The following is a 115,343-nucleotide window of genomic DNA, read 5'->3' as shown; positions in this document are numbered from 1 at the left end:
ACGTTGCTGCAGTACCATCATGACGCTCGAAGTACAGTTTCATACCTTTTTGGAAACCTTCTTCGCCAAGTAGCGTATGATACATGCGGATCACTTCGCTGCCCTTTTCGTACACGGTTAGCGTGTAGAAGTTATTCATTTCAATAACTTTATCCGGACGAATTGGGTGTGACATTGGGCTTGAATCTTCCGCGAATTGAGGACCGCGGATAATGCGAACGTTGTCGATCCGGTTTACTGCACGTGAACCAAGATCAGATGAGAACTCTTGATCGCGGAATACCGTTAGGCCTTCTTTCAAACTCAGTTGGAACCAGTCACGGCAAGTCACGCGGTTACCCGTCCAGTTGTGGAAGTATTCGTGACCGATTACCGCCTCAATACCAAGGTATTCACGGTCAGTCGCGGTTTTTTCATTCGCAAGGACAAACTTCGAGTTGAAGATGTTTAGACCTTTGTTCTCCATCGCGCCCATGTTGAAGAAATCAACGGCCACGATCATGTAAATATCTAGGTCATACTCAAGACCAAAGCGGTCTTCATCCCACTTCATTGAGTTGATAAGTGAAGTCATCGCATGACCAGCACGATCTAGGTTGCCTTTGTCGACAAAGATTTCTAGGTCTACTTCACGACCTGATGTGGTTGTGTATTTATCACGTAGTACATCGAAATCACCGGCTACTAGTGCGAACAAGTAAGCTGGTTTTGGATGTGGGTCTTGCCATTGAACCCAATGACGACCATTTTCTGCCTCACCTTCAGCGACGCGGTTACCATTGCTCAATAGGTATGGATACACAGCTTTGTCTGCGATCACTTTTGTTGTGTATTTCGCAAGAACGTCTGGACGGTCTAGATAGTAAGTAATGCGACGGAAGCCTTCTGCTTCACACTGCGTACAAAACGCACCACCTGATTTGTAAAGACCTTCAAGTGCCGTGTTTGCTTCTGGATCGATCTTGGTAATGATTTCTAAATCAAATTCCGCAGGCAAATCGGTAAGCACTAAAGAGGCTTCTTTTACTTCATGGTGAGCCCAATCTTCGCCATTCACTTTTACGGAGCGCAGCTCTAACCCTTCACCATCAAGTTCTAATGTGGTGGATTCACCCTTTTGAACTACTTTTGATACTGCTGTAACGATCGTGTCGTTGTCATAAAGATCAAACGTCAACTCAATGTCCGTGATGGCATGAGATGGCGATTTGTAATCTTTGCGATATTTCGCTTGGGGAGCTTGAGACATGTCCATAAATCCTTGTATATAGAACCACAAAAATACCAGGACTAGAGGCTCAAACACCTCTTACTGGTATCACGATATAAGCTATTTTTAGGGGTTGTGGTATCAGAATACAAGTCTTTCTATAAAAAAACGGAGCTTTTAGTGGCTTAGCTCCGCTTTCTGTTTAACATTTAATCAACATCAGAACATTTCACTATTAATAACCTAGCGTGAAATAATGATGATGAATCATTTAGGGTGTCACTCGGTTGAGAACCGCGTACATATCCCCGTTGGAATCCTTAATCGTAAGCTCATTTTGATTGAGTACATAGCGAGTACCATGTTCACCGTTTTCATACAAAAGAACCAGATGTTCCCCTTCGGTGTAGAATACGCCCTGCTTAACTGATTCCTCACCTTCATCGTTCGCGACACGGAACATAAACACAAAGTCAGGTTGTAGAATCAAATCCATCTGATTGATGTTATTGGCGAGCATACCATCGCCACCGACTTGTGAACTGGACCAAATGCCAGCAAGCGCATTTGATAGTCCTTTTGTGAAGGTCACACCGTTCAAATCTAGTGTGTTGTGATTGTTCCGATATGCATAAATTTGCGGTTCATCTGTATTCAAACCAAGAACAATGGTGTCTTCATTGGCGTTATACATCCCTTCCCAATGGTCTATTGAATAGTCTTTTTTCTGTATATCGATCGAGAAAGTGTAATCAGAACCCAAAGTCAGTTTGATAGCACGGAAGTTCTCTGATGATTCTTCCGGGTTGGGATTCATCAGGTACCAGTCGCCGATCAAAAACGGGGTGTCGAAGTGACTGAGTTCGTCTTCCTTGTTGGTTTCCGCACTAGAAACACTAAAGCAGCAAAAGCTAAGTAAAATAATGAACCATTTCATAACGGTATCCTTATCGTTTTCTTTTAGCTTAGGTGCTAGATCTCGTTTTCGCGAAATATTTGATCTGCATCACGTAATTTGTTGGAGAAAATTAAGCGTAGGATTCACCGAATTCAGTTTGAACATAGTGGTAAATACACATAAAAAAAAGAGCGAGTCGCTATGACTCGCTCTTAATACACAGAATTGTTAGTCATTATGACTGAATTATTAGCTTTTCAGCATATCGACCATAACAGCAACGGATTCATCTAGATAAACGTCTGGTGCTTCGTAATCTTTTGGCACATCATCAAGCGTTTTGAATGGTTCTTTACCCATTGCAGCTTGACGTTCATTGATGCGCTCTAGACGTAGAGCCTCGGCTTTATCCGATTCATCTTCACGAACTTTCTCGTTAAGAGACAATAAGTTATCGTCTTTCTCTTTACGGTACTTCTCGATATCTTCTTTGATGAAACGGAATTCCATTTCGTCTGCGATACGTTTGTTGTGAAGTTCAGTCAGTTGAGTCACAAGAGCGTCATTGCTTGGGAACGTCTGATATTTTGCTTTATCAATGCTATCCCAAGGCAGCGCGTTATCTTCAACACTTTCACCTGTTTCGCTTGGCTCAACTGGCGTTGGATAAGCGATGTCTGGTGCAACACCACGGTTCTGAGTACTGCCACCATCAATGCGGTAGAACTTCTGAATCGTGTATTGAACATAACCAAGCTCTTTATCGAAAAGATCGTAGATATGGTTCAGTGAACGATGTTGCTGAACGGTACCCTTGCCGAAAGAGTTTTCGCCAAGAATAATCGCACGGTTATAATCCTGCATTGCTGCCGCAAAGATCTCAGACGCTGAAGCACTGTAACGGTTGATCAATACAGTTAGCGGGCCGTCGTAACTTATTTGGCCATCGGTATCTGCATTTACCTTGATACGTCCGTAGCTATCACGAACTTGAACAACCGGGCCCTCTTTAATAAAGAGACCTGTTAAAGCGGTTGCTTCTGTCAGTGCACCACCACCGTTGTTTCGTAAATCAACGATCACGCCATCGACGTTCTTGGCTTTCAGTTCAGCAAGCAGTTTGTCTGTATCTTTCGAGAGACCAACGTAGAAGCTTGGAACTTCAAGAACACCAATCTTTTTACCGTCTTTCTCGATGATTTCAGATTTAACCGCACGGTCTTCTAAGCGAACTTTGTCACGAACAATAGTGACAACGTAACTCTTTGCATCTTTGCCTTCTGGCAAGACTTGTAGGTTAACTTTGGTTCCCTTAGGGCCTTTGATTAACTGAACGACGTCATCAAGACGCCAACCAATGACATCGACAACTTCTTCGCCATCTTGACCAACACCGATGATGCGGTCACCCTCGCCCAACTGTTTGCTCTTAGAAGCAGGACCGCCGGCAACCAAAGATCGAATCACTGTGTAGTCATCGGTCATTTGAAGTACGGCACCAATACCTTCAAGAGATAAATTCATCTCTGATTGGAATTGTTCTGCATTTCGAGGAGATAAGTAGCTAGTGTGCGGATCAACTTCACGAGCGAAAGCATTCATGTAAAGTTGGAAAGCGTCTTCGTTGCGAGTTTGCGTAATGCGTTTCATCGCGTTGTTGTAACGCTTCTCTAAAACCTCTTTGATTTCTGGCCATTCTTTACCAGTCATTTTAAGGTTTAGAGCATCGTACTTAACGCGTTTGCGCCATAACTCATTTAACTCGGCTTCGTTTTTAGGCCATGCGGCTTCAGAGCGATCCAGTTCGATAGATTCGTCAGTATCAAACTTGATTTCTTTATCGAGTAGAGTCAGTGCGTAGGCAAAACGGTCAAAACGCTTCTGCATCGAAAGGTTATAAACATCAAATGCAATCTTGTTGTTGCCAGCTTTAAGCTGATCATCAAGGCTAATTGACCAATCTTTGAAAGAATCGATATCGGCTTGAGTAAAAATATTTCTATTGTAATCAAGCATTTCTACATAGCGTTCAAAGATCGCTTTGGAGAAATCATCATTCAGATTGAAGTGCTTATAATGAGAGCGGGTAAATCGAGAAGTCACTCGTTTGCTGGCTGTTTCATGCTGAACTTCAGGAGCAAGAACCGGCAAATCATCTTTGTTTAGTTTGGCTTCTAGAGCCTGAGCTGATGCTGCTAGCCAGAAGCTAGCAGCAATCAGTGTCACTTTTGAACGGCAATTCATGCGTAGGAGTATCTCCCTTATGCGCGCAAGTGCTCCGCTTTCACAACCATTTGTAGGCCGTTAGCAAGTTGAACACGTACATCTTCCTTATTGACTTCAACAATGGTCGCAGCCATGTTTCCTTTGCCCATGTTCACGTTTACTGCGTTGCCGATTGTGATCTCGTCAGCGTTTAGCGCGCGTGTTTCTACAGGCTTACTTTCTTTTTGTACTTTTGGTTTGTTAGCACGACGAGGCTGTTGAGGCTTTTTAGCCGCAGGTTTCGCTTTCGCCTTACCCTCTTCACGAGCTTTCTGAGCTTGTTCTTTACGACGAGCTTGAACTTTCGCTTTGCTTTCAGCAAGTGTCGCTTTAGCGTGTTCTACGTGTTCTTCTTCTAGCTCGCCACATGGGTTGCCATCTAGATCAACACGTACTGCACCTGGTTTTACACCGTGTAGGTAACGCCATGATGAAGTGTACTGTCTTAACGCTGCACGAAGCTGAGTTTTGCTTACTTTTTCGTCTTCATTTAGACGTTCCGCAAGATCTTGAAAAATACCAATTTTCAGAGGCTTTGCTTCACCTTCTAAAGTAAAGCACTTAGGGAAACATTCAGCAATGTATGCGATAACTTCTTTGCTGTTTTTTAACTTTTCAGTCATGAGGGTTCCTGGTTTGAGCGGATTTCCGCGAAGCATTAAGAAAAAATATTCTCGTATTATAGTGACATGCCAAGGAAAAACCACACTCGAGGGCGAATTTATGCGTCGTTAGCGTGCGAATTAAGCAGCTTTTCTACTTCAACCATAAAATGAGTGAGACCTTCTTCGTCAATTTCATTGAATCGGCCGATATTTGGACTATCAATATCCAACACGCCAGCCACTTCCCCATTGATAGTAAAAGGAATCACAATTTCTGAATTGCTCGCTGCATCACAAGCAATGTGACCTTCAAACTCATGTACATCGTATACTCTTTGTACGCTGTTAGTTTGTGCAGCCGTACCACAGACACCACGCCCCATTGGAATGCGAACACATGCTGGCTTGCCTTGGAAAGGACCAAGAACCAGTTCGTCTCCCTTCTTAAGGTAGAAGCCAGCCCAGTTTAGGTCGTCCAGCTCCATAAATAGTAGAGAACTAATGTTCGCTAGGTTTGCAATGTAGTCTTTTTCTGATTCGATCAGCGCAACAGCTTGCTTGGTAAGTCTTTGGTATTGTTCTATGTTCATATTAACTTCCTACTTTTTATTTAGGCTTCCATTCTTATCGTATGGCGTTACAATGCAGCCCTACTTTTTAATAGGACTTATTCTCAATTACAATGAATCCGAAAAACGACACTATTAGCCGTTCTTGGTTGATAACACAAGTGAAAAAGCACAAGTCCAAGCTGATTCTAGCGAACTTGATAGCCGTACTTGCGACCTTGATTAGTGTTCCAATCCCTCTTCTTATGCCTCTGATGGTGGATGAAGTCTTATTGGACAAACCGGCATCTGGCCTTGCAGCGATGAACGCGGTTTTACCTGAGGCGTGGCATACACCTACGGGTTATATCTTCTTTACTCTCTTTTTGGTTGTACTCATGCGAGCAGGCAGCCAAGCTTTCAACATTCTTCAAAGTCGACAATTCACACTGGTTTCAAAGACCATCACCTTTGAAATGCGCAGCAAGATGATCGACAAACTTGGTCGTATTAGCATTCGTCAGTACGAAACCAAAGGCAGCGGCGGCATCAACGCTCACCTTATCACCGACATTGAGACCATTGATAAATTTATTGGTTCTACGTTAGCGAAATTCATTATTAGCTTTCTAACCGTGATTGGTACTGCCATTGTTCTGCTTTGGCTCGATTGGCGACTCGGTCTATTTATCCTTCTGGTTAACCCTATTGTTATCTACTTCTCTCGCAAATTGGGAAGTATGGTGAAACACCTAAAGCGTAAGGAAAACCACTCTTTTGAGATTTTCCAAAATCGTCTGGTTGAGACGCTTGATGGCATTTACCAATTGAGAGCAGCGAACAAAGAACGCGAATTCTTACAGCAGCTTAAAGGTAGTGCCGACCAAGTTCGTATCGATGCCGACAAATACGCTTGGCAATCAGAAGCTGCTGGTCGCGTCTCTTTTCTTCTTTTTCTAATTGGTTTTGAGCTATTCCGCGCCGTTGCCATGCTAATGGTGATGTTCAGTGACCTCACCATTGGTCAAATTTTTGCTGTGTTTGGTTACCTGTGGTTTATGCTATCTCCGGTACAAGAACTCTTGGGCATCCAATTCTCTTGGTACAGTGCAAAAGCGGCGCTTAAGCGTATTAACGACCTATTAGAATTGGAAGAAGAACATAGACCTGTTTCGAAAGTAAATCCTTTCAAAGAAAATCGAGAAGTTGATGTAAAAATTGAACATGTCGATTTTTCATACAACAACGAAAACAAAGTGTTGGACGATCTATCTTTACACATTCCTGCCGGTAAGAAGGTGGCCCTGGTCGGTGCAAGTGGTGGTGGCAAATCCACGCTGATTCAACTGTTGATTGGTGTTTACCGTCAAAACGCAGGTTCTATCCGTTTTAATGATGAACTGACCGATGACATTAGTTTTGAAGTGATACGCGACAAAATTGCCGTGGTTTTACAACAACCTATACTATTTAATGACTCCTTGAGGCATAATCTCACCCTCGGTGGCGACTTCGATGAAATGTCACTGTGGCGTGCCCTAGAAGTGGCGCAGCTGCAAGACGTCATTTCTCAACTTAGCCACGGTTTGGATACACAGATTGGGCGTAATGGTATCCGCTTGTCAGGCGGCCAACGTCAGCGTTTAGCAATCGCACGCATGGTGCTGAGTAACCCACAATTTGTTATCCTAGACGAAGCAACGTCTGCATTGGATACCGCGACAGAGGCGGCATTACATAAGGCGTTAACTGAATTCTTACGCGGTCGAACTACTTTAATCGTTGCCCACCGTTTATCTGCGGTGAAACAAGCCGATTTGATTTATGTGCTTGAAGATGGAAGAGTGACGCAAACAGGAACCCATGGTGAGCTCGTTGAGCAAGAAGGCTTATATCAAACCTTGTATGGGGGCATTCAGTCCCACGCTTAAACCATTCTATGTAGAGAGGTCGTTGTGACCTCTCTGTCTAAACACGCCATGCAACCTAGTAGCATTCGCTTGTGCCAAGGTTGCGAATTGCCTGTCGATATTGTCGATCTGCCTAGTGGTAAAAATGCACACTGCCCTCGTTGCGGTACACAGTTGTACCGTGGTGGTAGTCCGAGTTTATCTGGCAACCTAGCAATCGCTGTCACTTGTATTCTGCTTTTTATTCCTTCGCACTTTTTTAACTTCATCAGCATTCGTCTGTTTGGAGTGATGATTCCTGCAACACTGCCATCAGGGATGATCACACTGTTTCAAGAAGGGTTCGTTCTTCTTTCTATTCTTATTCTATTTTGTAGCTCGCTGGCCCCATTAATCGTATGTAGCTCAGTAGTGACAGCGCATTGGTCATTACACAAGCGCTGGTTTAAAGGGCTTCGTGTTTCACTATGGTTGATTCAACACCTCAAACACTGGGTGATGTTGGACGTTTTCCTTGTCAGTATCGCTATCTCCTGTTTCAAGCTACAAGATTACTCAGATATTTTTGTTGGGCCGGGCCTCATTGGTCTCGTCCTACTGCAAATCTTCACTGTTTTGTTAATTTCTCGCATTAGCGTCCGTCGCTACTGGGAGTCATGGGAATCTGAGCTCAGTTTCGACTTCGAGCATAAAGATGTTCATTGTCATGAGTGTCACCTTTCACAACCAGAAGGCTCACGTTGTCGTCGTTGCCATCACGAACTGTATCATCGCAAACCAAATTCTATTCAGAAGACGTGGGCTTACTTGATCGCCGCAACGATTGCCATCTTCCCTGCCAACTTAATTCCTATATCCATTCTGCTGACAAACGGGAAACGTCTGGAAGACACGATATTCTCTGGCGTTGCAGGATTGGTGAACAACGGTATGTACGGCATTGCTATCATCATTTTTGTGGCGAGTATCGTCGTGCCTGTCGCTAAGATTCTTGGCCTTGCCTACATCTTGTTATGTATCAAATTCAAACGTTCGGTGTTCAGAAGACAACGAATGATGGTTTACTTTGCAGTAAAATGGATCGGTAAATGGTCTGTGATGGATTTATTTGTTATTTCTATCATGATGACATTGGTCGATCGTGGACAAATTCTCGACTTCACACCGGGTTATGGCGCAGTTGCGTTTGGTGTTGTCGTCGTACTTACAATGCTCGCGGCGGAGAGCATTGACCCAAGGCTTATTTGGGACCAAGCCCCAACACAATCAGAAAAAGAGTCAATTAATGAGTGATCAGAACAGTTCTCAAACGTCATATGTGCCAGAGGTAAAGAGGAGTAAAGGTATCTCTCCCCTTTGGCTGTTGCCGATTTTGACCATGGTGTTAGCCGGTTGGCTCGTGGTGAAGTCAATTCATGACGCCGGGCAACGCGTGCAAATCTACTTCTCCGATGCGGCTGGTTTAGTCGCTGGGCGAACCACCATTCGCTATCAGGGTTTAGAAGTCGGTATGGTGCGAGATATCAACTTGTCTGAAGACTTGGGCAGCATTTATGTTGACGCAGACATCTATCCAGAAGCCGCTAAATTGCTTAACGACAAAACACGTTTTTGGTTGGTCAAACCGACAGCGAGTTTAACTGGCGTGTCTGGTCTTGATGCTCTTGTTTCTGGTAACTACATCTCTATTCAGCCGGGTGATGGCGAGAAGTTCGAAACTACCTTCCATGCCCTTGAATCTGCACCAACAGATTTGCGCGTGACACAAGGCTTGAACATTAAATTGAAGAGCCGAGACTTGGGCGGCGTTTCTATTGGTTCTCAAATTGTCTACAAAAAGATCCCGATCGGTGAAGTGTTCAGCTATCAGCTAAATGAAGACGCTAAATCCATCACTATCCAAGCAAACATTCAAGAACAGTACCAACACATCATTAATAGCCGCAGCCGTTTCTGGAATGTGAGTGGCATCGGTGCGAGTATCGGTTTCGATGGTGTTGATGTTCAACTTGAGAGCATGAGTGCCCTACTTGGCGGCGCGATTGCGGTAGATTCGCCAGACGACGGTGAGCCAGTCAAAGAGAACACCGAATTCCGTTTATACAAAGATCTGAAAACAGCGGGTCGAGGTATCCTAATTAAAATCGCCCTTCCTGATGATAATAAAATCAGTGGCGAAGGCGCGCCTATTATGTATCGCGGCCTAGAAGTTGGCCAAATCACCGATTTAAAACTCTCTGAAGGTCGAGAAGTAATTCTGGCTTCTGCAGCCATTCAGCCTGCGTTTAGCGATATGCTAACGTCAGGAACCCGCTTTGTTCTTGAAGAAGCAAAAGTCTCGTTATCGGGTGTAGAGAACATCGCAAACCTTGTGCGCGGTAACTTTTTAACGATCGTGCCGGGCGAAGGTGAACGTTCAAGACGCTTTACCGCCATTCGCAAAAATGTGTTCAACCAACAACAACAGAAGTCGATTGCCATTCGCCTTGTCTCGGACAACTCTTTTGGTTTAGACAGTGGTGCAAACGTGCTTTACAAAGGTATTGTGGTTGGCTCCATCATAAAAGTTGGCTTGCTGGATGAAGCAAAGGCACTAGCAGCGAAGCATGAAGTATTCATGGATGTCCTAATCGACAACGAATACAAGCATCTGATCAAATCGAATAACCGCTTTTATGTTACTGGCAGTGCTTCTGCTGAACTGACTGAATCTGGACTTAGCGTTACCGTTCCGCCTGCAAAACAGCTTCTAACGGGTTCAATTAGCTTTGTAAGCCAAGGGCAAGAAAAGGTCCAAAAAGAGTACCAACTGTTCCAAAGTGCCTCTTTGGCGGATCTTGCGCAGTACAACCAAACAGGGTCAAAAACGCTGACTCTATTTGCGGCTGAATTGCCACCAATTTCAAAAGGCAGCCCACTGCTCTACCGTAACTTGCCTGTGGGCAGTATTTCCGATTTCAATTTGGTCGACGGTGGTGTCATTGTAAAAGCGACAATTGAAAATCGTTATGCGCACCTTTTGACGGATAAAACCGTATTCTGGAACCGCTCAGGTGTCGAGATTGACGCATCTCTCGCTGGCATTAGCGTAAAGGCGCACCCTCTTAAAACTCTCATTAAAGGTGGTATCGCATTTGATTCCATTCCGGGAATTGAGAATAAAATTGGCCAGCGTTGGAAGCTTTACAATGACCAAAACCAAGCGCGTAAGTTTGGCCGTGTAATTTCCCTTGAAACCGATGGCAGCCAAGAAGTAGCGAAAGGAACGCCTATCAAATACCAAGGTGTTAAGGTCGGTGAGGTTACTTTAGTTGTTCCAAACTTCCATCGAGAAATGGTTGAGGTTACGGCTCGCATCCTTCCTGAATACGTCGACAACATTGCCGTTACCGGGTCACACTTCTGGTTAACAGAACCAGAAATTGGCTTAGGTGGTGTTAAGAATTTAGGCGCTTTGGTGTCGAAATCTATCAGTGTCGAGCCGGGTAATGGCGCAGCGAAGTTCAAGTTTGAATTAGCGAAAAGCCAGCAAGCTGAACAAGGTATTTCTTTCACACTACAGAGCGAACAGCGTGGCTCGGTTCAAGTTGGTACCCCTATCCTATATCGTCAAATGGAAGTCGGTACTGTGACGGATGTTAGTCTGGGTGAATTTGCGGATCGAGTGGTAACGAAAATCGAGATTCAACCAGAGTATGCCTACTTAGTTCGTCAAAACAGCGTGTTCTGGAATGTCTCTGGCGTCGATGTTTCCATCGGTCTTGGTGGCGCAAACATAAAGGCAGGAACTTTTGACAGCCTAGTGCGTGGCGGTATCGCTTTCTCTACCCCTGAGCAATCAAAAATCCCGCCAGCGGCGAAACGCGGTCAATCTTTCTACTTATACCCACAAGCGGAAGAAAGCTGGACACAGTGGCGCACAGCAATACCAAAACCATAATCCGTTAGATTTACCATAACGACTTAAAGAGCAGCAATCGCTGCTCTTTTTTATTGCTCAAACCTTTGTGACTATTCGTTTCTGGTTCGCTTTCGTATATCATTTGCGGCAAATTCTGCAATCGAGATTTCACTTTGCATCCTAACGTTTACATCCCAGAAGCCTTTTTGGAAAAAATCCAAACCATCCTTCCTGCTCACCTAAACATGGAAGACTTTATCGCGTCGTGCCAAAAGCCACTGCGAAAGAGTATTCGTGTTAATACGCTTAAGATCAGCGTTGAAGCGTTTTTAGAGCGCGCAGAAGCAAAAGGTTGGAAACTTTCCCCTGTACCTTGGTGTGAAACGGGCTTTTGGATTGATGCGGATGAATCGGTTGTACCACTTGGTAACACCGCTGAACACATGTCAGGGCTTTTCTACATCCAAGAAGCCAGCTCAATGATGCCTGTATCTGCCCTGTTCATGAACCAAGAAGCGTACGACGCGGTTCTCGATACTGCGGCGGCACCAGGCTCAAAAACGACTCAAATCGCTGCGTTGATGAATAACGAAGGCGTTTTGGTTGCGAACGAATACGCGGCGAGTCGAGTGAAAGTACTTCATGCAAACATTGAGCGCTGTGGCGTGCGTAACGCTGCGCTAAGCAACTTCGACGGTCGTGTGTTTGGTGGCTGGCTCCCAGAGCAATTTGACGCCGTTCTACTCGATGCACCATGTTCTGGCGAAGGTACGGTTCGTAAAGATGAAGATGCAATGAAGAACTGGACGCAAGCGTCCGTCATTGAAATTGCCGATACACAGAAAGACCTGATTGAAAGTGCGTTCCATGCTCTAAAACCAGGTGGCGTAATGGTTTACTCAACCTGTACGTTAAGCACCGAAGAGAACCAGCAAGTTTGTCACCATCTAAAAGAGACATTTGGTGACGCTGTTGAATTCGAAAGCTTAAAAGATCTGTTTGAAAATGCAGAAGCGGCACTGACCGAAGAAGGATTCTTGCACATCTTCCCTCAAGTTTATGACTGTGAAGGCTTCTTCGTCGCTCGAATTCGCAAGCTCGCGGCAGTTGAAGCGCCAAAAGTGAAGAAGCGCATGGGTAAATTCCCATTTGCAAAAGCATCAAACAAAGAATCTGCAGAGATCGCTAAGCAACTACAAAACGCAATCGACATCAAACTGCCTGAAGACAGCACGGTTTGGATTCGTGAAAAAGATGTGTGGCTTTTCCCAGACGCACTAGAACCGATGATTGGCGAGCTACGTTTCTCTCGCATGGGCATCAAGATTGCTGAAACCCATAAAAACGGTTATCGCTGGCAGCACCAAGTTGCGACAGCTCTCGCTACAGGTAATGAGAGTAATGCGATTGAACTAACCATCGAAGAAGCGCGTGAATGGTATATGGGTCGTGATGTTCGCCCTCAAAACATTCCAGCCGAGATGAAGACAGGTAAAGGCGAAGTTCTTGTAAAGTACGAAGGTGCCATTATCGGCCTTGGTAAATGGGTAAGCAACCGCATCAAAAACGGTCTTCCACGCGAATTAGTACGAGATAAGAACTTATTTTAGTAGCAAAGTGAAATGCTATAAATAAATGAAAAGCCATCGTATTTACGATGGCTTTTTGGTTCTAAAGCATGATTGGAACTGGGCTCACTAGCGATCCGAGTGCGCTGTACTAAACTGAAGTTATCAAAGCATCGCTTTGAAACGGCATTTCTCTCTATGTTTAACCAACCATATTGTTGGTCAAAAAGTTTAGCGCAGGCTCTATCAAGGAGCCGTTTCCCCTAGGCCCAAAATAAGGACGAGTTTGGGCCATTTTTTTGGCTGGTACTTTTCAATTCGCGTTCAAATCTTTTCGACTAAGACGCGATCCACCAGCCAAATTGCATCTTTAGTCCTTATTCAGCGAGACGAATTCCGTCTTTCTCAATAACGATTTTACCTGCTTTGTATAAACCACCGATGGTCTTCTTAAACGTGCCTTTACTCGTGCGAAATGCGTCAAAAATCGCTTCTGGAGAAGATTTATCGTTAAGAGGCAAGAAGCCGCCCTTCTTCTCTAGAAGCTCAACGATCTTGCTAGATAGGTCGTCCATCTTAGCGACGCCAACTTTTTGTAGCGCTAAGTCAATCTTACCGTCTTCGCGAATTTGCTTAATGTAACCTTTCAGCTTTTTACCGATAAACAGCTTTCCGAATACATCAGATGGGAAGATCATGCCCCAGTGCTCGCCGTTCACAATCGCCTTGTAACCAAGTTGGCTGCGTTCTGCGATGATGAGGTTAACTTCTTCGTTTACTTCATAGTTTGCTGGCGTTTTATCCAGCCACTTATTGAACTTGGTTGTACCTACGATACGACCAGATGCTTTATCTGTGTATACATAAACCAGAATGTTTTGACCAGCAGTAAAGCGAGAACGTTGCTCACTAAACGGGATAAGAAGATCTTTTTCTTTAATACCCCAATTGACGAATGCACCAGTGCTGCTCACACCTTCAACTTGCATTAGGCCCCACTCGCCAACTTGAGCGATGGGTTTATCAATGGTCGCAGCTAGCTGACTTTCTGAATCAAAGTAAAGAAATACGTCAATATGATCGCCTACGTTTGTACCCTCTGGTACATATTTATTAGGCAGCATGACAGAGCCGTAATCATCACCATCCAAAAATACGCCAAAATCAGCCGTTTTAGTGACTTCTAAGCTGTTAATTTGACCAATTTTAATCATTGAGTTTGTCTCTTTTTAAATTTACTGGGAATTATACCCAAACTAACAAGAAAATCAGAGAGAAAAGCAAACCTCTCTGTTATGCTGTGCTCGTTCAACAATTTATCCTAGCCCGCCCTTAAGTTATTTCAATGAACGGACGCTTTTGGATATAGGATGCTTTAGCAAAATCAGGAGCTTTCCTTGGTCACTGTCGACAAACAAGACTCGGTAACCTTAAAAATTAGCCATGCATTGGCAAAGAGTAAAACGCTCGACCTTGATATCTATGTTTTCGTACCCGGAGAGTTGGGTTTAAATTCCGACATCATCAGCGAATCCGAGTTCTACTACACTTCAATCACGCAAAAACGTTCTTACTACAGTACAGAGGTGCTTTTGCCTTTGGTGCACAGCCGTCTTGCTAAACGTGGTCGTTTGTCCAATCGCCAGTACCGCGTCAGTTTGAGTTTGTTTGCGTATCAATACGTTATTGCGCTTGATAAAGCCGTAGCTGCGTTAAACAAACATGATAGTGACAGCGTAACAGCGGAAGAAGTGGATGAAGTGATTGAATTGACGCTCGACATCCTGAAGCGTCTGCGTCGTTCGATTCCTTACGAAGAAAACCTCAAGCGTTACTACGTTAACATTGATAATTACTTGTCTTGGTACACTGAGCAAAAGTTCCTATCCCTTGTCGCTCACCTTCCTCGTGAAGGCGATTACAGTACGATCAAAGAGCGTTTGATTACTCTATGTGAAAAAGAGCAAGCGCATCGTAAGTTGAATAACTACAACTCAGCGAGCGTCGTTGAGGACGTGACACGTCTGTCGAACAAAATGCGCTTATTGAGACGTTTGATTGAGCACCCAATTGTTTTGCGTGAAAAAACGATGTCGATGGGTAACAACATCAAACGTGCAATCAAAGGGATCGCGACGGGCTTAGTGATGGTCGTTGTGACAAGTACCGTTATCCTTGCGCGAGATTATCTAGGTGAGATTTCTGCGTCTTTCATTATTGCGATGTCGTTCATCTATGCGCTACGTGAAATCTTTAAAGACGACTTGCGTGACGCAATGTGGCGTTGGATTCGTAAAGGTAAGCCAAAATGGCGTAAGAAGTACATGGATCCGACGACGAAGAAAGTCGTTGGCCGTAAGCTGGAATGGCTAGACTATCGTTCGCTTTCAAGTTTGCCGGATCGTATTCAAAATATTCGTAAGAAGCGTGTGGTTCAGCGTGAAGAACAAATCCTGCATTACCATGCTAAGACTGAGATGGCGACATCGTTGTTCTTGAGTGGTTACGAGCAAACGCGCGAAACGTTGAACATTAGTTTGCGCCCTATTATTCGTTTAATGGATAAGAGCTCGAACCGAGTCTATCGTTTGAATGATGGGCAAGTAAGTAAAGAGTCGGTAGAGAAACGCCATCTTCTCAATGTGATTGTCAAAGAAGACAACCACACTGATGAGCCCGTTTATTACCGTTGGAAGGTCGTGCTTAACCGTTCAAAGATCGTCTCTCTCGAGAAAATCGAACTGGTTTAAGCCCACAATATGAATTCTGAAATTAAGCAGCTTGTTTTTTAGCTGCTTTTTTAATGGAAAGCGTAAGAGAAAACTCGGCCATAGGTTCATTACCATTAATGCTTGGACACAATGCGGTGATCTTTACATCCCGATTGATACGTTCGCCAGTTTCTAATGTCATTCGCAACATTTCATCAATTAATGGACCATCGTGACACACAAAATGCACGTCGCCTTCAGGACGTTTCAGAAACTCTGCTGTCACGCCCTTAAAAGCGAGAGAGATACGCTCTCCCTGCTCTTCTGCTTTACTCATAGCAAGAAAGCCACCAGCGACATCGGCACCAACAGCAAGCGCACCAAAATACATACTATTGAGATGGTTCTTCGTTCTTCGCTTTAATGGAATTTTAACTTCAACGTGTTGATCATCGATGGCAAGGATCTTTGGTCTACACAACCAGATAAGTGGAACTTTAGAAAAGCCAAAAAGGTTTAAGTAAAGATTTGCACGGCGAACAGCAGATAACATCTTGGTCTCCTTACCAGACTAGTCAGACCAGTTAATCAATGAAGCGCTAAAATGTCAAAGAAATGTTAACAAGAAATCGATCTGCGTAGGCAATTTAGCAATCGGTTTCTTTCCTGTAAGGTTTTACGTTGAATATGAAACACCCACCACACCTAGCTCCAACGCTTAAAATGCCAAATTTGCGTGTTACTAAATAGAAAAACTAGTTATAAATTCAAACGACTATGTATTGATCTCTGCCGCCGTTTTTGTCATTTATACATAACTATCATTTATGATAAGCCACAGCATTACATACATTTCGGTATTTACTAGATAAGAATCCCGTGAAACGGTTTATTCCTAACTATAATTCCGTTATCTTTACCGCTTCGCAATAGAGAATAAAGCTATAACATGCCTATTAAAACAGATGAATTGAGAACCCAACCTTTGGGTCCAATGCCGACACCCGCAGAGCTAGGTAGCGTACATCCAATCACTGATGATGTAGCAGACCGTATTGCTCAATCTCGTCGACAAATTGAGAAGATTTTGACTGGTGAGGATGACCGTATCCTTGCTATCGTTGGCCCATGTTCAGTGCACGACACTGAAGCGGCAATTGACTACGCAACTCGTCTTGCGGACATTCAAGATAAGTACAAAGATGAACTGTTCATCGTTATGCGTACTTACTTTGAGAAGCCTCGTACCGTTGTTGGTTGGAAAGGTCTTATCACCGACCCTAACCTAGATGGTTCATACGCACTTGAAGCTGGTCTTCATAAAGCTCGTAAACTGCTACTGGATATCAACAAGCTTGGTCTTGCAACGGCTACTGAGTTTCTTGATATGATCACAGGCCAGTACATTGCTGATCTGATTACGTGGGGCGCGATTGGCGCTCGTACAACAGAGTCACAAATTCACCGTGAAATGGCGTCTGCCCTATCTTGCCCAGTTGGCTTCAAGAACGGTACAAACGGTAACGTGAAAATTGCGATTGATGCGATTCGTGCGTCTAAAGCATCACATTACTTCTACTCGCCAGATAAGAATGGTCGTATGACAGTTTACCGCACAAGTGGTAACCCATATGGTCACATCATTCTTCGTGGTGGTGAGAAAGGTCCAAACTTTGATGAAGCGTCAGTGAAACAAGCGTGTGAAGCGCTTGCAGAATTCGACTTGCCACAACGTTTGATTGTAGACTTCAGCCACGCAAACTGTCAGAAGCAGCACCGCAAGCAAATTGAAGTTGCACAAGACATTTGTGAACAAATTAAATCAGGCAGTACTCGCATTGCGGGTATCATGGCAGAGAGCTTTATTAAAGAAGGCAATCAGCCAATGACTGATATTCACAACCTAACTTACGGCCAGTCGATTACTGACCCATGTCTAGGTTGGGATGATACTGTGACTATGCTAGATATGCTGGCAGAAGCAGTAAAATCCAGTAAGTAATTTCCCTATAACAAGATAATCAAGGAATCTTCATGCCATCGTTTGATATTGTTTCAGAAATCGATACCGTTGAACTACGTAACGCGGTTGATAACGCTAACCGTGAACTGTCTACTCGTTTCGATTTCCGCAATGTGAATGCGAGCTTTGAGCTAGTAGAAGAAAATGTAAAAGTGTCAGCAGAAGGCGAGTTCCAACTTAAGCAAATGCGTGACATCCTACGTAGCCACTTGGCAAAGCGTAACATTGATGCGAACGCTATGGATGCAAAAAATCCAGAAGCGACGGGTAAGAACTGGCACCAAAACGTTGCTTTCCGCCAAGGTATTGATACGCCTACAGCGAAAAAGCTAGTTAAACTAATCAAAGACGCGAAGCTTAAAGTTCAAACGTCTATCCAAGGCGACAAACTGCGCGTAACGGGTAAGAAGCGTGACGACTTGCAAGCGACGATTGCAACGATCCGTGAAGCAGAGATGGGTATCCCATTTCAGTACAACAACTTCCGTGATTAATTGCGCTCTCCTACTCTCTTAAGACAGAGAACGAGAACAGTGGAATAAAAAACGCCGACGAAATATTCGTCGGCGTTTTTGTATGTCGGTTTTGAACCTCTACCTATTACAAGAAGCTATGAACTTGCGCTTCTTATTAGATTACAAGGTCCTGTCCTTGTAGGAGAGAAAACTCACTTGTTCCTTGGGGGATGAATACACAGACACGAAGTTTTTCTTCTTTGGCCTTTCTAAGCATGTCAGAAAGCTCGGTTGCGCTAGAAAATGCCTCACGTTCCGCATCTCTTCTTACCAGCTCCATTACATCTGCTTCGCATTTGGTTGAGTAAAGAGCCAATTCTGCTTGCTGCATGTATCGTACAGCCTTGATCGGCAGCATCTCTACATCTTTACCCACTTGAATCCAAGTGCAGCTTCCTGTTTCATCCAGAGGCTTTGCCATGGTTTCTTGATAGATGGTTTCAAGCTCACGATTATCTCGCGCGTTTTCTACTTCAGGATGAGAGAAATAGTTCTCCCAAAACTTACGGCGTAAATCGACGCTTGGTAGCGCTTCTTTAATAGAGTTACGTTTTGAATTAGCAAACTCCGCCATCAATCCCATGTTTTGCGGCAGAATAGCTTCTAACTTTTCTCGAATGTTACGGATCAGTACAGGAGACGCGCCGCCACTCGAGATAGCGATTTGGATACGTCCGCGATTAATCATTGAAGGCGTAATGAAATCACAGTAAGGCTTGTCGTCTACAACGTTGACTAAGATGCCTAACTCTTTCGCGTCTTTATAGACCTGATGATTCAGTTCTGGGTTATCTGTGGTTGCCCACACTTGAATGAAAGAGTTTGTGACAAGGTCACTTGAATAAAAACGTTGAATCCAATGCACTTGCTGCTCTTGAGCAAGTTTATCAAGAAAGTCGACAAGACTTGGGGACACAATGGTGATGTCAGCACCAGCCTTAAGTAGCGCCTCAACTTTGCGGCTCGCCACTTCACCACCACCGACAACCAGCACGGGTTTATTTACTAAATCTAAGAACAGAGGAAAATATCGCATTTCAATCCATGATCACTTCAAATAACTATCGAAATTCATGCTACCAAAAATGGGGCAATCACTTCACCTTGTTTCGACTTCACAAATAATATTTGTTCAAATTTTCGGCTTACATAGCCACCCTACACTAATGACACTTTTAATAACAAATTATTATCCTCTTGTTTTAATCCCTCTTTTATCGATTGTTCTGATGCACCAATCTGACAATTAGTTGCACTATTTACAAACAATTAACATTTCTTCATTCTAAATCGCAAGGAACATTGTGACTTCTCTCCAAAACTCTTTTTAAATTATATATTTGAGAATTAGCAGATCCTTTCCTACGCTTATAACTGATTGATTTGACGATGACCGTTTCTTCTAAAATCAATCACGTAGGACGAAAACACAAATGAACAGGACACGTTGTATCAGGTCGCTCCTGATTTAACATGGATCATACAGGAAGGATACAAATGGCAAATAAACTCACAGTTCTTGCTTCCGTCGTAGCGGCTTCTACTGCCATGATGGCTACTTCAGCTCAAGCAGCAGACACTACTCTGGACAAAGTCACAAAACAAGGCTTTATTACTTGTGGCGTTAGTACCGGTCTACCTGGTTTCTCAAACCCTAACTCAAAAGGTGAATGGGAAGGTATCGACGTAGAATATTGCCAAGCACTGGCTGCAGCCGTTCTTGGGGATAAAACGAAAGTTAAGTATGTACCCCTAACCGCGAAAGAACGATTCACTGCACTACAATCGGGTGAAATCGATGTGCTTTCACGTAACACCACCTGGACACTACACCGTGATACGGCTCTTGGTCTGAACTTTGTCGGCGTGAACTACTACGACGGTCAAGGTTTCATGGTTAAGAAAGACCTTGGTGTTTCAAGTGCAAAAGAGCTTGATGGCGCATCAGTATGTGTTCAATCAGGTACAACAACTGAGCTAAACCTTGCAGACTACTTCCGTAACCAAGGCATGGCATACAAACCAGTGGTATTTGATACTGCTGCGCAAACTTCTAAAGGTTTTGATGCTGGCCGCTGTGACGTACTAACCACTGACCAATCTGGTCTGTACGCGCTACGTCTGAATTTGAAAGACCCTTCTTCTGCTACCGTTCTTCCTGAGATCATCTCTAAAGAGCCACTAGGCCCAGTTGTACGTCAAGGTGACGACCAATGGTTCAATATCGCGAAGTGGACTCTATTTGCGATGGTGAACGCAGAAGAGTACGGCATTACCTCTAAGAACGCAGATGAGATGTTGAAATCGAAAGATCCAAACATCAAACGTATTCTTGGTGTGGACGGCCCTAAAGGTAAAGGCCTAGGTATCCGTGACGATTGGGGCTACCAAGTTATCAAGCAAGTCGGTAACTACGGTGAGAGCTTCGAGCGTACGGTTGGTACAGGTTCGCCTCTGAAAATTTCGCGTGGTGTAAACGCACTATGGAATGCAGGCGGCTTTATGTACGCGCCACCAATCCGCTAATACAACGATTATCACAGGGCGGTTTATGCCGCCCTTTTTCGTGAGTGAATCTATAAATAAGGGTTTGAGGTTATCGCTGTATGAAACCGACGAATGATGCATCGCCAAGTGCGATGTCCAAACCAAGCGGAAGTAAGAGCCTGATTTACAATCCAGCCTTTCGCTCCGCTCTTTTCCAGATCATTGCCGTAGCCGCACTGGTATTTTTCTTTTACACAATCATCAACAATGCACTGACCAATCTTGATGCTCGTGGTATCGCAACAGGTTTTGGTTTCCTTAATCAAGAAGCAGGCTTTGGGATCGGCCTGACTCTTATCGAATACGACGAAACGTTCTCTTATGGACGCACCTTTGTCGTTGGCCTTCTTAATACCGCACTGGTTTCTGTGCTTGGTATTATCCTCGCAACCGTTATTGGTTTTGTTATGGGTATCGCGCGTCTCTCCTCCAACTGGCTGGTGAGTCGATTAGCTGCGGTATACATTGAAACGTTCCGAAATATCCCACTACTTCTACAAATCTTTTTCTGGTATTTCGCGGTTCTTCAAGCACTCCCATCACCAAGACAAAGTATGAGCCTTGGTGAAGCGATCTTCTTGAACGTTCGTGGCTTGTATTTCCCAGCGCCTGTGATGGAAGCAGGGAGCGGCTTGGTTATTGCTGCACTTATCTTTGGCGTCATTGCGACGGTTTTGATTAACGTGTGGGCAAACAATAAGCAGCGTTTAACGGGTCAACAAACGCCAATGGGCCGAATTGCGCTTGGATTAGTTATTGGGCTTCCTTTGATTGTTTACTTCATCGCTGGTATGCCGATTTCTTTGCAGTACCCAGAGTTAAAAGGCTTTAACTTCCGAGGTGGCATCAGCATCATTCCTGAGCTAGCTGCACTTCTATTGGCATTGAGTGTCTATACCGCGTCGTTCATTGCTGAGATTGTGCGATCTGGTATTAACGCTGTGAGTCATGGTCAAACTGAAGCAGCCATGTCACTTGGTTTACCCCGCACAAAAACGCTTAAACTGGTCGTGATTCCTCAGGCATTGCGTATCATCATCCCTCCTCTTACGAGCCAATACTTGAACCTCACCAAGAACTCTTCGCTGGCAATGGCGATTGGTTATCCAGATCTGGTTTCTGTATTCGCTGGAACCACGTTGAACCAGACCGGACAAGCGATTGAAATCATCGCAATGACCATGGGCGTTTACTTGACGCTAAGTTTGATTACTTCAGCGTTGATGAACCTGTACAACCGTAAAGTGGCACTGGTGGAGAGATAATATGAGCACACATCAATTTCAGCCAGATCTCCCGCCGCCAGCAAACATGGTTGGTGTCGTAGGTTGGCTACGCAAAAATCTATTCAATGGACCAATCAACTCGATTGTGACGCTCATTCTGGCTTACATCGTATTCTCTGCACTCTGGAATATCGTTGATTGGGCGTTCATTAATGCTGATTGGGTCGGAACAACAAGAGACGACTGCACTCGCGAAGGCGCATGTTGGGTTTTTATCAGCGTCCGTTGGGAACAGTTCATGTATGGATTCTATCCAGAAGCTGAACTCTGGCGCCCTCGACTGTTCTACATCACATTGGCGATCTTCACTGTACTACTTGCTTACGAGAAAACGCCGAAACGTATTTGGATTTGGTTGTTCTTCGTAAACATTTACCCATTCATTATTGCTGCATTGCTTTACGGTGGCGTATTTGGTCTCGAAGTCGTTGAGACACACAAATGGGGTGGTCTACTAGTTACGTTGATCATCGCGCTTGTTGGTATCGTGGTTTCTCTCCCAATCGGTGTAGCGTTAGCACTTGGTCGACGTTCAGATATGCCAATTATTCGCAGTATCTGTACGGTTTACATTGAAGTGTGGCGTGGTGTTCCGCTTATTACCGTTCTGTTTATGGCCTCGGTAATGCTGCCTCTTTTCTTGGCTCAAGGCTCAGAAACTGACAAGCTCATCCGTGCGCTAATCGGTGTGGTCATGTTCAGTGCGGCTTATATGGCAGAGGTGGTACGTGGTGGTTTGCAGGCGATTCCGAAAGGCCAGTATGAAGCAGCAGATGCTCTTGGCCTTACCTACTGGAAAAAGATGGGACTGATCATTTTGCCTCAGGCACTCAAGATTACTATCCCTTCTATCGTGAACACGTTTATCGGCCTATTTAAAGACACCAGTCTTGTGCTTATTATTGGTATGTTTGACGTGCTGGGCATTGGACAAGCTGCGAATACCGACCCTGAGTGGTTAGGTTTCGCAACAGAAAGTTATGTATTTGTCGCGTTAGTGTTTTGGGTATTTTGTTTTGGCATGTCGCGTTACTCGATATGGCTTGAAAACAAATTGCATACCGGTCACAAACGATAACTCACTAAGATCAAGGACGTATTATGACGCAACAACAAGATTATATGATCCAGTTGAAGGACATGAATAAGTGGTATGGTGAGTTTCACGTACTAAAGAACATCAACCTAGACGTAAAGAAAGGCGAAAAAATCGTTATCTGTGGACCATCGGGCTCAGGTAAATCGACCATGATTCGTTGTATCAACCGTCTCGAAGAGCATCAAGCCGGCAGCATCTATGTATCGGGCACTGAACTTACAGAAGACCTGAAAAACATTGAGGCGGTTCGTCGTGAAGTGGGCATGTGTTTTCAGCACTTTAACCTCTTCCCTCATCTAACGGTTTTGGAGAATTGTACGCTTGCCCCTATCTGGGTGAAGAAAATGCCAAAAGAAGAAGCCGAAGCCATCGCAATGCAGTACTTAGAGCGCGTTAAGATCCCCGATCAAGCCGACAAGTATCCAGGCCAGCTCTCCGGTGGCCAGCAACAACGTGTGGCAATTGCCCGCTCTCTTTGTATGAGCCCTAAAGTGATGCTGTTTGATGAGCCGACATCGGCACTCGACCCTGAGATGGTGCGAGAGGTGCTTGATGTAATGGTTGAACTGGCGGAAGAAGGCATGACCATGTTGTGTGTAACGCACGAAATGGGTTTTGCTAAAGAAGTGGCTGACCGAGTTATCTTTATGGATGCGGGTGAAATCATCGAAGAGAACAACCCTGTCGACTTCTTCGAGAATCCGCAATCGGATCGAACCCAGAACTTCTTGGCTCAGATCCTTCACCATTAAGACGGGTTGGGTACATAGCTAAAATTGTAAAGCGCTGACATCAAAATCAGCGCTTTTTCTTTGTTTAAACGGTTGCTACTCACTCATGTTACGAAAATCCAGTTGATTCAAGATGTTGTAAATTCGCGCAATCTTGCAACCTACTTCGTGAGCTGCGCTTCAGAGCTTTGAATAGTAAGCCTTTCTTCGCTATGCAAGGTGGTAATATTGTGTTACAAGTTGCCACATACATAACACATTATTTCTATTATTATTTTGTTCTAGATATACATGTGGCGGGCTTGATTTTTTGAACTATCGGGCCCATATATGTCTATATATTAAAGATAAGACAGTCCCTTATAGAGGAAGATTATGAACAGTCCTATGTTTTCTCGCACTACTACTCAAGAGAGTGCTCTACAAACCAACAAAGTACTGCGTAATACATATGCACTACTTTCTATGACTCTACTATGGTCAGCTCTTGTGGCTGGCGTGTCTATGGCATTTAACCTACCGCGTCCAGGTATCATCCTGATGTTGGTTGGTTTCTACGGTCTATTATTCCTGACTGAGAAAAACCGCAACAACAGCATGGGCCTAGTGTTTACATTCCTATTCACAGGCTTCTTGGGTTACACCATTGGTCCAATTCTAAACATGTACATCGGCGCTGGTATGGGCGACGTTGTTCTAACAGCACTAGGCGGTACCGCTCTGTCATTCATGGCAGCTTCTGCTTACGCTCTAACAACTAAGCGCGACCTATCTATGATGGGCGGCCTTATGTTGTCACTATTTGTCGTTCTAGTTGTAGGTATGATTGCGAGCATCTTCATCCAATCAACTATTCTGCATCTAGCACTTAGCAGCTTGTTCATTGTGTTCTCTACCATGGCAATTCTGATGACTACTCAAGGCATCATCCGTGGCGGCGAAACAAACTACATCTCTGCAACGATTACGCTATACGTTTCAATCTACAACATCTTCATCAGCCTACTAAGCATCCTAGGCATCATGAACGACGACTAATTCGTTAGATTGAATTAAAACTCAAAAGCCCGAAGTTCTACTTCGGGCTTTTTTATATCCCTCGCCTTTTGCATTATCTCTATCTGCCTCTTTCTATTTGCATCCCCTCAAGAGATGTTACACCCAAAATCAAACAATAAATATAAAACTATATGCATATTTTGAGTTTTATACTATCGTTGGTTACGGCAACTATCTTATAAAATACAACACAAAAGGAAGAATCAACGTCATGAGATTATCGGCACCAGATAGGCATGAAAGCCGGAGTGATTGGGGCGGCGCTGCTTTGGGACATTCGGCTTATTCTATTTACCAAGCATTACTCAAAGATCAGGCTCACTTTCAAGGGCAAAACATGAAGTACCTTCAGGTTATCAACGACATTAGAGAGTTATATCATCGTGCAACGTTGAGAACGGAAGGTGGCTCTATCGTGTTTAAAGGCGGTCATGTTGAAGTTGAAGATAACAAGATGTTTTATCGCTATTGGCGCTCTATTTTACAACAAGGCCAGGCTCGCGGTGGCTCTAGAACTGGGAAGTCATCCCACCAAAGTGATGACGAACAATTTGAAATCTTATTCCCTAACCGTTGGGGAAATGTACTATTTGGTACAAGAAACGGTGGTACGTGGTTCCAAACTGAAGCGTATGGATTCACCGAATCTGCAAAAACATGGAACGGTATGAAAGACACTATTGGACACGCGAGTACAACAGTCCAATATTATGGTTCTTTTAAAACCAGACAAGTGGGCACGGCTGGCTACTCAAAATATACCGAAGCGTCGCCACTACACTTGATTGCTAACCTAGTTCCTGATGAACCGACATAAACTTAAAAGAGGCTGACGCTAACGGAACACTTGGCGTCAGCCATTCAAATGAAAGAATATTCATGCAAAAACTAAAATGCTCACCCCGAGAATTTTCTAACAAGATGAATAAATTTACATTTTTGTGAATAATCAAAGTAATCAACCTCTTCTACCGTCACTTTCTTTATCTGGTATTAATTGTGTAAATTTACTTCGCTCAGAAGCCTTCAAAGATTCTTTTGTTGAGTCTAAGCTTCGCTCTACGCTACCCTATACGTATCAATGGTTACTTAGCGGAAACAAAGCTATGTTCGTTTACAACGGCAAAGAAATTGAAACCGACGCTCAAGGCTACCTACTTGACCACACTCAGTGGGAAGAAGGCATGATTGAGCTTCTAGCAAAAGATGAAGAGATCGAACTTACCGATGCGCACTTAGAAGTGGTTCACTTCGTACGTGACTTTTATGAGGAGTTCAACACCTCACCTGCGGTAAGAATGCTTGTGAAAGCGATGGAAAAGGCGCACGGCCCTGAGAAAGGTAACAGCAAGTACCTGTTCAAACTGTTTAAGAAAGGCCCAGCGAAACAGGCAACCAAATTGGCAGGCCTTCCTAAACCAGCGAAATGTTTGTAAGGCTCTGGTTTAAAAATACCACTTACAAAATGAAAGCTTATAAAGCTATAAGATCTTAAATCCGCGGAAAGGTTTGTAAGACACACTTTCCTGAGTGACACTGTCCACACTCGCTGTCCGCGGACCTTCCTCCAACCACGTCGAAAACGCGGCAATCTGCTCTTCTGTGCCGCAGGCAATCACTTCAACATCTCCGTTGTTTAGGTTCTTCGCATAGCCCGTCAAACCGAGCTTCAATCCTTGATGCGATGTGTGGTATCGAAATCCTACCCCTTGTACGTGACCTACTATCAGAAACTTCTCACACTTTAGTACCATCCGTATACCGCTCCCTATATTTGAGTGATATATTAATTGCGTCTATTTACCCCACTAAGGATAGTGGGTTTTTATATGGTTATAATAATTATGAAAGAAATTCCCTTCCGTTGGATTGATAAGTATCTCATCCATTTAAAAATTCAAGAAAAGTTCTATTTACTCTTCTTCCTTCCTCTTCTTGCATTGGTCATTCTCACTTTAGTCCTGAATAATGCCGCAGACGCCATGATTTCTGGCTTGTATCAGGAAGAATTGATGCTAATGAAGGGGCTTATCGAGGCTGGCAACCTTTCGCAATCTCAAGTTGCAAACCTTATTGCTGGCTCAGAGACAATTACCCTTGGTACTGGTCCCGACTCTGTTTCTGTATTGAATGGCGCATTTAGCCTAGTTGCAAACCATGAGCAGTCTTTATGGACCGCACTTTCTACAGCGCAAGTCAGTATTATTCTTGTGACTCTGTTCATTATCGCGATTGGTGTTTACTACATCATGACTTTCATCGGTGGTGCGATGTTTACGATGAACAAAGCGCTCAACACGCTGGCAGATGGTGATCTAACAGCGCGTATGAATTTCTTCCGTGTTCGTGATGAGTTCAGCGAAATCGCGATTACTATCGACAAAGTAGCGGATCGCGAACAAAAGATGGTTCAGTCGATTCAAGAATCCGTAGCGCTGATGCAGCAAATCAGCTCTGACCTTAACCTTTCGATTCACAACAGCTCTGAGATCTCAAATACTCAACAAGAGCACCTTAACTCACTGGCAAGTGCGACAGAACAGATGGCTTCCACGATTCGTGAAGTGGCAACGCTGGCTCATGACTCAAGCACACAAACTGATGATGCTCGCAGCGTCGCGCAATCAGGTCAGGTGAAAGTGGAAAACACCCTTCACTCTATCTCGAACCTTTCTACTGAGATCCAATCGGCATCTCAAGCGGTTGAAGAGCTAGATGCAAACGCAGCGCAGATTGATGAAGTGGTCACAACCATCAACGGTATCTCTGAGCAAACTAACCTACTCGCCTTGAACGCTGCAATTGAAGCGGCTCGTGCAGGCGAACAAGGTCGTGGCTTTGCGGTTGTTGCTGATGAAGTCCGTGCTCTTGCAGGCCGCACTCAACAAGCGACAGTTGAGATTCAAGCAATGATTGAAGCGCTACAACGTAACAGCCAATCACTGACTAAACTGATGGAAGTCACGGTTCACAATGCGAACGAAGGCCAAACTCTGATGGCTGAAGTGAACCACGAAATCGGCTCACTAGCAGACAAGAACCAAACTATCTCAGACAGCAGCATTCAAATTGCGACAGCAGCTGAGGAGCAAGGTGTCGTGGCAGACAATATCGCATCAAGCGTTGAAGAGATCCGTATACAAGCAAACAATGTATGTACGATGATCAGCACAACGTCGCAAAACGTCGAGCAGCTTCGAACTCAAAGTGACACCATGGAGTCGCTACTGACTGGCTTGAAAGCTTAATCGCTTAAACGAATAACTAGGGTCACTTCGGTGGCCCTTTTTTGTATCTGGAAAACCCACCCGTTATTCCACTCATCAGTTTATAATTAAAGCCTCTACAAATGATTGGATTGTCGATGGATATTGCTTTTGCGGGCAACATCCCGGACAATACGCCCCTTTCAAAATTCAACAAGAGCTAAAGAAATGACAGCTGCTATCTATTTGGTTAAAGGTCGTGAGAAATCGGTTAAGCGTAAGCACCCTTGGATCTTCTCTCGAGGCATCAGTAAAGTTGAGGGCGAACCTGCTCTTGGCGAAACCGTTGATGTATTCACTCACGACGGAAAATGGCTAGCTAAAGCGGCATATTCTCCAGCTTCTCAAATTCGTGCTCGCATCTGGAGTTTTGACAAAGAAGAAATCAACAAAGCCTTCTTCGTTAAACGTTTCAACAACGCTCAGCTTCTTCGTGAAGACATCATCGAGCGCGATGGCCTAACGGGCTACCGTCTTATCGCAGCAGAGTCTGATGGTATGCCTGGCGTTACTATCGACCGTTACCAAAACTTCTTTGTGTGCCAGCTTCTAAGTGCGGGCGCAGAATACAACAAGCAAGCGATTGTTGATGCTTTGGTTGAGTGCTTCCCAGACTGCAACGTTTACGAGCGTTCAGACGTCGCAGTACGTAAGAAAGAAGGTTTGAAAGAAACCACTGGCGTACTGCACGGTGAAGAGCCACCAAAATCAGTGGTGATTGAAGAGAACAGCGTAAAAATCAGCGTAGACATCGTTGGTGGTCATAAAACGGGTTTCTACCTAGACCAACGTGACAGCCGCCAACAAGCGATGAAGTACGTGAAAGACAAAGAAGTTCTGAACTGTTTCTCTTACACCGGCGGTTTTGGTCTGTATGCACTAAAAGGCGGCGCAAAACGCGTTATCAACGCAGACGTATCACAACCTGCTCTAGACACAGCGAAGTTCAACGCAGAGCTGAACGAGTTTGATATCTCGAAAAAACGCGCTGTGTTCCTAAACGCAGATGTTTTCAAACTACTACGCGAATACCGTGACCAAGGTACGAAGTTCGATGTTGTGATCATGGACCCACCGAAGTTCGCAGAAAGTAAAGCTCAACTAAACGGTGCATGTCGTGGCTACAAAGACATCAACATGTTGGCGATGCAAATTCTAAACCCGGGTGGCACGCTGCTGACCTACTCTTGCTCAGGCTTAATGGACCAAGTTCTGTTCCAAAAAATCATTGCTGACGCCGCAGTAGATGCAAACCGCCAAGTTAAGTTTGTAGAGCGTTTTGAACAAGCAGCCGATCACCCAACGGATACGGCTTACCCAGAAGGTTTCTATCTGAAAGGGTTTGCGTGTAAGGTTCTATAGTCGGGCTTAGTCATAGCCAACGAAAAAGAATTGAAGCAAAGAAAAAGGGCCTGTTGGCCCTTTTTTGTTATGAATCTAAATTAACTTTTGTGAGAGCCGATAAGACATCTCTTTCAAAGTCCATATTTCCGATGATCAAATCGCTAAACTCGGAAGCTCCTTTTTCAATGACGATCGTTTGGATGGAGTTACCCTCGTTGTGGGTGATTTCAAGCGATAGATCTTCGCCGTCAACATTTAGGTCAATACTATTGAGCAGCTCTTCAATGGTGTTATGCCCTGCATCTTCGACAACTTGGTTTAGATCGAGAATGTCGAGGTCTCGTTCAAAGCCACGTACCAAGTCCGTGCCGGAATCTAGTGAGTCATTAACCCATCTAAATATGTCCGCTTCGTTGTCATTACCAATTAAAATGTCATGGCTTACATCCACTTCCGCTTCAATGATGTTCGCCGCACCACCGCTCGCCGCGTTTACACCACCATTTTCGTCAATCACAAACTGAAGTGTATTTTCAGATTGGTCACCATCGTTATCGGTCAGTACGTAATCGAAGTCTAACGTTTCTACTGTGTCACCTACCGCACCATAGAAGGCATATGCGCCATCATTCAAATCGACTTCTAACGTGTGCTTACTGTCGATGTAGATAGTGAGCAACATCGTGATATCGTCAAACGCATGTGAGATGTCGTTGTTGTTGTCTACAACCGTCAGGTCTGTACCATCAAATGAATAAGTGACACCGTCATGTTCTATTTCGCTGATGTAACCACCATCTGCACCAATACCTGCATCTGGTGATGTGGTGTACATGAGGTTACCACCAACAGGTTGAATCACGGACTGCAACATTACTGGAGGCAGCTGAGTTACGTCAGGCACGACTACACCATCAAGGTCTTGGTTCAAGAAACCATCGTAAGCAACACGGTCTAACTGATCAGGCATCAGGTTCACGCCCATACCATAAGCCAGCGCTGTGATCTGATTATCAGAATCGGTCAAGTGATCTATCCAACTGTTCTCACGAGCATCGTTGATGAATGATGAGGCTGGGTTTGGTTGACCATCAGATAAGAAGTAGCTCACGTTTGATGCACTAGGTAATTTACCCGCATCATCCCAAGAGTCCTTCGCTTCATTAATTGCGCGATTGTAGTTAGTTGCACCGCCAGCAGTAAGCGTATCAATGTACGCTTTCGCTTCATCTACGGTTAACCATGTTGCCCCAGCAATAGCGTACGTTGTTGCCGAACCACTGTATTTGATGATTTGAACCCGAGTTTGGCCAATCGATTCGTACTGATTTAATAACTGAGTTGCCGAGTCCTTCATTATTTGAAGGCGATTACCCGTGCGCATCGAGCCTGAAACATCCATGATCAATTGAACGTTAGCGCTCTCTTTTGTTTCCGCGACCACATCATGAACAATGGATGTCGAATCAGGTGAATCATCTTCAATAACAACATTTGCTACCGCAGAGTTCGTCAACCCAAGAGCATTCGAAACAACGACAGGAACCTCAATGTTTAAAGAGTCCTCGCCAGACGTATCTGAATGCTCTATTGGACCAAGAAGTTCAGTAGAGATTGCCCCCGTATCATTAACCGAGATCTTAATGACCTCTTCTCCATCCGTTGAACCAACAAGCAATTGGTCATTGTTGGACAAGGCCCATGTGATTGCCTCACCGTTACTGGTTAGGTTCGCAGTTGGGACATTCAGTGCGACCGAGTCAACCGTTTGACCAAGTGTTAACTGAACCATATCTAACGTTGAATCTGTGGTGTCCATAAAACCATTCAGCGCGAAGTCATCGGCAATGGCATTACCCAAACCCTCTTCAGAAACATTAAGCGTGACGCCTTCAACAATCGGAGGCGCATATGGATTAACCGCAAAGCTCCCCGCTTTACTGTCACCATCGTTATCGGTAATCGTGTAACTGAAGTCGATATCACCATCACCACTTGGAGAGGTCAAAGGTACGTACTGGAAGAATTCCCACTTCCCGGTGCTTGGCGTTAATTGAACTTCAAACGCCAGCTCGCCGTTCGCTTCACCGACTAATCTGTTTGGGTTTTGAGGATCAATCGCGACACTGATAGCCTCGCCATCAAGCGTTTCTAGACCACTCTCTGCACCATTAAGAACGATACTTCCTGGGCCATCAGCGCCATAGAGTGCTCCTAAATTCCCCTCTGCTGTTGCAATTGGAATGACGGAATCAGCCCCAGTAAAGGTGATAGATTTGACGGTAAAGTCACTGTTGTCTGCAGTGTTTGGCCCATTCCCATTACCTGTGGCTTCAAGAATAACCTTATCAAAACCACCCTGTTGAACACTGAAGTTAGCCGCATAATCACCGCTTGCCGCATCAGAGTTAAAGGCTTGCTGTGCGATCAAAACACCATCGCGATAGAAAGAAGCAAGACCTTCTTCTAACTCACCACCAAACATTTTCTCGAATTCGATTTCAGCACCAAAGGCAATCTTATCGCCCAAGTCGATGATCAACTGCTCTGAGACACCGGTATCATTGGCAAAACGATAATCCACCTCATTAGCAAGCGGATAACCGTTATTACCGACACTTTTCACACCAATACCTGATGAAGTTTGATTAATCTCTGCGGCGCCAAGATCGGTAGACTCATTAGACAAAAATCCCAAGGCAGTCACTTCGACATCTCCGAAAGTTCGGCTGAATGCATCGGATTCATTACCCACAAAACTAATATTGCCAGTGAGAATTTCCGGTATATCTGCCAGCGACACATCTACGGCTTGAGAAGACGTTGGAACATGTGGACAGTCATCCTCGACAACCACGTTCATACTTTGGGAGCTCGTGGTTTGACCATCACTCACTGAGATCTGCAAATCAAAGTCGATCAAATCTTCGACGTCATTAACTGGGTGATCGAGTGGCTCTAAGAGTGTGATGGTGTAACCCCATGTTCCTTGCCCTGCCGCATTTGGTTCTGTCAACACGACTGTTGCTACACTCGCAATACTTGCCGTCGATGCGGTGAGTGTTTGAGTATTGGCGTTCCAAGACCAAGTAACAGGTTCACCTCCAGATGCCAGTCCATTGGGGCCGGAAAGTACAAGACTGAGGTTTGTCGTATCAGGGTCACTGACTGTGAATGAGCCAACAAAGCTCGCTGAGTTCGTGGAATCTGAAGGAGTTCCCATAGTATCGGCGATACCATCAGGTAACCCTTCTTCAGAAACAATCGCATCAACCACATTGCCGATGGCCGGAGGCGCGTCGTTATCTAAAATCGTACCAGTACCTTGCACTGACGTATTTTGGGTAGAGGTTGCCCCAGCAAGCGTGAAGGTTTCGGAACTCTCAAAGACAGTATCATCGATGGTGTTTACAGTAACGCTATAAGACGTGTCGTTCGCAGGAACAGTAACATCAAATGTGCCATCCGGATTTACTGCTACAACTTGCGTTGAGTTATCCGCATAGGTGATAGTCACTGACGTATCAGTGTAATCCACACCACCATCTGCTGTGCCATCAGCGAGTGTCATGCTCACAACTGTGTCGGTCGTGCTTGGATTGCTAAGGGTGACATCTAATGTGGCTAGATCACCTTCATTGACTGTCGCACTGCTAATTGAAGCAACAACTGGACGGTCATCATCTGGCTCAGGCCCCGGACCACTACCGTCATCGACAATAGTACCTGTGCCTTGTGCTGGAGTATTTTGAGTCGATGTTGCGCCGGACAATGTGAAGGTCTCAGGACCTTCGAACACATTGTCATCGGTGGTGTTTACAGTAACGCTGTAAGTTGTATCATTCGCAGGCACGATAACGTCAAAAGTACCGTCTGGATTTACAGCCACAACTTGGGTTGAGTTATCTGCATAAGTGATCGTCACAGAGGTGTCTGTGTAGTCCACACCACCATCTGCTGTGCCATCAGCAAGCGTCATACTCACAACAGTTTCTGTCGTGCTCGGATTGCTCAGAGTAACGTCTAATGTCGCTAGGTCACCTTCATTAACTGTCGCGCTGCTAATTGCAGCAACAACTGGGCGATCATCATCTGGATTTGGTCCTGGGCCACTACCGTCATCAACAATGGTACCTGTACCTTGGGCAGGAATATTCTGAGTTGAAGTGGAACCTGACAATGTGAAGGTTTCAGGGCCTTCGAAAACATCGTCATCGGTCGTACTAACGGTGACGCTGTAATTGGTGTCATTCGCAGGCACAGTCACATCGAATGTGCCATCCGGATTTACTGCAACCACTTGGGTTGAGTTATCTGCATAGGTGATGGTCACTGACGTATCAGTGTAGTCCACGCCACCGTCGGCAGTACCATCAGCGAGTGTCATGCTCACAACTGTGTCGGTCGTGCTTGGATTGCTAAGGGTGACATCTAATGTGGCTAGATCACCTTCATTGACTGTCGCGCTGCTAATTGAAGCAACAACTGGACGGTCATCATCTGGCTCAGGCCCCGGACCACTACCGTCATCGACAATAGTACCTGTGCCTTGTGCTGGAGTATTTTGAGTCGATGTTGCGCCGGACAATGTGAAGGTCTCAAGACCTTCGAAGACATCGTCATTAGTAGTATTCACAGTAACGCTATAAGTCGTGTCATTCGCAGGAACAGTTACGTCAAATGTGCCATCCGGATTTACAGCCACAACTTGGGTTGAGTTATCTGCATAAGTGATCGTCACAGAGGTGTCTGTGTAGTCCACACCACCATCTGCTGTGCCATCAGCAAGCGTCATGCTTACAACTGTATCTGTCGCACTTGGGTTACTTAACGTGACATCTAATGTGGCAGGATCTCCTTCATTGACTGTCGCGTTGCTAATTGAAGCAACAACTGGACGGTCATCATCTGGATCAGGACCTGAGCCAGTACCATCATCAACTATCGTACCTGTACCTTGGGCAGGAGTATTTTGAGTTGACGTAGAACCTGATAATGTGAAGGTTTCAGGCCCCTCGAACACATCGTCGCTGGTAGTGTTTACGGTAACGCTGTAAGTCGTGTCATTTGCAGGTACGGTAACGTCAAAAGTACCATCTGGATTCACAGCCACGACTTGCGTTGAATTGTCCGAGTAAGTGATGGTGACTGAGGTGTCGGTGTAATCCACGCCACCGTCAGCAGTGCCATCAGCGAGTGTCATGCTCACAACTGTGTCCGTCGTACTCGGATTGCTCATGGTGACATCTAATGTGGCTGGCTCACCTTCATTGACTGTCGCGTTGCTAATTGATGCAACTACTGGACGGTCATCATCTGGCTCAGGGCCCGGGCCACTGCCATCATCAACAATCGTACCCGTGCCTTGCGCCGGAGTGTTTTGAGTTGATGTAGAGCCTGACAATGTGAAGGTTTCAGGCCCCTCGAAGACATCGTCATCGGTAGTATTCACAGTAACGCTATAAGTCGTGTCATTCGCAGGAACAGTTACGTCAAATGTGCCATCCGGATTTACAGCCACAACTTGGGTTGAGTTATCTGCATAAGTGATCGTCACAGAGGTGTCTGTGTAGTCCACACCACCATCTGCTGTGCCATCAGCAAGCGTCATGCTTACAACTGTATCTGTCGCACTTGGGTTACTTAACGTGACATCTAATGTGGCAGGATCTCCTTCATTGACTGTCGCGTTGCTAATTGAAGCAACAACTGGACGGTCATCATCTGGATCAGGACCTGAGCCAGTACCATCATCAACTATCGTACCTGTACCTTGGGCAGGAGTATTTTGAGTTGACGTAGAACCTGATAATGTGAAGGTTTCAGGCCCCTCGAACACATCGTCGCTGGTAGTGTTTACGGTAACGCTGTAAGTCGTGTCATTTGCAGGTACGGTAACGTCAAAAGTACCATCCGGATTTACTGCGACCACTTGGGTTGAGTTATCTGCATAAGTGATAGTCACAGAGGTGTCAGTGTAATCCACACCTCCATCAGCTGTTCCATCAGAAAGCGTCATACTCACAACAGTGTCTGTCGTACTCGGATTGCTCAACGTGACATCTAATGTGGCAGGCTCACCTTCGTTCACGGTTGCATCTGTGATTGAAGCGACGGTTGGGCGATCATCATCTGGCTCAGGCCCCAGACCACTGCCATCATCAACAATGATACCAGTGCCCTGTGTTGGAGTATTTTGAATCGATGTTGCGCCGGACAATGTGAAGGTCTCAGGACCTTCGAAGACATCGTCATCGGTCGTACTAACGGTGACGCTGTAGGTTGTGTCATTCGCAGGGACGTTCACATCAAATGTGCCATCCGGATTTACTGCTACCACTTGGGTTGAGTTATCTGCATAAGTGATAGTCACAGAGGTGTCAGTGTAGTCCACGCCGCCGTCGGCAGTACCATCCGAAAGAGTCATGCTCACAACTGTATCGGTCGTGCTTGGATTGCTCAAGGTGACATCTAATGTGGCAGGATCACCTTCATTGACTGTCGCGCTGCTAATTGCAGCAACCACTGGACGGTCATCATCTGGGTCAGGCCCCGGACCACTGCCATCATCAACAATCGTACCTGTGCCTTGCGCCGGAGTATTTTGAGTCGATGTTGCGCCAGACAATGTGAAGGTTTCAGGCCCCTCGAACACATTGTCATTGTTAGTATTCACCGTAACGCTGTAAGAGGTGTCGTTTGCAGGAACAGTCACATCAAATGTGCCATCCGGATTTACAGCCACCACTTGGGTTGAGTTATCCGCATAAGTAATGATGACTGAGGTGTCGGTGTAATCCACACCACCGTCAGCAGTGCCATCAGCAAGTGTCATACTCACAACAGTATTAGTCGTGCTTGGATTGCTTAACGTGACATCTAATGTGGCAGGATCACCTTCATTGACTGTTGCGTTGCTAATTGAAGCAACCACTGGACGGTCGTCATCTTGCTCAGGCCCCGGGCCGCTACCATCATCAACAATCGTGCCTGTGCCTTGTACCGGAGTATTTTGAGTCGATGTTGCGCCGGACAATGTGAAGGTCTCAGGACCTTCGAACACATTGTCATCGGTGGTGTTCACAGTAACGCTGTAAGTTGTATCGTTCGCTGGTACGGTCACATCAAACGTACCATCTGGGCTCACAGCCACCACTTGCGTTGAATTGTCCCCATAAGTAATAGTTACAAAGGTCTCAGTGTAATCAATGCCACCATCTGCTGTGCCATCAGCAAGCGTCATACTCACAACCGTATCGGTCGTACTTGGATTGCTTAGTGTGACATCTAATGTCGCAGGATCACCTTCATTGACTGTCGCGCTGCTAATTGCAGCAACAACTGGACGGTCGTCATCTGGATCTGGGCCCGGACCGCTACCATCATCAACAATGGTACCCGTGCCTTGTGCTGGTGTGCTTTGTGTCGATGTTGTACCAGTCACGGTGAAAGTCTCCGCACCTTCCAAAATATCGTCGTTGAAGGTATCGACCGTAACACTGAAAGTCGTTGTATTTTCGGGTACATTTACCTCAAATGTACCGTCCGGATTCAGTAACACGACTTCGCTGGTATTATCTGAAAACGTGATCGTGACGGTCGTGTCCGAAAAATCCACACCACTTGTCGCAGTATCACCTGCAAGTTGCATGGTGACTACAGTGCTCGTTGTACTCGGGTTACTGAGATTTACGACGAGCGTAGCCGCCTCGCCCTCATTTACTGTTGTATTCGTAATAGATGCAACATTAGGTCGATCATCGTCTGGATTTTGCCCAGGACCATCACCATCATCGCTTATGGTTGCTGTTCCTTCTGCGGGCTCTTCTTGAGTAGGTGTACTTGCAGTGAGCGTAAACGTTTCATCCCCTTCAAGTATTTCATCATTGTTCGTTACGACCGTGACAGAAAAGTCAGTATCATTTGCAGGAGCCATCACTGTGAAAGAGCCGTCCTCTGCAACACTTACAGATTGCGACGTACCGTCTGAGAAGGTAACCAAAACAGATGTGTTATCGAAGTCACTCCCTCCTGTTGCACTGCCGTCGGCAAGTGTAAGAGTGACAGACGTTTCAGATTCACTTTGATTGCTTAAGACGACCTCAAAAACCGCAGGCTCTCCCTCATTAACGGTGACATCTGAGATAGAAAGCACAGTAGGACGATCATCATCAGGATTCTCTCCCGGACCATCCCCATCATCGCTGATGGTTGCTGTGCCAGTTACGGGATCTTGTTGATTTGGCGTTGAACCACTGAGAGTGAAAGTTTCATCACCTTCTAAAAGTTCATCATTAAACGTTTGTACAGTGACAGTAAAAGTGGTCGTCTCGCTTGGTACAACAATAATGAAATCACCATTCTCGTCGACGCTCACTTGCTGCTCTGAACCATCTTCAAAAGTAATCGTCACGATGTTATTGAGGAAGTCAACGCCACTGTCTTCTTGGCCACCTGACGCACTGCCATCATCCAAAGAAAACACTAACTCGGTCTCGTCGCTTGTTGGCGCATCAAGAGTGACGTCAAAGTTTACGTCTTCACCTTCGTTCACCGTTGGGCTAGATATGTCTTGGATAATGACGTCAGCAATTTGACTCGGTTGTGAGAAAAAGCCTCCGAAATAGAGTTCTAGCAAGGACAAAATTTGTGTTTCAGATAGACCTAGAGATTCAAGACCGATAGTTTCAAAGTCTGTCGCAGCAAGGCGTTCAGCCCCCGTCCGGTCTATAACGCCTGTCGCTTGAGGGCTAGAACCGTCACTTTCACCTGCAGCTGGTTCAAACTCTTCCCCTAATTGCGTTGGGTCATCACCCTGCTCGATGGCTTCAAAGACGCTCGCGACATCCTCTGTGATGTTGACTGGTTCCGAGTTTTCTTGAGAAACGACCTGTATGCTAGGCTCCGAACTCGCTGATAACTCGTTAATTACTACTTCACCCTGAGCTGGGGTTTCGCCCTGTCCCAACTCTCTTAAGTTACCATCCAATCCAATAACTACGATCTGGCCCATTAATGAGCGCAAGGTTGCATTATCCATAAATACCTCGACTCGAACGCTGCAGCGTCAAAAGTTTGTCACCCCTTCATTTACGACTATAGTTTAGTCAAAATAAACGTATTTATTGCTTGGGTTTTCGGCATTGCGGGTGTGCATTTCCTAGGGGCGGGAAATTGACATCACTTCAAGATGACAACTCTAAAAATTGCTATGATCTTAAAAAATCAGACATTTTTTTCAGCATAATCATTCGAAACATAAGCAAACTTTGTCATATATGCTACGGTGTTATAAGGGGTCAAACTGAGGATTTACCTCAAAAGCCTAGGGATAACAGCAAGTTGAACCTTTGCGTTCAAAATCGCTGTTTAATGTCGACAAGTCTCAATTTTGAGAGCGACAAAATTGAATGGATTTATCTGGGAGAACCGCCGTGAAGTGGAGCCGACTAAGTATAGCGTGCTGCAGTAGCCTAATAGTGTCATTCCCTATTTTCGGCCAAACTTTGGAACAGGCTGTGGCTTTAACGCTTAAAACGAACCCTGATTTGAAAGCGGCATTTAACGAATTTACCAGTAGTCGTTATGTGAACGAGTCTTCATCAGGTGCTTATTTACCACAAATCGACTTAGACGCTGGCATCGGGTATGAAGGCATTGACCCTGCCGACAGTGTAGGCCGTGGAGACACAGACTTAACTCGTAAAGAAGCAGCGGTAACCTTGACACAGTTGATATGGGATGGCTCTGCTACTCTCAATGACATCGACCGAACGGCAGCGGATGCTGAGTCATTGCGCTATCAACTGCTTGCCGATGCATCAGACAAAGCGCTTGAAGTCACCAACGTCTATCTAGAAGCCGTGAAAGCATATGAGATACTCACGTTGTCAGAGAACAACCTTGCGGTTCACAAACGCATCTACTCTGACATCAAAAAGCGTGTGAATTCTGGTATCGGTTCAACCGCCGACCTAACGCAGGTAGAAGCTCGTCTTGCAAAAGCGCATGGCAATTTAGCGGCGGCACAAAACAACCTCTATGATACCCACACTCAGTTTACTCGCCTTGTGGGACAGACACCTCAAGGGCTGATCTTCCCTCGCGCGGATTCTAGTTTTATCCCATATACAGTAGATGAAGCCGTCGGTGTTGCATTTGATCAGCATCCAGTCATCAAGGTAGCTGTGGCTGATGTTGACTCCGCTAAGTTTCAATACAAACAGTCCAAAGGGGTCAACTATCCCACCCTTTCTGTCGAAGCTTCGCAGACATGGCGTGACGATGCTGATGGAATCGAAGGACGCAGCGACGAAACTCTCGCAATGCTTAGACTAAGGTACAACCTTTACAACGGCGGGAGCGACGCAGCGAACTCAGAAAACTTTGCTTATCAACTGAATAAAGCCAAAGATTTGCGCTCTTCTGCATATAAAAACGTTGAAGAAGGTTTAAGACTCTCTTGGAGTGCGTTGGATCTGACACTGCAACAAAAAGAGTTCCTTTCTGACCACGTGGATTCAGCAGCTCAAACCGTTATCGCTTATGAAAAGCAATACCGCATTGGTAAACGAACCCTACTTGATTTGCTCAACACTGAAAATGAGTTGTTCGAAGCTCGTAAGGATTATTTGGACGCCAAGTACGCAGAACAATACGCAAAATATCGCGTGATGAATGCGACTGGACAACTGCTTAACTCTTTGCGAGTCGATATTCCGCAAGAGTGGCTAGAGAAAGTGGAGTATTAATATGAAAGTAATACCTATTTTTTTCATGGCTTGCCTAATTTCAGCGTGCAGTTCGAATTCCAATACCGAAACCGGTGATGAGTACGAGTACATTGAAACCCCGACTTCAGATCAAATTGCTGATTTGCTGGACGATGACCGTGATGGCGTAATTAATGCGCGAGATTTGTGCCCTGGAACACCACAGGGTTCAGAGATTGATAATGATGGCTGTGGTGAGTATCTAAAAACATCGCAAGAAATGCAGATTCGAGTATTGTTTGCTAATGACTCGGATGAGATCAACCCTGTTTTCACTCAGCAACTTAGCGAACTCTCTGAGTTCTTGGAAGAGTACCCGAGTACTTCAATTGAACTTCAAGGTTACGCAAGTCGAACTGGTACTGCCGAACACAACTTAGATTTGTCTAAACGTCGCGCTGAAAATGTACGACGCGTGTTGCTACAAAACGGCATTAGTCCAAATCGTGTCACCATTGTTGGTTACGGCGACACCGTGCTCGCATCAACCGGTACCGATGAAACAAGCCATGCGTTAAACCGCCGAGTAACCGCAACAGTTGTGGGTTATAAAGGCGAAGTTAAACAAGAATGGACGATTTTCACAACCCTACCTAAGAGTTAGTTGTCTTGTTCTACTCAATAATAAAAGGTCTAGCATTTGCTAGACCTTTTTAGTTGGTGCTCCGGAGCGGAAGGAGCATACTCGCCCCTTCCTTAAATCGACTAACTCATATCGTTGTTGATTTTCAGTAGATCGTTAAGAATGGCGCTACCATCTGCCGATGATAAAGAACCATCACTTAAAAATTCACTGTATTGGCTAGAGCCGCCTTCAATCACCACTTTTTGACTTGCTGAGCCATCAGATTCAGATATGGTCAGAATCAAGTTATCGCCATCAGCTTCAAGACCAATCTCGTTATTTGCAAGCAAACTATCAATCGAGTCTGAGTCGTCAGTATGAAGTAAGTCAGAGATATCAATCTTATCTTCACCTTTCGTGAAGTCCTTGATCGTATCTATCTCGCCATCACGAATACCTGAGCCGTCATCGATGAATTTGAAGATATCCTCGCCATCATCACCGATAAGAATATCATCACCCGAGCCTCCAATAAGTACGTCATTACCAGACCCACCTCGCACAGCATCGGAGCCTTCTCCGCCATCTAAGATATCGTGCCCTGTTCCTCCGAACACTATGTCAGAACCTTCTTCACCAAAGATAACATCATCTCCGGCGCCACCATGACCTATATCCAAACCAGGTTTGCTTTGTATCTCAGCCTTCAATGCCTGATCTTGATCGTTAGCAGTATAGGTAAGGTTATTAAGAGCTGTGTTAGCAAAATCATCTAAGACTGATGCAAACTCATTTTCTGGAATGTCACCATCTTGCTCTTGAACATGGCTTTCGCCCAAGTAAATGGTGTCATCGCCATCACCTAAGAAGACTTTATCGTTACCATTCCCTACATCAATACTAATACCAGTATCTGGATCGTAGTCATACAACCCATTTTGCTCAGGCCTACCGGCATTGGAATACGCCGCGCTCTGCTGCCAGTTAACGTCGCCATGCCCTGCACGGTAAGCAACGGAATCAATCATGTCGTCGCCAGCAACAAAATCAAGCTTATCGATAACTTCGACATTAATACTAGCGGTGGTCTCAGCCGTTAAACTGCCGCCAACATCACTATGATCGCCATGTTCATCATCTTTGTTGGTATCACGCTCAGTTGAAGTCGCAATAACAGTAATGGCAAATACCCCAGCATCTTGCGCTTTGACTTGTAGGTTAGACAAATCCCATCCCGTAACGTCTATGCGATTGTCTTTGTTCTCTTGTGTAACAACATAGATATTTGCACTGTCACCTTCACCGTCTTTAAGTACTGAGCCGACGGGAATCCCTGTTAACTCGACTTTCAAACTTTCGGATTGGTCCAAACTATCTTGAAGTGATGCGTCTATTTCACTGAGCTTAATGAACGAATCTTCGTACCCCAAGTTATCTACTGCCGTGAACTTGATATTATCCATGATGGCACCAGTCGAGTCGGCTTCATCGGCTTCAAACAATAAGCGATACTTACCTGACTCCTCGACTGGGAGCGTGATCGATTCACCTTGATACCAACCATGAGTAGTCGGGTCGAAGTCATAGAGCTCCACTTCACTACCATCAATCGGGTCACCCTGATCATCCAACTTAATCAGAGTCACCGACATATCAGACGTATGTGCCTTATTCGTTCTGGCCGCAATATCAAATTCAAAGTTGTAAAAACGTCCGGCAACAAGGTCCATATCGGTGTATAGAATCTTGTCTCCCACCTCGCCTTCAATTTCCATTACTTGGTTTGTTGAATTACCTGGCAGGTATGTACCTTCGGTTCCAACTTCAACATGTTGACCAGGGTTTGAAGTAAACCATTGGCCAACTGTGCCAGCACCCTCTACTTTATTGATCTCAATATCGCTATCCCATGAGCCTGACTTAATGGTGACATCTTCAAAGTCAATCGCCGCTACTTGTGCAAAACCGCCAATGTTTAGTATCGGCTTATCCGCATCGGGATGAACGTCAACGCTTATGCTGCCCGTCTCTACGATATTATTGCTGTCGTCTTTCGCAACAACTGAAATATCAAAGTTAACGTCACTATGCTCCGGAGCTTTGACTTTCACGGAGCTAATGTCGTCAATGCTAATGACTATTGCATCATCACTATTAACCACGGATGCTTGTCCATTAATTTCGATAGTAGAACCTTGCGGAATACCACTTAACTCAACAGTTGTAACTGAGGTTTCAGCATCATTAATGACAATACCAAGATCAATAAACTTATCTTCAAGGCCTACAACGTTTTGTAGCGAAAGCTCTTCTTCTTGCGTGACTGCAACTGAAACTATCGCCGGTGCAGAAATGTTAATACCATCTGAAACAAGCACTTCAATAACACGCTCTTCTTCGTCAGGGGTATCGCTAGTGTTAATAAAACGAGTCGATTGCAAGAATGATTCAAACTCAGCTGCAGAAACATCTCCCGAAGGATGCGTGATTTGCAGAACGACCTCTCCGTCAATCATCGCTTTGTTTACTGTAAACACGCTGTTTTCGTCCCAAGTAAGGTCATCACCTTCTTTTGGGTTAGTCAGAGTGATTGTCATTGTTCGAATGGTGTCTTTGTCGTCAAAAACATCAGCATCAATAGTTGCAAGTCGAGCTTCGTCACCTTCTACGTAGCTTGAACTGTAACCAACACCACTCTGGGCACCATTTAAGTCAACAAGCGGCGCCTCATTATCTAGGATTGTTGCAATCCCTGACTCAGCTTGTTCTTGGTAAGAGGTTTTTCCAGATAAACTAAATTGCTCTAAGTTGTCAGAATGCTCGTCTTGTATTGTTGCTACTTCAACTGCAAAAGAACCCAAACCCTCTGGCACTGTAACAACAAATTTGCCATCAATGACTTCGACAGTATCAACTTGTTTATCATCGCCACTACCAAATACGACGGTGACACTTGAGACATTAAAGTCTTCACCACCTTTTGCTGAATCGTCATTAAGAGACATTGCCACTGTAGTTTCTGATTCACTTGTATTGGATAGCTCGACGATGAATTGTCCTACGGCTCCCTCTTCGACGTCAAAGCTAGAAATACTCTCGACAATTGGACGATCGTCGTTACCAGTTTGAGGGCCATCAATATCAGGATCGGTTCCATCATCGACAATGCTCGAGTGAGCAGAATCAAAATTATTCGCTACATAGCCACTTTCATCGGTTACGACTAATGTGAAGTCTTCACTACCTTCAAACACCACGTCATCTTGCGTTGCCACTTCAATGAAAATTTCCGATGCGCCTGCTGGTATTTCAACGATAGGTTTACCTGTCATCGAATCAATAGTTACGGGAACTTCAACTCGCAGATCATCACCAGTTGGTTGTGGATCTAGATAATACGCAATAAACAATTCAGAAAGGGCTTTAAAATCTTCAACTTCTGCTGAGTTTTCAGAACCATCAAGTGCTAGGTTTAGCGAGATATTGATATCCTCACTCGATGGGTTGGTTAGAGCAACTGAAAATACTGCTTTAGAACCTTCAGCAACGTCGCCTAAACTAGTGACACTCAGGTTCAAAGCCTCAGCATTGACAATAGTGCCACTGCTCGATACATCACCGACTTTTATACTGTAGCCTTCATCAAGTTCGTGTACGCCATCAACAACGGTTGGAATAAGCACTGTAAAGTCTTTCACGCCAACTGGAATAATGAGTTCACCTGCATCTTTGTCATACTTAACACCGTTGGTGAACACGACATCAGTAAGATTGACATCATTTTCACTGGCGTCATCACCTAGCTGTCCAAACTCAATATCTAGGCGCGTCTCTTCAAGAGCACCTGAATCTAGGCTGACTTTAAATGCTAATTTGTCACCTTCAACAACTTGGTTCGATAACAAATCAATGCTTTCAACCACCACTTTTACTGGCTCTGGATTTACAATAACGCTCACTGATGCGGTATCAAACCCACCTCTGTCATCCGTTATCTGGTATTGAAAATCGGTCTGTCCGACAAAGTCGTCATTTAAATCAAAGTAAACAACCCCATCTTTGATGTAAGCTTCGCCTTGTGACTCGCCATATACATAGGTAATACAGATGCTATCACCATCTAAATCCGAGTCATTGGCAAGGAGTTCTGACACTGGAATTTCAAGCACACCACCCTGGTTGACCGCATATGCCCCTTCACTAGAAGCTTGGAATCCAGTAACAAAGTAATCTGATGAGTCGTTGCCTTTTGCAGGAACATCAACAAAATCAGTTGCTTCAAAGACGATTTTATCAAAAGCAATAGGTTTCCCACCTTTAGTTAGGTCAACCGTGTACTCTCCTTTGTGGTTTCCATCGTTTGCCACAAAGGTATCGCTCGCAACGGCGACACCGTTAAGGTATGCCACCCACTTACCTTGCTCATGGTTTCCGGCTTGATCACCTTCATCTTTGTATAAATTTGAAACCGTAAAGCTGAACTCAGTCGCTGGTTTATCGAGATCAATAACGAACTGCTCAGACTGACCCGTTTCACGATTAAACTGTAGCTGAGCCTCTTCACCACCATTTTCATGACCAGCCACACCACGCTTATCTCCGTCCTCAGTAACAAGCCTCGTTTCACCGGCATAATTTGCACTGATAGCTGCACCTTGAGACTTCCATGAGCCTTCGTTGAATGAACCTAGCTTAACCTCAAAGCCTACTGGATCGTTTTGTGCGTCTGGAGCTTGGTTTGTCTCTTCAAACGTAACAGTCGAGACATCACTAAAGTTGCCATCGCTGTCTAGCGCTCGATAATCAAAGCTATCACTCAAGCTCGTTTCAACTGAGCGAAGCTCCCAATTTCCCTTACCTTCTGTAGTCAATTCTATACTGGTGATTTCAACATTTTCAGGAAGGTCAAACCCTTCAGATGGAATCGTTAAAGAATGGAACAGGTCACTATTGCCCGAAGATTCTTTTTGAAATTCAAATGTTTTGCTACCACCTTCGTAGTTCACGGTGATAACGACACTCGACTCATTGGCATTACCTAATTCTTTTTCAAAGTAACCACCCAATCCATCAAGGCCAAGAGTTACGCTGTCTGCAGGTCGGCTATCAAATTCAATAATGAGCTTTTCGCCTTCGTTGACACCCTGCTTGCCACCCACACCAAGACCATAACCGACATGATTTGCGCTTTCATCACCACTATATTGAGTAAGTTTTCCGCCTTCACTGCGAATAGTGACAATGTCACCACCATCCAACCTAAGCTCGCGCGTATTCGCATTTACCTTTTCTCCCCAGTTATAAAAATCAGAGGTACTCGAGCCGCTATCCGGTTGACCTAAAGGTTGAGTATCGGCATCACTATTAATGCCAAGTGAGAAGCCTTCTGAATAACTATTTGGCTGATATTCAATGAGATCAGGGTCAAACTTGGTGTATGTCGTATCGCCTTCACCTTGATAAAGATCGGCTTCTTTAATCTCTACACCATTGTGGAAAAGCGTCCCATGCTCAGGTAGTTCAGTGATCACAACGTGGAGCTGCTCATTTTCTGCATCATCTTCTTCGTCAGAGATATGGTCTTTCTCTTCACTTTCGTGATCAAAGATAACCTGAGTGCGATTTCCACTAGACACTTCGACAGTGAAATCCTCAGATTTAGGAGGATTGTCTTCATCATGAATATGAGCCGTCGCACTATCAGTACGATCACCAGTAATCAATGCCGAAGCTGTTTCGACATTAAGTGTAACGGACTCCTTGTCTTCGATAAGGCTATCGTCTTTCACTTGAAGGTAGACTTTGAGCTCAGTTTCCCCTGCCGCGATCTTCAATTCATCGGCCGTAATTTCACGGTAACCACCATTGCCATCAGCAACAAGATACGTGGCATCGTAGTCAACATCAGAAGTCGCTGTACCATCAGTCGATAGGTTAAGTACGACATCTTCACTCACTGGCTCACTGAGGCTGATCGTGTACTCAAGGTAACTGTCATCACCTTCTATGACATCGCCGCCCGCACTCACGGTCAGCTCTGCGGTTGCGTCTTTATCGACACCGTTTGCTTGGTCATCAAGGATGTTCGCTGTCGCGCTGTCAATCTTAGTGCCAGTGACTTTACCGCTGGTCGTCGATGCAATGAGCTCAACGCTTTCAGAGTTTTCAGTCACCGCATCATCTTTCACCTGAAGGTAAACTTTGAGCTCAGTTTCTCCTGCCGCGATCTTCAATTCATCAGCCGTAATCTCACGGTAGCCACCATTGCCATCAGCAACAAGATACGTGGCGTCGTAGTCAACATCAGAAGTCGCTGTACCACTGGTCGATAGGTTAAGTACGACATCTTCACTCACTGGCTCACTGAGGCTGATCGTGTACTCAAGGTAACCGCCATCACCTTCAGTGACATCAGCTCCCGCACTCACGGTCAGCTCTGCGGTTGCGTCTTCGTCGACGCCATTTGCTTGGTCATCAAGGATGTTCGCTATCGCGCTGTCAGTCTTAGTGCCAGTAACTTTACCGCTGGTCGTCGATGCCGTCAGTTCAACGCTTTCAGAGTTTTCAGTCACCGCATCGTCTTTTACTTGAAGGTAAACTTTGAGCTCAGTTTCACCAGCCGCGATCTTCAATTCATCGGCCGTGATTTCACGGTAGCCACCATTGCCATCAGTAACAAGATACGTGGCGTCGTAGTCAACATCAGAAGTCGCTGTACCACTGGTCGATAGGTTCAGTACGACATCTTCACTCACTGGCTCACTGAGGCTGATCGTGTACTCAAGGTAACTGTCATCACCTTCGGTGACATCGCCGCCCGCACTCACGGTCAGCTCTGCAGTTGCGTCTTTGTCGACACCGTTTGCTTGGTCGTCAAGGATGTTCGCTGTCGCGCTGTCGGACTTAGTGCCGGTGACTTTACCGCTGGTCGTCGATGCGGTCAGTTGAACACTTTCAGCGCTCTCAGTCACCGCATCGTCTTTTACTTGAAGGTAAACCGTAAGTTCAGTTTCCCCTGCGGCAATCTTCAATTCATCAACCGTGATTTCACGGTAACCGCCATTACCGTCAGCAACAAGGTACGTCGCGTCGTAGTCAACATCAGAGGTCGCTGTACCATCGGTCGATAGGTTCAGTACGACATCTTCACTCACAGGCTCACTGAGGCTGATCGTGTACTCGAGGTAACTATCATCACCTTCGGTGACATCGCCTCCAGTGCTCACCGTCAACTCTGCGGTTGCGTCTTTATCGACACCGTTTGCTTGGTCGTCAAGGATGTTCGCTGTCGCGCTGTCGGACTTAGTGCCGGTGACTTTACCGCTGGTCGTCGATACAGTCAGTTCAACACTTTCAGAGTTCTCAGTCACCGCATCGTCTTTTACTTGAAGGTAGACTTTGAGCTCAGTTTCCCCTGCCGCGATCTTCAATTCATCAACCGTGATTTCACGGTAACCGCCATTACCGTCAGCAACAAGGTACGTCGCGTCGTAGTCAACATCAGAGGTCGCTGTACCATCGGTCGATAGGTTCAGTACGACATCTTCACTCACAGGCTCACTGAGGCTGATCGTGTACTCAAGGTAACTGTCATCACCTTCGGTGACATCGGCTCCCGCACTCACCGTCAACTCTGCGGTTGCGTCTTTATCGACACCGTTTGCTTGGTCGTCAAGGATGTTCGCTGTCGCGCTGTCGGACTTAGTGCCGGTGACTTTACCGCTGGTCGTCGATACAGTCAGTTCAACACTTTCAGAGTTCTCAGTCACCGCATCGTCTTTTACTTGAAGGTAGACTTTGAGCTCAGTTTCCCCTGCCGCGATCTTCAATTCATCAGCCGTGATTTCGCGGTAACCACCATTGCCATCAGCAACAAGGTACGTCGCGTCGTAGTCAACATCAGAGGTCGCTGTACCATCGGTCGATAGGTTCAGTACGACATCTTCACTCACAGGCTCACTGAGGCTGATCGTGTACTCGAGGTAACTATCATCACCTTCGGTGACATCGCCTCCAGTGCTCACCGTCAACTCTGCGGTTGCGTCTTTATCGACACCGTTTGCTTGGTCGTCAAGGATGTTCGCTGTCGCGCTGTCGGACTTAGTGCCGGTGACTTTACCGCTGGTCGTCGATACAGTCAGTTCAACACTTTCAGAGTTCTCAGTCACCGCATCGTCTTTTACTTGAAGGTAGACTTTGAGCTCAGTTTCCCCTGCCGCGATCTTCAATTCATCAACCGTGATTTCACGGTAACCGCCATTACCGTCAGCAACAAGGTACGTCGCGTCGTAGTCAACATCAGAGGTCGCTGTACCATCGGTCGATAGGTTCAGTACGACATCTTCACTCACAGGCTCACTGAGGCTGATCGTGTACTCAAGGTAACTGTCATCACCTTCGGTGACATCGGCTCCCGCACTCACCGTCAACTCTGCGGTTGCGTCTTTATCGACACCGTTTGCTTGGTCGTCAAGGATGTTCGCTGTCGCGCTGTCGGACTTAGTGCCGGTGACTTTACCGCTGGTCGTCGATACAGTCAGTTCAACACTTTCAGAGTTCTCAGTCACCGCATCGTCTTTTACTTGAAGGTAGACTTTGAGCTCAGTTTCCCCTGCCGCGATCTTCAATTCATCAGCCGTGATTTCGCGGTAACCACCATTGCCATCAGCAACAAGGTACGTGGCATCGTAGTCAACATCAGAAGTCGCTGTGCCACCCGTTGATAGGTTAAGTACGACATCTTCACTCACAGGCTCACTAAGGCTGATCGTGTACTCAAGGTAACTGCCATCACCTTCGGTGACATCGCCGCCCGCACTCACGGTCAGCTCTGCGGTTGCATCTTCGTCAACACCATTCGCTTGGTCATCAAGGATGTTCGCTGTCGCACTGTCAGTCTTAGTGCCGTTGACTTTACCGCTGGTCGTCGATGCGGTCAGTTCAACACTTTCAGCGCTCTCAGTCACCGCATCGTCTTTTACTTGAAGGTAAACTTTGAGCTCAGTTTCCCCTGAAGTGATCTTCAATTCATCAGCCGTGATTTCACGGTAACCACCATTACCGTCAGCAACAAGGTACGTAGCATCGTAGTCAACATCAGAAGTCGCTGTACCATCAGTCGATAGGTTCAGTACGACATCTTCACTGACTCGTTCACTAAGGCTGATCGTGTACTCAAGGTAACTGTCATCACCTTCGATGACATCGCTGCCCGCACTCACGGTCAGCTCTGCGGTTGCATCTTCGTCAACACCGTGTGCTTGGTCATCAAGGATGTTCGCAGTTGCGCTGTCAGTCTGAGTGCCAGTGACTTTACCGCTGGTCGTCGATGCCGTCAGCTCAACGCTTTCAGAGTTCTCCGTCACCGCATCGTCTTTTACTTGTAGGTAAACTTTAAGCTCAGTTTCCCCTGCGGCAATCTTCAATTCATCAGCCGTGATTTCACGGTAACCACCATTGCCATCGGCAACAAGGTATGTGGCATCGTAGTCAACATCAGAAGTCGCTGTACCATCAGTCGATAGGTTCAGTACGACATCTTCACTGACTCGTTCACTAAGGCTGATCGTGTACTCAAGGTAACTGTCATCACCTTCGGTGACATCGCCGCCCGCACTCACGGTCAGCTCTGCGGTTGCGTCGTTGTCGACACCGTTTGCTTGGTCATCAAGGATGTTCGCTGTCGCGCTGTCAGACTTAGTGCCGGTGACTTTACCGCTGGTCGTCGATGCCGTCAGTTCGACGCTTTCAGCGCTTTCAGTCACCGTATCATCTTTCACTTTAAGGTAAACCGTAAGTTCAGTTTCACCAGCCGCGATCTTCAATTCATCAGCCGTGATTTCACGGTAACCACCATTACCGTCAGCAACAAGGTACGTCGCGTCGTAGTCAACATCAGAGGTCGCTGTACCATCGGTCGATAGGTTCAGTACGACATCTTCACTGACTGGCTCACTGAGGCTGATCGTGTACTCAAGGTAACTGTCATCACCTTCGGTGACATCGCCGCCCGCACTCACGGTCAGCTCTGCGGTTGCGTCTTCGTCCACATTGTTTATTTGATCATCTTGGATATAACCAATACCACTCGCATTCCCAACTTCGACAACGATGCTCTCAAGGTTTTCAGTTTTTGAATCATCAATCGTCGGCACAATGATTTCGAAGCTACTAACACCAGCAGGAACAATCAGGTAGCCCCCGGCAAAAACAACACCATTCGTGTAGGTTGCATTAGATAGGTTGACGTCTGAATCATCTGCCGATGAGCCTGGAGCCAATGTAGTTATTGGATACTTAACCGCCGTTTCTGTCGCCTCATCCAGTACCACAGAAAACGTAACGTCTTCTCCTTCTGTAACAGTGTTCCCTGTTAAAGATAGATCCGGACCGTTCTCCGACACGTTGCCGTCTAGAACCTGATTGGCAATTGTAACCGTTGCAGGGTCACTTTCAGCGTTACCAGAATCAACTACAACATAGTCAAAACTATCTTCAGGTGGGAAGCCCTCTACATAACGCAACTCCCAATTCCCAGATGTTTTGGTCGAGAAGTCTAATTGAGTAATTACCGCCCCTTCAGGTAGAGGGTAATCCTTACCGAAGCCAATACTAGTCTCCTGGAATAGCATGTTGTTGCCTTCTGGCTTCAAGAACTCAATAACTTGAGTTTGCTCTGTGCCGTTAGCATCAAGGTATGTCACCGTGATAAGAGCAGCATTGTTGTCGCCGTGCTCAAACAAGCCTCCTAGGCCATCCAGACCAAGATTCACGCTGCCAACAGGGTTCTCAGACAAATCAATGCTGATGGTTTCGCCGCGCTGAATGCCTTGGCCATCGTTATCAGCAATACCATGACCAATATGTGAGACTTCTCGGTTGTATTGAGCTAGCACACCACTATCGGAGGAGATATCAATAGACGCTCCATTTACTAGATATTCGGTTCGACTGTGTGACTCACCACCGTCTGCACTTAAACCCCAGTTGTAGAAATCCGTCGTTGACTCTTCTCCATTTGGAGAACTAGGTCTGTCTTTGATACCAAGCAAGAACCCTACATTATCCGCTTCGTAGTAGATGCTGTCTTTGTTGTACAACGAGCCATCGGCCGATGTGATTTCTTGAAGATCGCCATTTTCATCTTTGAAATACAAGGTGCCAGATGTAGGTAGCTCTGTTATCCGGATCTGAAGATCATCACCATTTAAGTCATCCTCAACGTCAGAAATATGATCGCTTTCTGAGCCTTGGTCCAAAGGCTTATCATCAGTATCAAAAATTACGTTAGTAATAAGTTCGTCAGCGCTATGGTCAAAGTCTTCGTTAAGTGGCTTATCGTTCACAGGAGTAACGTTCAGCGTAACTGTTGTGGTTTCGGTAACACCGCCGGAGGTGACTGTATAAGTGAATTCATCTGCGCCGTTGTAATCTTGATTAGGCGTGTAAGTAATGGTGCCGTCGTTGTTCACAACCACACTGCCATTGGTTGGGCCATTGCCCCCTTCTACGGATACAACTGGTGATTGGCCTTCGAAACTATCGTTGTCTAACACATCCAAAATTGTTGGTGTGTCTTCAACGATATCTGCACTATCTGCGACAATATCGGCGACGGCGTTGACTGTGAAATCAACTTTCTGACTCACTTCCAAACCGCTTAGATCTGTCGCGGTAAACGTCAGCTCTTCAGAACCATTCCAGTCTGCAGTTGGGGTGATAGTTGCGATACCATCGACAATCGAAACTTGAATGTTGCTGTTACCAGAAATGCTGAACGTCAGCTCGCTGGCCGCGTTATCAACATCGCTGAATGCGTCATTCAAGTCGATAGTGTATTCAGCAAAGTCTTCCGGTAGAACTTGATCAGCAATGGTGTTTTCAACCACAGGTTTGTCGTTAACAGGAGTAACGTTCAGCGTGACCGTCGTTGTTTCAGTGACACCACCAGAAGTGACTGTGTAGGTAAACTCATCCGCACCGTTGTAATCTTGGTCTGGTGTGTAAGTGATCGTACCGTCGTTGTTCACAACCACACTGCCATTCGCAGGGCCATTGCCTGCCTCTACTGACACAACTGGCGACTGACCTTCGAAGCTATCGTTGTCTAACACATCCAAAATGGTTGGTGTGTCTTCAACGATATCTGCACTATCTGAGACGATATCGGCAACGGCATTAACCGTAAAATCAACGATCTGACTTACACTTTCACCGTCAGGATCTGTCGCGGTAAACGTTAACTCTTCTGAACCATTCCAGTCTGCTGTTGGGGTGATAGTTGCGATACCATCAGCAATCGATACTTGAATGTTGCTGTTACCAGAAACGGCAAACGTCAATTCGCTATCCGCGTTATCAACATCGCTAAATGCGTCATTCAAGTTAATGGTGTATTCAGCAAAGTCCTCAGGTAGAACTTGGTCAGCAATGGTGTTTTCTACCACTGGCTTATCATTAACAGGAGTTACGTTTAGCGTAACCGTCGTAGTCTCAGTGACACCACCAGAGGTGACTGTGTAAGTGAACTCATCAGCACCATTGTAATCTTGGTCTGGTGTGTAAGTAATTGTTCCATCAACATTTACAACCACATTACCGTTTTCAGGGCCATCTCCAGATTCAACCGTAACAACTGGTGATTGACCTTCGAAGCTATCGTTGCCCAACACATTCAAAATAGTCGTCGTATCTTCAACAATATTCGCGCTGTCCGAAACAATATCGGCAACGGCATTGACGGTGAAATCAACCGTCTGACTCACTTCTAAACCACTTGGATCTTTTGCAGTGAACGTTAGCTCTTCTGAACCGTTCCAGTCTGCGGTTGGGGTGATCGTCGCAATACCATCGACAATCGAAACTTGGATATTGCTGTTACCCGAAACGCTAAACGTCAGTTCGCTGTCTGCGTCATCAACATCGCTAAACGCGTCATTTAAATCGATGGTATATTCAGCAAAGTCTTCCGGTAGAACTTGATCAGCAATGGTGGTTTCAACCACTGGTTTATCGTTCACTGGTGTTACGTTTAGAGATACTGTTGTCGTCTCAGTGACACCACCGGAGGTAACTGTATAAGTGAACTCATCAGCACCGTTGTAATCTTGGTCTGGTGTGTAAGTGATCGTACCGTCATCGTTAACAACCACACTGCCATTTGCAGGGCCATTGCCCGCTTCTACTGATACAACTGGCGATTGACCTTCGAAACTATCGTTGTCTAACACATCCAAAATTGTTGGTGTGTCTTCAACAATATTCGCACTATCCGAAACAATATCGGCTACGGCATTGACTGTGAAATCAACTGTTTGGCTGACCTCTAACCCGCTTGGATCTGTCGCGGTAAACGTCAACTCCTCCGAACCGTTCCAATCTGCTGTTAGGGTGATAGTTGCGATACCATCAGCAATCGAAACTTGAATATTGCTGTTACCAGAAACGGTAAACGTTAGCTCGCCATCTGAGTTATCAACATCACTGAATGCGTCATTCAAGTTAATGGTGTATTCAGCAAAATCTTCCGGTAGAACTTGGTCTGCAATGGTATTCTCAACCACTGGCTTGTCGTTTACAGGAGTAACGTTCAGCGTAACTGTTGTGGTTTCAGTGACGCCGCCAGACGTGACTGTGTAGGTGAATTCATCCGCACCGTTGTAGTCTTGGTTTGGCGTGTAAGTAATTGTTCCATCATCGTTAACAACCACACTGCCATTTGCAGGGCCATTGCCCTCTTCTACGGATACAACTGGTGATTGGCCTTCAAAGCTATCGTTGTCTAACACATCCAAAATAGTCGTCGTATCTTCAACAATATTCGCGCTGTCCGAAACAATATCGGCAACGGCATTGACGGTGAAATCAACCGTCTGGCTTACGCTTTCACCGTCAGGATCTGTCGCAGTAAACGTTAATTCTTCAGAACCATTCCAGTCTGCTGTTGGGGTGATAGTTGCGATACCATCAACAATCGATACTTGGATATTGCTGTTACCCGAAACGCTGAACGTCAGTTCGCTATCTAAGTTATCTACATCGCTAAATGCGTTATTCAAGTTAATGGTGTATTCAGCAAAGTCCTCAGGTAGAACTTGGTCAGCAATGGTGTTTTCTATCACTGGTTTATCGTTGACTGGAGTTACGTTTAGCGTAACCGTCGTAGTCTCAGTGACACCACCAGAGGTAACTGTGTAAGTGAACTCGTCAGCACCGTTGTAATCTTGGTTAGGTGTGTAAGTGATCGTGCCATCATCGTTAACGACCACACTGCCGTTAGTTGGACCATCTCCAGATTCCACTGTAACAACTGGTGATTGACCTTCGAAGCTATCATTGTCTAACACATCCAAAATGGTTGGTGTGTCTTCAACGATATCTGCACTATCAGCGACAATATCGGCAACAGCATTGACTGTGAAATCAACAGTCTGACTCACTTCTAAACCACTTGGATCTTTAGCAGTGAACGTTAGCTCTTCTGAACCGTTCCAGTCTGCGGTTGGCGTGATCGTCGCAATACCATCAACAATCGAAACTTGAATGTTATTGTTGCCAGAAACGGTAAACGTCAGTTCGCTGTCCGCGTTATCAACATCGCTAAATGCGTCATTTAAGTTAATCGTGTATTCAGCAAAGTCCTCAGGTAGAACTTGGTCAGCAATGGTATTTTCCACCACTGGCTTATCGTTAACAGGAGTGACGTTTAGCGTAACCGTCGTAGTCTCAGTGACACCGCCAGAGGTGACTGTGTAAGTGAACTCGTCAGCACCGTTGTAATCTTGGTCTGGTGTGTAAGTAATGGTGCCATCATCGTTAACAACCACACTGCCATTTGCAGGGCCATTGCCCGCTTCGACTGATACCACTGGTGATTGACCCTCGAAGGTGTCGTTAACCAATACATCCAAAATGGTTGGTGTGTCTTCAACGATATCTGCACTATCAGCGACAATATCGGCAACGGCGTTGACTGTGAAATCAACCGTTTGGCTCACTTCCAAACCGCTTGGATCTGTCGCAGTAAACGTTAGCTCTTCAGAACCGTTCCAATCTGCTGTTGGAGTGATAGTTGCGATACCATCAACAATCGAAACTTGGATATTGCTGTTACCCGAAACACTAAACGTCAATTCGCTATCCGCGTTATCAACGTCACTGAACGCGTCATTCAAATTAATGGTGTATTCAGCAAAGTCTTCCGGTAGAACTTGGTCTGCAATGGTGTTTTCCACTACTGGCTTGTCGTTTACAGGAGTAACGTTCAGCGTAACTGTTGTGGTTTCAGTGACGCCGCCAGAGGTGACCGTGTAAGTGAACTCATCAGAACCGTTGTAATCTTGGTCTGGCGTGTAGGTAATGGTACCGTCGTTGTTAACAACCACACTGCCGTTAGTCGGACCATCACCAGATTCCACTGTAACAACTGGTGATTGACCTTCGAAACTATCATTGTCTAACACATCCAAAATTGTTGGTGTGTCTTCAACGATATCTGCACTATCAGCGACAATATCGGCGACGGCATTAACCGTGAAATCAACTGTCTGGCTAACTTCCAAACCACTTGGATCTGTCGCGGTAAACGTTAGCTCTTCAGAACCATTCCAGTCAGCGGTTGGTGTGATCGTTGCGATACCATCAACAATCGACACTTGGATATTGCTGTGACCAGAAACGCTGAACGTCAGTTCACTGTCTAAGTTATCTACATCGCTAAATGCGTCATTCAAGTTAATCGTGTATTCAGCAAAATCTTCTTGTAGAACTTGGGATGGGATAGCATTTTCGGTTGTCGGAGCATCATTAAGTGGATTAACTGTTACCGAAACTTCTGCTTCATCTTCTAATGCACCATCAGAAACTGTGTAGCTAATGGTTGCGTCGCCGTTGAAGTTTTCTGCTGGAGTAAAAACAAGCTTACCGTCTACGCTCTCAACCGTACCTTGCTCTGCAGGAACAGACGCATTCACGATGATCAGCGTATCACCGTCAACATCGGTATCGTTCGGTAACACATCAATGGTAACAGGCGTATCTTCGTCCGTCGTAGTGCTGTCATTATTTGCTACTGGAGCATCATTTACAGGGTTAACAGTAACCGAAACCGTTGCTTCATCTGTTAGTTCACCATCGGTAACAACATAAGTGATAGTTGCTTCACCGTTGAAATCTTCAGCAGGAGTAAAAACAAGCTTACCGTCTACGATCTCAACCGAACCTTGTTCTGCAGGAACAGACGCATTCACGATGGTCAGCGTATCACCGTCAACATCGGTATCGTTAGGTAACACATCAATGGTAACAGGCGTATCTTCGTCCGTCGTAGTGCTGTCATTATTTGCTACTGGAGCATCATTTACAGGGTTAACAGTAACCGAAACCGTTGCTTCATCTGTTAGTTCACCATCGGTAACAACATAAGTGATAGTTGCTTCACCGTTGAAATCTTCAGCAGGAGTAAAAACAAGTTTACCGTCTACGATCTCAACCGTGCCTTGCTCTGCAGGAACAGACGCATTCACGATAGTCAGTGTGTCACCGTCAACATCGGTGTCATTGAGTAGTACATCAATGGTAACTGGCGTATCTTCATCCGTCGCAATGCTGTCATTATTTGCTACTGGAGCATCATTTACAGGATTAACAGTAACCGAAACCGTTGCTTCATCAGTTAGTTCACCATCGGTAACAACATAAGTGATGGTTGCTTCGCCGTTGAAATCTTCAGCAGGTGTAAAAACTAACTCACCATCAACGATTGCAACGGTTCCCTGTTCTTCAGGTACTGTGGCTGAATCAATTGTAAGGGAGTCGCTATCTTCATCATCGTCATTGGCTAGGACATCAATGGTAATCGAAACGTCTTCGTCTGTTTGAATGTTGTCATCTTCAGCGACCGGAGCAATTGGAGTGACGGCTGGAGAGGTGTTAGGAAGGTTTAAATACAGCTCAGCAAGAGTTAGGCTTTGAGTTTCGGAAAATCCAAGCGCAGCTAACCCCGTTGTTTCAAACACAGTATCGGCTAGCAATTCTGCTGCCGTGCGCTCCACAGTGCCGCTAGCCTGCAAACTGGAACCATTGCTCTCGCCTGCAGCTGGCGCGAATTCTTCGTTGAGCAACGTTGGATCTTGCCCATCTTGAAGTGCGTCAATAATTTGAGCGACATCGTCAGTGACGTCTTGCACCCCTTCTTCTCTTGCGACTTGAACTTGAAGCTTTTCCGGTTCAGCTTCAGTTCTAGCAACAATAAGTTCACCCGGTAACGGTTGTTCGTTTTGAGCTAATGTCTTTAATTGCCCATCCAAACCTATTACTACGATCTGACCACCAAGTGAAACTAAGGATGTACGATCCATATAAACCCCTGACCTTTAAATACTGTCAACATTTTGACCAATGATACCAATTCGTTATATATTGCCCGAAGATATAACGCAATAACAGAGCTTTAACACCAAAAAACAACTTTTAAGTCACATATTATCCATATGAAGTGCCAAACAAATGTATGAGAACTGGATCACTACGTTTAAGTGCCAAAATAGTTCTAACATCATGAAAATATGATCTTTATTCAAAGATTATATTAACTCCCATACGGTATAGTGAATTTCAACAGTGCACACTTAAGTATAGCAACTAGTTCCATAGTTGATTGTTAATAGCTTTGTGCGTTAGATTATTGACGCCTATAGAGTTATCCCTAATTTATAAGAATAATTTCTCGCCTTCAGACTTGACTAAATCTAGGAGAATTAAAGTGAAGTGGACTCGTGCCAACGCCCTATGTCTTGGTGTGCTTACCGTTAGCCCTGCTTTCGGGCAAACACTAGAGCAAGCAGTAGAAAACACGCTTATCACCAATCCAGACATAAAAAGCGCGTTTAATGAATTCGTAAGTAAGCAGTATGTGAATGAAGCCTCGAGTGGTGCTTACCTCCCTTCAGTCGATCTGGATGCAGGAATCGGTTATGAAGGTATTAACCCTGCCGAAGGTGGCAGAGACTCAACAGACTTAACTCGAAAAGAAGCAACGGTCACCCTAACCCAACTTATTTGGGATGGTTCAGCAACACTAAACGACATTGATAGAACGGCCGCTGACGCTGAGTCTGTTCGTTATCAACTGCTTGCAGATGCTCAAGATACAGCACTTGAAGTGACCAAAGTGTATCTAGATGCAGTAAAAGCCTATGAAGTATTAACGCTTTCAGAAAACAACCTGAAAGTGCACAAAAAGATCTATCAAGACATCAAAAAACGCGTAGATTCAGGAATTGGCTCAACCGCAGACTTAACCCAAGTAGAAGCTCGCCTAGCAAAAGCTCACGGTAATTTGGTCGCGGCACAAAACAATTTGTTTGATAGTCATACCATCTTTACTCGACTAGTCGGGCAAGCTCCACAAGGACTAATCTTCCCACGAGCTGATCAAAACTTCATTCCATACACAGTGGATGACGCAGTTGACTTGGCATTTGACTCTCACCCAGTGATCAAAATTTCTAAAGCAGACGTTGATTCAGCGAAGTTTCAATACAAGCAGTCAAAAGGGAATTATTACCCAACGATCTCGGTAGAAGCCGCACAGACATGGCGTGATGATGCCGCTGGTATCGAAGGAAATAGTGACGAAACGACCGCAATGCTTCGAATGCGTTACAACTTGTATAACGGTGGCAGTGACGCAGCAAATGCCGAGAGTTTTGCTTACCAATTGAACAAAGCTAAAGACTTACGTGAACGCGCATACCGAAATGTTGAAGAAGGCCTTCGTTTGTCATGGAGTGCATTGGATCTGACCCAGCAACAAAAACAATTTTTGTCTGATCACGTAGATTCAGCATCTGAAACCGTTATCGCTTATGAGAAACAGTATCGAATTGGTAAACGGACCCTACTTGATCTGTTGAACACAGAGAATGAACTGTTCGAAGCGCGCAAAGATTACTTAGATGCGAAATACGCTGAGCAATACGCAAAATATCGTGTGATGAACGCAACAGGACAACTATTGAATGCCCTACGCGTCGACGTTCCTACAGAATGGAATCAGAAGGTGGAGTACTAAGACATGCAAGCAGTAAAGATTCTATTCTCACTTGGATTGATTTTGTCTGTGAACCAAGCATTCGCAGAAGATGAATACGACTACATGGTCACTCCGAATGCACAGCAAATAGCAGATCTTCAAGATGATGACGACGACGGTGTAATTAACGCCAGAGATTTATGCCCGGGAACGCCGCCGACATCAGAGATCGATAACGACGGCTGCGGTGAGTACATTAAATCGTCAGAACAAATGCAAGTTCGCGTCTTATTCGCTAATGATTCTGATGAGATTAACCCAGTGTTCCACCGTCAAATTCGTCAGCTGTCTGAATTTTTGAACGAATACCCTTCCACATCTATTGAGCTGCACGGTTATGCAAGTAAGGTTGGTGGCTCAACCCATAACTTAGACCTATCTAAACGTCGTGCGAACAACGTGCGCTCTGCACTTTTAGGTTACGGTATCGCGGCAAATCGCGTTCGAATCGTAGGTTATGGCGATACTCATTTAGCCCAACAAGGCACGGATGAAGTCAGCCATGCACTCAACCGCAGAGTGACCGCTTCTGTTGTGGGTTACAAAGGTGAAATAAAGAAAGAGTGGACAATATTCACCACCCTACCTGAGAATACAATTTAAGGAGCTTCGGCTCCTTTTCTTTTTCAACCTTGCTAAACCGTATTATGCTTTAGGAATCGGCACTTTAGTGGTAATCTACTCGCGTCATAACAATGAGAGTTTTGAAATGAGCAAACTTACATCAGATATCCAAGCAAACCTTGACCTTTTCGTTGCTGAAACCAAAGAAAACCAGTTGGTTTGGGGTCTACGCAATGAAGAAGGTTGGCTATCTTGTGAATCAACTGAATTCGAAAACAGCGAGGTTATGCCTTTCTGGTCTACTAAGGAAGATGCACAAACACACAACGTTGAAGAATGGGCAGATTTCGAAGTACTAGAAATCCCTCTAGATATCTTTGTTGAAGATTGGCTTCTAACTCTTGCAGAAGATGGCGTGCTTGTTGGTACAAACTGGAACGCTCAGCTAGAAGGTAAAGAGGTTGAACCTCAAGATCTAGCTAAACTGTACGTAGGCTAATTCCTAAAGACCTCAGCATCGTGCTGGGGTCTGCTTTATTGTTACTTACCTTTTCGATGTAAAGCTCGACCGAGCGCATAATTTTCTTTATTTCATTATCTATACCCTTCGGCTTTTGTCACAATGAACTGTACCTAATTGGTATATCATTCTGAGCAAACAATATAAAAATAACATAAGGTTACATCACTATGCGTACCCTGCTTTCTTTGCTTGCGTCACTCCTCATCGGCGGTCAGGCAAACGCAAGTGACACTCAAAATATCACCCAATGGCATGCTGTCTATCAAGCTACGATGAAAACAAACGCTAAGTCTGCGCTCAGCATGCTGCAAGATCGGTATCATAGCGCCGATTCTAATAGCGAAAAGTTGTACGTTAGCGGCTTGATTTACGAATACATGTCTAACATTGATCAACCGTATTATGGAAGCAGTCAAATATTAGAAAACCGCTTTGCCAAGCTTGAGTCCAAATACATTCTTGCACTGACAGAACGAAAAAATGGCAACTACGATACATCGGTAAACGTTTTTACTTCCTTATTACAAAGTGCAAAACAGCGAAGTGATGAAGAAACTAAAGCATTGATGAACTATCAGCTTTGTTACACGTTGAATCAACAGGGCCAGTACCACAAAGCAAGCTTCTTTTGTTCATCATTGAACAATCATTTATTGGGCGAGCATCAACAAAATATCCCTTCGGATCTTGCTTTACGTGTTATCGCGAACAACTTTGACTTTCGCGGTGAGTATGAAATTGCACTGAATTTGTACCGTCGATTGCTGACAGAAATGCCGACTCAGAGTGACCCAACCGGTGTTTATAATGACGTTGGTAACTTGCTGAGTGAGTTAGGTCAGTTTGAGCAATCCGAACAATACTTAATACAGGCACTGCTGGCACGCCAACTTGAGTCGACACCGCTAGAAGTAGCACAGGTCGAACATAGCTTGGCGGCGATGTATAGCAAGTCTATGGATTATGAAAAAGCGGTCAGCCACTACAAGAATGCATTGACGCTTCTTGAGGATCTTAACTATCCCTACGGTCAAGGGTTAACTTATCTTGGACTTGGTTCCGCTTATGTTGATTCTGGCGATTTGAAAAGTGCAGTACCTTACATTAAAAGTGCACTTGCATTAGGTGAGCAATACGAAAATATGCGTTTGCAAACTGAAAGCCATCTTACCGCGGGCTTTGCTTATTTGAAGCACGATTCTCTGCGTGACGCTTTGGAACACGCGCAAGCGGCGTTAGAACTCGCTAACAAAAACTCCACATCAGCTCTACAAGCTAAAGCCCAGCTGTTGTTATCGCAGATTTATCAAAAGCAAAATGATTTTTCTAACGCCCTCTCACACTATCAAAAATACGCAAAGCTCGAACTTGCTAGCCGTGATGCCAACAACGTAAAAGCAATTGAGGCGTTGGATCTAACAAAAAGCGAGTACGAATATGAACTACAACTCGTCAAAATAGACAACGAGCGAAACCTTAAGCTCTTGGAACTTGAGAAGTTAGGTGAACAGCAACGTGCTTATAACTTTGTGATTTTCTGTTTGCTTACTATTTTACTAGTCGTGCTGTTCGTATTACGCAATACCAAGATCAAATCACGCTTAGATAGACTTACCGGTTCGTTAAACCGAAGCACAATCATAGAAAAAATAAGAAATCAGACCGTCAGCGCGCCAGAAGACATGCGATATGTATTAGCCCTGATCGACTTAGACAACTTTAAACTGCTCAATGACAAGCACGGACACCCAACTGGCGACTTGGTGTTAAAGCACGTGTGTAAAGCGATTCAAGTTAAATTGAATAAAGGCGAATACCTTGGTCGCTTGGGAGGCGAAGAGTTTATCTTGCTGTTGAAGAACGTGGATGAGATTGATGTGCCATTTCGTATCCAGAGCCTACACAAAACCATCTCTGAAAAACAAATTAAGAGCACTAACGATGAAACTCTCAATGTGACAGCCAGCTTGGCCTACCTCTCAACGTCTAAGCCACTCAGTAACTTCGATGAGTTGTATTCGATACTAGACCAAGCTTTGTATCAATCTAAAAAGAACGGACATAATGCCGTGATTGACGCGTATAACGAGCCTATTGATCTTCCGTCTTCTGCTTTTGAATCAACGACTGCATAACGGCGTCTTTGTTGTTTAGATAGTCATCTAAGCCCGCTTTGCGCAGGTCGCAAGACGGGCAATCACCACAACCATCACCGATGATGCCGTTGTAACACGTTAGCGTGTTTTCACGAACTAGTTGCAGCGCATCATATTGATCAGCCAGTGCCCACGTTTCTGCTTTGTTCAACCACATTAGCGGGGTTTTGATGTCAAACTGACGATCCATACCCTTAACCAAGGCACTGTTCATTGCTTTTACAAAATCATCACGGCAATCTGGATAGCCACTAAAGTCTGTTTCACAAACACCAGTAATGACGGTTTCTGCGCCAATTTGGTAAGCGTAGATGCCAGCAAGCGTTAGGAACAAAATGTTGCGACCTGGAACGAATGAATTCGGCAAACCGTTTTCTTGTAGTTCATGAGAAACTGGAATGTCGTCACGCGTCAGAGAGCTAATGGCCAGTTCATTCAGCAGGCCAACATCCATCACTTTGTGTGCAGCGACGCCAAGATCTTTTGCGACTTTCTCAGCCACTTCAATCTCCAGCTTATGACGCTGACCGTAATCGAAAGTGATGGCATGTACTTCGTCAAACTCTTTTAAAGCTTGAACCAGACATGTTGTAGAGTCCTGTCCACCACTGAAAACAACGACTGCTTTTTTCATCTTTCTCTCCGAGCTTAAGCAATACTTAGGTATTTATGAGTTTGAACCGACAAACGCCAGTTGCGAGCAACACAGGTATCAATACACAGTTGTGTGGCGCGAGGCTTCTGACTGATAGGTTGAAGTGCGATTACTGTCTTCTCAGCGATGTCTGCTGAGGCCAACAATGCATCAAGCTGATCGATGTCTTTTTGGGTGCCCACCGGATGTTTGATCTCATTTGCGCGTTCTAATGCACTTTTGAGTACTGGTAGCTTCCCTTTCATTGCGACTTTAGGTGACACTGTCACCCATGTGCTTTCTGAAGTTACCACCTCTGAAGTACCACTGGTTTCGATTTGGCATTGGCAACCCATTTCTTCAAATGCAGCCGTCAACGCACGTAAATCATAAATGCATGGTTCGCCACCAGTGATCACAATATGCTTCGCATTGAAGCCCTGCTTTTTATATTCAGCTACGATGTCTTCTGCCGATGCGAAACACCATGTTGGAGAATCTTCAGTTTTCACCAAGATGTCACCAATCTGGCGCTGGTCTTCTTCTTCTGCGTACCAAGTCTGTTTCGTATCGCACCAAGAACACCCTACCGGACATACTTGCAAACGCACGAAAACCGCTGGCACACCGGTGAAAACCCCTTCCCCTTGGATGGTTTCAAACATCTCATTTAGCTTATACAACGTAGAACTCACTCAACTCATTATACTTCGAGGCGAAGACCTTAATGGAGAGGCGCACTCAGGTCAATTTAAACCAAAAATAAATTGTTAAAATAGGTCGTTTTGTAGTTTCATACGCAGGTTCCCCATTTTTTAAGGTAAGTAAAGATGTACAAGCTGATCGCCCTAGACATGGACGGCACGTTGCTAAACAGCGACAAAGTAATTTCTGAAGAGAACAAGCAAGCCATTGCAAAAGCACGCGAAGCGGGTGTTACCGTTGTCCTTGCTTCTGGCCGCCCTCTTGAGGGAATGCAAGACAAGCTAGACGAGTTAAACATCAACTCAGACAAAGACTTTGTTTTGTACTACAACGGTTCTATGGTGAAAAACATTGGTACCAATGAAATCATCCACCAGCAGATCATTGATGGCAAAGCCGCGAAGAAAATTGCACGTAAAGCACGCGAGCTTGGCGCTTATGTTCACGCATTCAGCCAAGAGCATGGTCTGATCACAGAAGAAAACAACCCTTACACTGACATCGAAGCAAAAATCAATGGCGTAGAAGTCACTGAGATGAACTTTGATGCGCTTGAAGATGATCACGCTATCATCAAAGCAATGATGGTTGCAGAGCCAAGCAAACTAACTGAAGTTATCTCAGCCCTACCAGCAGAGCTAAAACAAGAGTTTACTGTTGTGCAAAGTGCGCCTTTCTTCTTAGAGTTCTTGAATCCATCAAGCAACAAAGGCGTTGGTGTTTCGGCAATCGCAGAATACTTAGGCATCAAAGCTGAAGAAGTGATTTGTATGGGTGATGCCGAGAACGACCACCACATGCTTGAATACGCAGGTCTTGGTATCGCAATGGCGAACGCAATGGAAGAAACCAAACAAATCGCAGACTACATCACGGTAAGCAACGACGAGCACGGTGTAGCAAAATCGATCGAGAAGTTTGTGCTTAACGCGTAATACTCTGAGTCGAACTGAATTGATGTAAAAAAGCCTCGCATTTGAGCGAGGCTTTTTGTTATCCATTTTCTAGCTAAGCGCCCTGTTTCGCACGTTTTCCACACGTCAGCTTTCTAGCTAATGTAATAAAAGTCAGCATTAGCAACGGATAATGGAACGTATTAAAGACCAGAGACCAGAACCCACTGAACGAAACCGTTGTTCCCAAGTAGAGATAGAGTTGATCAACCAACAACAAAGCCAAAATAACGAACAACATCTGCTGGCGCTCAAATCGAATATCCGACTCTTTAAATGTCATAACCAGTGCAGACGCTGTAATTAAAATCGCTAACCAACTGGTGAACACAGGCAATGGCCAGATAACAGAAATCACCGCCGTAATTGCTGTCATGGTGAACCAAACCCCTTTCGAGGTGAGCAGTCTATCGACATCGATTTCTGGGTTATCTTCCAAACGCAAAACATGCCATGCGACAAGAACGCCCAACAACGCACCAACAGACATATCCAGAATAAACGCAGTCCCTAAGAAGAACTTGCAGAACATTACGGTTAAAGTGACCAAGCCCGTCAACAAAGTGACTCGATTTAAACCAAAGCTCTTCGTCCTTTGGAATAAGAAGGTCATCACACAGAACCAAATCGCGATCGGCAAGCTTGGGAAACTAAAGCCAAAGCTATGCGTTAACTCTGTGATCGGCATATAAACATGCGGCCTTGGTAGCGAGAACCCCTGCTGCGCAACTAATACCATCAGAGAAGTCGCAGTGATTGAGAAAAATAGACGGTAAACGAAACGGCTATCAAACTTCATCATGACAAACGGGAACAAGAACAACAGAAACGTTGGGTTGCTGATGCTCGTTACCAATTTCGCAACTTCACAGGTTGTTTCACGGCTTGCTGACGAAAATGACGCGATCCAGCTTTGTAAATCGACCATCCAAGAAAGCTCAAGTTGACGAAAACCCGGCGCGGAATCTATCAACTGGTCAACATAAACAACTGATTGATTTGTCGCTCGTGAGTAAAATTCAGCCACCTCTTTCCACTGTGCAGGATAACGGTAAAGAGAGGCTGACATATTGCTCGGGTTTGCAATCATTGCAGAGGCGACTTCTACGCCATAATGCGGCGCAAACCAAATTGGAAGCTCGTTCCCATCTAAAGTGTTGGTCATCGAAAACGCAATCACTTCTGAATCAGAGACACAATCATAGAATATCGCTGTATCCGTTCTACCTAACTCTTCGCCGACAGTGACAACTAAGCCAGTTTCTTCCCAAGTTTCTCGTTGAGCCGCGAGTTTTGGTGACTCACCTTCAATAACAGTACCACCAGGAAGAGAAATCTTATTGGTTAATATTTCATGGATTAAAACCAGTTTGTCATCTGCGCGGACAATACAAAGCGCCCCTTTTACGTCTTCAGGAAGAGGATTCGCGGCAGATGTAGGAGATACAAACAAAGAAATGGAATACAGGATGAGAAAAAACAGCTGTCTCAGCACAAAATACGACCTTTAACAAAAAAGAAGAATCACTCAGCTATGATGGCAGGATTACCAATATTTTTCGACATAAATTAAGTAACCAGTTGTACATTTAGCACACATGTCAAAAAACGCTTTGCGACACTCTTCAAAATAGTTCTGACAAAAATCAGACATAACTCGAAATATTGGCTGCGATTTTGCCAGTTATATTAAGTTAACGTCAGAGGAATTTACGTGGATTTTACGCCTTCTCAGAATTGAAACAAGAAAGAGAGCTTATTGTCGACAACAAATAAACTCTCTTTATGGTTCACTTATGCTTTTACAGCTTTAACCATGCATCTGTCCAAGCTGAGCCCACACCCGGCTCATAAGCACTTGGAGTTGAGCCACACCACAAACTGTTTGGCCAAGGCTTACATTGGTAACTTGCACCGTTATTCGTCACCACATCCCCTGCAGAATAATTCGTACCCGCTTGGTAAGCATCACCCGAAGTTGGCGGCGGTGTTGGCTCTGTTGGTGGATCTACTGGAGGATTAGTCCCAGAACAATCTGAGCTGCCTATTGACTGCCATACTCCCCATGGACCAGATTCTGATGGGTTATCGCCTTGAGTCCACCATTGTGCTTTCCATAATTGACTAGCCCAAGTAACGGTTTCACCCGTGTTGTATACACCACTCGCTTGCCATTCATTGTCACAACTACCGGGAGGCGGTGTCGTTGTACTAGTGGCGGAAGCTGTAGCCACTGCTTGGTATGTAGTACTGGTTTTATCGATACCAAAAGCCAAAGCGACACTCGCCTCACCTGCTTGAGAAGCGCCAAATTCCACATCGACACGACACGAGCCGCCTGCATTGAGTGTCGATTGTGCACATTGGTCTCTGGTGATCATCGCAGATTTCGTGACGCCAGAACTTTGTAGCTCCACACTTTCGACAGTAAACGCAACATCACCGATATTTTGAATACTGAAACTGTGTTGCATCAGCTCGCCCACTTTAAAAGAACTTAAAGTCTGATTTGCCGTGTAACCAACAGAAACATTATCTGTCGGAGACGTTGTCGTACCTACTACGCCATCAACAAAACTACGTAACGCCGCAATGTCGCTATACACGCCGTACTTACCCGGTCGGGCACAGCCTATACCCCAACTGACGATACCTAGCTGAGTGACGAGACCGTTGTTCTTAACGACGATGGGACCGCCGCTGTCTCCCTGACAAGAATCAATCCCACCTTGCGGTACACCCGCACAGAATGATACTGAGCCAACCGTGGTGTAATTGCCGCCAGCTTGTCGACAAGTCGCATCAGAGACCAGAGGAACATCCACTTCTTGCAGCGCGGTTGGTGAGCTGCCCCCCTCCGAAGTTCGGCCTAGACCAGCGACGGTTAACCAATCACCGACACCTGCATATTGCGAGACACTGCCTGCTGCAATATCCACTTTCGTTACACCAGAGGGAATTGAACTGAGCTTAAGCAATGCGATGTCGTTTGAAAGCGTTGAAGCATTATAAGAAGGATGAATATAGATCTGGCTAACGTTAGAGCGTACGCCATCAGTGCCGTTATAAATCACACCACCAATTTTTACCGCTATTTGATTTGGTGTGTCACCGTCAACACAGTGAGCAGCAGTAAGTACGAAACCATCCCCAATATAACTCGCCCCGCAGAAAGAACGATTACCATTGCGGCTGACTATCTGCGTATAAAATTTCCAGTCATTGGGGTTTGCCGTGATGCCACCCACGATATCCGGCTGAATTTCATTGTTTTGTGTTTGCGTGACTTGATCTGCACTCGCCAACATTGGCAATAACGCCGTTGCAAGTAAGGTTTTTGATAGATTCAATGTTATTTTCCTCTTGTTTTATGAGGCACTATTCATGTGCCACTTACAAAACAAGCAAACAAAAACAACATCACCAATTTGGATGAGAATGAGTCGCCGCACATTGCGACAAGACTAATAACAAATGCTGACTAGTAGACTCAACTTTTGCATCGTCAGATTACATAAGTCACTAAGTTACCGTCTTAGCTACGCATTAATTAACGTTCAGATAACGACTTTCTTAACCAATGAATATGATGCCCAAAGCCTTGGTTCTCATAGAGAGAAATCGCGGTCTGATTAAAGTCCCAAACCTCAACGAACATCTGTTTCACTCCATAATCAACGAATGTCGCCTCTATCTTTTCAATCAGAGCTTTTGCAGTGCCCTGTTTACGATACTCAGCTAAGACGTAGAGCTCATCAACGCTTCCCATCATCACGGGTTTGCTAACCGTAGAAATAAGCTCGCAAAAGTGCCCTGAAACAAAGCCGATGATCTCACCCTCTACTCTAGCGACATACACCAAACATTCAGGATTATCGAGATAACGAGCAATGCTTTTTTCTTGTTCGATTTCTTCTGCGGTTTTAAACAGCTCTGGGGATTGGATATGGTGCTCATCATGCAGCTCGAACATCAAATCATTAAGTTGTTCAAGATCGTCAAAAAGCGCTGGTTTGATTACAAAAGTAGACATAGGAAAAGAAGCCAAAAACAGGAATCCATATAGTGTGTGTTTAAATGTCCATTAAGGCAAGCAGGAACAAACAAAGCCCCAAAAAATGGGGCTTTTTCTTAATATTGAAGATGGATTACATTTCTTCTAGTTTCTTCTGCATCGCATCCATTTGTTTAAGCTTTTCTTGTAGGTTTAGTGTTTGATAGTTCAGACCACCCGCATTAAAGCGAACACTCGGTTGCATTGGATATTGATCTAATGTTTCAGTAAACGCTTTAATCTCTGCACCAACTGGAACGAACAACCACAAGTTATCAGCCATCCATCGGAAATACATTGGTGATTCGTCTTTACCTCGCTCAAACGGATCTGCACGCATATGTGCAACCTGTGGCCAGTTTGGCTCAAAACGAACTGCGTCTGTCATATCGCCTTCCATAATTGCGAAATGCAACTTCCAATCATTCCAACGAATCGCGTTCAATTCACCGTTTGCCGAAAAATACAACAAAGACTCACGTGGCACCTTATCTGTTTCACCTTTCAAGTAAGGAAGGTAGTTGTAGCCATCAATATGAACACGCCAGTCTTTCCCGTTCGCCTTATAGCCTTTGGCTAACTTTTCTTTCACATCATTAACACCGGCAGCGGCTAGAATGGTTGGTAGCCAATCTTGGTGAGCCATCATTTCGTTCATCTGCGTGCCCGGCTCAATCACCCCCGGCCATCGAACAATCTGAGGCACTCGGAAACCACCTTCCCAAGTTGTGCCTTTCTCACCTTTAAATGGAATCGTACCGCCGTCAGGCCATGTAAAGGTTTCTGCTCCATTATCGGTAGTGAAAATAACAATGGTATTGTCGGCAACCTTGAGCTCATCCAGTTTATTAAGAAGAACACCAACATGGTCATCTAGCTCCAACATTCCATCGCCATAAATACTGACCCCAGATTTGCCCTGATACTTCTCCTGAAGACGCGTCCAAACGTGCATTCGAGTTGAGTTGTGCCAAATAAAGAACGGCTTGTCTTCTTTTACGGCTTTCTCCATGAAGTTCAGAGTGCCTTCTAAGAATTCCTCATCGACAGTTTCCATGCGTTTACGGGTTAACGGGCCGGTATCCTCTACCTTTCCATCCGCATAAGAATGAATTACGCCACGAGGTCCATAGTTTTTCTTAAACTCTGGATCTTTCGGGTAGTAATAAGTCTCTGGCTCTTCTTCTGCATTCAAGTGATATAAGTTGCCAAAGAACTCGTCAAAGCCATGATTTGTCGGTAAATGTTTGTCTTGATCGCCTAGATGGTTTTTTCCAAACTGTGCAGTGACATAGCCCTGCTCTTTTAAAAGGTCAGCAATCGTTGGAGTCCAATCCGCGATACCATGATTGGCTCCTGGCAATCCCACTGTAAGTAGCCCCGTTCTGAACGGTTCTTGTCCAGTAATGAAAGCTGCTCGTCCAGCCGTACATGATTGCTGAGCATAATGGTCGGTAAATAACGCGCCTTCATTCGCTATTCGGTCAATGTTTGGTGTGCGATAGCGCATCATACCTTGGTTGTATGCACTAATATTCCAATAGCCAACATCATCACCAAATATCGCCAATATGTTAGGTTTTTCTGCCGCTATAACGCTGGGAGATACAGCCAATACACTTAACGAGATCGCCCGTTTAAGCCCTATTGAAGTCATATACTTATCCTCATTGAACTGATAAAAATCCGTACCGATCTTACCTAGGTGAGCTATAACTAGTGGGCATAAAAGTCCGCCGAAACGGTTATGAAATAACGACGTTTTTACGTGTTATATTTAACTAAGAAAGTAATAACGACACTAAAGGTTAACGAATGCCGAAAGAGATAGACTTCAATTTGATCCCGTTTTTTCTGGCTATATATGAAGAAGGTAATATCTCTGTCGCTGCAAAAAAGCTTGGCGTTACCCAACCGGCCGCAAGCAAAAACCTTAAACGCCTAAGAGAAAAGTATGATGATGTATTGTTTATACGCCACCACAATGGTGTGTCTCCATCAAATAAAGCCATTGAGATCTACCCAGCACTCGCCGCAGCGAACAAACTGTATGCTTCAACGTTAGAGCATCTAAATAGATTCAGCCCTATCTCGTCAGACCGAAGCTTTTCCATGGCATGCATTAACATCGCAAGCTATCAATTGATACCTGAGTTGCTTACACAAGTAAGAAAAAAAGCTCCAAATATCACTATCGATGTTCACCCACTCTACAGTGAAGATTACGAAATGGATCTACGAGTAAAGAGATATGATTTTGTCATCGATGCGCCTCAACTACGTACTTCGTCCTTAAGATATAAACCGATTGGAAAACGTGAGATTGTCGTAGTTTGCGCGAAAAACCATCCAAGACTGGGAGAATCCATCTCTCAAACGGAGTTCTTGAATGAGGATCACATCGTTCTAGGTTCTTGGCAGCACAAGGTGAACCCTTTATCGAACAGTGACATAGTCGAACTATCTCACCGCAGCACTCCTTATAGTGTTTCTAATGCATTAGATATGTTGAAAACTGTCGAGAAAACGGATGTGATTTGCTTGATGGACTCAACGATAACGAAATCTTTTGAGCAGCTTATGGAAATCAAAGTTCTTCCATTTCCATTTGAGCAAACAAAGTGGGATTTGTGCTTAATATATCATCCAAACCGAGCCACCGACTCCGGACATAAGTGGATGAGGAACATAATAAGTGACGCCTCTGAAAAAATAAATAAGGCTCAGAATTGAGCCTTATTATGTTGAATTTGATGCAAACTAGCCGCGTTTAAGCACACGTTCGATTTCGCCTAGACTGGATGGGTCATCAATGGTTGATGGCACCACGTATTGCTCGCCATCGGCTATTTGGCGAATGGTTCTTCGCAGAATTTTACCTGAGCGAGTCTTTGGCAAACGATCAACAACCAGTGCATGTTTAAAGCAAGCCACAGCGCCAATCTCGTTGCGCACTTTACCCACCAACTCGCCTTCTAGTGTTAGGTCATCAATCTTCACACCATCTTTAAGAACCACGAAACCAAGCGGTAGCTGACCCTTTAACTCATCGTGGATACCGACTACCGCACACTCCGCAATCGCAGGGTGACCACCAACGATTTCTTCCATCTCGCCAGTAGACAGACGGTGACCTGCGACGTTAATTACGTCATCAATACGCCCCATGATAAACAGGTAACCATCTTCATCTAGGTAACCGCCATCTCCCGATACGTAGTAACCCGGGAATTGACTTAGATAACCGGTTTCAAAGCGATCATGGTTACGCCAGACAGTCGGTAGGCAGCTTGGTGGTAATGGGCGCTTCAGAGCCACAAAACCTTGCTGATTTGCGCCCACAGGCATGCCCATTTCGTTGAGAATCTCGACCTGATAGCCAGGAATCGGCTTGGTAGCGGAGCCTGCTTTTACCGGCATCATCTCAATACCAGTCGGATTGCCCGCGATAGCCCATCCAGTCTCGGTTTGCCACCAGTGGTCAATGACCGGCTTATCTGCTTTGCTTTCGACCCATTCTAAGGTTGGTGGGTCAAGGCGTTCGCCTGCCATAAAGATTGAGTCGAGGTTGGACAAGTCGTATTGCTTAATGAACTCGCCTTCTGGGTCTTCTTTCTTAATTGCACGGAAAGCGGTTGGCGCGGAGAAAAGCACGTCCACTTTGTATTCGTCACAAACACGCCAGAATGCACCGGGGTCTGGAGTTCTCACCGGTTTGCCTTCGAATAGAATTGTTGTACAGCCATGAATCAACGGTGCGTACACAATATAGGAGTGACCAACAACCCAGCCCACATCCGATGCTGCCCAGAACACGCCATCTTGAGGGATGTTATAAATCGACGTCATCGAATATTTCATCGCAACGGCATGACCACCATTATCACGCACCACGCCTTTTGGTTTACCTGTTGTGCCAGAGGTATACAAAATATAAAGAGGATCTGTCGCAAGCACAGGGACACATGCATGAGGCAAAGCTTGCGCGTATTCTTGCTGCCAATCTAAATCACGCTCAAGGTTAAGTTCGGCTTCGCACTGCGGACGTTGAAGAACAAAGACTTTCTCTGGCTTACAACGGCTGTCCATAATGGCTTTATCGACCATGGGTTTGTATGGAATCACCTTATTGATTTCGATGCCACAAGACGCCGTCATGATGACTTTGGGTTCCGCATCTTCAATTCGAACGGCGAGCTCATTCGGAGCAAAACCGCCAAACACCACCGAATGAATCGCGCCCAATCTAGCACACGCTAACATCGCCATTGCTGCTTCTGGGATCATCGGCATGTAGATGACCACACGATCGCCTTTGGTTACGCCTTGGTTGGAAAGCATGCCCGCGATTTTCGCCACTTGGTCACGCAGAGCTTGATAGCTGTAAGTTTGTTTTTGACCCGTCACTGGCGAATCATAAATCAGTGCGGTTTTGTCGCCTCTTCCTTGCTCGCAATGATAATCCAACGCGAGCCATGACGTGTTCAATACGCCATCAGGAAACCAACGTTCAATCCCATGTTCGTCAGCTTGTAAGATGGTGTTTGGCGCTTCAAACCAATCGATGTTTTCAGCTTGAGCACGCCAAAAGTTTTCCGGTTCATTTTGTGCCCAAAGGTATTCTTTTTGATATGCAGACATATTGCTTCCTCCAGTATGTCCTGACATTGCTTTTTTTAAGTATCACTACCATGCAATTGTGTTATTCAAAGACATTGGAGGGAACACGCACAAAGCCCTCCATTAGTATTCTCGCGCTGCGGCTCATGATGGCTTTCTCAACCACCCAACCTTGTTCTGTTTGTTTGGCTTTTGCCCCCACCTTAAGCATTCCTGATGGATGCCCAAACGTCACAGATTCTTTCTCTCCGCCACCAGCCGCTAAGTTGACCAAAGTACCCGGAACGCATGCTGCCGAGGCAATGGCGACCGCTGCGGTACCCATCATGGCGTGGTGAAGTTTGCCCATAGATAACGCTCGGACGAGAATATCGACCTCACCTGCCTCTACGGCTTTACCGCTCGACGATAAATAGGATTTAGGCTGGGAAACAAACGCAATCTTAGGCGTATGCTGACGTGTTTGAGCCTCTTCGAGCGAATCAATCAGCCCCATTTTTAGCGCGCCATGAGCACGAATGGACTCAAACCTCGCGAGCGCAAATTCATCGTTATTGATGTCATCTTGAAGCTCAGTGCCTTGGTAACCCAGCGCTTCTGCGTCTACGAAGATTGCCGGTATGCCTGCGTTGATGAAGGTGGCATTGAAGGCCCCTACATCTGGCACGACTAGATCGTCTACTAGATTGCCGGTTGGAAACATGCTGCCTTCGCCATCAGCAGGGTCGACAAAATCAACTTGGACTTCTGCCGCAGGGAACGTCACACCATCAAGCTCAAACTCCCCTGTTTCTTGAACGAAACCATTTACGATTGGCACATGAATCAATATGGTTTTGCCAATATTTACCTGCCATACACGAACGGTAACGATGCCGTTTTGAGGAATACGATCTTCGTCGATCAACCTTGCATGAATGGCGAAAGGTCCGACTGCAGCAGAAAGGTTGCCACAGTTACCACTCCAATCGACAAATGGCTGATCTATCGATACTTGTCCGAATAGGTAATCAACGTCGTGATCGACTCGCTGACTGCGCGACACAATCACAGTTTTACTGGTGCTGGAAGTTGCGCCGCCCATGCCATCAATTTGTTTAGCATACGGGTCTGGGCTACCAATCACACGAAGTAGCAGTTTGTCTCTTGCCTCACCCGCGACTTGCGCTGGCTGTGGCAAGTCTTCAAGGTTGAAGAACACTCCTTTGCTCGTACCGCCGCGCATGTAAGTCGCCGGGACTTTGATTTGGCTTTGCATCTTGCTATCCATATCTTGCTCCGTTATTGCGCTATCTATTGCGAGAGGAAATCTTGAGCAAAGCGCTGTAACACACCGCCCGCTTTGTACACGTGAACTTCATCTTCGGTATCGAGTCGACAAGTCACTGCTACATCAACCTTGTCGCCATTAGCACGAGTAATCACCAAGGCCAAATCAGCACCAGGAGTGATATCGCCGATAACGTCATAAAGCTCAGTGCCATCTAATTCGAGCGTCTTTCGGTTCACGCCATCTTTAAATTGCAGAGGAAGCACGCCCATCCCAACTAAATTGGTACGATGAATACGCTCAAACCCTTCAGCGACAATGGCTTCTACACCCGCTAAGCGAACGCCTTTCGCAGCCCAATCTCGCGACGATCCTTGACCATAATCCGCACCTGCGACCACGATAAGCGGCTGCTTGCGATTCATATAAGTCTCAATCGCTTCCCACATGCGTGTCACTTTGCCTTCAGGTTCGACTCTCGCCAGCGATCCTTGCACGATTTCACCATTTTCCTTGACCATTTCGTTGAACAGTTTTGGATTAGCGAAAGTGGCACGCTGCGCGGTTAAGTGATCGCCTCGGTGAGTCGCGTATGAGTTAAAGTCTTCCTCTGGCACGCCCATCTTCGCGAGGTACTCACCTGCGGCGCTGCTTGCCAAAATTGCGTTTGATGGTGACAAATGGTCGGTTGTAATGTTGTCGCCTAAAACGGCGAGAGGACGCATTGAAGACAGAGTTCGCTCACCAGCCAGTGCTCCCTCCCAGTAAGGCGGTCTTCGGATATACGTACTCATCGGACGCCAATCGTAGAGCGGATTCGGGTTACGAGCCTCATCATTCAGTTTAAACATTTGAATGTAGACTTGATTAAATTGCTCTGGCTTAACGTACTCACCCACCACAGCATCAATTTCTTCATCCGTTGGCCACAAGTCATTGAGATAAACGGGCTTGCCGTCTTTGTCTGTGCCTAAAGAGTCACGTTCGATATCAAAGCGAATCGTACCGGCTAGCGCGTAAGCAACGACCAAAGGTGGCGATGCTAAAAATGCTTGTTTTGCATAAGGATGAATTCGACCATCAAAGTTTCGGTTTCCAGAAAGTACTGCCGTTGAATACAGATCTCGGTCGATGATTTCTTGTTGGATTTTCGGGTCAAGTGCACCACTCATACCGTTACAGGTTGTACACGCATAAGCCACGATACCAAAACCAAGCTTCTCCAATTCAGGGAGTAAGCCCGATTCTTCAAGGTAGAGTCGAGCCACTTTAGAGCCCGGAGCAAATGAAGACTTCACCCAAGGTTTGCGTACCAAACCAAGCTCATTCGCTTTCTTAGCAACCAGACCTGCTGCCACAACGTTTCTTGGGTTACTCGTGTTGGTACAAGAAGTAATCGCCGCAATGATCACCGCGCCATCTGGAAGTTCGCCTTCTTTCTCTTGCCACTCTCCAGAAACACCGCGCTCAGCAAGCTCTGAAGTAGGTAAACGACGATGAGGATTAGATGGACCTGCCAAATTACGCCCGACTTGGGACAAATCAAACTCAAGTATGCGTTCGTAAACGGCAGTATCTAAATCATCTGCCCATAGGCCGGTTTGCTTGGCGTACTTCTCGACCAAGTCGACCTGTTGATCATCGCGCCCCGTCAGTTTGAGGTAATTAATGGTCTGCTCATCAATGTAGAACATCCCTGCGGTTGCGCCGTATTCTGGCGTCATGTTTGAGATGGTCGCGCGGTCGCCAATGGTTAGGTCTCGCGCTCCTTCACCAAAGAATTCGAGATAAGATGAAACCACGCGTTCATTTCGCAGAAACTCGGTAATCGCCAACACGATATCGGTGGCGGTAATACCCGGTTGACGTTTGCCAGTTAACTTCACGCCAACAATGTCTGGCAAACGCATCATCGACGGGCGACCAAGCATAACCGTCTCCGCCTCCAAACCGCCGACACCAATCGCAATAACGCCAAGTGAATCAACGTGAGGAGTGTGACTGTCTGTGCCGACACAGGTATCTGGGTAAGCAATGCCTTGCTTGGCTTGCACAACCGGAGACATCTTCTCCAAATTGATTTGGTGCATGATGCCGTTACCCGCAGGAATAACGCTGACGTTTTCAAACGCCGTTTTACACCACTCAATAAAATGGAATCGGTCTTCGTTTCTGCGCTCTTCTATCGCGCGGTTTTTCTCAAACGCCTCTGGATCAAAGCCTGCGTGTTCAACCGCCAGTGAATGGTCGACAATCAATTGCGTTTCAACCACAGGATTTACTTTCGCTGGGTCACCGCCTTGCTCGGCAATCGCATCACGTAGACCAGCAAGGTCGACCAATGCGGTTTGTCCAAGGATATCATGACAAACCACGCGCGCCGGATACCAAGGAAAATCAAGGTCACGCTTGCGTTCAATCAACTGTTTTAAGCTATCAGTGAGCATACTTGGATCGCAGCGACGAACCAACTGCTCGGCTAAAACGCGTGAGGTGTATGGGAGCTTTTCATAGGCTCCTGGAGAAATATCATTAACAGCTTCTCGGGTATCAAAATAATCGAGTTGGGTTCCCGGGAGCGGCTTACGATATTGAGTATTTATGTTTGTGGTGATGCTCATGGGCTTGCTTCCGCTTTAGTGTACATCTTGTGCCTGAACGCACCGCGATACTGTTTTTGAAATGGATTCGCGGTGAAAGAGACGCCCCTTGTGAATGCCATGAAAGACGAAGCTCACAAAGAGGCGTCACGCGCTAGCGTTGTTCGATTGGCACCCAGTCTTGATGATCCGGTCCGGTATAATCCGCACTTGGGCGAATGATTCGGTTGTTCGCGCGTTGTTCATACACGTGCGCCGCCCAGCCTGTCAGTCGGCTCATCACAAAGATTGGTGTAAACAATTTGGTTGGAATATCCATGAAGTGGTAAGCCGAAGCATGGAAGAAATCGGCATTACAGAACAGACCTTTCTCGCGCTTCATGACGGATTCCACGCGCTCAGAAACTGCGTAAAGATGTGTGTCACCCACCTCTTTCGATAACGCTTCTGACCAACGCTTGATCAGTGCATTACGAGGGTCACTTTCTCGATAGATTGCATGACCAAAGCCCATAATTTTGTCTTTGTTCTCTAGCATTTGCAGAATATTTGCTTCTGCTTCATCTGGTGTTTGCCAATCTTGAATCATCTCCATCGCCGCTTCGTTTGCACCGCCATGAAGTGGACCACGTAACGTACCGATAGCAGCCGTAATACAAGAATGAAGATCAGAAAGCGTAGAAGCACATACGCGCGCTGCAAATGTTGAGGCATTGAATTCATGCTCTGCGTAGAGTATCAGAGAACAATGCATCACCTTTTTGTGCGTTTCGCTTGGTGCTTTATCAGTAAGCAGTTTTAGGAAGTAGCCGCCAATGCAGTCTTCACTGTTATCGTGCGTTTTGATGCGTACGCCATCGTGGCTGAAGCGATACCAGTAACAGATGATCGCAGGGAAAAGCGCCAGCATTCGCTCAGTAGCATGGAGCTGTTGCTCAAAGTCCATTTCTTGCTCTAAGTTACCCAGCATAGAACAACCTGTACGCATAACGTCCATCGGGTGAGCATCAGAAGGGATCAGCTCTAACGCTTGCTTAAGCTCCGCTGGTAAGCCACGCAAGCTCAATAGATGTGTCTTGTAGGCGTCTAGCTCTTGTTGATTAGGTAAGTGACCGCGTAACAGCAAATGCGCGACTTCTTCAAATTGAGCATGATTTGCCAAGTCCGTAATATCGTAACCACGATACGTTAGACCCGTCCCCGTTTTACCGACAGTGCATAAGGCTGTGCTTCCGGCGCTTTGACCACGTAGACCTGCGCCACCTATCTCAGCTTTCTTTTCTACAGAATGAGGCATTGTTGAACTCCTTTTCTGTCTGATTTGGCTCTCTTAATGGGCTCTTTTGAATCAGACAATTTTCACGTTATTGGATTAGAGATTCTTTTCTTGAGCTTCCGTTGTTTCTTTGTTGACCTTATTTACCCTCCGAGAACAGCTTGTCTAACTTATTCTCGTAGTCGTGGTAATTGAGGTGCTCATACAGCTCTTTTCGTGTCTGCATTGAATCAAGCATCGCTTCTTGGTTGCCAACTTCAAGCAAGTGTTTGTAAACCATCTCAGCCGCTTTGTTCATCGCACGGAATGCGCTCAATGGGTACAAAACCATGTCCACTTTGGATTGGGCTAACTCTTCACAGCCGTATAATGGCGTTTGTCCAAACTCAGTAATGTTGGCAAGAATTGGAACGTGCTTCCCTGTCGCGTCTTCAAGCGCTGTCGAAAACTGTTGATATTGGTCTAGCTGATTCATTGCCTCTGGGAAGATCATGTCTGCGCCCGCTTCGACACATGCAATCGCACGTTCAATCGCACTGTCCATGCCTTCAACCGCTAACGCATCAGTGCGAGCCATAATGACAAAGCTCTCGTCATTACGTGCATCCACCGCTGCTTTCACTCGGTCGACCATTTCTTGTTGGCTAACAATCGCTTTGTTTGGGCGATGACCACAACGCTTCTGCGCCACTTGGTCTTCCATGTGCACTGCCGCCGCACCCGCTTTTTCCATCGCTTTGATAGTGCGTGCAATGTTAAAAGCACCACCAAAGCCCGTATCGATATCAACCAATAAAGGCAAATCACACGCGTTGGTGATACGATCTACATCCACCAAAACATCGTTCAGTGTCGTAATACCAAGATCTGGTAAACCGTAAGATGCATTGGCGATGCCGCCACCCGATAAATAGATAGCTTGGTGACCCAAGTTTTTCGCCATCATGGCGCAGTATGGGTTAATGGTGCCGACGATCTGTAGCGGGTTGTTTTGCTCAATGGCGAGTCTGAACTTCGCCCCCGGAGATAAGCTCATGACAATTTCCTTCTAGTCTTGTTCTCTATCTTTACTTTCAGAATGTAAAATCTGTAATTCGATAAGTTTTCGGCTGCCTGAGATGTGCCTTCTCATCAGCATTTCTGCCAACTCTTCATCACGGTTGCGAATCGCTTGCAGAATGAATTTGTGCTCGTTGAGTGCTTCATTAGGGCGAGATTGCGCACGTGGTGATTGGTAACGATACATGCGCAACAAGTGATACAGCTCGTCGCAAAGCAAAGAGATAAGCTTGCTGTTTCGGCTCGCTTGAATGATTCGATAGTGGAAATCGAAGTCACCATGCTGGTGGAAGTAAGACGATCCTTCGACTTCGTCGATATGTTTGGAATGTGTCGACAATAGCATTTCCAAACTCAGTAATTCTTCTTGAGTGATATAGCGAGCCGCGAGCCTTGCCGCCATACCCTCTAATGCTTCACGGACGGAATACAACTCGATGAGTTTCTCTGGAGAGAAAGTGATAACACGAGCACCAACATGCGGAATGCGCTCAATCAAGCCAAGCCCTTCAAGACGCATCATGGCTTCACGTAAAGGACCTCTACTCACTTGATATTTCTTGGCTAATTCAGGCTCTGAGATTTTACTGCCCGGTTCAATTTCACCACTCACAATCGCTTCCACTAACGATTCGGTCAGCGATTCAGATTTAGTGTGCTCTTTTTCAGAGACAATCACTTTATGACGAGTTTTCAATTCTGTATTCATATTCAAGGCACTCGTATTTAGAAATCAAAGTGTCAACAATTTGTTAACCTGAATATAAAATAGACGATCAGATTGTCGACAATCAAGCAAATTGTCGACAATTTAGACTAAGGTATAGTGTTATTGAGTGATTTATGAGTAAAAAAACATCAGTTCGATAAGAGCAAGCTGAAATTGTCGACAATAAAAAACCAATAAATTCAGCAAGTAAAAAGAATTAGGGAGCATAACAGCTCCCTACTTGGGTTCAATTTGCTAACGAACGGTCGGATTTGCTTAGTTGACCAGCTTGTAGGTTAAGTCTCTTTCATCCAACAAACCGGATTCAACGAGGTTTCTCTCCAACATCATATCTTGCAGTTGTTTCAGCGAATTGATATTGCCGTAACTACGGCGGATCTGGTCAAACGCTTCTTCTAGTTGCGGTAAGTTTTGTGCATTCATCTGATCAGTCGTTGCTTCAGAAGCCGCCAAGAACCACTCCACATCTTTAGTGATCTCTTGCACTTGAATCAGGCTTTCACGCAATTTCGCTTGGTAGTGCTCCACCTCTTTGATAGCAGAAAAGAACTCCGTCCATGCTTGCATGTTATCGATAGCCGATGTCGAAGACATGGTGGTTTTGTTGAGTTTCACACGGGATTCATTGATCGCCTCTTTAAGCTTGAATAAACGCAAACTGAGTTCATCTGAACGCTTTGGTAACAACTTCACCTCATACTTCACTAGCTTACGAATCGCATGAATGTGTTCATCACGCTTACGCGCAGAAAGCGCCAAGAACTCGTGATCGACTTTACCTACCGAGTTAGTTTTAAGTTGCTTTCGAGCAGATTCAATTTTTTTGTTAAGAAGAGATTTAACCCCTTTCTTTGAGCCTTCTTCCCACGCTTTGCGAGAAGCTGCTTTTAACGCTGCCCCACCTGCGACTTCCAAAAGGGCTGCCCCCTCTTTCGAGCCGGGAAATGGAATCATCCCGATACCAGTCCTTACCCCTTTTTGCGCAATATCCATCGCGACCATTTTCTTGTCACGTTTTACCCAGTTCTTTGCAGATTGGTATTTATTACCGAATTTTCTCGCCCAACTTTTGTGATATGACTTACTGTCCTTTTCTACATTTTGCAAAAATTCTTTCGCCATCTTTTTTGCATTTTGACTCGCCATAAAGAACTCCTTTTCTTTTAATAAATCGAATAGCGAATAAGATCTAATACTGCTATTTTTTGAGTAATTTGATTAATAATAGTATTTATATTTCAAATTTTTATTATTGAAAAGTTCAAGCATAAGGATATGCAATGGCTGATAAATACAGCAGTTCGGCTAGTTTGATGTCTGCAAAAGACTCAAGTAATCAAGAACATATCATAAGTAATGCAACAATAAAGCAAGCCTTGTCAGAGCCCTTTGAAATCAAAGCAATGCTGGTGTCCAGTGGCTTTGACATGCAAGATCAACTAGGTCAGTTCCTTACCATAAACCGTTATTTCAACGAATCTGGCAGCAATACACTCAATCGTTCCTACAATGGAGTTGTGACATTGATCCAACATTTAGGAATGGATTCTAATTTGCAGAATCACCAATACGAAATAACGCTTAAACCTTGGTTTTGGTTATTAAAACACACACATTCTTTCCGGGTTTATCAAAATCAATCCACACAAGAAATTGTCAGTGATATTTTCGATAACGCAGGTTTCAAAGGTAACTATAAAATATCCAGCATGCCTTCGACCAAGCGTGAATATTGTTTGCAATATAACGAATCGGATTTTGACTTCGTTTCTCGCCTGCTCGCTGAGGAAGGCGTTCATTATTATTTTGAGCATGCGAGTGGTTCACACACCATGATTTTGCAAGATGCTCAAACCCCATTTGATAAAGCCAGCACAGCGAAATTTGATATGAAAGAAACGCCGACAGGCTCACTTCCTTTGCTTGAAGATTGGTGCCCTACCGTTGCCTTTCATGGCGCGAGTGTCGAGCTATCAAGCTACGATTATTCGCAGACGAAACTCATCACCAGCGGCAGTAAAACCTCCAGCAATACCATTGCCAACAACACTAAACTCGCCAACACGCGTTACCCGACTTTGGGCATCAGCGGGGACATGACGGATCTCTCAAGCAATCTTGCCAAACGTCGAATCGAGTATGTCGAGCAGGATTACCAAAGTGTCATTGCCAGCGCAAAACATGATCTCTTCGAGCTCGGTACTTACTTCTCGCTTTCAAGCCATTTAGATAAAGGTCAACTTGGTGACTTTTCGGTCATCAGTATGGAAGTGGAATACACTGAAAATGCACAGAGCAGCACCAGACTGAAAGTGATTCCAAAAGATACTCCTCACTACCCTCAGCCTCGCTCAAAACAAGTGGTTCAGGGCTTGCAAAGCGCAGTCGTTGCCGGCTCAACCGCGGGTGATATTAATCAGGACGAACAAGGTCGCGTGCGTATTCAGTTCCAATGGGATACAGACGCAAGCGGTGACAAAACCAGTTGCTATGTTCGTGTCGCACAAATGCTTGCGGGAAGTGGTTACGGTGCTCAGTTTGTGCCGCGTGCCGGGCAAGAAGTTCTGGTCTCTTTCATTGATGGCGATCCAGATAGACCAATCATCACGGGCAGCGTTTACAACAGCAAAAATGCCCCGCCTTATGCCGAAGCCAATACAACAAAGTCTGGCATCAAAACTCAACTTTCTGGACAGAGTAACGAGCTCTACTTCGATGATAAAAAAGACAATGAACTGCTTTACCTTCATGCAGCCAAAGACCTGACGCAGGAAGTTGAAAACAACCAAACCGAAACCATCAAGGGTGAATTAAGCCAAACAGTAACCAAAGCGGTATCAGTGTCGACCGAAGACAACTACTCGCTGAGCGTAACCAAAGCACTGAGCGAAAAAGCCAAGTCGATTTCGATCGAAGCTGACGATTCTATCGAGCTCAAAGTTGGCTCAAGCAAAATAACCCTGTCCTCATCATCCATTGCCATTGAAGCAACCAATATCGACGTCAAAGCCAGCAGCGCGCTGAATTTGGAAGGGACCAACGTCACCAGCAAAGCCACTTCAGCCAACAAGGTTTCAGGCACCACGACGGCGCTTGAAGCAACCAGTTCAAACAGCATTTCTGGCCTGAGTATTTCCATCAAAGCAGACACCACGCTCTCTGCAGAGGGCTCTTTGAGTGCGGAGTTTAAATCGGGTCTCAAAGCGACATTCGATGGTGGCGTAATGGGTGAAGTGAAAGGCGCAATTGTAAAGGTTAACTAATGAAATATAAGAAAATTCCATACCAAACGGCTGGGCAAATACTACCGAGATTCAAAGCCAGTGACGAAGCAAAGGCACTGCTTGACGAAGAAACCAGCATCAGCGATGCAATTCAATCACTCACAGACAAAGAGCTCTACAACGACCTCGTGCAGTTTTTGACGCACGCTCTGCCAGTACGGGAGGCAATCTGGTGGGGAGCGTTGTGTTTAAATCAACGCAATGAGGAATGGTCACCCCTTCAAAAACAAAGTGTCGAAACGTGTATGGCTTGGGTGCGTTCACCCTCCGAAGAATTGCGCCGCAAAGCCGAACATCTCTCTCATCGATTGGAACTGAATTGTGGCCCATCTTGGCTTGCTCAAGCGGTATTTTGGAATGGTTCTGGTAGCATCGTTGCACCAGATATTCCACCCGTTATGCCTGATCCATTTCTGTACGCGAAAGCGACTGCGGGAGCGATCAATCACGCAGCCGCCCTTCCTGAATGGGACCAAACTAAACCTTACTATCAAGCCGCAATGGCCATGGCTTTGGATATCGCTGCAGGCGGTCAAGGCACTTCAGATAACCAGTCACAAACTGCATTACAAGGAGAAGTTCGATGACGTTACCTGCTGCTCGTATCACTGACATGCATGTATGTCCGATGCAGACACCAGCAACACCACCAATTCCTCATGTGGGTGGCCCGGTAACCGGTCCTGGAGCTCCAACCGTACTGATCGGTAGCTTACCTGCTGCCACAGTGAGTGATGTCTGTGTATGCGTTGGAACCCCGGATTCTATCGCGATGGGAAGCACGACCGTGCTATTAAGCAATAAGCCTGCAGCCCGAATGGGGGACACTACGTCTCACGGCGGAAGTATCGTTGCAGGAATGCCCACTGTACTTATAGGGGGATAAAACCCCTTTATAAATCAGGACATTATATTGACAGATGTATTCCTCCGACCAATTTTTTGGATCAACCTCTTACTTTTTATTAAATAGTTAATTTTTCTCAGCTATTTCAGAAAATTCTCACTAGACTCAAGTTTACAAACTATGAAACCAGAGTAATGGATTTATCTCTGACTTAATAAAACAATAATTCATGGATTGAATATGGTTAATATTGATAGTCTTTTGGCTCCGATCACAGATGGCTCGCCAAGTGGTGTCTATCTGAAGCTTGATAGAAGTGCCTATCGAGCACTTAGAAACAGTTACAATGCCGCGCAATCATCGTTTCGCCAATTGGTTGAAACGCCTGATGCATCCAGTGATCAAGCACTGCTTGAAAGCAATGATGACAACTGGGCACAGTTACGTACAGCGACATACCACGCCCTCACTCAGTCGAGCAAAGACTTGGAGCTGCTAGGTTGGTATATCACCAGTCAGTTGTTCACTGACGCTCCCTATCGAAATCTTGCCGACGCAACGCAAGTGCTTCTAAGCACCGTGGAGCAGTTTTGGGACTCGCTCAATCCGTTCCTTCCTGAAGACAAACTAAAAAGCGCAGAAGAGTCTGGCATCGCTAGAGAACGAGCCGAGTTCCGGATGAAACCTCTGCTACAACTTGTCGGCGAAACTCACGATACCACTGCCCTGTATATGCCTTTGCAGTTGATTGGCTTGATTGACGATGTCACCTTTGGTGATTACCTACGCGCAGAGCGCAACGGTTCGCTTGGCGAAATCAAAACTAAAGCGCAAAACCTATTCAACGCTGACACGCAAGACACCTTAATGGATTTGGCGCAAACCTATCAAAATCTCGATGCTATAGAACAAGCCATCGCTCAACAGTGCCAACCCGTTAATGCAACTCCTGTAAGTTTCAAATTCATCAAAGAAAACATTGCGGAGCTGATTAACGCAATCCGTTATCTCACTGAAGACAAGTTTTCTAAATGGCCGCTAGATGATCAATTTAGATTGATTGCCGAAGAAGCTCAGGCTCCCCCCGTCGAATCAAACTCTCCTGAAACAACCTATCAGGCAACTGAAAATGCAGAAGTAGCACCAACCTCATCAGAGCCAGAAGCAGAGCAAATTACGACGACGCCGTTGCTAGAGCCGACTCCTTCAAATGAAATACACCAGCTAGCGGCACCCACCGCGATGAATATCGCTGGCCAGATCCAAAATCGCGACCACGCTTTTCATGAACTTAGAAAGCTCGCCGATTACTTCAAACAAACTGAGCCACACAGCCCTGTTCCGTTCTTGTTAGAGCGCGCGATTCGATGGGGTTATCTAAGCTTGCCAGAACTACTCCAAGAAATGACTGGCGGCAACAGCCAAGTTCTGAGTCATATCAATCAACTCACCGGAATGGACAACTTAGAACAAACCATTCTGAAGACAATTCCTGAACCACAATCAGTGCCAGAGCCGGTTCCAACCGTTTCTGTGTCTGAGGTTCAAAACACCTCTAATGAGGAGTCTCAAAGTGCAACGTCAATTGAACCTACAACGTCAGAGCAAAGCGACACTCCTAATACAACCAACCAACCAGAAGTAAAAACTACTCAATCGTCGAGCGGTATTACCGATTTCGAGTGGTGAAGCAAAAAATGCTAATAAGCAAAGGAGAACCAAATGGCTTCTATTTACATGAGAATTGATGGCACTACGCCAAAAGGTGCTGCAACGGTAGATAAGATCGGTGGCAAGGATGGATTTTTTGCTATTGATACAGTGAACTGGAGTGCCGTTCGTGGCGTTGGTATCGACGTCGGTAACGCGAACAACGCAGACCAAGGCATGGTCGCGCTAGGTGAAGTGAACATCACTCGTGGCTGTGATGGTGCAACGCCATACTTAACGACTTTCCTTTACGCACCAGGTGGTGAAGGTAAAACCATCGAAATCGTGATGACCAAACCAAACCGTGAAGGTTCTGGTGCAGATCCATACCTAATCCTGACACTGAGCGCAGCACGTATGTCGAGCTACAACATGGGCGCGTCGGATGGTCACCTGCCAAATGAATCATTCAGCCTGACATACACCGAGATTTCGAAAGCGTACTACATCGAAGGCGAAGGCGGCAAAATCGAGAAAGGTCCTGAAGTGGGCTTTGACGCAACGACAGCGAAAGTTACTTCGACAGCTTCTTAATGGAATAAGGAGATACCATTATGGCACTGAACTCCCAACACAAGCGAGTTAGCAAAAACCGTGTAAGTATTACTTACGATGTCGAGACGAATGGCGCAGTAGAAACCAAAGAACTCCCTTTTGTGGTGGGAGTCGTCGGTGATTATTCGGGTCACAAGCAAGACAAAGAAGAAGTGGAAGATCGCACCTTCTATAACGTCGACAAAGACAACTTCGATACTGTCATGAAACGCGTTGGCCCTGAGTTATCACTCAAAGTGGACAACGTTTTGGTTGATGACGACAGCCAAATCGAAGCGAGTCTGAAATTCTCATCAATGAAAGATTTCGAGCCTGAAGCCATCGTTGAGCAAGTTGAACCGCTCAAGAAGCTTGTTGAGACTCGTAACCAACTCAAAGTGCTGCTTTCAAAAGCGGACCGTTCTCGTGATCTAGAGAAACTACTCAAGGAAGTGCTGCAAAGTGCAGACACTATCAACGCCCTTTCCGATGAGCTAGGCATCCAGAAAGAAGGAGCAGAATAATGACGACGGAAGTTGAAAACCAACCACAAGCAGAAGCGACTGAAGCTTCGTTGAGCTTTCTGGATCGTGCAATCGAAGCGACCACACAAACGCCAGCGGACACGACGAAAGAACTGTTCTCAGTGTTGGCAGAGCAAGCGCTAAGCGGCACAGTAACATGGGACAAGAACGTCACCAAAACGATTGAAAACGCCATCGTAGAGATCGACAAAAAGCTTTCTAAACAGCTATCGAAAGTCATGCAAGAAAATGACTTCCAAAAGCTAGAAGGTTCATGGCGTGGTCTGCAAAAACTGGTTAAAGAGAGCGACCTAGGACGCTCACTGAAAATCAAAATGGTCGACTACACCAAAGACGAGCTGCTTGATCAATTTGAAGATGCGCCAGCCATCGACCGTAGCCCACTGTTTAACGCGGTATACCAAGGCGAATACGGCACAGCAGGTGGTGAACCGTATGGCACCTTCATCGGTGATTACGAGTTCAGCGCAAAAGATGAAGACGTCGCCCTACTACGCTACATGGGTGAAGTAGCCGCTGCGTGTCACGCTCCGTTCGTTGCCGCAGCAAACGCAGAAATGTTTGAGTTCAATGACTTCACTACCTTCGAAGAAGGCAAACCTGTCGCGGCTGGTTTTGATTCTCCGGCTTATGCTGCATGGAACTCGTTCCGTGAAAGTGACGACGCGCGTTACGTAACTCTAACACTACCTCGCACACTAGCTCGCCTTCCTTACGGTGAGAAAGGTCTTGGCACCAAGCTGTTTAGCTACGAAGAGTTAAACACCGACCAAGATGGCAACCCGAATCCATCAAGCAATGATGAGTTGGTTTGGTCAAATGCCGCTTACGAGTTGGGTCTGAAAATGACGCAAGCGTTCACTGCGTACGGTTGGTGTACAGCAATTCGCGGTCTGGATAACGGTGGTAAAGTGGAAAACCTACCAAACCTAACGTACAAGACCGAAGCTGGCGACTTGGTTCAGCAATGTCCAACAGAAGTGAACCTAACCGACGAACGCGAGAAAGAGTTAAGTGATCTAGGCTTCTTGCCACTGGTTCACTACAAGAACTCGAACTACGGCGTGTTCATCGGCGGCCAAACAACACAGCAACCGAAGACGTACACAGATCCAGATGCAACAGCAAACGCAGCGATTTCAGCGCGTCTTCCTTACATCATGGCAAGTGGTCGCATCGCTCACTACTTGAAAGTCATGGGTCGCGACAAGCTAGGTTCGAATCTAGAAGCGCCAGACATTCAACGTGAACTTCAACTGTGGATCGATCAATACACCAACGCAGGTGCAATTGGTAATGATCAACGAGCGAAAACGCCATTGGCGGAGTCTCGCATTGAAGTGGTTGAACAACCGGGTAAACCGGGCGCGTATTCAGCCGTTGCTCACCTAAGACCTTGGCTACAACTTGAAGAGCTGACTACGTCGGTTCGTATGGTAGCGAAGATCCCAGGTTAAGCATGATAGAGCTTGGTCGAAGTAGGATGCTTCGACCAAGCCAATTCGATTTAGGTCACAAGGATAGTATGAGTAAGATTTATCACTCAGGTTGGCAGACCCAATTTACACAGCTAGACGATAAAGACAGCGACTTTTTACAAGAGGCGCTCTCTTTATTGTCTCAAGTGTCTCGCTCCGCGCTAGACAATCCCGATGCGCTTATCACACATGTTTCGCGCTTAATCGCAGAGATTGACAATAAGCTCTCGAAGCAGATGGATGAGTTACTGCATCACCCAGAGTTTGAGGCACTGCAAACCAACTGGCTAGGGCTTCAAGGCTTAGCCACCCTGCCCGTTAATTACCAACGCACTCAACTCAAGCTTCTCAATATGAATTGGGAAGAAGTGTCTTCAGACGTCAATCAAGCCTACAGCACCAAAACGTCCGAGTTGTACAACAAGATCGGCAACCAAGAGTTAAACACCTTGGGCGGACATCCATTCGGCTGCTTGTTGTTCACACAGCCAGTAGCAGCAGATATGGATTTCGAATCTGACTACGATGATTTGTTCACCGTCGAGCTATTGAGCCGCTTGGGTGAAGCGACGTTATGCCCAATGCTGTTTGCTCCTAATCGCGATTTCTTTGTCGAATCCGGCGCAGACTGGCTGTCTGATATCAACCGAATCGAGAAGATCCTTGCCAGCCCTGATTACCAATCGTGGCAGTCTTTACGCAGTAAGTCCTCTGCACGTTTTGTCGGTTTAGTGATGCCAGAAATGTGCATGCGTACACGTTATCAAAACGCCAAAGTGGGATTCATCTACAACGAGAAGCAAAACGGGCTTTGGGGCAATGCGGGCTTTGCGTTTGTATCCACCATTATGCGAGAGCATCAACGGGTGAGTTGGTTTGGCTTCTTGAAATCTCGTTGGAACGACAACAACCAAGGTGCCGTGGTCAATCAAAGCCAAAGCGATAGCCATTTTCTGATTCAACCACAAACCAAAGTGACCTTATTTGGGCAACTGTCGACCTTCTACAGTCGCAGCGGTTTTATCCCTCTAACTAAGAGCCCTTTGAGCGATAAGTTTTACTTCAATGGTAACAATTCGATTTGGCACAACAGCGAGTCTGATAACGAGAAAGTCCTCACTCAAATCCAAACATCATTGATGTCTTGCCGTATTGCACATTATCTCAAAGTACAAGTGCGAGAGATGATTGGTAGCTTCAAAACAGCTGCTGAGTGTGAGTTGTTCCTCTCTCAGTGGGTTGAAAAATTCTCTAGTAACGTTGCGTACGCCAACGAAGAAACCCTATCAAAATACCCATTGAGTTTTGCAAAGATCAGCGTGTGCGACTCTGACCATCATCCGGGCAATTTCGTCTGTACATTGCGTATCGTCCCGCAGTATCAATACGACCATTTCAGTGGCGAAGTCGTGCTGACAACAGAATTGGATGAGGTGGCGTAATGAGTTTTTGGCGTACCTTTGTGCAAACTGCCCCTACGACTCGTCGAGATGATATCGAGGACATCAAATATCACCTCACTCGTCTGTTTGATTCGGAAGCGTCACTGATGAGCATTGATGATCGGTTAACCGAAGTGCAGCGCTCTAACTATCGTTTTGGCATCGAGGATGTGCACCTATTGAGTGCCAGTCTCGACCACCAGCAATTAGCCCTCAAACTAGAAAACTACATTCGACATTTCGAGCCTCGTCTTAGCCAAGTCATGGTTGAACTTGTTGAGCGTAAAGCGGGAGAAAACACCATCGCTTTCAATATCGTCGCCAAAGCCAAAACGGCACAGGGCGAAAAAGAGCTGATTTTTGATTCCAAGATTTCATTAAGCGACATGACTACTGATATGAAGGAGGATTTGTATGAGTGATCCTCTACTGCGTTATTACGAGCAAGAGCTGACTTTTGTCCGTCGAGCCCTCGGTCAATTTGGTTCTGAACATCCAGAACACGCACAACGCCTCAATATTCATCAGGGACAAATCGAAGATCCGAGTTTAGCCCGCTTATTGGATGGCGTGGCACTACTGAATGCCAACGTCGAAAAGCGTCTATCTGAGCAAATCCCTGAAGTTGTCGAAGGACTACTTGGTGTACTTTACCCAAGTTACGTTCAAACTGTGCCAAGTGTGGCGTATCTAGAAATGAGCACAGACGCCCCTTCCACTGACAGCACGACGCTTCCCAAAGGCACACGCTTTTCTTCCGAATCGCAAGGCAAAACATGTTTGTTCACCACAACGGACGAGCTCAAAACGACACCATTTGCACTGATTGACACCAAGGCAAGCAGCGCGCCCTTTGACTTCAATCGCCCACAAGGCAGTGAACAAACTACCGCTGTTATTCAGCTCACTCTGTCTACTGGCGATGATGATGTGCACTTCAGTCAATTAGCGTTAGAAGATCTCGACTTCTTCGTTCAAGGTTTCGAGAACAATGCGGATTCCTTGGTTGAACTGCTGCTCAGTGAAGCGCGCGCAATATCGATTTCCGACATCAATGGTGAGAATCACGCTGTCTTGGCTGCCAATCAGCTCAAGAGCCGAATCAGCGATAAGCAGTTTCAATTTCTGCCACAAAAAGGCAATCAATTTTCTGGCTACCATTTGATGAATGAATTTTTCTTCTTCAAAGAGAAACGTCAGTTCTTCCGTCTTAAAGGCTTTGGTGAAGCCTGTCAGCAACATGATTGCTCCACTGTGGTATTAAACCTGTTTATGCACTCTTTGCCGATGGAGTTTATCCGTCTTTTCGATAATCAAGTGTTTAAGCTCAATGTGGTGCCTGCGGTGAACCTCTTCGAGCAAACGGGCGAACCAACCAGCTATGACCAACGTAGCCTGACCATTCCCGTTAATGCCGATGCGCATACCGATAATGAAATTCAAGTGGTCGACATTTTGGATGTGTTTGAGATTACGTCGAGCGGTCAAAAACTGCTGACGCCACTGTTTAAAGACAGTTACCAAAGCGACCCACATTGTGATTACTGGCAAAGCCGAAAAGATTCCACAGGTGAACTGCGATTGGCGATCAGCCTAAACGCCAACCAAGAGCTCGAATTCAACAAACTCTATGGCACTCGCCTTCTTTGTACCAATGGCAAACAAGCATGCACCATCAATGGTGAGATGACATGTTTAGAGCCGATCGATTTGCCCGGTGATTTTCATTCGCTCTACCCGCCTTCCGCTCCGATAGAACGGGAATCTGATGCCAATATGCACTGGCAATTTATCGGGCTACTGAACAGTAACTTCTCGTCACTTTTGCACTCAGAAGATCCTACTCAACAACTTAAGCAAATGCTGCAATTGTGTAGCCGCAACCAGTTGCTAAGCGATGAAATTCAGATGATTCAGTCAGTTAAAGTGCGTTCACAAGTTTCATCAATGCGCATTCTAGGCAAGAACGTCTTCTCTCCGGGCACAGAGATTGAAATCACTCTCGATACCTCTGGCAACTATCTGACTTTCACCGATGTGTTGAATCGCTTCTTCCAACAGTTCTGTAGTTTTGATCGCTACATTCAGCTCACAATTCGTCTTTATGGCAAAGATGGCATTGCGAGGCGTTATCCAAAAATCCACGGGAGCCAGCGCTCGATGTAGCGTGGAAGATAGATGATGTCGATGTCACTGATTAACGATTTAAAAGCGAACCCACATGAGTACGACTTTGCTCAAGCAATGCGATTGCTGATGCAAATGACAAAGCAGTCTGGGCACAAGCTGAAGTTAGAGCTCAAAGCAGAAGCCATGCCCCATGGTGATGCCGACGATATTCAATACTTTTCGTTCAGTGACCACAGCGCCAAAGTTCGTATTGCTCAGCAAGCACTATCTGGCGCACAAGGGGTTATCCCAAACTACATCTATGAAGAATTGTTGTTTGCGTTGCATAACGATGATCATGCACTGAAGGACTTTTTAGACGTATTCAATCAACGCCATTTTGAACTTGCCGCGCAGCTAGAACTCGCTCCTCATCTCTTGGTTCAGAAAGAGCTAGCAAAAGAGAAAACCGATTTACTCAAACAACTGGCGAACCTGAAACACGAACACGGCGCGCTGTTCCAATATTCGCTGCTGTTCGCTCAGGGGCATCGTAACTTAGAAACGTTAGAGCAGATCCTTAACGACTACTTCCCTTACCAAATCGATGTGTCGACTAAGAGCCATGAACGTCGTCAGTTACCCGCGAGTTCTCTTACCCGTTTGGGGCAGAAAGACGACTACAACAGCGGAATCGGACAAGGTTTCCTCATTGGCAAAACGTGCATGACTTACAACCAACATTTGGTGGTGAGTATCCAGCCTGCCAACCGCAAAGAGCTGCATCAAATTCATAGAGATACTCAGTTGGCGAGCTACATGCGCCAGCTCATTCAACATTATTTACGAGACGCCACGCCGATTTCTATTTATCTCAACGTTAAGCGTGCGTATCTCGAAAAACCAAGGCTGTCTGCTCAACCAGATCAAGCCGCGAAATTGGGTGAAGTGGATTGCCTCGCCCCAGAACGTAAACCTACAGAGCGGATTCGGATTCTTCTGAAATAGCTAGGTAGACATCGCGACGACAAAGAAGGTTATCGCGCAAAAGACAAGGATAAGGTTATGACACAAGTAACGCTGACAAATTTAGTCGCCAAGTTATCGCCAGAATTAAAACGCGCATTGGAAGCCTCTGCGGGTGCAGCCATGAACCAAGGCGTTGCTGCCATTGAGCCGGAACATTGGCTGCTCACACTATTGAATCAGCAAGACGCGCACTTAAAAACTCTGATTGAAAGTCAGAAGATCAACCAAGATCAACTTGCGAGTGAACTGGCAAATCGCATCGAGCGCTTACCAAAAGTACAAGACAGCCAGCCAACGCTCAGCCATGCACTGACTGAACTTCTCAAAGACGCTTGGATGATTGCCTCCGTTAACTATGGGCATGGCGAAATCATCAGCTTGCATCTCGTTCAAGCACTGTTGCAACAGAACATCATGGGCGTATCGGGCAACAACCTCGAATCACTGCAAAACGTGTCGACCGAGTCCCTGCAAGGTTTAATCAACAAAACGCCGATTAAGCGAGCAACGCAACAAAGCGCCGATGAAGCAAGTTCAGCCGCAAACACAGCAAGCGCGAACGACGCACTAAGCAAGTACACCATCAACCTGACTCAACAAGCGATTGAAGGCAATATCGACCCGATTTCTGGGCGTAATTCTGAAGTAAGAAAAGCCATCGACATTCTTTGTCGTAAACGCCAGAACAACCCTATTTTTGTTGGCGAGCCGGGTGTGGGTAAAACTGCTGTCGTTGAAGGCTTAGCGCTGAGAATCGCAGCAGATGAAGTACCAAGTGCGCTGCAAGGCGTCCAACTCCATTCGCTTGATTTAGGGCTATTACAAGCAGGTGCCAGCGTAAAAGGCGAATTTGAAAACCGCCTTAAAGATGTCATCAATGAAGTAAAAAACAGCGATGTGCCAATCATTGTATTTATTGATGAAGCACATACGCTGATCGGCGCTGGCGGTGCAGCAGGACAAAATGATGCTGCCAACTTATTGAAACCCGCTCTTGCACGTGGTGAGTTCAAAACCATTGCCGCAACAACATGGGCGGAGTACAAAAAGTACTTTGAGAAAGATCCAGCTCTGACTCGCCGTTTCCAAGTCGTCACGGTAGAAGAACCAAACGCAGAAGATGCCAAACAAATGCTGCGAGGCATTGCGGCTTCATTGCAAAAGCACCACGGTGCGTTTATCACTGAATCCGCCATTGATGCCGCGGTTAACCTATCTATCCGCTACTTACCTTCTCGCCAATTACCAGATAAAGCGATCAGCTTGCTCGACACGGCTAGTGCGCGTATTGCATTAACTCAAGGTGCAAAGCCAGAAGTGATTGAAGCGTTAGAGCAAACCATTCGTTATCAACAGAACGAGCAGTCGGCTTTAGAGAAAGAGTTTGATTTGTTCGGCACAGGCGCAGAAGAAATTGCCGAATTGAAGCAAGAAATCGCCACCAATCAATCTCAATTAGCTGACTACCAAAAGCGTTGGGAGCAAGAGATTACTTTGGTTGATGAGATTAAAGCGCTTCAACAAAGCATCACAGAAAGCGAAACGCCGGACGAAGCTCAACAAACCCAATTGAATGCCCTTCTCGACCAATTGCACGAGCTTCAAGGAGAAGAGCCATTAGTTAATGCGATGGTGGATGACGCGACCATTGCTCAAGTCATTTCCGGTTGGACAGGCATTCCCGTCGGCAACATGATGAGTGACGAAATCGCTCGCCTATTGTCACTAGAATCAGAACTGGATAAACGCGTTATCGGTCAAAACGTGGCGAAGCAAGAACTGGCAAAAACGATTCGAATCTCGCGCGCTGGCTTAACTGATAATCGCAAACCAATCGGTGTGTTCTTGATGTGTGGTCCAAGTGGTGTCGGTAAAACTGAAACCGCCATGGCGCTCGCTGAGCAGCTTTACGGAGGCAGCAACGATCTCACGGTTATCAACATGACCGAGTTTAAAGAAGAACACAAAATCTCAATGTTACTTGGCTCGCCTGCCGGCTATGTTGGCTTTGGTGAAGGTGGCGTGTTAACCGAGGCGGTTCGCCGCAATCCCTACTCTGTCTTGCTTTTGGATGAGATGGAAAAAGCGCATCCGGGCGTTCATGACCTCTTCTATCAAATCTTCGATAAAGGACACATCAAAGACAGTGAAGGTCGCACGGTAGATTTCAAAAACACCTTAATCATCATGACTTCTAACGCCGCTGACCAAGCGATTTGCGATGTGTGTGATGAAAACGCCGAACGCATCAGCAACGATGAACTGCTTGAAGCGATTCGTCCCGATCTACAACGCTACTTCAAACCTGCGTTCCTTGGACGTACTACCATAGTGCCTTATTACCCACTCAACGATGATGAGTTAGCGAAGATCACCGAAATCGCGCTAAACCGCATTCGTAAAAAACTGGCAGAACAGTATCAAGCGAGCTTTACGTGGGATGCAGGTTTTGTGGATTTGGTTGTCAGCAAAAACACCGACCCTACGACAGGTGGTCGCGCGGTTGAGCAAATCATTAACCGCTCTTTGATGCCGAAGTTGGCAGAAGAATGCATCGCGCGTCTGAGCGAACAACAACCGATTAGCCAAGTGACGGTGACCGCTGCGTCCACGCCACAGGGCTTTGAACTGGATATTCAGTAGTAACGAATCATGATGTTTAGAAGCGTACATTCACCCCATCTCGTCACCACCTCGATTCTTGTTCAAGAGGCGACGGTCAGCTGTGGGGTGAGTCTTTTCCGCAAAATAACCAAGCTGGTTTCGTCGCTGTTTATTTTGCTTGGCGCCCTATTCTCGTTCGAAGCATGGGCGCAAGTTTGGATTGGTCCCGACCGATTACTGCTTGCGACCCACAAATGGGCACCGTACCAAACTCACCAGAATCAAAACATGGATGGGTTTGCGCTCAACCGCGTCAAATGTGCGCTGGGCGAAATGGGACAACCTTACCAACTGACCATGACGGAATGGTCTGACGCACAGCTCCACGTACACAGTGGTCAACAGCACGGTTTTTTCGTCTCGCCGAAAACCAGAGAGCACGACAGCTACGCAACGTTGTCTGCTCCCATTACCGAGCAAAAACTGCGTTGGTATTTTGGTCCCGGTGTAGAGCCTAAGCTTGATGATTTGTCAAAGTTGAACCTTAAGTTCTCGGCAGAATTTGGCTCAAGCACATGGTTTTGGCTGAAACGTAATGGATACAACGTCGTTAAGCAGCCACGAGATGCTAAGGTTTTACTAAGGCTTTTAAAACAAAGAGAAATTGACGTCGCACTGGAAGATGAACGGGTGTTCCATACGGAAATCAGCCAAGCCTCTCTTCCAAGCGATTACTTCTATTCTCAAGTATTCGAAACCAAGCCCATGGGCGTGTATTTCTCTAACCGCTTTTTGGACAAATATTCTGGTTTCTTAACCGCTTTCAACACAGCGTTGGCTAAATGCGAGGGATAACAAGTGGCGATCAGCATACATTTGATTTCTGTACCCTCTGAAGAGGTGGTGACTTCAAGAGTCATCTATCTGCCCGAGTCTGGCGGGCAGTTTGGGCGTTCCGCTTCTTGTGAAGTGGCATTGCCCGATCAATCAAAACGCATCTCGCGTATCCACGGACAAATTCGTCTCACTGAAACAGGTTATCTGGTGAAGAGTACTGGCAAGAACCCGGCTCGCCTCAACGATAAAGCCATGGTGAGAGATAAAGATTACCCACTCAACGATGGCGACATTTTAAAGATCGAAAGCTATTCAATGTTGGTATCAACACTCACGTCGAGCAAAGCGCCTACCGAAGAGCAACCTGATGACCTCTTTGCAAGCAAGTTCGACCTGCAACTGGAAGACAATGTCGATTTTCTCGACGAGGGTGACATCGTCGAACCCGTGAAATCGGAAGTTCATTACTCCCATCAGAATGTAATGAGCGATGACCCCTTCTCCTCCGACCCGTTTGAAGACATCGACGATGATGAACTGGCGGATCACTTTGAAGTGGATGAAGTGTCGAAACAGCAGCAAGCAATGGAGCGTTCTACGGAGATTGAGTATCTTCCGGGAGACCACCTTCCAACGTCAGAGCTGGAAGCCTCCATCGAAAAGCTGATTACGATTACCGAGAAGAATCAGCAATACCTTAGCAACCCACCGCTTGCACATGATGCTTTGTTTGATGCGTTAGACAAAACGCTCGATCAGTTCCTCAACGAATTCGCGCCGAACCAACTAGAGAATCAATTTAGCGAATTTGTGTCTGGCGGACTGTTCAGTAGCAAAGACAAGAAGTATTGGAAAATTTACCGCAAACATTTCCAGCATCGACAAGACAACGGTGATTTTCGTCGCCAGTTCAAAGCGATGTTTATGGAAAACATGCAAAAGCAAAGCGAGGAAAGCTGATGAAGATTTGGCTTAGTTTACTCGCTTTCGCTTTGGTGGGATGTTCATCTGACCCAACACCGGTTGTGACGCAATATCAATTGGCGGTAAGCGCAGAGAAGACGATTAACCCAAGTGTTAACAACAGTACCAATCCCGTAGTAGTACGCTTGTATCAACTAACCGATGCCCAACAGTTTAAGCAATTGCCGTTTATCGATTTGTACAACGATGACGTAAGCCTATTAGGCGCAAACTTGGTGTCGAAACAAGTGCTGCCCGTGGTAATGCCAGACAGCAATAGCAAACAAACCTTAGACATCAACAAGACCACTCAATACATCGGCGTATTGGTGGAATTTGCCGAATATGATGCAAGCACGGCGACGGTAGTGACAACCACGCCTCAGGAAGAAGAACAATATATCCAGTTAAAGATCAGCGGTAACAAAGCAGCATTGCAAACCGTGACACCAGATTCACCTTGGTGGGATGTCTTTTAACTCGATTCAGTAGATAGGGAAATCTCGTGGACGCATACAAAAAAGTCGTTTGGCAAGAAGGCATGTTCATTGCCCCACAACACTTTCAACAACAAGACAGATACACACAAAACTACGTAAGACAAAACGTCGAAACGCTTGCTGGTTATGCCCCTTACTATGGTGTGACCGACTTGGTGATCAATCACGATCTACTTAAAATTGGCAAGCTTTCCGTCTCTTCTAGCGCGGGTTTGTTCCCAGATGGCACGCATTTCGAACTGAAACGCGAAGTCGCCAGAGATGTGCCGCACGGTACGATTGAGAAAATGGCTTACTTAGCACTGCCCGTCTCTCTGCAAGGCAATAATGATTACGCCAATGATGAATCGGAACAAAGCCGCTATCTCACACGCACCATCAATGTGTTTGATACTTCAACCTCTGAAAACGCCAGCGTTGAGGTGGACGTCGCACAGCTCAATATAGCGATAAAACTCGAAGGCGAAGACACTTCGGGCTTTACCCTGATTCCTTTCGCCAAAGTATTGGAATGCAGTGAAACGGGCGAAGTGATGCTAGACCGCTCCTTTATTCCTGCGTGTTTGCACTATGGGGCATCACAGCTATTGGTTGAGCGTTTGAAAGAGATTCATGCCCTCACGTCCAACCGTGCCACCAGCTTGCTCAAACGTATTCAAGCTGGGCAAGGACAAAAGAGTCCGCAGTCGATGATGCAGGATTACCTGTGGCTGCAAACACTCAACACTTGGCTTCCGTGGTTTGATTTGTCTTTGTCGAATCCAAAGTTTCAAACCCATCAGCTTTATTTGGAGCTACGCAAGTTTGAAGCGCAAGTCATGGCATCCACACCCGCAATTCCAGAGCCTTGCCAACCGTTGGATTTCCATCGTCTGTACGATTGCTTTAATCCGCTTTTTTCGAATTTGCGCAATATGCTCACGCTGGTTCAACAAGACTCGGTGATTGAGTTTGCGTTCGACACTTCGTTGTTTGAACGACGCCGCTTGCTTCGCACTTTGGTAAAAGATGGTCACAACCTGTCCGATCGCCGATTCGTTCTCAGTGTCCGTTCCAACGTCAGCAGCACCGAGCTCAACGAATTGTTCCCTGCGGCTGCCAAACTCAGCAGCAATAACAAGATTGTCGAGATTGTGCGTAATGCCCTTTCTGGCGTGCAACTGACGCCGCTTCCTGTTGCGCCAAGCGAACTGAAACCGATGCAAGGCACAGCGTATTTTGAAGTGGATACGTCAGACCGCAATTGGTTAGAAATGATTGAAAACCGCGATGCACTGGCGCTGCACATCGATACACGTGTAGGCGACCTAGAAGTGATGCTGTACGCACTGAGGTAGTAAGTTATGAACTATTTGGATGAAGATACCTTAGTTTGGGACAGCAGCGAAAATGACTTCGTAAGTAAAGATACCGACATGCCTGACGTAAAATGGCATTCGGTCAACGCTGCGCAAGCCAATATTGGGTTCTTACATCATTTCGACAAAGCCGAGAATCAGCTGATAAACATCAGTTCTGAGTTATTGGCTGTCACGCTCAAGATCAACACTTTGCCGGAGCCCGAAGACATCACCACGCTCAGGCATCAACTGGTGGCTTCCATTAATGAAATTAAAACCAAAGGTGCCGAGTTGACCTACCCAGTCGCCGTGATCGACAAGCTTTGCTTCCTGTATGCCGTGGTTTTGGATGAGTTGATTGTCTACACCGATTGGGGTGAAAAACGCGGATGGGAGAACAAAACCTTACTCAGTGAACTGTTTGGTATGCGCAACGGTGGTGAGCTTTTCTTTACTGTGGCAGAGAAAGCAGCGCGCCAACCGCACAAGCTGATCGACTTATTAGAAGTGGTTTATCTGTTTCTCAATATCGGGTTTAAAGGTCAGTACCGCGAAACGGGCAGCGAACAGCTAAAGAGTTTTACCTACCGCTTAGAGCAGATTTTAAGTCAGTACCGACAAGCCGGTGGAATCTATTGTCATACTAAGGTTTCGGTGCCTAAAACACGTAAACCAACGCGCAAGAAACGTTACCTTGTCACCACATTATTTTTCCTAACTATCATTGGTTTGAGTGTTGCCCTCACCTATTTCTGGTACAACAAAACCAAACCACAGCGGGCACGAGATTTTGTACAGCTTGGTGAGTACAGCCAACGCTATATTGAATCTGGTCGTGCGGAAGACATCGTGTATGTCAGCACTGACGATGATTTAAAAGGCAATAAAGTCGCGGTAAATACCACTCAACCACCTCGTCCAGTTCCGAGCCAACCAAAAGCCGTGACGCCACAAGCGAAACCTTCGGCGCCAGGGACGAAGAGCGCTCCAGTCACGAGCCCTACAGCAAACACTGATTGGCTGGTGCAACTTGCGACCTTCTCTAACCTTAAAAACGCCGAGAAATTTATCGCCCAACTGCCGACATCCAACTATCAACCTGTCGCGGATAACATCAACTCCTACGTTCGCGTCATCGTTCGATGTGACAACTCAGAACAAGCTAAAACCATCAATAATTGGTATCGAGAGAATGCCAACGTCAACGGCTTAGTGGTGCATAACAAAAATAAACAAAGCGAGGTTGAGTCACAATGACGCAAGACAACCCAAACACACCAACAAGAAAAAAGGCAATCATTTGGAGCCTTGTTACCCTCCTGCTTCTGGCAATCTTAGGTGGCTTACTGACTTGGTTTGTCGCGTATCCTGATTTCTTATGGACAGGTGTCATCACGACGACCATTGTGGCACTGCTCTCTGCTGGGCTTTGCTTTTGGTTAATCAATCGCAAGGTGAAAAAGAGTCTTGAGCAAGACCAAGAACGCGCACTCATTATCAAACGCTCCAAGTTACTCGCTTTCCACTTCAAGAAAATGCTCGGCGTACAAAAACGTAAAAAGCGCTTAACCAGCCGTTACGATCAGCCGATTTACCTGTTACTCAGTGATAACCCAAGCAAAGACAAAAGTATCATCACGCAGATGGGCTACGAAGCTTATAAGGTGGATGACTTTGGTAACGACATTGAGTTTCCGATTCTATTTTGGCTCAGTGAACACTCAATTCTGATTTCCGTCAGTATGGGCGAAGATCAACAACCGCTTTACTTAAAAACACTGTGTCAATGCCTCAATAAATGGCGCCCGAGACAAGCGATTAACGGCTTGTTGCTCACCACAGAAATTGAACAGTTAGTTGGCAATAGTGAAACCCTTTCACAAAAAGCCGACCAATTGAAATCGCAAATCAAAGCATTCAATCGTTCATTTGGTTTGAACTTACCTGTCTACAATGTCCTAACTAACATGGGGCAAGTGAGCGATTTCTGTCAGTTCTTTTCTGCGTTTGATGAAGCGAGACGCAATGAAGTGTTCGGCGCCACCAGCCCAGTACAAAAACATGGTGGCATTGACGCCGATTGGTTCAATGACGAATACGACCATCTCATTGGTCAGTTAATTTCGAACATGAGCAATGCGTTGGGAGCGCAACTTAACCAAGATTTCCGCAATGCCATTTGTGGTGCGCCATACCAATTTGGTCTGCTTAAACAGAATTTGTGGCACTTCTTACAGCGTTTGCATCGAGGTGACCAATACACAGATGGGCTCAACTTCCGCGGCTTCTACTTTACCCACAGTGGCAGAGATTTCGCACAGCATGATTTACTGGCTAACGTAGTCAATCAATCCCTCGGCAATGAGCAATATCAGCAACACCAACAAATGCCCGTTCAACAAACCTTGTTTGCTCAGCATTTGATGTCTCATGTCGTGCTAAATGAAAACACTTTAGTCGGAGTTAACCGCCATAAAGAGAATTGGTTGTGGTTCAGCCAAACCGCCTACACCCTAATTTGGCTCGGTTTATTGATTGGTACACTGACGATTCTCAAGCTCGACTTCGATTATCAAACCAATCGTGAAGCCAAAGCTGATGGCATGTTAGAACGTTACAAAGAAGCGATCGCAGCACAGCCATACAGCAAAGAAGATCTGGTGGGCAACATTCCAAACCTGTACACCATGCATCGCATTTACGCGCTATATCAGGAGCCTGAACCTTGGTATACATTGCCATTCCTACCGAATGCGACCATCAAGCCAGAAGTTGAAGCGGCTTACACTAAAGAGCTGCAACAAGTGCTGATCCCTTCTATGGCGCACACCATTGAGAGCGACTTGTATGTGTATGTGAACTTGGAAGATCAAGCCAGAACACTCGAATTGTTGAATGACTATCGACTGTTGTTTGATAAAAATCGCACCAACATTGAAGAGCTCAAAAGCTACTTCCTAGCAAACTTAGAACATCAAGGCGAAGCGGACAAAACCAACGTTGCTCAGCTTAAAGTGCTGCTCGACGATGTGTTTAACCAGCACTTGGTGGCGACAACTGCCAATCAAGAGCTTGAAGGACTGGCGAAGCAAGTCATCAATCAATCCAACATCGAGACGCTACTCTACCAACACATCTTGAATGATCATGCGTACGAGAAGCGCATCGATGTGCGTAAAGAACTGGGCTCCAACTTCAACCAAATATACCAATTCAAACCTGGCTACGTGGGTTATTTCGTGCCTTACTTATACACACCGACTGGCTTTAACGAGTTGGATCTTTCGGTGGAATCCCCTCTTCTTATTGAAGCGTTATCCGCTTATGAAGGCATCGCAGGACAAGCCCCAAGTGCACTAGAAATGCACCGAATCAGCCACGACTTGAAGCGCATGTACCAGAACGATTACATCAATTACTGGCGCGATTTTATTAACAGCATCGAGGTGAAAACCATTTCCGGTTCTGAGCAGTTAAATGCCAGCTTGAACGTGCTCAACAATGCCTCAAACAATCCAATGTCTAAGCTGTTTACCACCATCAGCAACTACACTTCGGTTCTTCTACCTGAGCCAAAAGATGCGAAGAAGAAGACCGATGAAGAGATTGCCGATGCTGCGCAAGACAACGAGAAAAAGGAATCAGCTCGCCAAATCACACTGACGTTTAATGATTTCCACAAACAAGTGACGCCAGACGATCAGGGTAAGAAACCAATAGATTCCGTGCTGGAAGGTTATACGAATACGGCCAAATGGCTCGATCAGTTCTACAAATCCAACACGCCAGACAAAGTGGCTTACGAAACGTTATCTGCAGGTTTAAAGGCGCAAAACCCGGTCGCACAGTTGGCGTCATTGACCGATTCCCAGCCACCGTTATCCGGTGAAGTAATTGACTACGTGACAGTGCAAACTAATGAATTGGTAATGAACTTAGCTCACCAATACCTTAATAGTATGTGGAGCAGCGAAGTCTACCAGCCTTATGAAAACACCATCGCGGCTTTCTACCCGTTTAAGAAAAGTGCCAACAGCGACGCAAGCACGGCGGATGTCGCAGCCTTCTTTAAAACCGACGGCACGTTGGACACCTTCTATCAAACCATGCTGAAAGGCTTCTCGACAGAGCAACGAGCACCGTTTATGTCCGGCTTATTGCCAAATACTGGTTTTGCGTTAGATCCTGCGATTTGGCTGATGTTTGATAAAGCCAAAGACATTCGCTCTGCCCTGTTTTTAGCTGACCCGAAAAACGTTGCGATTCAATTCCAGATGAAACCAACAGAAATGAGCTCGGCACTGACTGAGTTTTCCATTCGGGCTGAAAAACCGATTTTCACCTATCAACACGGTCCGATGCTGTGGACACAACAAAGCTGGAAAGGTGATTCTGTCGCACAAGATGCACTTACAGTGCGCCTACAAAAACAAGCAACGCCGATTGCCAATGAGCAGTTTAAAGGCAGTTGGGCATGGTTCCGCTTGATTGAGCCGCGCGTCACTTCAACCTCTTCGCAAAGTACCCAACTTGAGTTTGATTACAATGGCGATAAGGTTCGCTTAACGATTAAAACTCAAGGTCAGAACAATCCTTTCGTACCGAATTTCTTTGCGGGCTTTGTATTACCTGCGAGCATTTAGTGATGAATACGTTCGCCAATCAAACCCTGTTTAGAGCCTGTGGCGTTACTTATGTAGCGCCTTTGAGCAAAAACGTGTTTCAGTGCGAGCACAAACTTTATGGCACTGTGGTCATCAAGGTAGCGCGCAGCTTGGCTGAGAAGCGGGCTTTGATGGCGGAAGCGGACTTTCTATCCAAATACGCGTCGGATTACTGGGCGAACTTTCATGGTTACGGCTCACAGAACCACGCCGACTGGTTAATGAGCCAATATCTGGAAGGCAAAACACTTAACGCAATAGAACCTGATTTGTTACCTCAAGACATAATAACCAAGCTTGAATTCACTTTGCTCAATCTACACAAAACGGGATATCTGCATGGCGATATCAAGCCACATAACGTCATCGTGACGCCAAATAACCAAGTTCGGCTTATCGACTTTGGCAGTGTGATTCGAGTTGATGCTAAATACCGAGAGCATTCACATACAACCGTTAGCCGAGCCTATAGTGCGACCCGCCCCTCTCTGCGTATCGGTCAGGCAAGTAAGAACGATGATTTCTATGCCTTGGCAATGACCTTACTCAGCTGTCACGATCAACATCCCTTTGCCGGTCTCTCGTTACAAGAGGCGACAGAACTGCTACCTACCCCAAATAACGTTGATCTACCAACGCGATACCAAGTTCTGATACAGAAAGAGTGGCAACGAATGCGCCACTCTTTGAAGCTGTAGGAATTCAACGCTCTAAGCTCTCTGGTTTATGCGTCTGATGATTTGGACTTCAGATACTTCTCAATATCCACCTCATCAACCTGTTCAACTGGCATAAACTTGTTGGCATAGTCACGGTAAACCCCGCTTTCTAAGAACAACAAGAACAAGTCCATATCCAAGTGTTCGTCCAGTGCCATTTTGTACATTATGTCGACCGCAACACTCACTGGCTTGGCTTTCTTATAAGGTCGATCCCCTGCGGTTAATGCTTCAAAGATATCCGCAATCACTAAGATGCGTTCTGGAGTTGATAAATCTTCTGCACTCAACCGACGCGGATAGCCTGTGCCTTTCAGCGTCTCATGGTGGGTCGAAGCATAACGCGGCACGTTACTTAACTCCGGAGGGAATGGCAGTGCCCCCAGCATTTTGATGCCACTGATCATGTGCTCGTTAATTTTGAAACGGTCTTCTGGTGTTAACGTCCCGCGGGAAATAGTCAGGTTGTAAACTTCACCCAAGTTATATTGATGCTTTGGCACTTGCACCTTAATACCATGCTCCGGTGCAAATTCCATTGGGCGAACACGCTCGATAATATGGTCAGGCTTATCCGCTAAAAGGTTTTCAACCACGGGTAGCGTCACGTCAGATTTTGGCTTAATCATTTCTTCAAACGGAGAAAGACCAAGATGATCATCATAGTGACGCAACCAAGTTTGCTGGGCGATTTGTTTTATTCGCTCAATCTTCTCGTCACTCATGAACTCGCCACCCACGTTGGCGTTGGCAACAAATCGGAAGTCTTCGTCCAACTGCGCAACTCGTTGGTCGAACTTGGCTTGCGCCTCTTCTTTTGACAGTTCACCAGTAGATATCGACTTCCACATTTCCACTTCAGCGTCTCGCCTTAGTACTTCGAAACGAGTGCGAATTTCATTGATGCGGTTGTAGTTGGCTTCTAACTTAGTGCCTTTATCAACGATGTGTTCTGGCGTGGTGATCTTACCGCAGTCATGTAACCAAGCCGCGATACGGAATTCACGTCGTTCATCGTCATTGTTAAACTTAAAGTCTTTGAACTTACCGGTGTCGCACTTCTCTACCGCCTCTGCCAACATCAAACCAATTTCTGGAACACGATTACAGTGCCCCGCAGTATAAGGAGACTTGTCATCGATCGCTTGCGCAATAAGGCGAATAAAGGCTTCAACAAACTCTTCTTGCTGTTGCTCGTGATGCTGAATCTCTTGCGTCATTTCGGTGACCGAATCGGACAAGTCAGAAACTTCTTTGATTCGCGTTTCGACCGGGACGAGTTTATCAAACTGACGATCTTTGATTTTGATGGTCTCTTTTCGCAGCGCAACAATTGGGCGCACAATTGGCGAACCCACTCTCCACGCCAATGGGAAGAGAATCATCATTGCGAACGCCGTAATAACAATCGCTTTAGACAATCGACTTGTCACCGCATCAGTCACTACTTGACCAGAAACGATCACAGCAAAGTAATCGCTCGTACCACGAGTAGAATGCAACTTAGTAAGATAGAGGAATCGACTTTCACCATCAATGGTCACTTTGTTCATTAGGTCGTGTTTGTCCTTCTGAATCGCCAACTCATAGACCTCTGGATACGGAGCAAAACTCCCCCTCCATTGATGAGGTTTGAGCCACTTCTCTTGCAACGCTACTTTTTGCTCCGGTGAAATTGCTGCGATCGCTTGGTTGATAAGCTCAACCACGTCTTTGTCTTTCTCCTTCATAAACAGAGAAAATTCCAAAGGTGGCGCATCGAGCAACCCGACATGAATATTGGTCAGCTTCACCAACCGCTTCATCTCAACCATGGTTAAGTAAGTGTCTACAAGGTACTGAATATCTCCCATGTGCAGCGCTCGTTTTGCCAAATCGAGATTCGGTTGTTCGATAATATTCAGTGACGGATAGTGTTCAAGTAGCCATTCTTTCATGCCAAAACCCGCCACCACGCCAATACTGTCGTCACCTAATTCCGTCAACGACTTAGGCATTAGATTGGTAGTTTTCGTCGCAATCGCAAGCTGCCCTATGAACAGAGGATCACTATTGATCCCTAACTCTGGCGGTGTGCCAAGCACAGGTTGGAGGATATCAATCTCTCCCTTGCGATATTTCTTTTCCAACTCCCTTGAGCTAAAACCATTAACGAACTCTAACGTCATGCCCGTTTTCTGCGAAACCAGATTGAGTACATCAACAGCATAACCACCTGGTTCGCCGCTCTGGGTGTAGTCGTAAGGTCCCCAGTCGTTTTGATTCGAAACCACAAACTCACGGCCATCTAACAAGGCTTTTTGCTGTTCGCTTAATGCCAAAAGCGATGAATCAGGAATATCTACTTCGTGAAACACGTTGATGCTGGACGCAACCACTTCACCACGATTGTTGAATATAAACGCTTCGACGCCATCATCCTTCTTCATTCCAAGTTCGGTAGCGCTGATCTTTTCACTCAGTGAAGAAAGCACCGTATCTACGCCAATAACGGCACCTTTACTGCGCACCGAGTAAGACTGCCCGGTGATTTTCAGGTGTTGAAACAGATAAGGATCGGTTTTGTAAACGCTGTCTCTTGAGGCGCCCGCAAACCAAGGTCGGCGAGATGGATAAAAGTTACTTTTCTGTTCTGTTTGACGGACAACCTCAAGCGATTCCGAGTAATACATGGTTTGCCGCATTCGCTCCTCGCCATCACCTTTGATGGTAATGATGACCCAGCGCTCATTGGCGGTTGCCCCTATCTTTCCTCTAACTTCTGGGGACGATTCCAAATTGATGACTTGGAAGAAATACTCGTTGTTATTGGCAAAATAGATACTGTAAAAAACGGGATTATCGATGAGCGCTTGAACGAAAACTCGTTGGATTTCATTCACACTGAATTGTGTATCACTGAAGTCAGCTACACTGCGCAAGATACCCGCGCTGCTGGTCGCACTGGCATCAATTTGATGGATATGATTACTGACGTCTTTGGCGGTCATGGTTAAACGAGTCAGGATATGTTCTTCCGACATCTGTTTACCGAAGTAATACTGCATTCCGAGTCCAAGCAGCGCCGTCACTGCCGTAGCAATAACAAACAAACTCCCGACGGTGAATTTAATCGAAAATTTACGAGGGGTACCAGATTTAGTCTTCACGCGATAAAGCCCTCCGATGGCTTCAACAACAAACTCAGCAACTCGCTTTATCAAAGCAACCTGAAGCATATACTTTTCAAGTCTAGTAGATATTTTTCAGAGACTTGCGTCGCATACAAGCCAGAGATCACTTTTACGCAATAAAAAAGAGCGATACCGAAGTACCGCTCTTAGCTGATGTTTTTTGGAGGGTTAAACCATTTTGATTTAGTGAGAGAGATACTTTTGAATATCAACCTCATCCACTTGCGTTTCTGGCATAAACTTCTTCGCGTATTCGAGGTAAACGCCGCTCTCTAGGAACAACAAGAACAGGTCCATATCCAAGTGCTCATCCAACGCCATCTTATACATGATATCGATAGCCACACTCACTGGTTTCGCTTTCTTGTAAGGTCGGTCTCCCGCCGTTAATGCCTCAAAAATGTCAGCAATCACTAGAATGCGCTCTGGAATCGACAAGTCATCCGCATTCAACTTACGAGGGTATCCTGTCCCTTTCAGCGTCTCGTGGTGAGTAGACGCATAACGCGGTACATTGCTTAGCTCTGGTGGGAACGGCAAGGCCTCTAGCATCTTAATGCCACTGATCATGTGTTCATTGATTTTGAAGCGATCTTCTGGTGTCAGTGTACCGCGAGAAATCGTCAGGTTATAAACTTCACCCATGTTGTACTGATGCTCCGGTACTTGCATTTGAATACCATGTTCCGGCGCAAACTCAACAGGGCGAATACGCTTGATGATATGTTGTGGCTTGTCTTCCAACAGTTTTTCCCTAACCGGCAACTGCGTGTTGGAACTTGGCTTGTTCATTTCTTCAAATGGTGACAAACCTAAGCGGTCATCAAAGTATCGTAACCACGTTTTCTCAGCGATTTGCTTCACGCGCTCGATCTTATCTTCACTCATAAACTCACCCCCAATGTTTGCATTGGCGATAAACTCAAAGTCATCGTTTAGCTGACGTACTTTTTCTTCAAACTCGGCTTTTGCTGCGTCTTTGTCTACCTCGCCACGCAACAAGGCGTTTAGGTATTCGATTTCTAGGTCTCTGCGTAACACTTCAAATCGAGTGCGAATTTCATTGATTCGGTTGTAGTTCGCCTCTAGCTTGGTGCCTTTATCAACGATGTGCTCTGGCGTGGTGATTTTGCCGCAGTCGTGCAACCAAGCCGCGATACGGAACTCTCTTCGCTCTGCGTCATTTTGGAAGGCGAAGTTTTTAAATTTACCGCTTTGACATTTTTCAGCCGCTTCCGCCAGCATCATGCCGATTTCTGGCACTCGGTTACAATGCCCTGCGGTGTATGGAGACTTGTCATCGATCGCTTGTGCGATAAGGCGAATAAAGGCTTCAACAAACTCTTCTTGCTGCTTCTCGTGTGACTGAATCTCTGCCACCATTTCCATCATTGCATCCGAGAGTTCATCAATCTCTTTTACTCGCGTCGTCATCGGCCACACTTTATCGAAGCGACGAGCACGGATCTTTCTCGTTCTTGCTTTCAGCGCGTAAATTGAACGCGTCATTGGTGTGCCGAGTCGCCAAGCAAGAGGGAAAAGACCTAACATCACCAAGGCTGTAAACAACAGCGAGTTAAACAAGCGCTTTGTTACTGCATCGGTGACGATTTCTTTTGGAATCACCACCGAAAAGTAGTCATCACCGCCGCTGGAACTTGAGATTGGCGTGACATAAACAAAGTAGTTTTGCCCTTCAATGCTTCGTCTCACCATGGTGTTGTAGTTAGATGTGTCTTTCGACAGTTGAAATACTTCTGGGTATGGCACAAACGTTCCGCGCCAATGGTTTGATTCCAGCCATTTTTGCGTTAATGCTTCTCTTTGCTCCGGTGTAATCGACTCAATAGCAAGATTGAGCACCTCTAACAAACCCGCGTGCTTTTGGTTAATGTAAATGTGATAAGGCACAGGCTTCGCATCCAGTTTTCTTACCGTGACGGTCGATGTTTTCTCCAAGCCATTAAGCTCATCCAACGTCAAATAGGTGTCAACCAAATATGGGATCTCGCCTTTCTCTAGCGCTTCTTTTGCATCACTTAAGCTTTCAAATTCAACGATGTTCAGCTTAGGGTAGTTTTCTTGTAACCACTCCTTCATGCCAAACCCGCAAACAACGCCCACTTCATCAGTGAAATTTTCAAGAGAAATAGGAATGAAGCGTTGGCTTTTCCCTGCTATCGCCAAGTCTGCGGTGTACATGGTAGCGCTTTGCTCGCCGTACTCAGGCACTTCACCAGACACGGAATGCAGGACATCAATGGTGCCTCTCAAGTACTTTTTCGATAGCGTGATCGATTCAAAACCATTGATAAAGTCGAACTCTAAGCCGGTTTGCTGAGAGAGTATTCTCAATAAATCGACGGCATAACCTTGCGGTTCACCGGCTTGAGAAAAATCATAAGGTCCCCAGTCGTTTTGGTTCGATACCAATAATGCCGGTGAGTTCATCACAAGCGCACGTTGAGGTTCAGTCAGCACTAATGGTTCAGACGGTGGCACTTCGATATCGCGTTCTAGATCGATGTTCGACGCGATCACTTCACCCTTATGGTTGAAGATGAAAGACTCTGCCCCACTTTCTAAACTCATACCAAGCGCGGTTGACGCGATTTTTGAGTTCAGTGTCGACAGTTCAATATCGATACCGATAACATCTTTACCACTGCGGATCGCATAGCTCTGCCCCGTAACCTTCATGTTTTTAAACAGGTAAGGTTCGGTCTTATAGACGTTTGTTTCTGTCGCCCCGATAAACCATGGTCGGCGGGTAGGATAAAATGACGTTTTGCTCGCAACGGTTCGGTTCACATTAAAGTTGCTGTCCACGTACGACACGATCATTTGTCTATCCGGACCGATGCCAGTGGCTTTAGCGATGGCCCAGCGATCTACCGCATCGGCGCTCATCTTGTCGCGAATCGTTACCGAGGTTTTTAGGTTGATGATTTGAAAGAAATCTTCATTCTCGCTACCCACATACAAGCTTTGAATGAACGGGTTTTCATCCAAAACTTGAGCAAACAAGGTGAGAATTTCTTTTTCAGAAAAGTTGTGGTCAGACATAGAAAGAAAGCTCTTGAGCATTCTTGTACTGCTGATCGCATTGCTATCGACTTGGTGAATGTATTCACTTACATCTGCCGCCGCCGTACTCAACCTTGAGATGACGTGCTCCTGCGACATTTTCTGCCCAAAGTAATACTGCATACCCATAGCAAAGATCGCCGTAAGTGCCGTCACTAACATGAACATGCTACTTACAATGAACTTGATTGAATATTTACTTTTTAGCTCAGAACTGCGTTTCATTCTTGCGCCCCGGCATCACCATAAAGTGCCAAAACTGTCGGCTTTACATCACCATTTACTATCAAAATACTAAATAACCCCATACATAAGCGTAGACTTATACAACGTAATATTTGCTATCAATTTTGCAAAACCTATGTTTAAAACGATCCGATAAATAAGATTGTCCTTCACAGAACCAAATTTATTACTTGTTAATTGACTCAAATTGATGGTTAACAGCGATTATTTTTTGATGCATATCGCAAGCAAATCCATTCTTCAAAAGGCATTCACAAAACCAGACAACACCTTCATCGACACCACCTTTCTAATAAGCTCAATGTTTATACTAGTGGGAATGAAGACACGCTGCTTGTCGTGAAAATAAGAAAAAAAGCATCGCTTGTATTTGGGTGAGAAGAAGCACTGATAGGTTTTATCTGTTGAAACAATCGTTCATCTCAAATTTATCCCGAGCACCTCGCTCGGTACTATGACGCCTCTTTTGTGTTACTCCCCATTTATAAGAAACCTCTATGAAACAAAAAGGATTCTCCCTAACGGAAGTAGTGGTTGCAGTTGTAGTACTGGCGATCATTGGACTGTTTTCTGCACCTAAGATGATGCAAATGCAACGCGAGGCTCGAATCAATACCCTAGAAGCTTTCGTTGGTGCTTTTCATGCCACCAATGAGGTCGTGATGACCAAGGCCAAAATACAAGGCGTTGAAAAGGAACCGTTGGCAAAACTGTCAGATCATGACATTTATATTCGAATGGGTTCACTCGCGTTGGATGATTTTAACGTGGCGAATGCAATGCAAATCGATGGGTTTAATCTTGCCAATATGGGCTCGACGGAAACACCCTCATTGCTGGTCTATTTAGGTAAGGAGAAATCCCTACAACAAATCCGAGATTCGGGCTGTTTTATCAATATTCATCGTCCTTTCACGGCTTTCGATGTAGAAGGCATCGTGGCCATGGATGAGCTGAAAGTGAGTAAATTCTACGACTATTGCTAGCTCATCATTTTAGAGAGATTAGATTACCGGAAAGCCTTACTGCACATTAGGCGTATGCTTGCTAACGTCCTGTATGCCTTTGAGGTTTTATTATGATCGTTGTAAAAAAAGCAGACGCCTCTGACGTTGCGAAAATTGCCCCTCTTTACCTGAAGTATCTTGAGTTCTACCAAGTCGATGTTTCAGATAAAGATCCCGAGGCTTTTATCAAATCTCGCATTGAGAATGAAGAATCAGTCGTGTACTACGCGACTGATGAAAGTGGGCAAACGCTTGGTTTTGCGCAGCTTTATCCACTCTTCTGTTCGTTAGAAATGAAAAAGATTTGGCTTCTCTACGATTTGTATGTGGATTCATCCGAGAGAAAACGAGGGATTGGTGAACGCTTATTGGAACAAGCAGACCTACTGGCGAAAGAGACTGACTCTGCCTTTGTTATGTTAAGCACAGGCATAGACAACAAAGCCGCTCAATCTGTGTATGAGAAACACGGTTACGTACGCGATGTCGAGTTTTATAACTATGTTCACATGCTTAAGTAATCAAACCCACAAGTGAGCAAATAGCGAAAAGCCGAGTTGTACTCGGCTTTTTATGTTCAACTTACGCCACTTTGTACTTGCTGATAGACAATCAAAAACAAACCTGCAAATACCGCTACTGTCAGTAATACCTTTAACCAAAGAAACTTCATGATTACCTACTCTTCTGGCGCATATTGTTCAAACACTTCTTGAGCTGTCATTTTCTTGCTGTGTGGCTGCAGATCATAGTACGCGGGCTTCTCATCCGTGAAGATCTCTAAGCTCAATTTGAAATCAGGTTCATTAAATAACCCGGCGGAAAGAATGTATTCATCCGTTGCCAATAAGTGGTAATAGATGTTCGTGCCGCATTCAGCACAAAAACCTCGTACTGCCCATTGGGATGATTGATAGCGTTTAGGCTCAGCACCACTAAATGTCACACCGGGGCCGCAATGCACCGCATGCAGAGGTCCACTTGACCATTTTCGACACATATCGCAATGACAAAAGCTCACTTCATTGTGCTGAGGTGCAGTCACTTCAATAGCGCCACATAAACATGTTCCTTTCATCGCTGTTCCTCCCTATTCAATCTCCATCATTATGGCGGTTTTAGACTCTTAATTGATGTGACCAACCTAGTCTTTCACCACATTCTCCGGCCGGCATGTTTGCGTGAACTTTATGAACAAAATGTCGCTTATGCTCAATATTCTCTTTATCTACGCATTAGAGACATCACGTTAACACCTTATTAACCTTTAGCTCATCACTAGCGAGTCTCCCTACCTCGTTAGGAGAACAAATAATAAGGCTCTTCAAAACAAGAGAGTCACCAACATAAGGAACGTGAAACATGTTAAAGGTACTCAAACCAACGCTCGCCGCATCTATCATTGCAGCCTCATTTTCTTTCCACGCTTTTGCTGCTGATGTTGAAAAACTCCATTTCCTAATCCCTGGTGGTGCTGGTGGCGGTTGGGATATGACAGCTCGTGGCACAGGTGATGTTCTGGTTAAATCAGACATCGTTGAGAATGTCTCTTTCCAAAACCTCTCTGGTGGCGGTGGTGGTAAAGCCATTGCGCACCTTATCGAAACCGCTGAGCGTCAACCTGACACGCTGATGGTCAACTCCACCCCAATCGTTGTTCGCTCACTGACGGGGATCTTCCCGCAATCTTTCCGAGATCTGACGCCAGTAGCCGCAACGATTGCTGACTACGGCGCTATCGTGACTTCCGCGGATTCGAAATACAACACATGGGAAGATGTGGTCAAAGATTTCGAATCTAACCCACGTAAAGTAAAAATCGCTGGCGGTTCTGCACGAGGCTCGATGGATCACCTAGTCGTCGCAGCCGCATTTAAAGGCGAAGGTTTTGACGCGCGTAAAGTTCGCTACATCGCGTATGACGCTGGTGGCAAAGCAATGGCCGCACTTCTATCTGGCGAAACACAATTGCTTTCAACCGGTCTTGGCGAAGTATTAGAGATGTCGAAATCTGGTCAGGTAAAAGTACTGGCGATTACGGCACCAAAACGTCTAGACGCTGCACCAAACATCCCTACCCTGAAAGAATATGGCAATGAGACTGTGTTCGCGAACTGGCGTGGCTTCTTTGCCGCTCCTGGCACAAGCCAAGCCAAGCTCGACGA

General features: G+C 45.7%; 73 protein-coding genes (2 of these 73 only partly in view). 46 read left to right on the top strand and 27 right to left on the bottom strand.

All coding sequences use genetic code 11. The features are described 5' to 3' along the window. The 5 genes from pepN to ACLIIY_RS06760 form a co-directional block, all read right to left on the bottom strand. Window positions 1-1,249, bottom strand: the 5' portion of a protein-coding gene (gene pepN, locus ACLIIY_RS06780; protein ID WP_434528375.1) for an aminopeptidase N. Its footprint begins 1,358 nt before the window's first position; only the first 1,249 of its 2,607 coding nucleotides appear in the window; the start codon lies at window positions 1,247-1,249; the stop codon falls past the left edge of the window. Window positions 1,250-1,481: 232 nt separating this feature from the next. Further along, entirely contained in the window at window positions 1,482-2,147 is a 666-nt protein-coding gene (locus ACLIIY_RS06775; protein WP_009706130.1) for a hypothetical protein, read from the bottom strand. Window positions 2,148-2,357: 210 nt separating this feature from the next. After that, window positions 2,358-4,352 carry a carboxy terminal-processing peptidase gene (gene prc / locus ACLIIY_RS06770; protein WP_005440088.1) on the bottom strand — a complete coding sequence of 665 codons (1,995 nt, stop codon included), beginning with the start codon at window positions 4,350-4,352 and terminating at the stop codon, window positions 2,358-2,360. Window positions 4,353-4,369: 17 nt separating this feature from the next. Beyond that, entirely contained in the window at window positions 4,370-4,996 is a 627-nt protein-coding gene (proQ, locus tag ACLIIY_RS06765; protein ID WP_020197434.1) for an RNA chaperone ProQ, read from the bottom strand. Window positions 4,997-5,094: 98 nt separating this feature from the next. Continuing rightward, window positions 5,095-5,568 (bottom strand): GAF domain-containing protein, encoded by a 474-nt coding sequence (locus ACLIIY_RS06760; protein ID WP_009706131.1) that lies wholly within the window; start codon window positions 5,566-5,568, stop codon window positions 5,095-5,097. A gap of 92 nt (window positions 5,569-5,660) precedes the next feature. On the opposite strand from ACLIIY_RS06760, the gene ACLIIY_RS06755 reads away from it, so the two are divergent. The 4 genes from ACLIIY_RS06755 (at window position 5,661) to rsmF (ending at window position 12,947) form a co-directional block, all read left to right on the top strand. Then, the gene (locus tag ACLIIY_RS06755) at window positions 5,661-7,457 is read left to right on the top strand and encodes an ABC transporter ATP-binding protein (RefSeq protein WP_005440095.1); all 1,797 of its coding nucleotides are present in this window, start codon (window positions 5,661-5,663) and stop codon (window positions 7,455-7,457) included. A gap of 24 nt (window positions 7,458-7,481) precedes the next feature. Further along, window positions 7,482-8,729, top strand: coding sequence for a paraquat-inducible protein A (locus ACLIIY_RS06750; protein ID WP_005440097.1), 1,248 nt, complete (start codon window positions 7,482-7,484; stop codon window positions 8,727-8,729). After that, window positions 8,722-11,376, top strand: coding sequence for an MlaD family protein (locus tag ACLIIY_RS06745; protein WP_434528374.1), 2,655 nt, complete (start codon window positions 8,722-8,724; stop codon window positions 11,374-11,376). Before ACLIIY_RS06750 ends, ACLIIY_RS06745 begins: the two co-directional genes overlap by 8 nt. A 134-nt stretch (window positions 11,377-11,510) precedes the next feature. Continuing rightward, window positions 11,511-12,947 (top strand): 16S rRNA (cytosine(1407)-C(5))-methyltransferase RsmF, encoded by a 1,437-nt coding sequence (rsmF, locus tag ACLIIY_RS06740; RefSeq protein WP_434528373.1) that lies wholly within the window; start codon window positions 11,511-11,513, stop codon window positions 12,945-12,947. 335 nt (window positions 12,948-13,282) lie between these two features. Here the strand turns inward: rsmF and ACLIIY_RS06735 are convergent, their stop codons facing one another. Continuing rightward, a complete protein-coding gene (locus ACLIIY_RS06735; RefSeq protein ID WP_434528372.1) occupies window positions 13,283-14,119 on the bottom strand; it encodes a CvfB family protein in 837 nt (278 codons plus the stop codon). A 183-nt stretch (window positions 14,120-14,302) separates the two neighbouring features. On the opposite strand from ACLIIY_RS06735, the gene ACLIIY_RS06730 reads away from it, so the two are divergent. Then, window positions 14,303-15,655 carry a hypothetical protein gene (locus tag ACLIIY_RS06730; protein WP_005443968.1) on the top strand — a complete coding sequence of 451 codons (1,353 nt, stop codon included), beginning with the start codon at window positions 14,303-14,305 and terminating at the stop codon, window positions 15,653-15,655. Between the two features lie 22 nt (window positions 15,656-15,677). On the opposite strand, the gene ACLIIY_RS06725 is transcribed toward ACLIIY_RS06730, so the two are convergent. Then, window positions 15,678-16,169: a DUF4442 domain-containing protein gene (locus tag ACLIIY_RS06725; RefSeq protein ID WP_009706137.1), complete on the bottom strand. Its 492-nt coding sequence runs from the start codon at window positions 16,167-16,169 to the stop codon at window positions 15,678-15,680. Window positions 16,170-16,565: 396 nt separating this feature from the next. Between ACLIIY_RS06725 and ACLIIY_RS06720 the strand changes: the two genes are divergently transcribed. Then, window positions 16,566-17,618, top strand: coding sequence for a 3-deoxy-7-phosphoheptulonate synthase (locus ACLIIY_RS06720; protein WP_005443964.1), 1,053 nt, complete (start codon window positions 16,566-16,568; stop codon window positions 17,616-17,618). Window positions 17,619-17,650: 32 nt separating this feature from the next. Beyond that, entirely contained in the window at window positions 17,651-18,133 is a 483-nt protein-coding gene (locus tag ACLIIY_RS06715) for a YajQ family cyclic di-GMP-binding protein (RefSeq protein WP_005443962.1), read from the top strand. 136 nt (window positions 18,134-18,269) lie between these two features. Here ACLIIY_RS06715 and ACLIIY_RS06710 read toward each other — a convergent pair whose 3' ends face one another. Next, complete coding sequence (locus ACLIIY_RS06710; protein WP_038894150.1) at window positions 18,270-19,190, bottom strand: precorrin-2 dehydrogenase/sirohydrochlorin ferrochelatase family protein; 921 nt, start codon at window positions 19,188-19,190, stop codon at window positions 18,270-18,272. 461 nt (window positions 19,191-19,651) lie between these two features. Here ACLIIY_RS06710 and ACLIIY_RS06705 point away from each other — a divergent pair, with 461 nt between their 5' ends. The 7 genes from ACLIIY_RS06705 to ACLIIY_RS06675 all read left to right on the top strand — a co-directional run bounded on the left by ACLIIY_RS06705 (window position 19,652) and on the right by ACLIIY_RS06675 (window position 26,312). Continuing rightward, complete coding sequence (locus ACLIIY_RS06705; protein WP_009706139.1) at window positions 19,652-20,680, top strand: amino acid ABC transporter substrate-binding protein; 1,029 nt, start codon at window positions 19,652-19,654, stop codon at window positions 20,678-20,680. Between the two features lie 80 nt (window positions 20,681-20,760). Continuing rightward, window positions 20,761-21,966 (top strand): amino acid ABC transporter permease, encoded by a 1,206-nt coding sequence (locus tag ACLIIY_RS06700; RefSeq protein ID WP_434528371.1) that lies wholly within the window; start codon window positions 20,761-20,763, stop codon window positions 21,964-21,966. A gap of 1 nt (window position 21,967) precedes the next feature. After that, complete coding sequence (locus ACLIIY_RS06695; protein ID WP_434528370.1) at window positions 21,968-23,065, top strand: amino acid ABC transporter permease; 1,098 nt, start codon at window positions 21,968-21,970, stop codon at window positions 23,063-23,065. Between the two features lie 23 nt (window positions 23,066-23,088). Then, window positions 23,089-23,838 carry an amino acid ABC transporter ATP-binding protein gene (locus ACLIIY_RS06690; protein ID WP_005443945.1) on the top strand — a complete coding sequence of 250 codons (750 nt, stop codon included), beginning with the start codon at window positions 23,089-23,091 and terminating at the stop codon, window positions 23,836-23,838. 354 nt (window positions 23,839-24,192) lie between these two features. Beyond that, window positions 24,193-24,855, top strand: coding sequence for a Bax inhibitor-1/YccA family protein (locus ACLIIY_RS06685; RefSeq protein ID WP_005443944.1), 663 nt, complete (start codon window positions 24,193-24,195; stop codon window positions 24,853-24,855). 232 nt (window positions 24,856-25,087) lie between these two features. After that, window positions 25,088-25,693 (top strand): hypothetical protein, encoded by a 606-nt coding sequence (locus tag ACLIIY_RS06680; RefSeq protein ID WP_061008605.1) that lies wholly within the window; start codon window positions 25,088-25,090, stop codon window positions 25,691-25,693. Between the two features lie 289 nt (window positions 25,694-25,982). After that, on the top strand, window positions 25,983-26,312 hold the full coding sequence (locus ACLIIY_RS06675) for a TusE/DsrC/DsvC family sulfur relay protein (protein ID WP_005443942.1): 330 nt from the start codon (window positions 25,983-25,985) through the stop codon (window positions 26,310-26,312). A 45-nt stretch (window positions 26,313-26,357) separates the two neighbouring features. On the opposite strand, the gene yccX is transcribed toward ACLIIY_RS06675, so the two are convergent. Continuing rightward, on the bottom strand, window positions 26,358-26,630 hold the full coding sequence (gene yccX / locus ACLIIY_RS06670; RefSeq protein ID WP_434528369.1) for an acylphosphatase: 273 nt from the start codon (window positions 26,628-26,630) through the stop codon (window positions 26,358-26,360). Between the two features lie 90 nt (window positions 26,631-26,720). Between yccX and ACLIIY_RS06665 the strand changes: the two genes are divergently transcribed. Then, window positions 26,721-28,124 (top strand): methyl-accepting chemotaxis protein, encoded by a 1,404-nt coding sequence (locus ACLIIY_RS06665; protein WP_434528368.1) that lies wholly within the window; start codon window positions 26,721-26,723, stop codon window positions 28,122-28,124. A 186-nt stretch (window positions 28,125-28,310) separates the two neighbouring features. Further along, window positions 28,311-29,504 carry a class I SAM-dependent methyltransferase gene (locus ACLIIY_RS06660; protein ID WP_434528367.1) on the top strand — a complete coding sequence of 398 codons (1,194 nt, stop codon included), beginning with the start codon at window positions 28,311-28,313 and terminating at the stop codon, window positions 29,502-29,504. Window positions 29,505-29,571: 67 nt separating this feature from the next. Here ACLIIY_RS06660 and ACLIIY_RS06655 read toward each other — a convergent pair whose 3' ends face one another. Beyond that, a complete protein-coding gene (locus tag ACLIIY_RS06655) occupies window positions 29,572-38,526 on the bottom strand; it encodes a Calx-beta domain-containing protein (protein WP_434528366.1) in 8,955 nt (2,984 codons plus the stop codon). Window positions 38,527-38,896: 370 nt separating this feature from the next. On the opposite strand from ACLIIY_RS06655, the gene ACLIIY_RS06650 reads away from it, so the two are divergent. Both ACLIIY_RS06650 and ACLIIY_RS06645 read left to right on the top strand, forming a co-directional pair. Then, the gene (locus ACLIIY_RS06650; RefSeq protein WP_434528365.1) at window positions 38,897-40,237 is read left to right on the top strand and encodes a TolC family outer membrane protein; all 1,341 of its coding nucleotides are present in this window, start codon (window positions 38,897-38,899) and stop codon (window positions 40,235-40,237) included. Window position 40,238: 1 nt separating this feature from the next. Beyond that, a complete protein-coding gene (locus ACLIIY_RS06645) occupies window positions 40,239-40,862 on the top strand; it encodes an OmpA family protein (RefSeq protein ID WP_409585555.1) in 624 nt (207 codons plus the stop codon). Between the two features lie 101 nt (window positions 40,863-40,963). On the opposite strand, the gene ACLIIY_RS06640 is transcribed toward ACLIIY_RS06645, so the two are convergent. Further along, window positions 40,964-58,180 (bottom strand): tandem-95 repeat protein, encoded by a 17,217-nt coding sequence (locus ACLIIY_RS06640; protein ID WP_434528564.1) that lies wholly within the window; start codon window positions 58,178-58,180, stop codon window positions 40,964-40,966. Window positions 58,181-58,584: 404 nt separating this feature from the next. Between ACLIIY_RS06640 and ACLIIY_RS06635 the strand changes: the two genes are divergently transcribed. The 4 genes from ACLIIY_RS06635 (at window position 58,585) to ACLIIY_RS06620 (ending at window position 63,138) form a co-directional block, all read left to right on the top strand. Next, window positions 58,585-59,895 carry a TolC family outer membrane protein gene (locus tag ACLIIY_RS06635; protein ID WP_020197554.1) on the top strand — a complete coding sequence of 437 codons (1,311 nt, stop codon included), beginning with the start codon at window positions 58,585-58,587 and terminating at the stop codon, window positions 59,893-59,895. 3 nt (window positions 59,896-59,898) lie between these two features. Continuing rightward, window positions 59,899-60,519: an OmpA family protein gene (locus tag ACLIIY_RS06630; RefSeq protein ID WP_005443610.1), complete on the top strand. Its 621-nt coding sequence runs from the start codon at window positions 59,899-59,901 to the stop codon at window positions 60,517-60,519. A gap of 106 nt (window positions 60,520-60,625) precedes the next feature. Continuing rightward, window positions 60,626-60,979, top strand: a complete 354-nt coding sequence (locus tag ACLIIY_RS06625; protein WP_005443612.1) for a DUF2750 domain-containing protein — start codon at window positions 60,626-60,628, stop codon at window positions 60,977-60,979. Between the two features lie 191 nt (window positions 60,980-61,170). Beyond that, window positions 61,171-63,138, top strand: coding sequence for a tetratricopeptide repeat-containing diguanylate cyclase (locus tag ACLIIY_RS06620; protein WP_434528364.1), 1,968 nt, complete (start codon window positions 61,171-61,173; stop codon window positions 63,136-63,138). On the opposite strand, the gene queC is transcribed toward ACLIIY_RS06620, so the two are convergent. Further along, window positions 63,095-63,793 carry a 7-cyano-7-deazaguanine synthase QueC gene (queC, locus tag ACLIIY_RS06615; RefSeq protein WP_434528363.1) on the bottom strand — a complete coding sequence of 233 codons (699 nt, stop codon included), beginning with the start codon at window positions 63,791-63,793 and terminating at the stop codon, window positions 63,095-63,097. The genes ACLIIY_RS06620 and queC overlap by 44 nt on opposite strands. A gap of 14 nt (window positions 63,794-63,807) precedes the next feature. Next, the gene (queE, locus tag ACLIIY_RS06610; protein WP_039986980.1) at window positions 63,808-64,458 is read right to left on the bottom strand and encodes a 7-carboxy-7-deazaguanine synthase QueE; all 651 of its coding nucleotides are present in this window, start codon (window positions 64,456-64,458) and stop codon (window positions 63,808-63,810) included. A gap of 165 nt (window positions 64,459-64,623) precedes the next feature. Between queE and ACLIIY_RS06605 the strand changes: the two genes are divergently transcribed. Next, window positions 64,624-65,433 (top strand): Cof-type HAD-IIB family hydrolase, encoded by an 810-nt coding sequence (locus ACLIIY_RS06605; RefSeq protein WP_009704409.1) that lies wholly within the window; start codon window positions 64,624-64,626, stop codon window positions 65,431-65,433. A gap of 73 nt (window positions 65,434-65,506) precedes the next feature. Here the strand turns inward: ACLIIY_RS06605 and ACLIIY_RS06600 are convergent, their stop codons facing one another. The 4 genes from ACLIIY_RS06600 to ACLIIY_RS06585 all read right to left on the bottom strand — a co-directional run bounded on the left by ACLIIY_RS06600 (window position 65,507) and on the right by ACLIIY_RS06585 (window position 71,162). Beyond that, the gene (locus ACLIIY_RS06600) at window positions 65,507-66,946 is read right to left on the bottom strand and encodes a bifunctional NUDIX hydrolase/phosphatase PAP2 family protein (RefSeq protein WP_434528362.1); all 1,440 of its coding nucleotides are present in this window, start codon (window positions 66,944-66,946) and stop codon (window positions 65,507-65,509) included. Window positions 66,947-67,253: 307 nt separating this feature from the next. Then, complete coding sequence (locus tag ACLIIY_RS06595) at window positions 67,254-68,801, bottom strand: trypsin-like serine protease (RefSeq protein WP_434528361.1); 1,548 nt, start codon at window positions 68,799-68,801, stop codon at window positions 67,254-67,256. A gap of 200 nt (window positions 68,802-69,001) precedes the next feature. Then, window positions 69,002-69,484 (bottom strand): GNAT family N-acetyltransferase, encoded by a 483-nt coding sequence (locus ACLIIY_RS06590; RefSeq protein ID WP_434528360.1) that lies wholly within the window; start codon window positions 69,482-69,484, stop codon window positions 69,002-69,004. 115 nt (window positions 69,485-69,599) lie between these two features. After that, window positions 69,600-71,162, bottom strand: coding sequence for an arylsulfatase (locus tag ACLIIY_RS06585; protein WP_434528359.1), 1,563 nt, complete (start codon window positions 71,160-71,162; stop codon window positions 69,600-69,602). Between the two features lie 158 nt (window positions 71,163-71,320). Between ACLIIY_RS06585 and ACLIIY_RS06580 the strand changes: the two genes are divergently transcribed. Further along, the gene (locus ACLIIY_RS06580) at window positions 71,321-72,238 is read left to right on the top strand and encodes a LysR family transcriptional regulator (RefSeq protein WP_285379120.1); all 918 of its coding nucleotides are present in this window, start codon (window positions 71,321-71,323) and stop codon (window positions 72,236-72,238) included. Window positions 72,239-72,265: 27 nt separating this feature from the next. Here ACLIIY_RS06580 and ACLIIY_RS06575 read toward each other — a convergent pair whose 3' ends face one another. From ACLIIY_RS06575 to ACLIIY_RS06545, 7 genes are all read right to left on the bottom strand, one after another. Further along, window positions 72,266-74,146, bottom strand: a complete 1,881-nt coding sequence (locus ACLIIY_RS06575) for a propionyl-CoA synthetase (RefSeq protein WP_434528358.1) — start codon at window positions 74,144-74,146, stop codon at window positions 72,266-72,268. Between the two features lie 61 nt (window positions 74,147-74,207). Continuing rightward, window positions 74,208-75,395, bottom strand: a complete 1,188-nt coding sequence (gene prpF / locus ACLIIY_RS06570) for a 2-methylaconitate cis-trans isomerase PrpF (protein ID WP_418097233.1) — start codon at window positions 75,393-75,395, stop codon at window positions 74,208-74,210. Between the two features lie 23 nt (window positions 75,396-75,418). Beyond that, complete coding sequence (gene acnD, locus ACLIIY_RS06565; protein ID WP_434528357.1) at window positions 75,419-78,016, bottom strand: Fe/S-dependent 2-methylisocitrate dehydratase AcnD; 2,598 nt, start codon at window positions 78,014-78,016, stop codon at window positions 75,419-75,421. 133 nt (window positions 78,017-78,149) lie between these two features. Then, on the bottom strand, window positions 78,150-79,292 hold the full coding sequence (gene prpC, locus ACLIIY_RS06560) for a bifunctional 2-methylcitrate synthase/citrate synthase (RefSeq protein ID WP_005443640.1): 1,143 nt from the start codon (window positions 79,290-79,292) through the stop codon (window positions 78,150-78,152). A gap of 118 nt (window positions 79,293-79,410) precedes the next feature. After that, complete coding sequence (gene prpB / locus ACLIIY_RS06555; RefSeq protein WP_045406301.1) at window positions 79,411-80,307, bottom strand: methylisocitrate lyase; 897 nt, start codon at window positions 80,305-80,307, stop codon at window positions 79,411-79,413. Between the two features lie 12 nt (window positions 80,308-80,319). Beyond that, window positions 80,320-81,039: a GntR family transcriptional regulator gene (locus tag ACLIIY_RS06550; RefSeq protein ID WP_009696948.1), complete on the bottom strand. Its 720-nt coding sequence runs from the start codon at window positions 81,037-81,039 to the stop codon at window positions 80,320-80,322. A gap of 276 nt (window positions 81,040-81,315) precedes the next feature. Further along, entirely contained in the window at window positions 81,316-82,206 is an 891-nt protein-coding gene (locus ACLIIY_RS06545) for a hypothetical protein (protein WP_434528356.1), read from the bottom strand. A gap of 134 nt (window positions 82,207-82,340) precedes the next feature. Here ACLIIY_RS06545 and ACLIIY_RS06540 point away from each other — a divergent pair, with 134 nt between their 5' ends. The 19 genes from ACLIIY_RS06540 to ACLIIY_RS06450 all read left to right on the top strand — a co-directional run bounded on the left by ACLIIY_RS06540 (window position 82,341) and on the right by ACLIIY_RS06450 (window position 105,644). Beyond that, window positions 82,341-84,323 (top strand): type VI secretion system Vgr family protein, encoded by a 1,983-nt coding sequence (locus ACLIIY_RS06540; RefSeq protein ID WP_434528355.1) that lies wholly within the window; start codon window positions 82,341-82,343, stop codon window positions 84,321-84,323. Continuing rightward, on the top strand, window positions 84,323-84,931 hold the full coding sequence (locus ACLIIY_RS06535; RefSeq protein ID WP_434528354.1) for a DUF6931 family protein: 609 nt from the start codon (window positions 84,323-84,325) through the stop codon (window positions 84,929-84,931). Before ACLIIY_RS06540 ends, ACLIIY_RS06535 begins: the two co-directional genes overlap by 1 nt. Further along, complete coding sequence (locus ACLIIY_RS06530) at window positions 84,928-85,230, top strand: PAAR domain-containing protein (protein ID WP_005426629.1); 303 nt, start codon at window positions 84,928-84,930, stop codon at window positions 85,228-85,230. The genes ACLIIY_RS06535 and ACLIIY_RS06530 overlap by 4 nt, the downstream gene beginning before the upstream one ends. 201 nt (window positions 85,231-85,431) lie before the next feature. Next, window positions 85,432-86,880 (top strand): type VI secretion system ImpA family N-terminal domain-containing protein, encoded by a 1,449-nt coding sequence (locus ACLIIY_RS06525; RefSeq protein WP_039842012.1) that lies wholly within the window; start codon window positions 85,432-85,434, stop codon window positions 86,878-86,880. A 33-nt stretch (window positions 86,881-86,913) separates the two neighbouring features. After that, the gene (locus tag ACLIIY_RS06520; protein ID WP_005443647.1) at window positions 86,914-87,435 is read left to right on the top strand and encodes a type VI secretion system tube protein Hcp; all 522 of its coding nucleotides are present in this window, start codon (window positions 86,914-86,916) and stop codon (window positions 87,433-87,435) included. Between the two features lie 20 nt (window positions 87,436-87,455). Next, the gene (tssB, locus tag ACLIIY_RS06515; RefSeq protein ID WP_039842014.1) at window positions 87,456-87,959 is read left to right on the top strand and encodes a type VI secretion system contractile sheath small subunit; all 504 of its coding nucleotides are present in this window, start codon (window positions 87,456-87,458) and stop codon (window positions 87,957-87,959) included. After that, window positions 87,959-89,437: a type VI secretion system contractile sheath large subunit gene (gene tssC / locus ACLIIY_RS06510; protein ID WP_039842015.1), complete on the top strand. Its 1,479-nt coding sequence runs from the start codon at window positions 87,959-87,961 to the stop codon at window positions 89,435-89,437. Before tssB ends, tssC begins: the two co-directional genes overlap by 1 nt. A gap of 68 nt (window positions 89,438-89,505) precedes the next feature. Continuing rightward, a complete protein-coding gene (locus tag ACLIIY_RS06505) occupies window positions 89,506-90,900 on the top strand; it encodes a type VI secretion system contractile sheath domain-containing protein (protein WP_434528353.1) in 1,395 nt (464 codons plus the stop codon). Then, entirely contained in the window at window positions 90,900-91,322 is a 423-nt protein-coding gene (tssE, locus tag ACLIIY_RS06500; RefSeq protein ID WP_005451929.1) for a type VI secretion system baseplate subunit TssE, read from the top strand. Before ACLIIY_RS06505 ends, tssE begins: the two co-directional genes overlap by 1 nt. Next, window positions 91,315-93,066, top strand: a complete 1,752-nt coding sequence (tssF, locus tag ACLIIY_RS06495) for a type VI secretion system baseplate subunit TssF (protein WP_434528352.1) — start codon at window positions 91,315-91,317, stop codon at window positions 93,064-93,066. Before tssE ends, tssF begins: the two co-directional genes overlap by 8 nt. 12 nt (window positions 93,067-93,078) lie before the next feature. Beyond that, on the top strand, window positions 93,079-94,017 hold the full coding sequence (locus ACLIIY_RS06490; protein WP_434528351.1) for a type VI secretion system baseplate subunit TssG: 939 nt from the start codon (window positions 93,079-93,081) through the stop codon (window positions 94,015-94,017). 57 nt (window positions 94,018-94,074) lie between these two features. Next, the gene (gene tssH, locus ACLIIY_RS06485) at window positions 94,075-96,681 is read left to right on the top strand and encodes a type VI secretion system ATPase TssH (protein ID WP_434528350.1); all 2,607 of its coding nucleotides are present in this window, start codon (window positions 94,075-94,077) and stop codon (window positions 96,679-96,681) included. Between the two features lie 12 nt (window positions 96,682-96,693). Beyond that, window positions 96,694-97,497: an ABC transporter substrate-binding protein gene (locus ACLIIY_RS06480; protein ID WP_434528539.1), complete on the top strand. Its 804-nt coding sequence runs from the start codon at window positions 96,694-96,696 to the stop codon at window positions 97,495-97,497. Window positions 97,498-97,500: 3 nt separating this feature from the next. After that, window positions 97,501-98,439 carry a type VI secretion system-associated FHA domain protein gene (locus ACLIIY_RS06475; protein WP_434528349.1) on the top strand — a complete coding sequence of 313 codons (939 nt, stop codon included), beginning with the start codon at window positions 97,501-97,503 and terminating at the stop codon, window positions 98,437-98,439. Next, window positions 98,439-98,921, top strand: a complete 483-nt coding sequence (gene tssJ, locus ACLIIY_RS06470) for a type VI secretion system lipoprotein TssJ (protein ID WP_005451918.1) — start codon at window positions 98,439-98,441, stop codon at window positions 98,919-98,921. The genes ACLIIY_RS06475 and tssJ overlap by 1 nt, the downstream gene beginning before the upstream one ends. 26 nt (window positions 98,922-98,947) lie before the next feature. Continuing rightward, window positions 98,948-100,279: a type VI secretion system baseplate subunit TssK gene (gene tssK, locus ACLIIY_RS06465; RefSeq protein ID WP_434528348.1), complete on the top strand. Its 1,332-nt coding sequence runs from the start codon at window positions 98,948-98,950 to the stop codon at window positions 100,277-100,279. Between the two features lie 6 nt (window positions 100,280-100,285). Next, complete coding sequence (gene icmH / locus ACLIIY_RS06460) at window positions 100,286-101,539, top strand: type IVB secretion system protein IcmH/DotU (RefSeq protein ID WP_434528347.1); 1,254 nt, start codon at window positions 100,286-100,288, stop codon at window positions 101,537-101,539. Next, a complete protein-coding gene (tssM, locus tag ACLIIY_RS06455) occupies window positions 101,536-104,925 on the top strand; it encodes a type VI secretion system membrane subunit TssM (protein ID WP_434528346.1) in 3,390 nt (1,129 codons plus the stop codon). Before icmH ends, tssM begins: the two co-directional genes overlap by 4 nt. A gap of 2 nt (window positions 104,926-104,927) precedes the next feature. Beyond that, complete coding sequence (locus ACLIIY_RS06450) at window positions 104,928-105,644, top strand: protein kinase domain-containing protein (RefSeq protein WP_434528538.1); 717 nt, start codon at window positions 104,928-104,930, stop codon at window positions 105,642-105,644. Between the two features lie 26 nt (window positions 105,645-105,670). On the opposite strand, the gene ACLIIY_RS06445 is transcribed toward ACLIIY_RS06450, so the two are convergent. Both ACLIIY_RS06445 and ACLIIY_RS06440 read right to left on the bottom strand, forming a co-directional pair. Next, window positions 105,671-108,814, bottom strand: coding sequence for an HD domain-containing phosphohydrolase (locus tag ACLIIY_RS06445; RefSeq protein WP_434528537.1), 3,144 nt, complete (start codon window positions 108,812-108,814; stop codon window positions 105,671-105,673). 207 nt (window positions 108,815-109,021) lie between these two features. Next, window positions 109,022-112,150 carry an HD domain-containing phosphohydrolase gene (locus tag ACLIIY_RS06440; protein ID WP_434528345.1) on the bottom strand — a complete coding sequence of 1,043 codons (3,129 nt, stop codon included), beginning with the start codon at window positions 112,148-112,150 and terminating at the stop codon, window positions 109,022-109,024. A gap of 518 nt (window positions 112,151-112,668) precedes the next feature. Here ACLIIY_RS06440 and ACLIIY_RS06435 point away from each other — a divergent pair. Together ACLIIY_RS06435 and ACLIIY_RS06430 are read left to right on the top strand one after the other, a co-directional pair. Beyond that, a complete protein-coding gene (locus ACLIIY_RS06435; protein WP_132698873.1) occupies window positions 112,669-113,157 on the top strand; it encodes a prepilin-type N-terminal cleavage/methylation domain-containing protein in 489 nt (162 codons plus the stop codon). A 92-nt stretch (window positions 113,158-113,249) separates the two neighbouring features. Then, on the top strand, window positions 113,250-113,699 hold the full coding sequence (locus ACLIIY_RS06430) for a GNAT family N-acetyltransferase (RefSeq protein WP_434528344.1): 450 nt from the start codon (window positions 113,250-113,252) through the stop codon (window positions 113,697-113,699). Between the two features lie 158 nt (window positions 113,700-113,857). Here ACLIIY_RS06430 and ACLIIY_RS06425 read toward each other — a convergent pair whose 3' ends face one another. After that, window positions 113,858-114,256, bottom strand: coding sequence for a GFA family protein (locus ACLIIY_RS06425; RefSeq protein WP_041060045.1), 399 nt, complete (start codon window positions 114,254-114,256; stop codon window positions 113,858-113,860). A gap of 284 nt (window positions 114,257-114,540) precedes the next feature. Here ACLIIY_RS06425 and ACLIIY_RS06420 point away from each other — a divergent pair, with 284 nt between their 5' ends. After that, window positions 114,541-115,343 carry the 5' portion of a tripartite tricarboxylate transporter substrate binding protein gene (locus ACLIIY_RS06420; RefSeq protein WP_009704382.1) on the top strand. 175 nt of this gene lie beyond the right edge of the window, so only the first 803 of its 978 coding nucleotides appear in the window; it begins with the start codon at window positions 114,541-114,543; its stop codon lies off the right edge, out of view.

The organism is Vibrio sp. K4 (genome assembly GCF_051122595.1).
Lineage (GTDB): Bacteria > Pseudomonadota > Gammaproteobacteria > Enterobacterales > Vibrionaceae > Vibrio > Vibrio owensii.
The sequence above is the reverse complement of the archived record's forward strand: the minus strand, read 5'-3'. Positions and strand labels throughout refer to the sequence as shown.

What these genes read in the sequence shown, in the direction of transcription:
- ACLIIY_RS06775 (WP_009706130.1), bottom strand. Translation starts at nt 2,147, where the DNA reads ATGAAATGGTTCATTATTTTACTTAGCTTTTGCTGCTTTAGTGTTTCT.
- prc (WP_005440088.1), bottom strand. Translation starts at nt 4,352, where the DNA reads ATGAATTGCCGTTCAAAAGTGACACTGATTGCTGCTAGCTTCTGGCTA.
- proQ (WP_020197434.1), bottom strand. Translation starts at nt 4,996, where the DNA reads ATGACTGAAAAGTTAAAAAACAGCAAAGAAGTTATCGCATACATTGCT.
- ACLIIY_RS06760 (WP_009706131.1), bottom strand. Translation starts at nt 5,568, where the DNA reads ATGAACATAGAACAATACCAAAGACTTACCAAGCAAGCTGTTGCGCTG.
- ACLIIY_RS06755 (WP_005440095.1), top strand. Translation starts at nt 5,661, where the DNA reads ATGAATCCGAAAAACGACACTATTAGCCGTTCTTGGTTGATAACACAA.
- ACLIIY_RS06745 (WP_434528374.1), top strand. Translation starts at nt 8,722, where the DNA reads ATGAGTGATCAGAACAGTTCTCAAACGTCATATGTGCCAGAGGTAAAG.
- ACLIIY_RS06735 (WP_434528372.1), bottom strand. Translation starts at nt 14,119, where the DNA reads ATGATTAAAATTGGTCAAATTAACAGCTTAGAAGTCACTAAAACGGCT.
- ACLIIY_RS06725 (WP_009706137.1), bottom strand. Translation starts at nt 16,169, where the DNA reads ATGTTATCTGCTGTTCGCCGTGCAAATCTTTACTTAAACCTTTTTGGC.
- ACLIIY_RS06720 (WP_005443964.1), top strand. Translation starts at nt 16,566, where the DNA reads ATGCCTATTAAAACAGATGAATTGAGAACCCAACCTTTGGGTCCAATG.
- ACLIIY_RS06715 (WP_005443962.1), top strand. Translation starts at nt 17,651, where the DNA reads ATGCCATCGTTTGATATTGTTTCAGAAATCGATACCGTTGAACTACGT.
- ACLIIY_RS06710 (WP_038894150.1), bottom strand. Translation starts at nt 19,190, where the DNA reads ATGCGATATTTTCCTCTGTTCTTAGATTTAGTAAATAAACCCGTGCTG.
- ACLIIY_RS06705 (WP_009706139.1), top strand. Translation starts at nt 19,652, where the DNA reads ATGGCAAATAAACTCACAGTTCTTGCTTCCGTCGTAGCGGCTTCTACT.
- ACLIIY_RS06700 (WP_434528371.1), top strand. Translation starts at nt 20,761, where the DNA reads ATGAAACCGACGAATGATGCATCGCCAAGTGCGATGTCCAAACCAAGC.
- ACLIIY_RS06695 (WP_434528370.1), top strand. Translation starts at nt 21,968, where the DNA reads ATGAGCACACATCAATTTCAGCCAGATCTCCCGCCGCCAGCAAACATG.
- ACLIIY_RS06690 (WP_005443945.1), top strand. Translation starts at nt 23,089, where the DNA reads ATGACGCAACAACAAGATTATATGATCCAGTTGAAGGACATGAATAAG.
- ACLIIY_RS06685 (WP_005443944.1), top strand. Translation starts at nt 24,193, where the DNA reads ATGAACAGTCCTATGTTTTCTCGCACTACTACTCAAGAGAGTGCTCTA.
- ACLIIY_RS06680 (WP_061008605.1), top strand. Translation starts at nt 25,088, where the DNA reads ATGAGATTATCGGCACCAGATAGGCATGAAAGCCGGAGTGATTGGGGC.
- ACLIIY_RS06675 (WP_005443942.1), top strand. Translation starts at nt 25,983, where the DNA reads ATGTTCGTTTACAACGGCAAAGAAATTGAAACCGACGCTCAAGGCTAC.
- yccX (WP_434528369.1), bottom strand. Translation starts at nt 26,630, where the DNA reads ATGGTACTAAAGTGTGAGAAGTTTCTGATAGTAGGTCACGTACAAGGG.
- ACLIIY_RS06665 (WP_434528368.1), top strand. Translation starts at nt 26,721, where the DNA reads ATGAAAGAAATTCCCTTCCGTTGGATTGATAAGTATCTCATCCATTTA.
- ACLIIY_RS06660 (WP_434528367.1), top strand. Translation starts at nt 28,311, where the DNA reads ATGACAGCTGCTATCTATTTGGTTAAAGGTCGTGAGAAATCGGTTAAG.
- ACLIIY_RS06655 (WP_434528366.1), bottom strand. Translation starts at nt 38,526, where the DNA reads ATGGATAATGCAACCTTGCGCTCATTAATGGGCCAGATCGTAGTTATT.
- ACLIIY_RS06650 (WP_434528365.1), top strand. Translation starts at nt 38,897, where the DNA reads ATGGATTTATCTGGGAGAACCGCCGTGAAGTGGAGCCGACTAAGTATA.
- ACLIIY_RS06645 (WP_409585555.1), top strand. Translation starts at nt 40,239, where the DNA reads ATGAAAGTAATACCTATTTTTTTCATGGCTTGCCTAATTTCAGCGTGC.
- ACLIIY_RS06640 (WP_434528564.1), bottom strand. Translation starts at nt 58,180, where the DNA reads ATGGATCGTACATCCTTAGTTTCACTTGGTGGTCAGATCGTAGTAATA.
- ACLIIY_RS06630 (WP_005443610.1), top strand. Translation starts at nt 59,899, where the DNA reads ATGCAAGCAGTAAAGATTCTATTCTCACTTGGATTGATTTTGTCTGTG.
- ACLIIY_RS06625 (WP_005443612.1), top strand. Translation starts at nt 60,626, where the DNA reads ATGAGCAAACTTACATCAGATATCCAAGCAAACCTTGACCTTTTCGTT.
- ACLIIY_RS06620 (WP_434528364.1), top strand. Translation starts at nt 61,171, where the DNA reads ATGCGTACCCTGCTTTCTTTGCTTGCGTCACTCCTCATCGGCGGTCAG.
- queC (WP_434528363.1), bottom strand. Translation starts at nt 63,793, where the DNA reads ATGAAAAAAGCAGTCGTTGTTTTCAGTGGTGGACAGGACTCTACAACA.
- queE (WP_039986980.1), bottom strand. Translation starts at nt 64,458, where the DNA reads ATGTTTGAAACCATCCAAGGGGAAGGGGTTTTCACCGGTGTGCCAGCG.
- ACLIIY_RS06605 (WP_009704409.1), top strand. Translation starts at nt 64,624, where the DNA reads ATGTACAAGCTGATCGCCCTAGACATGGACGGCACGTTGCTAAACAGC.
- ACLIIY_RS06590 (WP_434528360.1), bottom strand. Translation starts at nt 69,484, where the DNA reads ATGTCTACTTTTGTAATCAAACCAGCGCTTTTTGACGATCTTGAACAA.
- ACLIIY_RS06585 (WP_434528359.1), bottom strand. Translation starts at nt 71,162, where the DNA reads ATGACTTCAATAGGGCTTAAACGGGCGATCTCGTTAAGTGTATTGGCT.
- ACLIIY_RS06580 (WP_285379120.1), top strand. Translation starts at nt 71,321, where the DNA reads ATGCCGAAAGAGATAGACTTCAATTTGATCCCGTTTTTTCTGGCTATA.
- ACLIIY_RS06575 (WP_434528358.1), bottom strand. Translation starts at nt 74,146, where the DNA reads ATGTCTGCATATCAAAAAGAATACCTTTGGGCACAAAATGAACCGGAA.
- prpF (WP_418097233.1), bottom strand. Translation starts at nt 75,395, where the DNA reads ATGGATAGCAAGATGCAAAGCCAAATCAAAGTCCCGGCGACTTACATG.
- acnD (WP_434528357.1), bottom strand. Translation starts at nt 78,016, where the DNA reads ATGAGCATCACCACAAACATAAATACTCAATATCGTAAGCCGCTCCCG.
- prpC (WP_005443640.1), bottom strand. Translation starts at nt 79,292, where the DNA reads ATGCCTCATTCTGTAGAAAAGAAAGCTGAGATAGGTGGCGCAGGTCTA.
- prpB (WP_045406301.1), bottom strand. Translation starts at nt 80,307, where the DNA reads ATGAGCTTATCTCCGGGGGCGAAGTTCAGACTCGCCATTGAGCAAAAC.
- ACLIIY_RS06550 (WP_009696948.1), bottom strand. Translation starts at nt 81,039, where the DNA reads ATGAATACAGAATTGAAAACTCGTCATAAAGTGATTGTCTCTGAAAAA.
- ACLIIY_RS06545 (WP_434528356.1), bottom strand. Translation starts at nt 82,206, where the DNA reads ATGGCGAGTCAAAATGCAAAAAAGATGGCGAAAGAATTTTTGCAAAAT.
- ACLIIY_RS06540 (WP_434528355.1), top strand. Translation starts at nt 82,341, where the DNA reads ATGGCTGATAAATACAGCAGTTCGGCTAGTTTGATGTCTGCAAAAGAC.
- ACLIIY_RS06535 (WP_434528354.1), top strand. Translation starts at nt 84,323, where the DNA reads ATGAAATATAAGAAAATTCCATACCAAACGGCTGGGCAAATACTACCG.
- ACLIIY_RS06530 (WP_005426629.1), top strand. Translation starts at nt 84,928, where the DNA reads ATGACGTTACCTGCTGCTCGTATCACTGACATGCATGTATGTCCGATG.
- ACLIIY_RS06525 (WP_039842012.1), top strand. Translation starts at nt 85,432, where the DNA reads ATGGTTAATATTGATAGTCTTTTGGCTCCGATCACAGATGGCTCGCCA.
- ACLIIY_RS06520 (WP_005443647.1), top strand. Translation starts at nt 86,914, where the DNA reads ATGGCTTCTATTTACATGAGAATTGATGGCACTACGCCAAAAGGTGCT.
- tssB (WP_039842014.1), top strand. Translation starts at nt 87,456, where the DNA reads ATGGCACTGAACTCCCAACACAAGCGAGTTAGCAAAAACCGTGTAAGT.
- tssC (WP_039842015.1), top strand. Translation starts at nt 87,959, where the DNA reads ATGACGACGGAAGTTGAAAACCAACCACAAGCAGAAGCGACTGAAGCT.
- ACLIIY_RS06505 (WP_434528353.1), top strand. Translation starts at nt 89,506, where the DNA reads ATGAGTAAGATTTATCACTCAGGTTGGCAGACCCAATTTACACAGCTA.
- tssE (WP_005451929.1), top strand. Translation starts at nt 90,900, where the DNA reads ATGAGTTTTTGGCGTACCTTTGTGCAAACTGCCCCTACGACTCGTCGA.
- tssF (WP_434528352.1), top strand. Translation starts at nt 91,315, where the DNA reads ATGAGTGATCCTCTACTGCGTTATTACGAGCAAGAGCTGACTTTTGTC.
- ACLIIY_RS06490 (WP_434528351.1), top strand. Translation starts at nt 93,079, where the DNA reads ATGATGTCGATGTCACTGATTAACGATTTAAAAGCGAACCCACATGAG.
- tssH (WP_434528350.1), top strand. Translation starts at nt 94,075, where the DNA reads ATGACACAAGTAACGCTGACAAATTTAGTCGCCAAGTTATCGCCAGAA.
- ACLIIY_RS06480 (WP_434528539.1), top strand. Translation starts at nt 96,694, where the DNA reads ATGTTTAGAAGCGTACATTCACCCCATCTCGTCACCACCTCGATTCTT.
- tssJ (WP_005451918.1), top strand. Translation starts at nt 98,439, where the DNA reads ATGAAGATTTGGCTTAGTTTACTCGCTTTCGCTTTGGTGGGATGTTCA.
- icmH (WP_434528347.1), top strand. Translation starts at nt 100,286, where the DNA reads ATGAACTATTTGGATGAAGATACCTTAGTTTGGGACAGCAGCGAAAAT.
- tssM (WP_434528346.1), top strand. Translation starts at nt 101,536, where the DNA reads ATGACGCAAGACAACCCAAACACACCAACAAGAAAAAAGGCAATCATT.
- ACLIIY_RS06450 (WP_434528538.1), top strand. Translation starts at nt 104,928, where the DNA reads ATGAATACGTTCGCCAATCAAACCCTGTTTAGAGCCTGTGGCGTTACT.
- ACLIIY_RS06440 (WP_434528345.1), bottom strand. Translation starts at nt 112,150, where the DNA reads ATGAAACGCAGTTCTGAGCTAAAAAGTAAATATTCAATCAAGTTCATT.
- ACLIIY_RS06435 (WP_132698873.1), top strand. Translation starts at nt 112,669, where the DNA reads ATGAAACAAAAAGGATTCTCCCTAACGGAAGTAGTGGTTGCAGTTGTA.
- ACLIIY_RS06430 (WP_434528344.1), top strand. Translation starts at nt 113,250, where the DNA reads ATGATCGTTGTAAAAAAAGCAGACGCCTCTGACGTTGCGAAAATTGCC.
- ACLIIY_RS06425 (WP_041060045.1), bottom strand. Translation starts at nt 114,256, where the DNA reads ATGAAAGGAACATGTTTATGTGGCGCTATTGAAGTGACTGCACCTCAG.